The organism is Streptomyces sp. SID5469 (assembly GCF_009862865.1).
Taxonomy (GTDB): Bacteria; Actinomycetota; Actinomycetes; order Streptomycetales; family Streptomycetaceae; genus Streptomyces; species Streptomyces avermitilis.
Window position 1 is genome coordinate 6,121,425 of the sequence record NZ_WWIN01000001.1, and the last position, 115,343, is coordinate 6,236,767.

Genomic DNA, 115,343 nt, shown 5'->3' on the forward strand with positions numbered 1-115,343 from the left:
ACGAATACCAGGTCACAGCCCTGGACACGGGGGAGCAGCACACTGTCCACATCTCCGGCGACGTCGTGCTCGCGGCACCCGGCATCGAGCTGGAGCACCTCGAGTCGCCGCCGTCGGCATCCGCGTGAGAAACCGAAAGGCCCGCCCGATCGCCGACACCGGCCCGTGAGCGGCCAACGCCGCTGACGCCGCCCCGGGCCGGCCTGTTCGGCCGGCGTACGCCTACGCGGGCGGCGCGAATCCGGTGGCGGGGCGGTCCGGCCGCTTGTCCTGAGCCGGGTCGGAGGACGGAGCGTGGGGTCGAGCGTGTGCCTGCGGCTGCGTAGGCGTCGCGGGCTGGACCGAGGAAAGCGACGGATAGGACGGATCAGCGGGAACCGTCAGCCGTCGCCCCGCCGTATGGCCTGCGCCCGGCCCCTGAGCCACCGGCCCTCCCACGGCCGGGGCCGCACTTCCGGCGACGCCTTCGCCCATGCCCGCTCCAGCGCCGAACGCGCGCCGAGCCTCCCGCGCCTGCCGTTCCTGCACCACGGCCGCCAGATACGCGGCCGGCGGAACCTCCGGAGGCGCAGGCGTTCCCGTGCACGCCGCGAGATCGGCCGCGAGCCGCTCCGCCATCGTCCAGCCGACCTGCGGATCCAGCTGTTGCATCCGCGTCAGGTACTGACGAATCGCGAGCCACAGCCCGTCCGGGACCGCCGACAGATCGAGGCCGGAGAACCGTCCGGCCAGCCAGGGGGGAGGCGGAGGCACGAAGGCGGCACGCCCGGTCGGCACCCGCTCCCGTACGACCAACGTCCCCGCGAAGACATCGCCGAGCCGTCGTCCTCGCGCCGACACGAGGGAGGCGATGCACGCGACGATCCCGAACGTCATCAGAATCTCGATCACCCCGACCGCGCCCCGCACCAGCGCATGCCGGAACCGGATCGGCCCACCGTCGTCGCGCACCACCCGCAGCCCACAGGCCAGCTTCCCGAGCGAGCGCCCATGGCTGAGCGTCTCCACCGCGATCGGCCCGCCCACCAGCACCAGCACAAAAGCCGCGGCCGACACCGCGAACCGCGCCGCCTCATCCAGCCCGGCCGTCGAAGCCACCAAGGCGATGGTCACGAGGACATAGGCGAGCACCGCCACGGTCAGGTCGAGCAACACGGCCAGCGCCCGGCTCGGCAGCTTCGCGGGGCGCAGCTCCAGCGCCACCGCCTCGCCTGTCACTAGCTCACTCACGCTTGCCGTCCTTCCCTGCCCCGCCCCGTGAACCGCCAGTCTGCCAAGCTGAGGGCACATCGCGCCGCAGTACGACAAGCTGACACGCAGTACGAGAGGACGAGGAGCAGTACATCCCATGGACCTCGACGTCTATGTGTCCGCCCACCGTGCCGAGTGGGACCGTCTGGATGACCTGCTGCGCCGCCGACGTCGGCTCACCGGAGCGGAGGCCGACGAACTCGTCGCCCTCTACCAGCGGACCGCGACGCACCTCTCCGTCATCCAGTCCAGCGCCCCGGACCCCCAGCTCACGGGCCGTCTCAGCCAACTCGTGGCACGCGCGCGCAGTGCGGTGACAGGGACCCGCCGGGCCTCTTGGCGTGATGTCACACGCTTCCTTGCGTACGGATTCCCCGCCGCGGTCTACCGAGCGCGCCACTGGTGGGTTCCCACCGCGTTGCTCTCCACGGTGACAGCGGTCCTCCTGGGGTGGTGGATCGGCACACACCCCGAGGTCCAGTCCTCGATCGCGGCCCCCAGCGAACTGCGCGCTCTCACCCGCCCCGGCGGCGAGTACGAGACGTACTACTCCAGCCACCCCGCCGCGTCCTTCGCGGCCCAGGTGTGGACGAACAATGCTCAGGCTGCCGCGATGTGCCTGGTTCTGGGCATCTTCCTGGGCCTTCCCGTCCTCTGGATCCTGTTCCAGAACATGCTCAACCTGGGTGTGGGCCTCGGCCTGATGTCCTCGGCGGGCCGCCTCGACACCTTCCTGGGTCTCGTTCTCCCGCACGGCCTTCTGGAACTGACGGCCGTCTTCGTAGCCGCCGGCACAGGCCTGCGCCTTGGTTGGACCCTCATCGACCCCGGCCCCCGCTCCCGCCGCACCGCACTCGCGGAAGAAGGCCGCGCCGCCCTGGGCATGGCCGTAGGTCTCGCCCTGGTCCTCTTCGTCTCCGGCGCCATCGAAGGCTTCGTCACTCCGTCGGGCCTGCCGACCTGGGCTCGAATAGGCATAGGCATCGCCGCTGAACTGGCGTTTCTGACGTACGTCTATGTCCTGGGAGGCCGCGCGACACGAGCCGGCGACACCGGTGACATCGAGGCGGCGGAGCGCAGCGCGACCGTTCCGACGGCCGCGTGAGGTGCGAGCGCTGCGCCGATGTGCGTTGCCCTCCGTTGACCTGCTAGTCTCCTGTTCGCCCCGCAGGAGCCGTTGACACGGCTCAGGCGAGGAGGTAGATTTGAACAGTTGCCTAGAACTGGACACGTCCGGTGGCATCGGTTAGAGTCTGCTTGCTTCCGGAGAACATTGATTTCCGAGAAGCCACTCCCGATGATTCGGAAATGGAAGCCGGTAAATCCGGCCCAGAACTTCTGATAAAGTCGGAACCGCCGGAAAGGGAAACGCGAAAGCGGAAACCTGGAAAGCGCCGAGGAAATCGGATCGGAAAACGGTCTGATAGAGTCGGAAACGCAAGACCGAAGGGAAGCGCCCGGAGGAAAGCCTGAGAGAGTCTCTCGGGTGAGTACAAAGGAAGCGTCCGTTCCTTGAGAACTCAACAGCGTGCCAAAAATCAACGCCAGATATGTTGATACCCCGTCTCCGGCCGATCGGCTGGGACGAGGTTCCTTTGAAAAAGTCCTGCCGACGTTGTTCGGTAGGCGCACAGCGAGGACGCTGTGAACGGCTGGGCTTATTCCGCCCGGCCGTTCCGCTCTCGTGGTGTCGTCCCGATTACGGGAAAACATTCACGGAGAGTTTGATCCTGGCTCAGGACGAACGCTGGCGGCGTGCTTAACACATGCAAGTCGAACGATGAAGCCCTTCGGGGTGGATTAGTGGCGAACGGGTGAGTAACACGTGGGCAATCTGCCCTGCACTCTGGGACAAGCCCTGGAAACGGGGTCTAATACCGGATAATACTCTCGCAGGCATCTGTGAGGGTTAAAAGCTCCGGCGGTGCAGGATGAGCCCGCGGCCTATCAGCTTGTTGGTGAGGTAGTGGCTCACCAAGGCGACGACGGGTAGCCGGCCTGAGAGGGCGACCGGCCACACTGGGACTGAGACACGGCCCAGACTCCTACGGGAGGCAGCAGTGGGGAATATTGCACAATGGGCGAAAGCCTGATGCAGCGACGCCGCGTGAGGGATGACGGCCTTCGGGTTGTAAACCTCTTTCAGCAGGGAAGAAGCGAAAGTGACGGTACCTGCAGAAGAAGCGCCGGCTAACTACGTGCCAGCAGCCGCGGTAATACGTAGGGCGCAAGCGTTGTCCGGAATTATTGGGCGTAAAGAGCTCGTAGGCGGCTTGTCACGTCGGGTGTGAAAGCCCGGGGCTTAACCCCGGGTCTGCATTCGATACGGGCTAGCTAGAGTGTGGTAGGGGAGATCGGAATTCCTGGTGTAGCGGTGAAATGCGCAGATATCAGGAGGAACACCGGTGGCGAAGGCGGATCTCTGGGCCATTACTGACGCTGAGGAGCGAAAGCGTGGGGAGCGAACAGGATTAGATACCCTGGTAGTCCACGCCGTAAACGGTGGGAACTAGGTGTTGGCGACATTCCACGTCGTCGGTGCCGCAGCTAACGCATTAAGTTCCCCGCCTGGGGAGTACGGCCGCAAGGCTAAAACTCAAAGGAATTGACGGGGGCCCGCACAAGCAGCGGAGCATGTGGCTTAATTCGACGCAACGCGAAGAACCTTACCAAGGCTTGACATACACCGGAAAGCATTAGAGATAGTGCCCCCCTTGTGGTCGGTGTACAGGTGGTGCATGGCTGTCGTCAGCTCGTGTCGTGAGATGTTGGGTTAAGTCCCGCAACGAGCGCAACCCTTGTTCTGTGTTGCCAGCATGCCCTTCGGGGTGATGGGGACTCACAGGAGACCGCCGGGGTCAACTCGGAGGAAGGTGGGGACGACGTCAAGTCATCATGCCCCTTATGTCTTGGGCTGCACACGTGCTACAATGGCCGATACAATGAGCTGCGATACCGCAAGGTGGAGCGAATCTCAAAAAGTCGGTCTCAGTTCGGATTGGGGTCTGCAACTCGACCCCATGAAGTTGGAGTTGCTAGTAATCGCAGATCAGCATTGCTGCGGTGAATACGTTCCCGGGCCTTGTACACACCGCCCGTCACGTCACGAAAGTCGGTAACACCCGAAGCCGGTGGCCCAACCCCTTGTGGGAGGGAGCTGTCGAAGGTGGGACTGGCGATTGGGACGAAGTCGTAACAAGGTAGCCGTACCGGAAGGTGCGGCTGGATCACCTCCTTTCTAAGGAGCACTTCTTACCGATCCCTTCGGGGTGAGGTCAGAGGCCAGTACATCAGCGACTGTCTGATGCTGGTTGCTCAAGGGTGGAACGTTGATTATTCGGCACACTCGACCTGCTCAGGTTGGCAAGTACTGCTTCGGCGTGGAAAGCGAACATGGGAGGGCGAGGGTGTCGGGCACGCTGTTGGGTGTCTGAGGGTACGGCCGATTGTGGCTGCCTTCAGTGCCGGCCCCGGTAAAGATCTGCTTCGGCGGGTTGTGACGGGTGGTTGGTCGTTGTTTGAGAACTGCACAGTGGACGCGAGCATCTGTGGCCAAGTTTTTAAGGGCGCACGGTGGATGCCTTGGCACCAGGAACCGATGAAGGACGTGGGAGGCCACGATAGTCCCCGGGGAGCCGTCAACCAGGCTTTGATCCGGGGGTTTCCGAATGGGGAAACCCGGCAGTCGTCATGGGCTGTCACCCATACCTGAACACATAGGGTATGTGGAGGGAACGCGGGGAAGTGAAACATCTCAGTACCCGCAGGAAGAGAAAACAACCGTGATTCCGGGAGTAGTGGCGAGCGAAACTGGATGAGGCCAAACCGTATGCGTGTGAGACCCGGCAGGGGTTGCGTATACGGGGTTGTGGGATCTCTCTTTTACGGTCTGCCGGCCGTGAGACGAGTCAGAAACCGTTGATGTAGGCGAAGGACATGCGAAAGGTCCGGCGTAGAGGGTAAGACCCCCGTAGTCGAAACATCAGCGGCTCGTTTGAGAGACACCCAAGTAGCACGGGGCCCGAGAAATCCCGTGTGAATCTGGCGGGACCACCCGCTAAGCCTAAATATTCCCTGGTGACCGATAGCGGATAGTACCGTGAGGGAATGGTGAAAAGTACCGCGGGAGCGGAGTGAAATAGTACCTGAAACCGTGTGCCTACAAGCCGTGGGAGCGTCGCGCATCGAGTTTACTCGGTGCGTCGTGACTGCGTGCCTTTTGAAGAATGAGCCTGCGAGTTTGCGGTGTGTTGCGAGGTTAACCCGTGTGGGGAAGCCGTAGCGAAAGCGAGTCCGAATAGGGCGATTTAGTAGCGCGCTCAAGACCCGAAGCGGAGTGATCTAGCCATGGGCAGGTTGAAGCGGAGGTAAGACTTCGTGGAGGACCGAACCCACCAGGGTTGAAAACCTGGGGGATGACCTGTGGTTAGGGGTGAAAGGCCAATCAAACTCCGTGATAGCTGGTTCTCCCCGAAATGCATTTAGGTGCAGCGTCGTGTGTTTCTTGCCGGAGGTAGAGCACTGGATAGGCGATGGGCCCTACCGGGTTACTGACCTTAGCCAAACTCCGAATGCCGGTAAGTGAGAGCGCGGCAGTGAGACTGTGGGGGATAAGCTCCATGGTCGAGAGGGAAACAGCCCAGAGCATCGACTAAGGCCCCTAAGCGTACGCTAAGTGGGAAAGGATGTGGAGTCGCACAGACAACCAGGAGGTTGGCTTAGAAGCAGCCACCCTTGAAAGAGTGCGTAATAGCTCACTGGTCTAGTGATTCCGCGCCGACAATGTAGCGGGGCTCAAGCGTACCGCCGAAGTCGTGTCATTCATACAATAGGGCCAACGCCTGTATGGATGGGTAGGGGAGCGTCGTGTGCCGGGTGAAGCCGCGCCGGAAGGCAGTGGTGGACGGTTCACGAGTGAGAATGCAGGCATGAGTAGCGATACACACGTGAGAAACGTGTGCGCCGATTGACTAAGGGTTCCTGGGTCAAGCTGATCTGCCCAGGGTAAGTCGGGACCTAAGGCGAGGCCGACAGGCGTAGTCGATGGATAACCGGTTGATATTCCGGTACCCGCTGTGAAGCGTCAAACATCGAGCCCATTAATGCTAAGGCCGTGAAGCCGCCCTGGAGCCTTCGGGCAAAGGGGAGTGGTGGAGCCGCTGACCCAAGGTGGTAGTAGGTGAGTGATGGGGTGACGCAGGAAGGTAGTCCATCCCGGGCGGTGGTTGTCCCGGGGTAAGGGTGTAGGCCGTGCGATAGGTAAATCCGTCGCGCATTAAGGCTGAGACCTGATGCCGAGCCGATTGTGGTGAAGTGGATGATCCTATGCTGTCGAGAAAAGCCTCTAGCGAGTTTCATGGCGGCCCGTACCCTAAACCGACTCAGGTGGTCAGGTAGAGAATACCGAGGCGTTCGGGTGAACTATGGTTAAGGAACTCGGCAAAATGCCCCCGTAACTTCGGGAGAAGGGGGGCCATCACTGGTGATCCAATTTACTTGGTGAGCTGGGGGTGGCCGCAGAGACCAGCGAGAAGCGACTGTTTACTAAAAACACAGGTCCGTGCGAAGCCGTAAGGCGATGTATACGGACTGACGCCTGCCCGGTGCTGGAACGTTAAGGGGACCGGTTAGTCAAACTTCGGTTTGGCGAAGCTGAGAACTTAAGCGCCAGTAAACGGCGGTGGTAACTATAACCATCCTAAGGTAGCGAAATTCCTTGTCGGGTAAGTTCCGACCTGCACGAATGGCGTAACGACTTCTCGACTGTCTCAACCATAGGCCCGGTGAAATTGCACTACGAGTAAAGATGCTCGTTTCGCGCAGCAGGACGGAAAGACCCCGGGACCTTTACTACAGTTTGATATTGGTGTTCGGTTCGGCTTGTGTAGGATAGCTGGGAGACTTTGAAGCCCGCACGCCAGTGTGGGTGGAGTCGTCGTTGAAATACCAGTCTGGTCGTGCTGGATGTCTAACCTGGGTCCGTGATCCGGATCAGGGACAGTGTCTGATGGGTAGTTTAACTGGGGCGGTTGCCTCCTAAAGAGTAACGGAGGCGCCCAAAGGTTCCCTCAGCCTGGTTGGCAATCAGGTGTTGAGTGTAAGTGCACAAGGGAGCTTGACTGTGAGACCGACGGGTCGAGCAGGGACGAAAGTCGGGACTAGTGATCCGGCGGTGGCTTGTGGAAGCGCCGTCGCTCAACGGATAAAAGGTACCCCGGGGATAACAGGCTGATCTTCCCCAAGAGTCCATATCGACGGGATGGTTTGGCACCTCGATGTCGGCTCGTCGCATCCTGGGGCTGGAGTCGGTCCCAAGGGTTGGGCTGTTCGCCCATTAAAGCGGTACGCGAGCTGGGTTTAGAACGTCGTGAGACAGTTCGGTCCCTATCCGCTGCGCGCGCAGGAATATTGAGAAGGGCTGTCCCTAGTACGAGAGGACCGGGACGGACGAACCTCTGGTGTGCCAGTTGTCCTGCCAAGGGCATGGCTGGTTGGCTACGTTCGGGAGGGATAACCGCTGAAAGCATCTAAGCGGGAAGCCTGCTTCGAGATGAGTATTCCCACCTCCTTGAGAGGGTAAGGCTCCCAGTAGACGACTGGGTTGATAGGCCAGATCTGGAAGGCGGGTAACCGCTGGAGGTGACTGGTACTAATAGGCCGAGGGCTTGTCCTCAGTTGCTCGCGTCCACTGTGTTGGTTCTGAAACCACGAACAACCCCATTCCATGGTCACGGGATGGTGCGGTTGACAGTTTCATAGTGTTTCGGTGGTCATAGCGTGAGGGAAACGCCCGGTTACATTCCGAACCCGGAAGCTAAGCCTTACAGCGCCGATGGTACTGCAGGGGGGACCCTGTGGGAGAGTAGGACGCCGCCGAACAAATTTTATAGAAAACCCCCGCCCGGGATTCCCGGTGCGGGGGTTTTCTGTTTTCCCGGGTCGTTCAGAGAGAGGCGAGCCTCATTCAAAAGGCCTTCCTGTCTCTGTGCGGCGTCATAGGCGGCCGGCGGCCTTCAGTGCCAGATACGCGTCGGCCAGGGCAGGTGCGAGGTCGTCCGGAGTCGCGTCGACGACCGTGACTCCGTGACGGCGCAGTTGTTCGGCCGTGCGATGGCGGTCCGTCTGAGCCTGAGCCGCGGCGGCAGCCTCGTAGACCGCGTCCGTGTTGCCGCGTGCCGTCGCCATGTGGGCGATGTACGGGTCCGCCACCGATGCGACCAGGACCGTATGGCGCTGGGTGAGCCTGGGCAGCACCGGGAGGAGCCCCTCCTCGATGGGGGCTGCGTCGAGGCTGGTCAACAGGACGATCAGGGAGCGGCGCGGGGCCGTCCGCAGTGCGGTCGCCGTAAGTCCGCGCGCGTCCGTTTCAATGAGCTCCGGTTCCAGTGTCGCCATTGCGTTGACCAGGGACGGGAGGACGTCGCGTGCCGCGCGGCCCTGGACCAGGGCGCGTACCCGGCGGTCGTAGGCGAGGAGGTCCACGCGGTCGCCGGCCCGGGAGGCCAGGGCCGCGAGGAGGAGGGCCGCGTCCATGGAAGCATCCAGGCGCGGCGCGTCGCCGACTCGGCCGGCCGAGGTGCGGCCCGTGTCGAGGGCCAGAAGGATGTGGCGGTCACGTTCGGGACGCCAGGTGCGCACGGCGACCGTCGACTGGCGGGCTGTCGCCCGCCAGTCGATCGAGCGGGTGTCGTCACCAGGAACGTACTCGCGGAGGCTGTCGAACTCCGTGCCCTGACCGCGGATCAGCACGCTGGTGCGGCCGTCGAGTTCGCGTAGGCGCGCCAGCTTGGAAGGGAGATGCTTGCGGCTCGTGAAGGGCGGCAGGACTCGTACCGTCCAGGGGACTTTGTGGCTCCCCTGACGGGAGAACAGGCCGAGCGGGCCGTATGAGCGGATGGTGACGCGGGCCGCCTGGCGGTCGCCACGGCGGGTGGGGCGCAGCCGGGTCGTCAGACGGCGGCGTTCGCCCGGAGGGACCGTCAGGCGGTGCCGGGACGCGGCTACTTCGGTACCCGGCTCCCAACTGCTCGGCGGCCAGGCGTCGCGCAGACGGGCGCGCAAAGGGCGGCCCGAAGGGTTCGTGACGGTGAGCGTCACGTCGACCGTTTCACCGAGACGTACGGATGTGTCGCCGGAGCGGGTGAGGCCCAAGCGGCGTACGGGGGCGGCCAGCGCGAAGTCGCAGGCGCAGCCCAGTGCCAGGGGAGCGTTGACGGCGAGGATGCCGGCCCAGCTGGGTTCCCAGATGCCTACGGGGAGGGTGCCGAGAGCCGCCAGCAGGGCGGCGCGTCCCGTGAGTGCCATCAGCGGGGGACGGGAACGTGGGCGAGGATCGCGTTGATGACCGAGTCGGCCGTCACGCCCTCCATCTCGGCCTCCGGGCGGAGTTGGATGCGATGCCGGAGCGTGGGGAGGGCCAGGGCTTTCACATCGTCGGGGATCACGTAGTCGCGGCCGGTCAGCCAGGCCCAGGCTCGGGAGGTGGCCAGCAGCGCCGTTGCGCCGCGCGGCGACACACCGAGGGTGAGGGACGGGGATTCGCGGGTGGCGCGGCAGATGTCCACTACGTAGCCGGTGATTTCGGGGGAGACGGCCGTCTTGGCGACTGCGGCGCGGGCGGCCTCCAGATCGGCCGGGCCCGCCACGGGGCGTACGCCGGCGGCGCGCAGGTCGCGCGGGTTGAAACCCTCGGCGTGGCGCGTGAGGACGTCGATCTCATCCTGGCGGGAAGGGAGAGGGATCGTCAGTTTGAGGAGGAAGCGGTCCAGTTGGGCTTCGGGGAGGGGGTACGTGCCCTCGTACTCGACCGGGTTCTGCGTCGCTGCCACCAGGAACGGTTCCGGGAGCGGGCGCGGAGTGCCGTCGACCGTGACCTGGCGTTCCTCCATCGCTTCGAGGAGGGACGACTGGGTCTTCGGCGGGGTCCGGTTGATCTCGTCGGCGAGCAGGAGGTTGGTGAAGACCGGGCCGGGCTGGAAGGAGAACTCGGCGGTGCGGGCGTCGTAGACGAGGGAGCCGGTGATGTCACTCGGCATCAGGTCGGGGGTGAACTGGACGCGTTTGGTCTCCAGTTCGAGCGCGGATGCGAGGGCGCGGACGAGCAGCGTCTTGGCGACTCCGGGGACTCCTTCGAGGAGAACGTGTCCGCGGCAGAGGAGGGCGACGACGAGGCCGGTCACGGCGGGGTCCTGGCCGACCACGGCTTTGGCGATCTCGGTGCGCAGGGCCTCCAGGGAGGAGCGGGCGGTGCCCGCATCCCCGGCGAACCCGGCGTTGTCAGTGGTCGGGGCCATCATGGACGGCGTACCTCTCTTTCGAGGGCGTCGAGTTGGTCGGCGAGTGCGATCAGGGCCGCGTCGTCGCGGGGCGGCGGCCCGAAGAGCAGGGCGTGCAGGGCCTGTCCGTCGTCGCGGAGGTGGGCGGACAGGGCGGGGAGCAGGGCTTCGGGCGCGTGCGCCTGGGCGACGGGGACGCCTACGAGGGGGGCGAGGCGAGTGCGGGTGGTGGAGCGCAGAGCAGCGGCCGCGCGGTCGCGGGCGTTGGCTTTGCGGTAGAGGCGGGCGCGGCCTTCGACGGTTTCGGAGGCGCGGATCGCCACGGGGAGCCGTTCGGGTACGAGGGGGCCGAGTCGGCGTGCCCGCCAGAGGGCGGCCAGCGCTGCCGCGATGAAGAGCTGCAGTGTGCCCCACAGCCAGCCCGAGGGGAGCAGGTCCATGAAGGTGCGGTCGCCCGTGTCGGTGGCCGAGTCGTCGGAGAGCGAGAGGAGGTACCAGACCAGGTGGGAGCGGGAGCCGAGCAGTTGGAGGGCGAGCGAGGCGTTGCCCTGCTCGTCGAGGCGGTCGTTGTAGAGGATGTCGGGAGCGCCGAGCACGACGGTGTCGCCGTTCCCGGACGCGGCCGGTACGCGTACGAGGGTGGGCAGACCGTCGCTGGGGTAGCACGAGTCGGCGTGGGAGACGCTCGTGGTGTAGCGGATGCCGCCCGTGTCGGCGGCGCCCGCGCGGCGGGCGGCCGGCAGTCCGCAGCCGGGGGTGAGCTTCGAATCGAAGCTGAGGGCGGGGTCGGCGGTGACGCCCGGGGCGAGGGTGCCGATCGAGGGGGACTTGGCGGCGATGAGGACCGTACGGCCGCCGGAGCTCTCCGTCGCCGCGTACAGGAGGGACTGTTGGCGGTGCGTCAGCAGATCCGGGACCGCGATCAGGAGGGTCGTGCCGGGGCCGGCGGCGGTGCGTGCCTCGCTGAGTGTGGTGACCACGCGCGTGGAGACGCCCCGGTCGGCGAGGAGTTCGGCGACGGCACGGCTGCCGTAGGGGTCGGCGGAGCGTGGGTCGAGGCGGCCGTGCTGGTCCCCGGAGCGGATCGCGGCGATCGCGACGGCGGCCGCCAGGAGGATCACGAGGGCGAGCACGACACCGCGCGCGCGGGTCCACACCTGGCGGGCGGTGGCGGAGGCCGAGGTGGACGGAAGCGCGGCCTCGGCGGTCATTCGGCGGCTCCCTGGCGGGCGCTGTGGGCCGTGCTGTGGGCGTTGCTCATGAGCACGGGCCGGGTCCGGTCCACGTCGGCGTCGAGGGCGGCGAGGCGCTGGTACGTTCCTTCTCCCGCGGCCCGTCCGCCGTATGTGACGTCGTCGAAGTCCCGGGCCGCGGCGCGCAGTCGCTCGGCGTGGACGGGAAGCGTACGGCCCGCTTCCGAGGCCGCCTCGTCGGCGGTGCGGCCCGGGCGCACGTCGAGGAGGGCGCGTTCCTCCAGGGATCGGACAACGGCACGCATGCGCTCCTGGACGGCCTGGTTCCAGTGGCCCTGGGCGGCGTGGGCCTCGGCGGCCGCGCGGTGTTCGGCGGCGCTGCGGGGGCGGTCCTCGAACAGCGCGGCCGCCGGGAGCGGGGCCCTGCCCGGGGTGCCCAGGCGCCACCACAGGGCGCCGCCGACCGCCAGCACGGCAAGCACGATGACGAGGAGGCCGAGTGCGCCGCCCGGTGTCGCGGTGGACGCGGCGTTGAACAGGCGGTCGACCCAGTCCCAGAAGGCGTTCAGGGCACGTTCGAACAGGCTGGGATCGTTCTTGTGGTACATCCGCTTCGACAGTTCCCGCCGGGCGGCCTCCCGCGCGGGATCGCGCGGGATCGTCACCGGTGGTTCGTCGCCGGAGGGCAACAGCGTGCGTACGACTGTTCCGGCTGCGCGCGGCAGGGCCGGCACCGCTGTGAGAACTCCCCCCGCCAGGCTCACCGCATCAGCTCCCCGCAGTGGTGCCGGGGGCGGTGGAGCCGTAGTCCTGGACGCCGGCGGCGCGGGCCAGGTCGAGGTCGAGGGCTTCGCGGCGGATGCGCTGGTCGATGTAGAGCAGCACGGTCACGCCCGCGGTGATGGGGAACGTGAGCATGGCACCGATCACCGAGCCGACCCCGCTCACGATGAGGAACGTCCAGCCGAGGCCGCCGGTGCCGCTGGTGAGGATGCCGGAGATGCCGTCGCCGCTCAGCGCGGCGGCCAGGAAGGCGAACGGGATCACGACGATCGACGCGACGATGTTGGCGATGATCGTGGCGAGCAGCTGGATGCCGAAGACGCGCCACCACGAGCCGCGCACGAGTTTCGCGGAGCGGCTCATCGACTTCCGGATGCTCTGCCTCTCGAGCATCAGGGCGGGCGAGGCGAGCGAGAAGCGGATCATCACCCAGAGCGCGCACACCGCCGCGGCGAGGCCACCGAGGACGGCCAGCGAGGCGCCCGCGTCCGTCGCGCCGGCGAGGACGACGAGTACCCCGGGCAGTGCGCCGACGGCGATGATGGCGAGGCCGATGAGCGGCAGCAGGAAGGTCAGGCCGAACAACTTCAGCAGCTGGGGCCGCGCGTCGCGCCAGGCCTCGGCGGTCGTCACCGACTTGCCGAGCACCGCCCGGCTGGTCACGGTCGTGAGCAGGGCGGTCGCGACGATGGTGCCGAGGAGGGTGATCAGGAGGACGACGCCGGAGTTCAGCAGGGCCTCGCCCATGGCGCGGCTGAGCTCGCTGACGGTGGCGCTCGGGTCGTTGAGGGTGTCCGTGCCGGCGCTGTCGTCCAGGACGAGCCCCTGGAGCAGGATGACGAGGATCTGCGTGAAGACGGCGACGGCCAGCGAGATGCCGAGGACCGTGCGCCAGTACATGCGCATGGTGGAGACCGCGCCGTCGAGGATCTCGCCGACGCCGAGCGGGCGCAGCGGGATCACGCCGGGCTTGGCCGCGGGCGGCGGGCCGCCCCAGTTGCCGCCCCAGCCGGCCGGTCCCCCCGGACCTCCGTAGCCGGGTCCGCCCCAGGCACCGCTCTGGCCGCCGTGACCTCCCGGGCCGCCGGGATGCCGGCCGCCCCATCCCGGGCCGGGCGGTGGTGGTGGCGGGGCCTGGCCCGGGCCCTGGGGGTGGGGAGCGGTCCACTGCCCGGGCGGGGGCTGCTCCTTGGACCAGTTCGAGGGCGGCTGCGACTGGTCCGCGCCGCTCTGGTCCGAGGGCTGCTCCGGGGGCTGCGCGGCGCCGGAGGCGTCCGGCTCCTGCCCGTCGGAGGAGGCAGATCCGGGCGAGGCCCAGCCCGGAGTGTCTTTCATCGTCGCTCCTTCACGCTGCCCGTGGTCCGCGGTCGCGGCGGCGGGTTGGCAGCCATCGTGCCACGGTGGGCCCGTCGAGGGACCGGGGGCCGGGTGGGCTGCACACCTTCAATTGTCCGCCGGATACGGGGCAGACTGACCGCATGGCTGATCAGTACGCGCAATCAGGCGAGGACAACCGGCCGACGGAGATACCGGCGATTCGTTGGGACGAACCGCCCGAGGGACCTGTGCTGGTCCTTCTCGACCAGACAAGGCTGCCGGCCGAGGAGGTCGAGCTGGTGTGCACGGACGCGCCGGCGCTGGTGGAGGCGATTCGCACGCTCGCCGTGCGCGGGGCACCGCTGCTCGGGATCGCCGGGGCGTACGGCGTCGCGCTCGCCGCCGCGCGCGGCTTCGACGTGGACGAGGCCGCCCAGGCGCTGTCCGGCGCCCGGCCGACCGCGGTGAACCTCGCTGTCGGCGTGCGCCGGGCCCGGGCCGCGTACCGGGACGCGCTCGCCGGGGGCGGTGATCCGGAGCGGGCCGCGGCGGCGGCACTCCAGGCGGCGCGGGCGCTGCACCGGGAGGACGCCGAGGCGAGCGCGCGGATGGCTGAGCACGGCCTTGCGCTGCTCGACGAGCTGCTGCCGGGCGGTGGGCACCGGCTGCTGACGCACTGCAACACCGGGGCGCTGGTGTCCGGGGGTGAGGGAACGGCGTTCGCGGTGGCGTTGGCGGCGCACCGGGAGGGGCGGCTGCGCAGGCTGTGGGTGGACGAAACGCGGCCTTTGCTGCAAGGTGCTCGTCTGACGGCGTACGAGGCGGCGCGCAACGGGATGGCGTACACCTTGCTCACGGACAACGCGGCCGGCTCGCTGTTCGCGGCGGGGGAAGTGGACGCGGTGCTGATCGGGGCCGATCGCATCGCGGCCGACGGTTCGGTGGCGAACAAGGTGGGGAGCTATCCGCTCGCGGTCCTTGCCAGGTATCACCATGTGCCGTTCATTGTGGTGGCGCCGGTGACGACGGTGGATCCGGACACCCCGGACGGGGCATCCATCGAGGTCGAACAGCGTGCCGGTCATGAAGTGACCGAGGTCACAGCACCCCAGGTGCCGGTGGCGGGAGCGGAAGCAGGAGGCGGGATACCGGTGGCACCACTGGGGACCCAGGCGTACAACCCGGCGTTCGACGTGACGCCGCCCGAGCTGGTGACGGCGATCGTCACCGAAGAGGGCGCCGTCTCGCCCGTCACGGCATCGGCGCTCGCCGAGCTGTGTGCCAGGTCACGCCAGGTAACGATTAGCTAATGGGATGATGTCGTTTATGAAGGGACGAGTCCTTGTCGTCGATGACGACACCGCACTGGCCGAGATGCTCGGCATTGTGTTGCGTGGTGAAGGTTTTGAGCCGTCTTTTGTAGCCGACGGCGACAAGGCGCTGGCCGCTTTCCGTGAGTCCAAGCCCGATCTTGTGCTCCTGGACCTGATGCTGCCCGGCCGGGACGGTATCGAGGTGTGCCGCCTGATCAGGGCGGAGTCCGGGGTGCCGATCGTGATGCTCACGGCCAAGAGCGACACCGTCGATGTCGTGGTGGGCCTGGAGTCGGGCGCGGACGACTACATCGTGAAGCCGTTCAAGCCAAAGGAGCTGGTGGCCCGTATCCGGGCGCGGCTGCGGAGGTCCGAGGAGCCGGCGCCCGAGCAGCTCGGCATAGGTGACCTGGTCATCGATGTGGCGGGTCACTCCGTGAAGCGGGACGGGCAGTCGATCGCGCTGACGCCGCTGGAGTTCGATCTGCTGGTGGCGCTGGCCCGCAAGCCGTGGCAGGTGTTCACGCGTGAGGTCCTGCTCGAGCAGGTCTGGGGCTACCGGCACGCGGCGGACACCCGCCTGGTCAACGTGCATGTACAGCGGCTGCGCTCCAAAGTCGAGAAGGACCCGGAGCGGCCGGAGATCGTGGTGACCGTCCGTGGCGTCGGTTACAAGGCCGGACCGAGCTGACATGTCCCGGGACAGTGCCGCTTCGGCACCCGGACAGCCGGGGGCCCGTTCGGGGCGGCCTGTCGGCCGAAAGATGACGGGCTCTCGCTGGGGACGGTTCATGGAGGGCGGGCTGCTGCAGGGCGGAGTCCAGGGCAGCCCGGTCCTCCGGCTCGTCATGCGCTGGGTGCGTCGTCCGCTGCTGCCCGTGATGCGGCTGTGGCGGCGCAACATCCAGCTCAAGATCGTCGTCACCACGTTGCTGATGTCGCTGGGCGTGGTGCTCCTGCTGGGCTTCGTGGTCATCGGGCAGGTGCGCAACGGTTTGCTGGACGCCAAGGTGAAGGCATCCCAGAGTCAGGCCGTGGGCGGGTTCACCGTCGCCGGGCAGAGGGCCGACAGCACGGCGAGCGCGAGCGGCGGGGACGAAAACGCCGGAGCGGCCGGCACCCCCGTGCAGAACGTCAGCGGTTGGATGACTGACCTGGTGGCCTCGCTCTCCAGCGGCGGCCAGGGCGCCTTCGACGTCGTGACGCTCAGCACCAGGGCCGCGGACAACGAGAACAGGGGTCTGGGGCCGCGCGCGTCGGGCGGCGTCGAACCCAGCCTCAGCGTGCCGGAAGGCCTGCGGAAACGCGTCGACGCCGGCTTGGGCGTGGCCCAGAGCTACACCCGCATCGTCTACACCGATCACGGCCGTGAGGCGCAGCCGGCGCTGATCATCGGCAAGCAGGTCAACGACCCCAACGGCGACCCTTACCAGCTGTACTACCTCTTCCCGCTCACCCAGGAGGAGAAGTCGCTCAGCCTGGTCAAGGGGACACTGGCGACGGCGGGCCTGTTCGTCGTGGTGCTGCTCGGGGCCATCGCCTGGCTGGTGGTGCGCCAGGTGGTCACGCCGGTACGGATGGCTGCGGGGATCGCCGAGCGGCTGTCCGCCGGGCACCTGCAAGAACGTATGAAGGTCACGGGCGAGGACGACATCGCGCGCCTCGGCGAGGCTTTCAACAAGATGGCGCAGAACCTTCAGTTGAAGATTCAGCAGCTGGAGGACCTCTCGCGGATGCAGCGGCGGTTCGTGTCGGACGTGTCGCACGAGCTGCGTACGCCGTTGACGACCGTGCGGATGGCGGCCGACGTCATCCATGAGGCGCGCGTGGACTTCGATCCGGTGACCGCGCGGTCCGCGGAACTGCTCGCCGACCAGCTGGACCGGTTCGAGTCGCTGCTCGCGGATCTGCTGGAGATCAGCCGCTTCGACGCGGGCGCGGCGGCGCTGGAGGCGGACGCGATCGACCTGCGGGAGGTCGTCCGGCGGGTCGTCAGCGGGGCCGAGCCGCTCGCCGAGCGGAAGGGCACGCACATACGTGTCGTCGGTGACCAGCAGCCCGTGGTGGCCGAGGCGGACGCCCGGCGCGTCGAGCGGGTGCTGCGCAATCTCGTGGTCAACGCCGTGGAGCACGGTGAGGGCAAGGACGTGGTGGTCAAGCTCGCCGCTGCGGGCGGCGCGGTCGCTGTCGCGGTGCGTGACTACGGGGTGGGGCTCAAGCCCGGCGAGGCGACCCGGGTGTTCAGCCGTTTCTGGCGGGCGGATCCGGCACGCGCGCGTACCACCGGTGGTACGGGCCTCGGGCTGTCCATCGCCTTGGAGGACGCCCGGCTGCACGGCGGCTGGTTGCAGGCATGGGGTGAGCCGGGCGGCGGTTCGCAGTTCCGGCTGACGCTGCCGCGGACCGCGGACGAGCCGCTGCGGGGATCCCCGATACCGCTGGAGCCCAAGGACTCGCGGCGTAATCGTGGACTTAATGGTGCCGGTCTGCCGCTCGGCGGCTCCGGCAAGCTCGCCACGGTGCCCGTCCAGCCCGCCGGTGAGAACGCGCCGCCGCAGATGCCCCCGCGCGCGCCCATGGCGCCGCGGCTGGCGACGGCGACCCCCACAGCCGACCCCACCGCGCTGCCCGGTAACGGCGCGCGGGTGGTGCCGCGGCCCGCGGGCGGCGCACGCAAGCAGAACGACACGCCCCCGGCGAGCGGGGGACGGAGCACACAGGAGCCGCCCGAGAGCGGCAGCGGGCAAGGGGAGGCATTTCGTGGGCGCTGAGGGGGGCGGCCGACGGCGCGCGCTGCGGCTGGGGGCGTACGTCGGCTGTGGTGCCGTGCTGCTGACGGGGTGCGCCTCGATGCCGGACAGCGGGGATCTGCGGGGTGTCGAGTCGACGCCCCGGCAGGACGCGCAGGTCCGGGTGTTCGCGATGCCGCCGCGTGAGGATGCCGCGCCCGCTGAGATCGTCCAGGGTTTCCTGGAGGCGCTGACCAGCGACGACCCGCAGTATGAGACGGCGCGGGAGTACCTCACCGGCGATGCCTCGAAGCAGTGGCGGCCCTACAAGTCCACCACCGTGCTCGCCGACGGGCCGAATCCCGAGCCGGAGCGCACGAGGAACCGGGAGACCGGCGACGACTTCGCGTACACGCTGACGGGCAGCAGGCTCGCCAAGGTGGACGGGCAGCACGCGTATGCGCCGGACTCGGGTGACTACACCGGGACGGTGCATCTCACGCTGCAGCGGAAGACCGGGCAGTGGCGCATCGACGCGCTCCCGCAGGGCGTGGTGATGGGCAAGTCCGACTTCGAACGCAACTACAAGTCCGTCAACAAGTACTACTTCGCCTCGAACGTGCCCGCCGGGACGAGCGGTCAGCTGGGCACCGTCGCGGACCCGGTGTACGTACGCGGCAAGGTGGACCCGGTGACGGCGATGGTCACCGAGCTGCTGAAGGGCCCCACGCGCTGGCTGGCGCCGGTGGCGAGGTCGAGCTTCCCCACCGACACGGGGCTGAAGAAGGGCGTCACGTCGCTGGCGCCCGACGACCAGAACAAGCTGACGGTGCCGCTGAACAAGAAGGCCGACCGCGTCGGACGGGCGCAGTGCACCAAGATGGCGGCCCAACTTCTGTTCACGCTCAAGGATCTGACGCCCACGGGTGTGGACGAGGTGGAGCTGCAGCGGTCCGACGGGTCCACGCTGTGCGATCTCGGGGAGGCCGAGGCCGAGAGCATCGCCTCGCACGGCACGGGCAAGTCGGGCGAGTACGAGTACTTCATCGACGGCGAGCAGCGGCTCGTGCGGTTGTCCGGCAGCAGCAACGGCAAGGACCCGGATCCGGTGCCTGGGGCGCTGGGTGAGGGTGCCAAGAAGCTGCGCGCTGCGGCGGTCTCGCGTGACGAGGTCACCGCGGCCGGGGTCTCGTTCGACGGGAGCTCGCTGTACGTCGGGTCGCTGGTGTCGGGTGCCTCGCTCGGCGAGGCGGTCGTGCACAGTGCGGGCACGACCGAGAAGGACCGGCTGACGACTCCCAGCTGGGACGGCGGAGGTGACCTGTGGGTGGCCGACCGGGACCCGGCGAAGTCCCGGCTGCTCCTGTTGCAGAAGGGCTCGGGCGAACCGCTGGAGGTGCGCACGCCCAGGCTCGACGGGCGCATCGACGCCGTACGAGTGGCTGCCGACGGCGTGCGGATCGCGCTGATCGTGGAACGGGACGGCAAGACGTCTCTGCAGATCGGACGTATCGAGCGGGAGACCAAGGCCGATGAGCGCGCCGATGTGTCGATTCTCGAACTGCACTCCGTGACACCGCAGCTGGAGGAGGTCACGGCCATGTCGTGGGCCGGGGACAGCCGGCTCGTGGTGGTCGGGCGCGAGAAGGGCGGTGTGCAGCAGATGCGGTACGTCCAGGTCGACGGCTCCACGCCGTCGGGCTCGGCGCCCGCCTCGCTGACCGGCGTGCAGCAGATCGCGGCGTCCGAGGACGAGCGGCTGCCGCTGGTGGCGTACTCGGAGGACGGGATCGTACGGCTGTCGTCCGGAGCGCAGTGGCAGAAGGTCATGAAGGAGGGGACGGCTCCGGTCTATCCGGGCTGAGCCCCGTTGTCCCAGGTGAGAGGCCATTCGAGGCTTCCGCGTCACAGGCCGTCCCCCGTGTGGGTGACGGCCTGTGGCGATGGTGGCCGGTTGTCCACAGGGAGTTGTCCACAGGTCTGGCAGGACAGCGCGGGCATTGGCACAGTGGTGGGCATGCGGGGGTGGTGGCAGGACCTCACGGATCTGGTGCTGCCGGCCGAGTGCGGAGGCTGCGGCAAGCCTCGTACGGTGCTCTGCCCGGAGTGCCGTGCCGCCCTTCACGGGGCCGCGCCGTGCCGGGTGCGACCGGAGCCGGAGCCGTCGGGGCTGCCTGTCGTGCACGCGTCGGCGGCGTACGAGGGCGGGGTGCGGGCGGCGCTCCTCGCGCACAAGGAACGCGGTGCGCTGGCGCTGGCAGGACCGCTGGGGACGGCTCTGGCGGGGGCTGTGCGGGCGGGGCTGGGGTCTGCGAGGCCCTGGTGCGGGGACGGGCCGGTGCGGCCCGGAGGCGGCGTCGTGCGGGAGTCCGTGCTGCTGGTTCCGGTGCCGTCGTCGCGGCGGGTGGTGCGGGCGCGGGGGCATGATCCCGCGCGGCGGATCGCGCTCGCGGCGGCGGGAGAGCTGCGGCGGGCCGGGACGGTGGCGCGGGTGGCGGCCGTGCTGCGGCAGCGGCGGTTCGTGGCAGACCAGTCGGGGCTCAACGCCCGGCAGCGGCTGGCGAATCTCGCGGGCGCGCTGGAGGTGGCCGCCGGGGGCGCCCGGCTGCTGGCCGGTGGGGGGCGGGTCGTGCTCGTCGACGACCTGATGACGACCGGCGCTTCGCTGGCGGAGGCGGCCCGCGCGGTGCGGGCCGCGATGGCGGACACGCAGGTGTACGGAGAAGGAACGCGGGAAACAACGGGAGAACGGATGGTGGGAGCGACAGTGACGGAGCCGGAGCGGACAGAAGCCGTACGGAGAATGGCGCGTACGAGCGATGCCGGAGACGGGGTCCGAGCAGCCGTTGTCGCAGCTTCTCCGGACGCTTTCGAAATAAACTGGAACTGACCACGAACTTGCATCGTTGCAGGTAACCAGAGGGTAATTTCACCTGAACGGAGGTACGCCGCGGTAGAGGGTGACGACATCCGTCCAGGCGAGATATGTTCGGTTGTGAGGGAATGGCACAGCCCGCACCTCGCATATCCGAATGCCGTGCCGCGGGTTTTCTGCAATCACCCGCACCGGTGGGGTGGAGATCTCGCCCACGGGGGAGGAGGAGGTGGACGTCACCGAGTCCGAGGTTCCGGTGCTCACCGGGGCCTGGTGCAAAAGGGAGATGCTCCGCCAGGGATGCGGAGTGATCCGGGAACGGAGTTCTGCGTGGACATCGTCGTCAAGGGCCGCAAGACCGAGGTGCCCGAGCGGTTCCGCAAGCACGTGGCCGAGAAGCTGAAGCTGGAGAAGATCCAGAAGCTCGATGGCAAGGTGATCAGCCTCGACGTCGAGGTGTCCAAGGAGCCCAACCCCCGGCAGGCCGACCGTTGCGACCGAGTGGAGATCACGCTCCGCTCCCGCGGACCGGTGATCCGGGCGGAGGCAGCGGCCAGCGATCCGTACGCGGCGCTCGACCTGGCGGCGGACAAGCTCGAAGCCCGGCTGCGCAAGGAGCACGACAAGCGCCACACCCGCCGCGGTGCGGGCAGGCTCTCCGCCGCGGACGTCGCCGACACCGTTCCGGGCGCAGCGACGCTGAACGGGAGCGGCGGCATCGTCAGTGAGGCGGAGTCGGACGGTATCCCGACCAAGAAGATCGGCTCGCTCGAGGTCAAGGGCGAAGGCCCCCTCGTGGTCCGCGAGAAGACCCACGTTGCTTCCCCGATGTCGCTCGACCAGGCGCTCTACGAGATGGAGCTGGTCGGGCATGACTTCTATCTGTTCGTCGACTCCGAGACCAAGGAGCCCAGTGTCGTCTACCGGCGGCACGCATACGACTACGGCGTCATCCACCTCAGCACGGACCCGATGGTCGCCCAGGCGCAGTCGGCCGACGCGGGCGGTGCACTCGGCGGCTGACCTCGCCGGCTGACAACTGGATCGGTGCCCCTGGAGTGCGTGTGCGCCCCCAGGGGCACCGGTGTGCGCCCCGTTCGCACCGCGGTCTGTCACCGCACTGTCGTCCGGGCATGGAATCATGGCCGCACCGGCCCAACCGGTGGGCCGTTGCCTTGGGTTGGCGATGGCACAGGACTACAGGCCACAGCCTTCAGGGGGAGGAACCATGGCGGACAGCTTCGGACCGATGCGGGACGACGATGCCGACGGCGGCGTCGTCGGCATGGGCCCGGACGCGGACTCTCCGGGCAAGGAGCCCATCCGAGTCCTTGTCGTGGACGACCACGCCCTCTTCCGCCGCGGTCTGGAGATCGTGCTCGCGGCCGAGGAGGACATCCAGGTCGTCGGAGAGGCCGGCGACGGCGCGGAGGCCGTGGACAAGGCCGCGGATCTGCTGCCCGACATCGTGCTGATGGACGTACGGATGCCCAAGCGCGGCGGGATCGAGGCGTGCACCTCCATCAAGGAGGTGGCGCCCAGCGCGAAGATCATCATGTTGACGATCAGCGACGAAGAGGCCGATCTCTACGACGCGATCAAGGCGGGCGCGACCGGTTATCTCCTCAAGGAGATCTCCACGGACGAGGTGGCCACGGCCATTCGCGCGGTCGCCGACGGGCAGTCGCAGATCAGCCCTTCCATGGCGTCGAAACTCCTCACCGAGTTCAAGTCGATGATCCAGCGGACGGACGAGCGCCGTCTGGTGCCCGCGCCGCGGCTCACGGACCGCGAACTGGAAGTCCTCAAGCTGGTCGCCACCGGGATGAACAACCGCGATATCGCGAAGGAGCTGTTCATCTCCGAGAACACCGTGAAGAACCATGTGCGCAACATCCTGGAGAAGCTGCAACTGCACTCCAGGATGGAGGCGGTGGTGTACGCGATGCGGGAGAAGATCCTCGAGATCCGGTAGCGGCACCCGACAGGCGTTCGCCCGGGGTCATCCCAGGGTGCGGGCCAGTTCCCTGACGAGGGGCTCGCGCAGTTCCGGGATGTCCACCCGCTCCACTCGTACGTCCGTGCAGTCCACCCAGGTCGCGGCCTCCACCAGGGCCTGCGCCACTCCCGGGACCGCCGTGGGGCCGTCCAGGGTCACCTGCTTGGCGACCAGGGTGCTGCCTTCGCGCGCGGGGTCCACGCGGCCGATCAGCTGCCCGCCCGCGAGCACCGGCATCGCGAAGTAGCCGTAGATCCGCTTCGGCTTCGGGACGTATGCCTCCAGGCGGTGGGTGAAGCCGAAGATCCGCTCTGTGCGCGCCCGCTCCCAGACCAGGGAGTCGAAGGGGGACAGGAGCGTCGTGCGGTGGCGGCCGCGCGGGGCCGTCTCCAGCGCCGCCGGGTCCGCCCAGGCCGGCTTGGACCAGCCCTCGACCGCCACCGGCACCAGACCCGAGTCCGCGATCACCGCGTCGAACTGCTCGCCCTTGAGACGGTGGTAGTCGGCGATGTCCGCGCGTGTGCCCACGCCCAGGGACTGGCCCGCGAGGCGGACGAGACGGCGCAGGCACTCGGTGTCGTCCAACTCGTCGTGCAGCAGCGTCTTTGGGACGGCACGCTCGGCCAGGTCGTACACCCGCTTCCAGCCGCGGCGCTCGACGCACACCACCTCGCCGTACATGAGCGCGCGCTCCACGGCGACCTTCGTGCCCGACCAGTCCCACCACTCGCTGGTCTTCTTCGCGCCGCCCAACTCGGTCGCGGTGAGCGGGCCTTCCGTGCGGAGCTGCTTGATGACCTGGTCGTACGTGCCGTCCGGCAGCTCGTGGTTCCAGTGCGGGCGGGCGCGGTAGGCGCGGCGGCGGAAGGCGAAGTGGGGCCACTCCTCGATGGGGAGGATGCAGGCCGCGTGCGACCAGTACTCGAACGCGTGGGGGTGTGCCGGGGAGGCGTCGGCGGATGCGGTGGTCCAGTACGCCCGCTCGACCGTTTTGCGGCCCACCGCGCCCAGGCGGGCGTACGGGATCAGCTCGTGCGAGCGGGCGAGCACCGAGATCGTGTCGAGCTGGACCGCTCCGAGGTGGCGGAGCACGCCGCGCACGCCCGCCCTACGGTCGGGGGCGCCCAAAAATCCCTGCGCGCGCAGGGCGATGCGGCGGGCGTCGTCAGCGGAGAGTTCGGCGGTGGGGCGCGGCAGGCTCGGCATGGTCACACGGTAGGGGGTGGCACTGACAATGGGGGCTGAGCTGGGGAGACGGGGATCCGGGCCCTAGCGCGGCGTCGGAAGGTACGGCGCTGTCGACGGCAGTCCCAGGTCCGACGGCAACAGGGAGCCGACCCAGCAGTCCCGCCGTACTCCCTTGTTGTTGATCGCTGAGCGGAGGGTGCCCTCGATCGTGAAGCCGGCGCGTTCGGCCACTGCGCGGGAGCCCGTGTTGCCCACTTGCGCGCGCCATTCCACGCGGTCGATCGACATCCGGGTGAACGCCCAGTGGGAGGCGGCGAGGACGGCCTCGGTGATGTAGCCGTTGCCGCGGTGCTCCTTCGTCGCCCAGAAGCCGACCTCGCTCACGCCGAGGGCGCGCATGGAGAGGGCGAGCATGCCGGCCAGTTCGCCGGAGGGGAGGAAGACGCCGAACGTGAACATGGAGCCGTTCGCCCAGCCTTCGGGCACCAGCTGATCCGTGAAGCTCGCCGCGTGCTCCGGAAGGTAGGGCGACGGGATCGTGGTCCAGCGCTGGATCTCGGGGTCCTGGGCTGCCTCGTACACGGCGTCGGTGTCCTGGGTGCCCACGGTGCGCAGGACAAGACGATCGGTGGTCAGCGTGGCGGGTTCCATCGCCCGATTCTGCTCCGGGCGTGACGAGCGGCGCCATCGTTTTGCGCTGTGTCAGGGCGTCGTCACTTTTCGTGCTGTCGACGCGGCACCTTCCGCCACGCCCGCCCGTTGTCCTAGTGGCTGTCAGCGGCAGACCTCCCGGCGCGGCGGGGTCCTCGCTTACGATGGCCGTTGCTCAGTCATGTCAATGGAAACCAACCGTCCCAGGCCCGACCGGCAAGGAGACCAACCCCCGTGTCCGTCCTCTCAAAGATCATGCGTGCAGGCGAAGGCAAGATCCTGCGCAAGCTGCACCGCATCGCGGACCAGGTCAACTCCATCGAAGAGGACTTCGTCGACCTCTCCGACGCCGAGCTGCGGGCCCTCACCGATGAGTACAAGCAGCGGTACGCCGACGGCGAGAGCCTCGACGACCTGCTGCCCGAGGCGTTCGCCACCGTCCGCGAGGCGGCCAAGCGCGTTCTGGGCCAGCGGCACTACGACGTGCAGATGATGGGCGGCGCCGCGCTCCACCTCGGCTATGTCGCCGAGATGAAGACCGGTGAGGGCAAGACGCTCGTCGGCACCCTGCCCGCGTATCTGAACGCGCTCTCCGGAGACGGCGTCCACCTCATCACGGTCAACGACTACCTGGCCGAGCGCGACTCCGAGATGATGGGCCGCGTCCACAAGTTCCTGGGTCTGAGCGTCGGCTGCATCCTCGCCAACATGACGCCGGCCCAGCGCCGCGAGCAGTACGGGTGCGACATCACGTACGGCACGAACAACGAGTTCGGCTTCGACTACCTGCGCGACAACATGGCGTGGTCCCAGGACGAACTGGTGCAGCGCGGCCACAACTTCGCGGTCGTCGACGAGGTCGACTCCATCCTCGTCGACGAGGCCCGTACGCCGCTGATCATCTCCGGACCGGCCGACCAGGCCACCAAGTGGTACGGCGACTTCGCCAAGCTGGTCACCCGCCTGAAGAAGGGCGAGGCGGGCAACACCCTCAAGGGCATCGAGGAGACCGGGGACTACGAGGTCGACGAGAAGAAGCGCACCGTCGCCATCCACGAGTCCGGTGTCGCCAAGGTCGAGGACTGGCTGGGCATCGACAACCTCTACGAGTCGGTGAACACGCCGCTGGTGGGCTACCTGAACAACGCCATCAAGGCCAAGGAGCTCTTCAAGAAGGACAAGGACTATGTCGTCATCGACGGCGAAGTCATGATCGTCGACGAGCACACCGGCCGTATCCTCGCCGGCCGCCGCTACAACGAGGGCATGCACCAGGCGATCGAGGCGAAGGAAGGGGTGGACATCAAGGACGAGAACCAGACGCTCGCCACGATCACCCTGCAGAACTTCTTCCGCCTCTACAACAAGCTCTCCGGCATGACCGGTACGGCGATGACCGAGGCCGCCGAGTTCCACCAGATCTACAAGCTCGGCGTCGTCCCGATCCCGACGAACAAGCCGATGGTCCGCAAGGACCAGTCGGACCTGATCTACCGCACCGAGGTGGCCAAGTTCGACGCGGTGGTCGACGACATCGCGGAGAAGCACGAGAAGGGCCAGCCGATCCTCGTCGGCACCACCTCGGTCGAGAAGTCCGAGTACCTCTCGCAGCAGCTCTCCAAGCGCGGCATCCAGCACGAGGTGCTGAACGCGAAGCAGCACGACCGTGAGGCGACGATCGTCGCCCAGGCCGGCCGCAAGGGCGCCGTGACGGTCGCCACGAACATGGCCGGCCGTGGTACGGACATCAAGCTCGGCGGCAACCCCGATGACCTCGCCGAGGCGGAGCTGCGCCAGCGCGGCCTCGACCCCGAGGAGCACATCGAGGAGTGGGCCGCGGCGCTGCCCGCCGCCCTGGAGCGGGCCGAGAAGGCCGTCAAGGCCGAGTTCGAAGAGGTCAAGGAACTCGGCGGTCTCTACGTGCTGGGCACCGAGCGCCATGAGTCGCGGCGTATCGACAACCAGCTGCGCGGTCGTTCCGGCCGCCAGGGCGACCCCGGTGAGTCCCGCTTCTACCTCTCCCTGGGCGACGACCTGATGCGGCTGTTCAAGGCCCAGATGGTCGAGCGCGTGATGTCGATGGCGAACGTCCCCGACGACGTGCCGATCGAGAACAAGATGGTCACGCGCGCGATCGCGTCCGCCCAGTCGCAGGTCGAGACGCAGAACTTCGAGACCCGCAAGAACGTCCTCAAGTACGACGAGGTCCTCAACCGGCAGCGCGAGGTCATCTACGGCGAGCGCCGCCGCGTCCTGGAGGGCGAGGATCTGCAGGAGCAGATCCACCACTTCATGGACGACACGATCGACGCCTACATCGAGGCGGAGACCGCCGAGGGCTTCGCCGAGGAGTGGGACCTCGACCGGCTGTGGGGCGCCTTCAAGCAGCTCTACCCGGTGAAGGTCACCGTTGATGAGCTGGAGGAGGCGGCCGGCGACCGTGCCGGTCTGACGGCCGAGTTCATCTCCGAGTCCATCAAGGACGACATCCACGAGCAGTACGAGCAGCGTGAGACGCAGCTCGGCTCCGAGATCATGCGTGAGCTGGAGCGCCGGGTCGTTCTGTCGGTCCTCGACCGCAAGTGGCGCGAGCACCTCTACGAGATGGACTATCTCCAGGAGGGCATCGGCCTGCGCGCGATGGCGCAGAAGGACCCGCTGGTCGAGTACCAGCGCGAGGGCTTCGACATGTTCACCGCCATGATGGACGGCATCAAGGAGGAGTCCGTCGGCTACCTGTTCAACCTGGAGGTCCAGGTCGAGCAGCAGGTCGAGGAGGTCCCGGTCGAGGACGAGAAGCCTTCGCTGGAGAAGGAGGACGCGGTGCCGGCGCAGGCGGGCGCCCGTCCGGAGATCCGCGCCAAGGGGCTCGAAGCCCCGCAGCGGCCGGACCGGCTGCACTTCTCCGCGCCGACCGTGGACGGCGAGGGCGGCATCATCGAGGGCGACTTCAGCAGCGACGACGACGAAGAGCCCGTGCGGTCCGAGGCGGACGGCCTCACGCGTGCGGAGCGCCGCAAGCAGTCCAAGGGCGGGCGGCGCCGCAAGAAGTGACGTCGGCCGGGGCTCTGCCCCCGGCGGGTCGGCAGTGACGTGGCGGTTCTGAGGGCCGGGCACCTGTGGGTGTCCGGCCCTCTGCGTTGCGCGTCGCCGGCCCGTGTTGCCGCTTCGGCGCGTTGCTTCGGCGCGTTGCTTTCTGTTCGTCGCTTCTGTTTGTCGCTTCTGCTCGTGGTCCCTGGCCGGGGTTCCTAGTCGTCGTCCATGTGCGGCATGCGGGGACCGCCCAGTTCCACCGCCGTGCAGCGCCAGCGGTTGTCGGGCCCGTACTCCAGGCGGAACGCCATCGCGCGGAGCTGGTCGCCAGCGCCGATGCGCGCGAAGGCCTCGATCGCTCCGGGGCGCGGGACGTAGTAGCCGATGTCGCGGACGACCGGGTTGGTGCCGCGGGCGCGCAGGGGGCCGCGTTCGGCCAGCCAGGCCAGTTCGTCGTAGGCGCGGCCCGCGGTGTGGCGGAGCATGCTGTGCACCGGTCGGCGGCCGCTCAGGACGGAGAGGAGCCGGTCGGCGAAGAGGTCGGTGGGGCGGGGGTGCGGGGCGCCGGCCGACGCCGTCCGCGGCGGGCTGCCGCCGGGGGCCGTACGCCGTGGTGTGCTGCCCGGGCGACGGGTGTCGTGGCGGACGGGCGGGCGGATGCCCGGGTGGCGCTTCGTCCTGGTCATCACCTTGTTCATGCGGTGTCCCCGTTCCGTGAGCGGTTGAGCGGTCCGCGAGCCCGGTTGATACCGGGCGGTAACTTCGCGTTGGGGATCTTGTACGGGGCGGGGGACGGGTGCTGCAAGGACGGCGGGTGCGCGCCGGAGCGGCCGGAATCTTCACCTATCAGAGTGAGTGGCGGGGGCGAAAACCTTGGCGTTCCTGGGGCGCACCGGGTGATCCACGGGGCCGTGGGTGGACGCCCCGGAGGGTGCGGGGCGGGACCCGAAAGGGGACTCGCGCACGTATCCTGGGGTGACTGCCGGGGCGCGGGAACGATCTCCTCGGAGCCCTCCCCACGGGCCTTCCGGCCGCCCCTTACCGACTACGAAAGCGGCTCGCCATGCGCGTCTACGTCCCCCTGACCCTCTCCGGTCTCGCCGAGGCGTACAAGACGGGTGAGCTGGGAGCGGGACCGTTCGTCGCGTACGCCGTCACGCCCGCGTTGCGCGAGTGGTACCTCTCCGAGGACATCGAGGAGCTGGAGTACGCGGCGCTGAACCGGGCCGCGCTCGCCTCCCTGCGGCTGCTGGCGGCGGACCCCGGTGCCGTGCGGCGCCGGGTCGTGGTCGCGGTCGACGTGGCCGACGGCGCGGCGAGCGCCGACCCGGACCTGGGGCTGGACCCGGCGGCGCTCGGCGAGGTGCGGGTCGCCGGGGCCGTACCGCTGGCCAAGGCGGCCGCGGTCCATGTCGACTCCGGCGACGCGGAGGCGGACGTGACCGCCGCCGTGGAGGCGCTGGCCGCGGCGGACGGCGGGGACGACGCCGCGCAGTTCGTCGTGGACGGGGCCGAGGACCACGAACTGCTCTGGTACGCCAGGCAGGAGATCCCGAACCTCGTGGGGCTGGAGGGCTGAGGGGGCCTGCGGGGCGCGGGAGCAGGAGCTGGAGGGGCCTGCGGGGACAGGCCGAGGGCGGTCCGGGGGCGGGGCGCACGGGCATTCGCAGTCGGTCCGACGTGCGCCGACCTTGATTGTCAGTGGGGGCGGGTACGTTCTTGGTATGGGGATGCACGGAGCAGCGCACATCGTCTGGGACTGGAACGGGACCCTGTTCCATGACAATGCGGCGATCATCGGGGCGACGAACGCGGCGTTCGCGGAGTTGGGGCTCGAGCCGATCACGCTCGAGCGGTACAGGGCGCTCTATTGCGTGCCGGTGCCGAAGTTCTACGAGCGGCTGATCGGGCGCCTGCCGACGGACGCCGAGTGGGAGATCATGGACGAGATCTTCCACCGGTACTACGCGGAGCACAGGGTCGGTTGCGGGCTCACCGAGGGAGCGGCGGAGCTGCTCGTGGAGTGGCAGTCGGCGGGGCACAGCCAGTCGATCCTCAGCATGTACGTCCATGACGAACTGGTCCCGCTGGTACGGGGATTCGGGATCGAGCCGCACTTCATACGCGTCGACGGGCGGACCGGCCCCTCCGGCGGCAGCAAGGCCGAGCACATGGTGCGGCACATAGGCGCGCTCGCGGGCGTCGCGGGCGTCGATCCGGCGCGCACGGTGGTGATCGGGGACGCGGCCGACGACGCGGTCGCCGCTCTGCACGTCGGTGCGCAGGCAGTCCTCTACACGGGCGGCTCCCACAGCCGCGCCAGCCTCGAAGGAGTCGGTGTGCCCGTGGTGGACACGCTGGCGGAGGCGGTCGAGGAGGCCGGCCGACTGGCGGCGTGACGCCGTCCGGCGTGCGGCTGCTGCGGGAGGGCGAGGCCAGGGGCGAGGGCGAGGGTGTCAGCACCCTCGCCACAGGTAGGCAGCCGCTGGATGTGCCAGGCGAGCACTGTCATCACGTTGCGGTGCGTTGCGGTGCGTTGCGGCGTGAGGCCTCACGCCACGACCGGACGCGATGCCTCGCGACTGCACACGCCCGATGCCGTGTGCCCCAGCCCCTCGACGGTCGCCGTGCCCCCGCCAGGCGCCACCAGGCCCCGCCCTCCCGGACGGCCAAAACGTGACGGCAGCGCTCAGAACGTGACCACAGGACCTAGTGGGAAAACCGCTCCTCCGCCCCTGTGCAGAACGTCAAAGTTCCACCCCCGCTTTTGTACACATACGGCTCATGACGGGGCCCCCGTCGGGAGCGATAGCCTTGTGGCGTGATCAGCGCGATATCTCGCGGGGGCATTGGCGCCCCTGCCCCGCGCCCGGTGAGCACGGACGACATCCGTGACCGGGCGGTCGCTGGTCTCCGCGGGTGGGACGGCATGCTCGGGGTACCTGGGCCGATGGCGTTGCCGAGAGCAGCGTCACAGCCGCCGCAGGTGCCGAGAATGGCCGATAACCCCCCGCTCATCTCTCCATGCGGCATAGCGTCGGACCAGACCGGACACCCCGCGTCACGGCGTTACGTCGGAGAAGAGACCGTACTTTCTTCTACGTCACGCAACGGCGCGCGACAGGAGCCAGAGGACAATGCAGACCAAGCTGGACGAAGCAAAGGCCGAGCTGCTCGAGAGGGCTGCTCGCGTAGCTGAGAACAGTCCGGTCGGGGGGCACCTACCGACTGGAACGACGGGCGACGGAATCCCGGACCGGGACACCGTGCTCGCGTTCCTCCGGCGCTACTACCTGCACACCGCCCCGGAGGACCTTGCCGACCGCGACCCGGTCGATGTCTTCGGAGCCGCCTTCTCGCACTACAGGCTGGCCGAGAACCGCCCACAGGGCACGGCCAACGTGCGGGTCCACACGCCGACCGTCGAGGAGAACGGCTGGACGTGCAGCCACTCCGTCGTCGAGGTCGTGACCGACGACATGCCCTTCCTCGTCGACTCGGTCACCAACGAGCTGTCGCGGCAGGGGCGCGGCATCCACGTCGTCATCCACCCCCAGGTCGTCGTACGCCGCGACCTCACCGGCAAGCTGATCGACGTCCTCGCCCCGCCGCCCGCCGGGGAGCTGCCGCACGACGCGGCGCTCGAGTCCTGGATCCATGTCGAGATCGACCGCGAGACCGACCGCGCCGATCTGAAGCAGATCACCGCCGACCTGCTGCGCGTCCTGTCCGACGTTCGTGAGGCCGTCGAGGACTGGGAGAAGATGCGCGACGCGGCGCTGCGCATGGCCGAGGAGCTGCCCAAGGAGCCGACCGCCGACGACCTGCGTGACCAGGAGGTCGAAGAGGCCCGCGAGCTGCTGCGCTGGCTGTCGGCCGACCACTTCACCTTCCTCGGCTACCGCGAGTACGAGCTGCGGGGCGACGACTCGCTGGCCGCCGTACCCGGCACCGGGCTCGGCATCCTGCGCTCCGACCCGCACCACGCCGGTGACGACAGCCACCCCGTGAGCCCCTCCTTCGAGCGGCTGCCCGCCGACGCCCGCGCCAAGGCCCGCGAGCACAAGCTGCTCATCCTCACCAAGGCCAACAGCCGGTCGACCGTGCACCGCCCGTCCTACCTCGACTACGTCGGCGTGAAGAAGTTCGACGAGAACGGCGAGGTCATCGGGGAGCGGCGGTTCCTCGGACTGTTCTCGTCCGCCGCCTACACCGAGTCCGTGCGGCGCGTGCCGGTCATCCGGCGCAAGGTCGAGGAGGTCCTCAAGGGGGCCGGCTTCTCGCCCAACAGCCACGACGGCCGCGACCTGCTCCAGATCCTGGAGACCTACCCGCGCGACGAGCTGTTCCAGACGCCCGTGGACGAGCTGCGTTCCATCGTCACCTCCGTGCTGTACCTCCAGGAGCGTCGGCGGCTGCGGCTCTACCTGCGCCAGGACGAGTACGGGCGCTACTACTCGGCCCTCGTCTACCTGCCCCGCGACCGCTACACCACCGGCGTGCGCCTGCGGATCATCGACATCCTCAAGGAGGAGCTCGGCGGCACCAGCGTCGACTTCACGGCCTGGAACACCGAGTCGATCCTGTCCCGGCTGCACTTCGTGGTCCGGGTCCCGCAGGGCACCGAGCTGCCGCAGCTGTCCGACGCCGACAAGGAGCGCATCGAGGCGCGGCTCGTGGAGGCCGCCCGTTCCTGGGCCGACGCCTTCGCCGAGGCACTGAACGCGGAGTGCGGCGAGGAGCGCGCCGCCGAGCTGCTGCGTCGCTACGGCAACGCCTTCCCCGAGGGCTACAAGGCCGACCACACGCCGCGCGCCGCCGTCGCCGACCTGGTGCACCTGCAAAAGCTCACGAGCGACCAGAGCAAAGACTTCGCGCTCAGCCTGTACGAGCCGGTGGGCGCCTCGCCCTCCGAGCGCCGCTTCAAGATCTACCGCACGGGTGAGCAGGTCTCGCTGTCCGCGGTCCTGCCCGCACTCAACCGGATGGGCGTCGAGGTCACCGACGAGCGCCCGTACGAGCTGCGCTGCTCGGACCGTACGACCGCCTGGATCTACGACTTCGGGCTGCGTCTGCCCAAGTCCGCGAGCGGCAACGGGGACTCCCTCGGCGACGACGGCCGTGAGCGGTTCCAGGAGGCGTTCGCCGCCACCTGGACCGGCGAGGCCGAGATCGACGGCTTCAACGCCCTCGTCCTGAGCGCCGGGCTCAACTGGCGGCAGGCGATGGTGCTGCGCGCGTACGCCAAGTACCTGCGCCAGGCCGGTTCCACCTTCAGCCAGGACTACATGGAGGACACCCTCCGTAACAACGTCCACACCACCCGGCTGCTGGTGAGCCTCTTCGAGGCGCGGATGTCCCCGGACCGCCAGCGGGCCGGCGTCGAGCTGACCGACGCCCTGCTGGAGGAGCTGGACGCCGCCCTCGACCAGGTCGCCTCGCTGGACGAGGACCGGATCCTGCGGTCCTTCCTCACGGTGATCAAGGCGACCCTGCGGACCAACTTCTTCCAGGAGGCGCTCGGCGGCAAGCCGCACGAATACGTCTCCATGAAGTTCGACCCGCAGGCCATCCCGGACCTCCCGGCGCCGCGTCCGGCGTACGAGATCTGGGTGTACTCGCCGCGCGTCGAGGGTGTGCACCTCAGGTTCGGCAAGGTCGCGCGCGGTGGTCTGCGCTGGTCCGACCGGCGTGAGGACTTCCGCACCGAGATCCTCGGCCTGGTCAAGGCGCAGATGGTGAAGAACACCGTCATCGTGCCGGTCGGCGCGAAGGGCGGCTTCGTCGCCAAGCAGCTGCCCGATCCGTCCGTGGACCGGGACGCGTGGCTCGCGGAGGGCATCCGCAGCTACCAGACCTTCATCTCCGCACTGCTCGACATCACGGACAACCTGGTCGCCGGCGAGGTCGTGCCCCCGGCGGACGTCGTACGGCACGACGAGGACGACACCTACCTCGTGGTCGCCGCAGACAAGGGCACGGCGACGTTCTCGGACATCGCCAACGAGGTCGCCGAGTCGTACAACTTCTGGCTCGGGGACGCCTTCGCCTCCGGCGGCTCGGCGGGGTACGACCACAAGAAGATGGGCATCACGGCGCGCGGTGCCTGGGAGTCCGTGAAGCGGCACTTCCGGGAGCTGGGCGTGAACACCCAGACCGAGGACTTCACGGTCGTCGGCGTGGGCGACATGTCCGGTGACGTGTTCGGCAACGGCATGCTGCTGTCCGAGCACATCCGGCTGGTGGCGGCCTTCGACCACCGGCACATCTTCATCGACCCGAAGCCGGACGCGGCGACGTCGTACGCCGAGCGGCGCCGGCTGTTCGAGCTGCCGCGCTCGTCGTGGGCCGACTACAACACCGAGCTGCTGTCGGGCGGGGGCGGGATCTTCCCCCGTACCGCGAAGGCGATCCCGGTCAACGCGCACATCCGTGAGGCCCTCGGCATCGAGGCCGGCATCACCAAGATGACCCCGGCCGACCTGATGAAGGCGATCCTCAAGGCGCCGGTCGACCTGCTGTGGAACGGCGGCATCGGCACATACGTCAAGGCGAGCACGGAGTCGCACGCGGACGTCGGCGACAAGGCCAACGACGCCATCCGCGTGGACGGCGCCGACCTGCGCGTCGACGTCGTCGGCGAGGGCGGCAACCTCGGACTGACCCAGCTCGGCCGGATCGAGTTCGCGCGCAGCGGCGGGCGGATCAACACCGACGCCATCGACAACAGCGCGGGCGTGGACACCTCCGACCACGAGGTGAACATCAAGATCCTGCTCAACGCCCTGGTCACGGAGGGCGACCTCACCGTCAAGCAGCGCAACAAGGTGCTCGCCGAGATGACCGACGAGGTCGGCCACCTGGTGCTGCGCAACAACTACGCGCAGAACGTGGCGATCGCCAACGCGCTCGCCCAGTCCCCGGACATGCTCCACGCCCAGCAGCGCTTCATGCGTCACCTGGTGCGCGAGAAGCACCTCGACCGGGCCCTGGAGTTCCTGCCCAGCGACCGGCAGATCCGTGAGCGGCTGAACGCGAGCCAGGGCCTGACCGGTCCGGAGACGGCCGTCCTGCTCGCGTACACGAAGATCACGGTCTCCGACGAGCTGCTCGGCACCTCGCTGCCCGACGACCCGTATCTGCAGAGCCTGCTGCACGCGTACTTCCCGACGGCGCTGCGCACGAAGTTCCGCGAGCAGATCGACACGCACGCGCTGCGCCGCGAGATCGTGACGACCGTCCTGGTCAACGACACGGTCAACACGGGCGGTACGAGCTTCCTGCACCGGCTGCGGGAGGAGACCGGCGCCTCGCTGGAGGAGATCGTCAGGGCGCAGACCGCGGCCCGTGCGATCTTCGAGTCGAGCGCGGTGTGGGACGCGGTCGAGGCGCTCGACAGCCAGGTCGACGCGGACGTCCAGACCCGGATCCGCCTGCACTCGCGTCGCCTCGTCGAGCGCGGTACGCGCTGGCTGCTCAACAACCGGCCGCAGCCGCTCCAGCTCACCGAGACGATCGCGTTCTTCAAGGACGGGGTCAAGCAGGTCTGGGACGAGCTGCCCAAGCTGCTGCGCGGCGCGGACCAGGAGTGGTGGCAGAAGATCTACGACGAGCTGACGGCGGCCGGCGTGCCGGACGAGCTCGCCACGCGCGTGGCCGGCTTCTCCTCCGCCTTCCCGGCGCTCGACATCGTCTCGGTGGCCGACCGCATGGGCAAGAACCCGATGGCCGTCGCCGAGGTGTACTACGACCTCGGCGACCGTCTGAGCATCACCCAGCTCATGGACCGCATCATCGAACTGCCGCGCTCCGACCGCTGGCAGTCCATGGCCCGCGCGGCGATCCGCGAGGACCTGTACGCGGCCCACGCGTCGCTCACCGCCGACGTCCTGGCGGTCGGCAACGGCACCTCCACGCCCGAGCAGCGCTTCAAGGCGTGGGAGGAGAAGAACGCGGCGATCCTGGGCCGCGCGCGGACGACGCTGGAGGAGATCCAGGGCTCGGACGCGTTCGACCTGGCGAACCTGTCGGTGGCGATGCGGACGATGCGGACGCTGCTGCGGACGCATTCGTAGGTCCCGCGTAGGTACGACGCGTACGACGACGGGGGCGCCCCGGGCCGGACCGGCCCGGGGCGCCCCCGTTCGCGTGTCCGGGGACTGTCCGTTTTCTTGCCGAGCCCTAGGGGAATTCCGGCATGAATTTTACCCTTTCCTGCTAAACGGGACATTTGGGCTAGGGTTTGGCCTGATCGTCGGATGAATATGGAGGACCCGGACCCGTGACAGTGAACCTCTCCGAGCGGCGGCCCCAGGTCGCCCACCGGGCCGCCGTGATCCCCGCGCCCCCTCCGGCAAGCGCCCGGCTCCGGAAGCTCGCGCTCGAAGTGGCCAGGTTCGGGGTCGTCGGCGGCAGTGGTGTCGCGGTGAACTTCCTCGTCTTCAACCTCGCGCTGCACGGCATGAAGTGGGCGCCGATGGCGGCCACGGTGCTCGCCAGCGTCATCGCCATGGGCACCAATTACATCGGCTTCCGCTGCTACGCCTACCGCGACCGCGCCTCCCGCACCCGCCGCCAGATCGCGCTCTTCTTCGCCTTCAGCGGGCTCGGCGTCGTCATGGAGAGCGTGCTCTTCTACGTCGGCTACCACGGCCTCGGCATGAGCGGGCCGATCGGCTCCAACCTGGCGAAGGCACTGTCCATCGTCCTGGCCTCGGCGTTCCGCTTCCTGGTGTATCGGACGTGGGTGTTCCAGCACGATGCGCGTCGCGGTTAGGGCATCCCTCGGAGCGGTCCGGACCTCTCTGTGGGCCGCGGTGCCGCTGCTGGTCGTCCTGCTGCTGCTCGTCATCGTCCGGCTGCCCTGGAACGGCGACCTCGGCATGCACGCGGCGACCGTGGAACGGCTGCGGCACCACCTCCTCGACCCCGGCAATCCCCTGGTCGACGCGGACACGCCGAGTCCGTACTACTCGCCGTGGACCGTGCTGCTCGGCTGTGTCGCGAAGGTGACCGGCCTGTCCGTCTTCGTGGTGCTGCGCCTCGGCGCGGTGGTCGGCCTCGGGCTGCTGGTGACGGGCATCTGGCGGTACGCCCGTACGCTGAGCGGCCACCGGTTCGCGCCGCCGCTCGCCGTGCTGTGCGTGCTCTTCCTGTGGGGCACGCAGCTGTTCAACTGGAGCGGTTTCCTCGGGCTCAACTCCCTCGCGCTGACGGTCGCCTATCCGAGCGTGTTCGCCCTGGGGCTCGCCTTCCACTTCTGGGCGCTGCTGACCCGGGCGCTGAAGGCCTCGCCGGACGCTGGATGGGAGGTCTACCTCGGGCTCGGTCTGCTGTGGGCGGTGATTCTGCTCAGCCACCAGTTCACCGGGGTGGTGGCATCGCTCGGCGCGCTGGCGACCGTGATCGGGGCGCGCGTGGGGCGGCACGTGTGGCTGCGGCTCGGGGCCGCCGCCGCCGTGGGGGTGCTGCTGCTCGTCGTATGGCCTTACTACGACTTCTTCGCGCTCTTCCGGGTGGGCGGCCTCGAGGACATCCACCGGGCGCTGTACCGGGATCTGCTCGCGCGGTACGGGCTGGCGCTGGTGGGGGTGGTGGCGCTCGGGGTGCGGGCCCGCCGGGATCCGCGGGATCCGCTCGTCGTGTTCTTCCTGCTGGGTGCGGCCGTGTTCGCGCTGGGCGGGCTGACCGGGCACTACTCATGGGGGCGCGTACTGCCGGCCGCGCTGATCCCGGCGCAGGTCGCGGCGGCCGTGGAGGTGGCCGGGGCGTCCCGGGGGGCCGTGCGGGCCGCGGGGGCGGTGGTGCTCGCCTGCGCTCTGGCCGTGGGGGTGTGGACGCAGATCGGGACGCTGGGGTACGTGGTGGGGCGGGGGGCGCTGCCGGAGGCGGTGGCGGCGAAGTACCGGGAGCCCTGGGCGGGGTACCACTGGATCACGCCGTGGGTGCGGTACGGGGATGTGGTGCTGGCCAAGACGTTTCCGTCCCGGCAGATCCCGGCGTACGGGGCGTACACGGTGGCTCCCGGGTATCCGGACTTCTTCCTGTCCGACGAGGCCCGGCGGGAGGCCGCGGTGCGGCGGTACTTCGCCGCGGGGTCGTCCCGGGACGAGCGGCTGGGGGTGCTGCGGGAGTACGGGGTGCGGTGGGTGGTGCAGCGGCCCGGGGACGGGGGACTCGCGGCCGGCGGGGGTCCGGGGCTGCGGCGGGTGGCCGCGGGGCCGGGCGGACAGGTGCTCTACGCGGTGGTGCGATGACGCCGCGGCGAAGCCGCTGAAGGGGTGAGCGCCGGACGGCTGAAGGGGTGAGCGCCGAACCGCTGACGAGGTGAGCGCCGGACCGCTGGTGAGGTGAACGCTGGACGGCCGAGGGATCTCGGCGTCCGGCGTCGAAGGCTCTGCGCGACGGCCCTACCGCAACGCGCTGCGCACCAGCCGCGCCGCCCTGCGCACCCTTGGTCCCGCCACCTTCCGGGCCACCGGTCCCGCCACCCGCGCCGTGACCCCCACCGGGCGCCAGCGGATCTGGAGACGGCCGGCGGCCTTGCCCTCCGGTTCCACCGTCACCTCGTGCCGAAGGGAGCCGGGGCGGGTCGCCCGCAGGGTCGGGAAGGTCAGGGGGGCCAGGAGCACGCCCGTGTTCGCCAGGCCCTGCTGTTCCAGGCGGAGCAGCGGATGGCGGACGCCGTCGAAGCCCTGGACGGGCAGCGGGGCGGCCGCCAGGTCCACCCGGACCCGGCCCTCGAAGACCCCAGGGCGTACCGGGTCAAGGCGGAAGGGAACCATGAGGCGCCGTCTGCCGGGGGCGACGACCACGCTCGCCCGCTGCGGGCCGACCGGGAGGCGCAGGCCGGGGTCGTACGTGCGGATGGTCAGGTCGACCGTCATGCCCCGGCCGGGGGTCACGGACGTGATCTCGTGACGGAACTGGGCGCTCGGGAACGGGCGCGAGTCCAGCCCCAGTTCCGTGACGTCGAGCTCCCGGCGGGCCCAGTCGGAGGACGGGAGCCGAGGGCCCCAGTACAGGCAGCCGGAATCGTCGGCCGTCGTCTCCCGAGGGGCCACACTGTGGCCGAGGCCGCGCGCCGCGAGCTGGGCCTCGGACAGCCGGCCGTCGCGGACCAGCTGGAGCACCACGCGCTCGGCACGGGGGAGAAGGGCGTACGCGCCGGGGGAAAGGGTTTCCAGGTACGGGGTCACGATCCGCGCGAAGCCCGTCAGCCAGTCCTCGTCCCGGTACGGGAGGTCGCCCGCGTACATCCGGAAGTCGTGCTTGAGGAACTTGTAGTCCTTGTCCTGCCTGAGCGACTCGTGCCCGCTCTCGGCGAGGAAGTCGTCGATCAGCGTCTGGACGTGGATGCGGTCACTGACGTTGCTGAGCTTGTGGCGCTGGTTGGAGATCGACGCCGCGTCCTGAGCCACGTACGGCGCTATGTACCAGCGGTACACCGGCTGCGGGATCACCGTGAACGACTTCGCCAGGCAGTACGCCTGCGCCGAGAACAGCTGGTCCTCGTAGTGGATGCCCTCCGGGAAGCGCAGGGCGTGGCGGTCCAGGAAGTCACGCGTGTACATCTTGCTCGTCGCCAGGTGCTCGAAGAGCAGGCCCGGTTCGGCCTCGATGCCGTCGACCGTGCGGCGCTCGTCGACCAGGTGAGCCATCCAGGTGGAGCGGTGGCCCGTGTCGACGCGTATCCGCTCCACCGCGCCCATCGCGAAGTCGACCTCCCGCTCGCGGTGGGCGGCCAGGAGCAATGCGACGGCGTTCTCGGGGAGTTCGTCGTCGCTGTCCAGGAACATCAGGTACGGCGCCCGGGCGATCTCCAGGGCCCGGTTGCGCGGGGCGCTGCAACCGCCGCTGTTCTCCGGCAGGCGCAGATAGCGGATGCGCGGGTCCGACGCCTCCAACTCCCTTGCCACGGAAGGCGTCGCGTCCGTCGAGTGGTCGTCACTGATGATGATCTCGATGGCGGGGTGCGTCTGGCGCAGCAGGGAGGCGACCGCGCGCGGCAGGCGTTCCGCGTCGTTGTAGACGATGACCGTGATCGTCACGTCCGGCGTCGGCGCATTGGGTGTTGTCGGCGTTGCGGGCGTAGTGGGCGTTGTTGTCATCGGGCCGCCTCCTCCGGGCTCGGCGCGGGCGTTCGCTCGTCCACGGGAATCACCGACGGCAGGGCCTCTTCGCTCTGTCCCAGGAACACCCGGCGTACGACGCGTTCGGCCGCCCGTCCGTCGTCGAACTCGCAGAAGCGGCGCCGGAACGCGGACAGCGCCTTGCGCGCGCCCTCGTCCCGCCAGGCGCCCGACTCGAACACGGCCGCAAGCTCGTCCTGCGTACGCGTCACCTGGCCGGGCCCCTCCGCCATCAGGTCGAAGTAGACGCCGCGCGTCTTGGCGTACGTCTCCCAGTCGTCGGCGTAGATGACGATGGGGCGGTTCAGGTTGGCGTAGTCGAACATGATGGACGAGTAGTCCGTGACCAGGGCGTCGGCCGCCAGGCACAGCTCCTCGACCGGGTCGTACGTCGACACGTCGATGACCCGGCCCGACCTGCGCAGACCGGCCAGCGGGGAGGCCGCACCGCCGTAGAAGTAGTGGCCGCGCACCAGGAGCACCGTCTCCTCGCCGAGGCGGTCGGCCAGGGACGCCAGGTCCAGGCGCGGGGTCCAGCCGGCCTCGTAGTCGCGGTGGGTGGGGGCGTAGAGGATGGCCCGGCGGCCGGGGGGTATGCCCAGGCGGTCGCGGATCGCGCGGATGTCGTCCGCGGTCGCCGAGTAGAAGACGTCGTTGCGCGGATAGCCGTGGTCCAGCGATATGTAGTGCGAGGGGTACGCGCGTTCCCACATACGGGTGGAGTGGCTGTTCGCCGAGACGCTGTAGTCCCACTTGTCGATGCGGGCCAGCAGGGCGCCGAAGTCCAGGCCCTTGGACGCGGCGGGGAACTCCCGCTGGTCGAGGCCCATGCGCTTGAGCGGGGTGCCGTGGTGGGTCTGGAGGTGGATCGCGTCCGGGCGCTTCACCACGGAGTTCGGGAAGTTGACGTTGTTGACCAGGTACTTCGCCCTCGCCATCACCTCCCAGTAGCGGCGGGTGCCCGGGACGATGTGGTCGGTGCCCGGGGGCAGCAGCGCCGCCTTGTTCCGGGCGACCACCCACACCGGGTGGATGTGCGGGGCGAGTTCGGCGAGCTTCGCGGCGATCGCGGCCGGGTTGCAGGACACCCCGCGGTCCCAGTACGCCGAGAACACCGCGAGGCCGGGGTCGACCGGGCCGCTCAGCGCCCGGCGGTAATGGTGGTCGCTGAGCTTCGCGCCGACCCGGCGCTTGCGCGCCACGACCGCCGACTTCAGGTCGCGCCGCTTGTGGTTGGCGGCCTGGAACGCCCGGTACTTCGCGTACGCGTTCTCCTCCAGGAGCGAGCGGCGGATGCCCTCGAAGCCGGCCGGGCGCCGGTGGTTCCTGGGCCGCCACTGCACGGCCGCCCGCGACGCCCGGCGGAAGAACTCCCGGGCCACCGGCTCCGGCATCCCGCTGCGGGCGAAGGTCCGCAGGCACTCGCGGACCATCACCTCGTACAGCACCGCGCGCGGCCGCTCCGCCAGGTCCCGCCCGGCCGCGAGCCGCTGGAGCGCCTCGTGCCGTGAGACGACCGCGTACCGCTCCTCGGCGCCGACCGGCGGCAGGCTCTGCGCCCGCAACTGCCGTACCTCGTACGCGACCTGGTCCAGGCAGGCCACCTGTCGGGCGTGCAGGAGCGTGGCCTGGGCGAGGTACGACTCGTCGTGCGCGAAGGCCTCGTCCGCGAGGTCGTGGTCGCGCCAGAAGTCCGCGCGGATCGCGCGGTTGCCCAGCAGCGGGGCGAGGTGCAGCAGGTTGGGGAAGCCCGCCAGGTCCAGGGAGCGGCGGCCGGTGCGGGCGAAGATCCAGCCGTCGCCGCTCGGCGCGCCGGTCTTGTTCCAGGACGAGCGGATGTGGTCGAACACCACGAGGTCCGCCGTGTCCGGGGCGTCCGCCGTGGCGTCGGCGACCATGCGCAGGGCGCCCGCGGGCAGACCGTCCCTGGCGTGCACGAAGTGCAGCCAGCGGCCGGTGGCCCGGGCGGCGCCCGCCGCACGGGCCGCGCCCTCGCCGGTGCCCTCCGGCAGTGCCAGCGGGACGATCCGGGGGTCGCGTGCCGCGTGCCGCTCGGCCTCCTGCCGGGCCCAGTCGCCGACGGCCGCGACGACCACCTCGGCCGCGGCGAACGGCTGCGCGCCGAGGGAGTCCAGGAGTTCGCCGAGATGGCCCTGCTCGTTGGGGCCGTGGACTATGACACTCAGTCCTGGCTGCACGCGGACCCCTTCCCTGCCGGCTGCACGCTGTTACTTCCCTTTTACGTCCCTTTACGCGCCATCGTGGCACTAATCCGATAAAAGGTGTAAGTGGTGTTACTCCTCAGGAGGGAAGAGAGGCATTTTCTGCCTTTGGTTGCGTTTGCTCCTGCTTCGGGCTCTTCAGGCTCTTCGGACTCTCCGGCTGCATCGACTCCTTCGGCTCCTTCGTCGGATTCGGCAGCTTCGGGGTCTTGGCGGTCCTGGTGGTCTTGGTGGTCTTGTCCGTGCCGCCGGTGAAGGCCTCGTACTCCCGGAGGACGTCGTTCGTCGGTCCGTCCATGCGCAACTCGCCGCGCTCCAGCCACAGCACCCGGTCGCAGGTGTCGCGGATCGACTTGTTGTTGTGGCTGACCAGGAAGACCGTGCCCGCGTGCTTGCGCAGCTCGCGGATGCGGGCCTCGGACCGCTTCTGGAAGGAGCGGTCGCCGGTGGCGAGGGCCTCGTCGATCATCAGCACGTCGTGGTCCTTGGCGGCGGCGATGGAGAAGCGCAGCCGGGCCGCCATGCCGGACGAATACGTCCGCATGGGGAGCGTGATGAAGTCGCCCTTCTCGTTGATGCCGGAGAAGTCGACGATCTCCTGGTACCGCTCCCTGATCTGCTCGCGGGACATCCCCATGGCGAGGCCGCCGAGGTGGACGTTGCGTTCACCGGTGAGGTCGCTCATCAGGGCCGCGTTGACGCCGAGCAGTGAGGGCTGGCCGTCGGTGTAGATCCTGCCGTTCTCCACGGGGAGCAGTCCGGCGACGGCCTTGAGGAGGGTGGACTTGCCGGAGCCGTTCGTGCCGATCAGACCGATGGCCTCGCCCCGGTACGCGGTGAAGGAGACGTTCCTGACCGCGTGCACCTTGCGCACGCCCGCCGCCTTCTCGGCCTGCCCGCGGCGCAGCATGCGGTTCAGGGCGGCGGTGGCGGTACCGCGCCCCGCGCCGGTGCCGTTGACGCGGTAGACGACGTCGACGCCGTCCGCGATGACGGTGGGGATCTTCTCGGTGGTCGCGGTGGTCGCGGTGCTCGCGGTGCTCGTCGTGTTCTCGGTGTTCTCAGCCACGGCCGTACGTCTCCTCAGCCTTCCAGAAGTAGATGAAACCGCCGACGCCGGCGAGCAGCGCCCAGCCCGTCGCCACCGCCCACACGTGCGGCGGCAGCTGGTCCGCGTGGAAGCTGTCGATCAGCGCGAACCGCATCAGGTCGATGTAGACGGCGGCCGGGTTGCACTGGAGGGCGAGCAGCACGGCGTGCGGCAGGTCCTTGTTGTGCATGACCTTCTCGATGCTCCACATCACGCCCGAGACGTACATCCAGGTACGGAGCAGGAACGGCATCAGCTGGGCGATGTCCGGCGTCTTGGCGCCCATCCGGGCCACGATCATCGCGACGCCCGCGTTGAACATGAACTGGAGCGCCAGCGCGGGCACGACCAGCAGCCAGGAGAAGCTGAGCGGCACGCCGAAGCAGAGCAGGATCACGACCAGCGCGCACATCGAGAACAGCAGCTGCTGGAGCTGCTGGAGCGCGAAGGAGATGGGCAGCGCGGCCCGTGGGAAGTGCAGGGCCCGTACGAGGCCCAGGTTGCCGGAGATCGCGCGGGTGCCCGCCATGATCGAGCTCTGCGTGAACGTCCACACGAAAACGCCGGTGACCAGGAACGGGACGTAGTCCGGCACGCCCTTCTTGGTGCTCAGCAGGATGCCGAAGATGAAGTAGTAGACCGCCGCGTTCAGCAGCGGGTTCGCCACCTGCCAGAGCTGGCCCAGCCTGGCCTGGCTGTACTGGGCGGTGAGCTTGGCGGTGGCGAAGGCGGTGATGAAGTGGCGCCGCGCCCACAGCCGGCGGAGGTACCCGGGCAGGGAGGGGCGGGCGCCGCTGACCGCGAGGCCGTACCGCGCGGCGAGCTGCGCCGGGGTCTCGGCCGGCGCGGCGGCCGTGGCGCCCGTGGCGCCCGTGGGGGTTGTGGCGCCAGTGGAGGGCGGGGAGGGCGGTGTGTGGAGGGCCTGGCTCACATCCGCTGCTTTCGCTCGGGGGCTCGGGGTGCGCGAAGCGGTCCCGAGGGGGTCGGATGCGCGAACCGGTCCGTAATCATCCGTCGTCGAGCCCCGGCCGGCGACGCTTTTCCGGCGTTTTCGCACGGTTCTTACGGAGCTCTTTACTGTTCTTTACGTCGGGACGGGACCGTATCGTCGCAACGCGAGCGTAGGGCGTCCTTACGTCGGAACGCAACCGTTTCGTCGTCGCGCCCTATGCTGGTGCGCATGACGACGAACGCCGACGCTTCCCAGGTGACCCCGCGGCGCAGGGCCCCCGCCGGGGCGGCCGTACTCCGCGAGGACGTGACGGAGGCCATCCGGGCGGCGGTCTTCGAGGAGCTGGCGGCCGTCGGCTACGCCCGGATGTCCATCGAGGGGATCGCGCGCCGGGCGGGTGTCGGCAAGACGGCGGTGTACCGGCGCTGGCGTTCGAAGCTGCACCTGGTCCTGGACCTGGTCTCGGCGGTCGCGGTGCAGGGGCTGCCCGCGCCCGACACGGGCTCCCTGGAGGGGGACCTGCGGCTGCTGTACGAGGTGACGTCCCGCGCCCTGCGCCACCCGGTCGCCGGGCAGATCATTCCGGATCTCCAGGCGGAGGCGGCCCGCAACCCGGACATCGCCGAGGCCATGCAGAAGGCGCTGCGGGAGGGGCAGCAGAGCGTCGCGAGCGGCATCGTCGCCGCGGCCGCCGAGCGCGGCGAGATCCGGGAGGGCATCGACACCGAGCTGGCGCTGGATGTGATCTCCGGTCCGCTGTACTGGCGGGCGGTGGTGGTACGGGGGCCGAAGCTGCCGATGGGCTACTTGCCGAGCCTGGCGCGGGCCACGGCGGCGGCGCTGAAGGCGTTGTGAGGCCAGTCCGTCAGGGCGTCAAGTGCGCTAATTGAGGCGGCACTTGGGTGTCGGCTCGCTAGACGCGACCCGCGGCGACGGTGAGTACGAGCTCGCCCGCCTGACCGTCCGGGCTCGCCGGGACCGGTCAGGCGGGTCAGGCCTCTGGCGGATCAGGCCTCTGGCGGATCAGGCCTCAGGCGGGTCAGGCCTCAGGCCGATCAGACCTCATGCGGCCAGCCGGCGGGCCAGTCCAGCCAGTTCGGCGGCCCCCAGAACCCGGTCGCCGAAGCCCGGAAGCGGTACGTGGAGCGGTTCGGTCCAGCGACGCGGGATCGCGTCCGGCCCGTACACGGCCCCGGCCAGGCCGCCGGTCACCGCCGCCACGGTGTCCGTGTCACCGCCGATATCGACCGCGGCGCGCAGGGCTTCCTCGTACGAGTCGGTGGTGCGTAGCGCCCAGACGGCGGAGCCGAGGCAGGGCCAGACCGCGCCGTTGAACTCCGTGGCCTGGTCGGGGTGCCAGTCCGGGGCGAGGACGGTCGCGTAGCGGGCGCGGTGGTCCGGGTGGACGGCGGCCAGGGTGTCCGGGAGGGCGGTGAGCGGATCGCCCCCGGCGAGGGCGACGCGGACTACCTCGTGGAAGATCGCGGTGCCTTCCCAGGCGGCGCGGTCCCCGTGGGTGAGCGCGGCGATACGGCGGCCGGCGTCCATGGTGGCGTCCCGGCCACGGCCCGCGAAGTGCACGGCGGAGGTCGCGGCGCGCATCAACGCGCCGTTGCCCGCGGCCCGTTGGTTGACCTGGAAGTGCAGGGCGGCGGCGCGGTCCCAGGGCTCGCCGTTGGTGAGGACGTCCTCGGTCTGCAGCCCGATGTCCTTGGGCCGGGCGGCGGCCCACCGCTGGAACCGCCGGAAGATGTCGGGGAGTTCCAGTCCGCCGCACTCCAGCAGCGACTCCCCGACGAGTACGGCCATCTGCGTGTCGTCGGTCGCCTCGCCCGGGTCCCAGCCGCCGCCCCCGCACATCTCGCTCCCGTGCCCGGCCCTCGGGAAGCGCGCGGAGAAGGCGCCCCCGGGCCCGAACTCGAAGGGCGCACCGAGCGCGTCCCCGACGGCGGAGCCGAGGACGGTGGCGACCGCGTGCGGGGTGAAGTCGGGGGCGGTGATGTCGTGCGGGGCCGGTCCGGCCGCGGTGACGCGGGGCGGGGCGGGCGCGGTGGCGTCGTGCGCGGTGGGCCCGGGTGCGCGGACGTTGTGGGGTGGGTGGGCGTCGGCGGCGGTCATCGCGTCAGGGTACGAGGGGGGCGGCGGCCTGGTCGGGTGCGCACCCCCGCAGCATGTGTGCGATCACGTCGGCCAGGCCGTGTTCGACCGCGTCGGCGGGCAGCATGCCGCTCACCGCCAGGCTGGCGTAGCCGTGCAGCGTCGCGAAGATCGGCAGCCCGACGCGTTCCAACGGGCCCTCCCGTACCTCGCCCCGGCGCTGACCCGCCCCGATCAGCTCCACCAGCTGCTCGGCCCACTGCTGGGACGCGGTGACCAGGGCCTCGGACGCCTGTGGATCGTGCTTGATCGAGTACATCAGGTCGAGCAGCTCGGCGTTGGCCGTCGCGAAGTCCACGTAGGCGCGGGACATGGTGGCCAGCCGCTCGGCGAACGTCTCGCCCGCCGACTCCCGCGACGCCGCCATGGACGCGGCCAGCCGGCCGAAGCCCGTCAGTGCCAGTGCGTCCAGCAGGGCCTGCTTGTCCTTGAAGTGGCGACTCGGTGCGGCATGGCTGACGCCCAGGTCGCGAGCGAGCTCGCGCAGGGACAGGGCGGCCGGGCCCCTCTCCCTGAGCGTCTCCTCGGCCCGGGTGAGCAGCGCGGCGCGAAGGTCTCCGTGGTGGTAACGGCGGGTCTGCGTAGCCATGGCCGCAGTGTATCGGCCATGTATTCGACGCCAACATTGTTGTCGGCGTCACCATTGTTGTCATTGACAGCATTGTTGTCGGCGCCTACATTGAGGGCATGCCTAAGACACAGAGCGGGACATCGAACAGGACGCGGAGCACGACTGCGGGCGGTAGTGCGCGCGGCAAGTGGAACGCCGGTGACATCCCCGACCAGACCGGCCGTACCGCCGTCGTCACCGGCGCCAACAGCGGGCTCGGGATCGCCACCGTCGAGGCCCTCGCCCGGGCGGGCGCCCATGTCGTCCTCGCCGTACGGGATCTCGAGCGTGGTGAGGCGGCCGCGGCCGGCGTCCACGGCAGCGTCGAGGTGCGCCGCCTGGACCTGGCCGACCTCGCCTCCGTGCGCGAGTTCGCCGCCGGCTGGCAGGGCGACCTGCATCTGCTGATCAACAACGCCGGCGTCATGAACATCCCCGAGGCCAGTACCAAGGACGGCTTCGAGATGCAGTTCGGGACGAACCATCTGGGGCACTTCGCCCTGACCAACCTGCTGCTGCCGCGCATCAAGGACCGCGTCGTGACCGTGTCGTCGGGCGCGCACCGGATGCCGGGCAGCCCCTACATCCACTTCGACAACCTCAACCTGACCGGCGAGTACGCCCCCCTCACCGCTTACAGCCAGTCCAAGCTGGCCAACCTGCTGTTCACGCTGGAACTCCAGCGCCGGCTGGCCGAGGCGGCCTCGCCCGTACGGGCCCTCGCCGCGCACCCCGGCTGGGCCGCCACCAACCTGCAGAGCCACGACGGCAGCGCCCTGCGCCGCGCCCTCATGCGGGTGGGCAACCGCTTCATCGCCCAGGACAACAGGGCGGGCGCGCTGCCCACCCTGTACGCCGCCGTCCAGGACCTCCCCGGCGCGAGCTACGTCGGTCCCGACGGCTTCGGCGAGATGCGCGGTGGCCCGACGCTGGTCGGCCGTTCGGCCGCGGCCGGCGACCCGGTCTCGGCCCGCCGCCTGTGGACGGCGTCCGAGGATCTGACCGGTGTCACGTTTCCCCGGCTGACGGCAGCCGTGAGCGCATAGCCGGCCGGGGGGCGACCACCGCGCGTCCAGCGCCCGGCCCGGAGGAACCGCGGACAGCTGCCGACGGCTATCCCCGCGTCGCCCCCGGATGCAGCCGCACCCAGCCCTCCCATGCCGACGTGATCATGTCCTGGACGTCGTACTTCGCCTTCCAGCCCAGCTCCACGGCGATACGGTCCGCCGAGGCCACCACCCGGGCCGGGTCGCCGGGGCGGCGCGCCACGACGGTCGGCGGGGTGTCGTAGCCCGTGAGCGCGTTGATGCGGTCGACCATCTCGCGCACCGAAACACCCTCGCCGCGGCCGATGTTGAGCGTCAGGCCCGCGCCCGGCGACGCCTCCAGCGCACGGGCCGCGGCCACATGGGCCTCCGCCAGGTCGACCACATGGATGTAGTCGCGTACGCAGGTGCCGTCCGGCGTCGGATAGTCGTCGCCGAAGATGCGGGGCGCGGCGCCCTCCGTGAGCTTCTCGAAGACCATGGGGACCAGGTTGAAGACCCCGGCGTCGGCCAGCTCCGGCGTCGCCGCCCCCGCCACGTTGAAATAGCGCAGCGATGCCGTGGACAGGCCCGTCGCCCGGCCTGTCGCGCGCACCAGCCACTCACCGGCGAGCTTCGTCTCGCCGTACGGCGACATCGGCACGCACGGCGTCTCCTCCCGCACCAGGTCCACGTCCGGCATGCCGTACACGGCCGCGGAGGACGAGAACACGAAGGAGGGGACCGAGGCGTCCGTGACGGCCTCCAGCAGTACCCGCAGGCCCTCCACGTTCTCCCGGTAGTAGTGCAGGGGCAGCTCCACCGACTCGCCGACCTGCTTCTTCGCCGCCAGATGCACGACACCGGTCACCGCGTGCTCCGCGAGCGTGCGGCGCAGCAGGCCGCCGTCCAGCGTCGAGCCCACCACCAGCGGCACGCCGTCGGGGACGCGCTCCGCGATGCCCGTGGACAAGTCGTCGTACACCATCGCCCGGTCGCCCGCTTCGCGCATCGCTCGCACGACATGCGCCCCGATGTAACCGGCGCCGCCGGTGATCAGCCAGGTCATGTGCGGCCCTTCCCTTGTCCCTGAATCCCGTCCCTGAGTCCCGCCCCTGAGGCTTGTCCCTGAGCCCTTGCGGTCATTCACCAGTGAAGCAGGCGCCGGAGCCTTCGACCCATGACGGATGTCACTCCTTGTATCCCGGTCGCCACACGCAGTGCCAGGGCTCCCGAGTGTGTCGCGTACGGCTGGACCAGCAGCACCCCGTGCCGCCCGCTCGGCACCACGCCGCGGCGCAGCAGGCCGGGGCCCGCGACCGCGTGGGCGGTGGTGTCGCGGCTCGTGCCGTCGTGGAAGCGCAGCGTCAGCCGCAGGTCCCAGGTGCCCGACCCGAGCGCCGCCAGGTCCACCGGCACCTCCGCAGACCAGGTGTCGAACTCCGGGTCCGCGAGCAGCGGGGCCGTGGCCGCCGTACCCACCCGGCCGCCCTCCCGGTGCACGAACTCCAGGTTCACCGAGGCCGGTCCCGCGTCCGCCACCCGCCCGTACAGCTCGTGCAGACGCAGCCGCAGCCGGGTGCCACGCGCGCGTGGCCGCAGTTCCGCGTCGACGGCGACGGGCAGCAGGTGCATGGGCCGGACGAGTACGTGGTCCAGCGGGACCTGAGGCAGGTCCGCCGACCACACCGGAGTGCCGTCCGCCGCGCGCGCGTACGGCGGGTGCAGCCGGGCCGGGCGTGCCGCCAGCTCCTTGAGCCGGGGCAGGTCGCGGGGCTCCTCGGCGGCGAGCACCACGCGTGCGATGACCCGCCCGGGCGCCGGCGCCAGCGCGAACTCGGCCGCGTCGAACGCCGACAGGTACGCGCGCGTGAGCGTCCACCACTCGCGCCGGTACTCCGTGCCGCGCAGATCGAGCTCCCGCGTGTACATCCGCAGCTCGTGGTCGAGGAACTTGGCGCGCGCCGCCCGCGCGAGGCGCTTCTCACCGGCGCCCAGCAGGATGTCGTACGCCTGCGCCGCGGCCGCCATACGGGCCTGCCAGTTGTCGATGCCCGCGCGGTCCAGCGAGATGGACAGCCGCTCGGCGGACCTGCGTACGTGCCAGACGTACACCGTGTCCGGGACGAGCGCCATACGCGGTCCCGCCGCCAGCACGCGCGCGGAGAACACGAAGTCCTCGTAAGGGAAGCGGCCGTCGGGGAAGCGGATGGCGTGCTCGCGCAGGAAGTCCGTGCGGTAGAGCTTGTTGACGCAGAGCGTGTCGTGGACCAGGCGCCGCAGCCGGGCGGGGTGCGGGACCAGCGCCGGCTCTGTGTACAGCTCGGGCTGCCAGGGGACCTCGCGGCCCGACGGCAGCTCACGGCGCACGCACAGGCCCGCCGCGACCTGTGCGCCGTGCCGGTCGGCCGCCGCGAGCAGCGCTTCCACGGCACCCGGCGGCAGCATGTCGTCGCTGTCCAGGAACATCGTGTACGGGGCGGTCGCGGCGTCGATCCCGTCGTTGCGCGGGGTGCCGCAGCCGCCGCTGTTGACCTCGCGGCGGAGCACCCGCACCCGCGTGTCCTCGACGGCCAGCGCGTCCAGCAGCCCGGGGCTGCCGTCGGACGAGCAGTCGTCGACGGCGATCACCTCGCGGACGGCCGGACCCTGGGCCAGCGCCGAGCGCACGGCGTCCGTCACGTGCGCAGCGTCGTCGTATCCGATGACGACGACGCTGACCTGTGAAGCGTGAGGCGGCATTGATTCCACGAACCGGGATAGTAGAAGTTGTAGGTAATTTTCCGTTAAGAGGCAGTTAGTGTCTTGTGGGGAAGACGGACAGGATCGGGGCGGAGTTCCGGACGGGGGGTGCCGGATTCGGGGTCTTTTGTGGTGGCTCGCCACAGGCGCACGAACGACAGGCCCGCGGCCGTGGCCAGCAGGCCGTTGCGCAGGAGCATCAGCAGACAGCCCGTCCAGGTGGAGTTGATGACCTCCCCGTAATAGGCGGGGTACGCCACAGTGCTGGCCGCGGAGGCCGCCAGGACCAGCAGGGCGACGGGCCGTTGTGTGGTGTGCCGGGAGGTCAGGCAGACGGCGGCCAGGCCGATCAGCCACACCATGTACTGAGGGCTGATCACCCGGCTCGTCACCGTGAACAGCAGGACCGCCGCGAGCGCCGCGTCGTACGGGGTGGCCGGCGTCCAGCGGCGCGCCCGCAGCCGCCACAGCAGCAGCAGCCCGAACGCGGCGACGGTGAGCCCGAGCGAGACCGCGGCCACCGCGCGCACATGCGGGCCCGCGAACTCCATCGCGCCGAACTGATACCGCGCGCGCCCCGGCCAGCCGGCCCGGCGGGCGAAGGCGAGGGCCGTGCCGCCGAGCGACTCGATCTGCACGCCCCGGCCGCCCTGCTGGAGCAGGAAGTCGAAGGGGTTGCGGAACAGGGCGGTCAGCAGCGTCAGCAGGGCGGCCCCGGTGACCGCGGCCGACGTCCACGCCCGACGGGTGGTCCGGCCCGTCGGCGTGCCGATGAGTGCCAGGGCCGGCCAGACCTTCACCAGGGCGCCGATCGCCGCGAACGCGCCGCACGCGCGCGGGGAGCGCGACAACGTCAACAGGGAGATGACGGCGAACGCCGTGACCTGCACGTCGTAGCGTGCGAGCGGAAGGTGCAGGAGCAGCGGCAGGCCCGCCGTCCACAGCGCCGCACCGTGCAGGCTGCGGCCGCCCGGCCGGGTCCCCGCGCGCGCGAGGAAGAGCATGATCACGGCGTCCGTGAGGAGCGTGAGCACCACGAACGCCTGGAAGTAGGTCAGGGCCGGCAGCAGCGCGGGGGAGAGCAGCACCGGACCCGCGCCCGGCGGGTACTGCCACAGGTGGTCGCCGGCCGGATAGGTGCCGTGCGACAGGACGCCGTACCAGCGGAAGTACAGGTTGCGTACCTCGCTCGACACCCCGCCCCGGCCCAGCAGGGCGAGGCGCTCGTGGGTGAGCAGCCACAGCATCAGGGCGCGGGTGGCCAGCCAGGCCGCGCCGAGGAGGAGCAGGGGGTGGCGTTTCAAGGTCCTCATCAACGCCGGATCGTAAGCCGCATGGATGCCGTTTTTGCGGAGATACGCCGTCAATCTCTATTGAACGTTGGCTAATCGCACAAAATCGGGCGCATGTCGAGCTTGTGCAAGGACCGGCCACCCGTCGCCCGTACCTGTACCCGCACCCGTGCGGAGGTCGCGTCCGCGCTTCTGCCCGTGCCGGTGCATGTGCTCGTATCCGTCCTCGCCCCCGTCCTCGTCATGCTCGCGCTCGGGCTGTGGGGGCTCGACCGCGGCGGCATGTGGCGCGACGAGGCGGTCACCTTCGAGGTCGCGCACCGTTCGGTGCCGCAGATCTGGCGGCTGCTGCACGGTGTGGACGCGGTGCACGGCCTGTACTACCTGGTGATGCGCACGGTCCTGTCCGGGTGGGCCGCCTTCGCTCGCCCCGACGAGGTGGTGCTGCGCCTTCCGTCGGTCCTCGGGGCGGCGGCGACGGCGGGCCTGGTGGCCGCGCTGGGCGTCCGCCTGTGTCGTCCGCGGGTCGGCCTGTGGGCGGGGCTGCTGTACGCCGTCACGCCGATGGCCGGGCACTACGCGCAGGAGGGCCGTTCGTACGCGCTGGTCTCGGCCGGGGTGGCGGGGTCGACGCTGTTGCTGGTCAGGGCCGTGCGCGGCGGGGGCTGGTGGCCGTACGGGGCGGTCGCCGGTGTCACGTGTGTGCTGCACGAGTTCGCGGTGCTGGCTCTGCTCGCCCACGCCTGTGCGCTGGCGCTCGCCCGGGTGCGCGGGAGGGTGTGGCGGGCGTGGGGGTGTGCGGTGGGGGGTGTGGCCGTGGTGCTGCTGCCGGTGGTGGTCGTCTCGCAGGGGCAGGCAGCGCAGGTGGCGTGGCTCGCGGTGCCGGACCTGGGGGCGGCGGGGCGGTTGCTGGAGGGGTTCGCGGGGGCGCCGGGTCTGTTGCTGGTGCCGTGTCTGGTGCTCGCCGGCGTGGGCGTACGGAGAGGTCCGCGCGGGGAGTTGTCCCTGGGGGGTGTCGCGCTGCCGCTGGTGGCCGTTCCGCCGGTGGTCCTGCTGGCGGTGTCGCAGGTTCGGCCCCTCTACGACGAGCGGTACGTGCTGTACGCGCTCGCGGGCATGCCGCTGCTGGTCGCGAGCGGCGCGGATCGGGTGGCGGGGGTCATGGGACGGCTACGGGCCGGGGGTCACTTCGCGCCCGCCCGCACCCCTCTCCTCGGCGTTCTCGCCATCGCCCTCGTCCTCGCCTCCCGGCTCCCCGTTCTCCAGGCCGACCGCAGCGCCGACCGCCGCCCCGACAACCTCGCCGCCGTCTCCCGCGTGGCCGGGCGGGAGACGCGGCCCGGCGACCCCCTGCTGTTCCTGCCCGCCTTCGGACGCCGGGCCGCTCTCACGTATCCCGACGACTTCCGCCGGACGCGGGACGTCGCGCTGAGCGTGCCCGCGCCCGTGGACGGGAGCCTCTACGGGCGGGAGGTCGGGGCCGATGAGCTGCGGCGCCGGCTCGGACGGCTCGACCGGCTCTGGGTGGTCGCCCAGACCTACGCGCTGCGCCCCGGCTGGTCCTCGCGCAGTCCGGTCGAGCGCCTCAAACGGGCGGTGCTGGACGAGGAGTTCGTGCCGCGCGCGGAGTTCGTGCAGAAGGGTTCGACCGTGCGCCTGTACGTACGCCGTCCCTAGTTCCAGACCGTGTCTGAAGTTCCAGGCCGTGTCCGACATTCCGCGTCGGCTGCCCGGCGGGAGTCGTCGGACACGGCCTAACCCTGGGCGCAGCCCGGTGTCTCCTCCAGCGCCGCCTCGTCCAGTGCCGTCGTGAGGCGGTCGAGGCGGGTCCGCAGGTCCTCGATCTCCCCCAGGCCGAGGCCCGTCGCCGTGGCGATCCTGACCGGCACCAGCAGGGCCCGCTCGCGCAGCGCCGTGCCCTCCTCCGTGAGGTGGACGTACACCGACCGCTCGTCCTTCGCGCTGCGCTCGCGCCGTACGAGCCCGGCCGTCTCAAGACGCTTGAGCAGCGGCGACAGCGTGCCGGAGTCGAGGCGCAGATGCTCGCCGACCTTCTTCACGGGCAGCGCGCCGTGCTCCCACAGCACCATCATCACCAGGTACTGGGGGTAGGTGAGCCCCAGGTCCTTGAGGACGACGCGGTAGACGCCGTTGAAGGCGCGCGAGGCCGCGTTGAGGGAGAAGCAGATCTGGCGGTCGAGGCGGAGGTAGTTCTCGTCGGCGGGGGCCTCGGTGCTGGGGGTCGGGATGGCGCTCATGTCTCCAGGGTAGCTCTTGTCCACCATTAAGTTGTGTACAACTGAATTGTGTGCTCTACTTCTACCCGTGAGGCGGTCGAAGACGAAGACCGGCCGCCGTACACGACCTTTGAGAGGGATGGTTTTCCATGGACGCGCTCTACACCGCTGTTGCCACCGCCACCCACGGGCGCGAGGGGCGCGCCATCAGCTCCGACGGCAAGCTCGACGTCCAGCTGGCCCCGCCGGCCGAGCTGGGCGGCAACGGTCAGGGCACCAACCCGGAGCAGCTGTTCGCCGGCGGTTACGCGGCCTGCTTCGCCAGCGCCCTCGGTCTCGTCGGCCGGCAGGCGAAGGTCGATGTGAGCGACGCCGCCGTGACCGCCGAGGTCGGCATCGGCAAGCAGGGTGAGGGCTTCGGCCTCAAGGTCACCCTGCGTATCGAGCTGCCGGACTCCGTGGACGAGGCGACCGGCCGCAAGCTGGTCGAGACCGCCCACCAGGTCTGCCCCTACTCCAACGCCACCCGCGGCAACATCGAGGTCGAGCTCGTCGTCGAGTAGGACGAGCCAGTCGAGCCAGTCGAGCCAGTCGAGCAAGCAGTCGTCGAGCAGGCCGGCCGACCCGACAGGCCCGGCCGGCCGCCACGCACCGCCACTGCCGCTCGCCTTCCGGTGACGGCGGGGCGGGGGTCGGCCCGGCGCGACGACGTACGGGCGGGTGAGGCGGCGGTCGCCTGGGCGGCTGAGGCGGCGGTCGCCCGCGGAGTTCACCGCATCGAGTGCGTGCCGCTCTCGTGCATCAGGGGCCGTGGCACCGGCACCGCGCCCGGTGGTGCCCACACCCGCACCGCCCGCTCCAGCAGCAGCGGCAGCCCGACCACCGGCAGCAGCCACGCCATCACGATCAGCCGGCCGCCGTAGACGGTGATGTCCGGGTGGGCCGCGTGGGTGACGAGGCCGGTGAACGCGGCCGCCAGCAGGAACACCCCGAAGGCCGGGCGCTGCTTCAGCGCTCCCCAGGCCGACGCCACCAGCGAGGTCAGGAACAGCGGCTCCCAGAACTGGCGGCGCAGCCACTCCAGCCAGAAGTTGCCCTCCAGACCGAGGAACTCCGGCCACGGCCGGGCGCGGTCGGGCCGGGCGAAGTGGTCGGTCAACAGGTCCTGGACGCTCTCGGACTCGGACGGGTAGTGCAGTGCCTGCGCCGCCAGCAGGATGCCGGCGACCGCGCAGCCCGCCACCGCGCCCAGGACCACCAGCGGTTGCCCCGGCAGGCGCCCGCGCCCGCGCCGCCGTACGCCGACCACCGCGCACGCCCCCGCCAGGCACAGCGCGAGAAACAGGGCCTGCGAGTGCTTCACCGCGAACAGCAGTACGAGCGCCGCGGTGACCAGCAGCACACCGGTCCCCGGCCGGTTGCCCCGCAGTGTCAGCGCACAGCCCCACAGCGCCACCAGTGTCAGCGCCAGCAGCAGGCCCTCGGTCATGGGGCGCATGGCGGTGGTGCCGCACGGCAGGACGTAGAAGAGGGCCTGGCCGGTCAGCGCCACGCCGGTGGGAGCGCGCAGGGTGCGCAGGATCAGGAAGGCCAGCACGCCCCCGGCCACCGTGACGAGCACACTCGACAGCCAGATGCCCCACGTCACGCCGAACACCGTCACGAACGGCAGCAGCAGCATCGGATATCCGGGCCGCGCCTCGAAGATCCGCATGAACCGCTCGGACGTGAACGGCGCGATGTGCCCGGAGGTCTGTCCGGCGCGCAGCCGCCTGTCCACCCCCGCCCACAGGTCGCGCCGGCACTTCTCGGTGACCCGCCGGGTGGGGTTCGGAGCCTGGAAGCGGTTCACGTCGACGCTCTGCTCGCGGCGTGCCGCGGACGCCCGGCCCGCGCACACGTAGTCGATGGCGGTGGCGGCCGACTCCCGCTTGCTGTCGCCGCGCAGACTCAGCGCGTACGACAGGTAGTTCTTGGTGTCGGGAGTGTCCCGCCCGGTGACGTTGGCGAGTTGCAGGACGGCGAACACGGCGGCGAGGACGACCACCCAGGTACGGGCGTTCGTGCGTGTCGGCCGCGGCAGGGCCCGCACCGCGGCCCTCATGACGAAGCGAGCAGGTCGCGGGCGGCCTGTGCGGGCGCCGGCACCGGCAGGGGCAGGTCCTGTTCGCCGAGCATCAGCGTCCGCACCACCCGCTCGGCCGCCCGCCCGTCGTCGAACTCGCAGAACCGCGCCCGGAACCCGGCCCGCAGCGCCGCCGACTCCTCGTCCCGCCACCCACCGCAGGCGAACAGCCACGCCAGCTCCCGGTGGGTACGCGTCACATGACCCGGCGCGTCGGCGGTGAGATCGAAGTAGGCGCCCCGGCTCGCGGTATAGGTCCCCCAGTCGTCGGCGTGGATCACGATCGGCCGGTCCAGGTTGGCGTAGTCGAACATCAGGGCCGAGTAGTCCGTGACCAGGACGTCCGAGGCGAGCATCAGCTCCTCGACGTGCGGCTCGGTCGTCGCGTCGACCAGGACGCCCCGCCGGTGCAGCTCGGCCAGCCCCATCCCGCGCGCCGGACCGTCCGCGAGCGAGGGATGCAGCCGTACGACGAGTGAGTGTCCCTCGCCCAGATCCTCCGCGAACCGGGCCAGGTCGATCCGGTCGACGTGGCCGCCCCTGACGTAGTCGCGGCGCGTCGGCGCGTACAGCACGACCGTGTGACCGGCCGGGATGCCGAGGCGGGCGCGGACGTCGGCGCCGTCGCCGGGGCGCGCCCGGACGAGGACGTCGTTGCGGGGGCTGCCGGTGCGCACCGAGGTGAAGCGGCACGGATAGGCGCGGTCCCAGACCAGCTCGGAGTGGCGGTTGGCGACCAGGCTGTAGTCCCAGCGGTCGGCCCGGCGCAGCATCTGCGGCACGTCGAGGCCGTGCCGGGCGCCCGGCTTGTGCAGCAGATCGGCGCCCATGTACTTGAGCGGGGTGCCCTGGTGGGTGTGGATGTGCACGCTGCCGGGGCGCTTGGCCAGGGTGCCGGGCCAGTTGACGTTGTTGACGAAGTACGTGGCCCGGGCGGTGACCTGGTGATAGCGCAGGGAGTCCGGGACGACGTACTCGACGCCCGGCGGAAGCGAGGGCACCTGGTCCGCGCGGACCACCCACACGCCCCTGATGTGCGGGGCGAGCTCCCGGGCCGCGCGGTGCACGGCGGCCGGGTCGCCGAGCACCCCGCGGTGCGAGAACGCCGAGTACACCGCGAGATGCGGGTCCAGCGGCCGGTGTCCGTGCACGTTTGACCAGCCGCGCTTGAGCCGTACGACGGCCGCGGCACGGACCTGGCGGGCGCGCAGGTCGAGCGACCTGGCCGCCCGCACGGCCCGGTAGCGGGTGAAACCGCCCTCCAGGACGCGGAGTCCGGGCGGCGTCGGACCGCCCTTGTGCTTGCGGAACAGCTCGGCCGTGCGCCGGAAGAACTCCTCCTTGTCCGACTCGGGCAGCCGGTCCGGCTTGGCGAGGACGTCCAGGCAGTGCTCACCCATCTTGTGACACAGACAGGGCCGCCAACTCGACAGCTCCGGGCGGGAGTCGACGTACGCGAAGACCCGCTCGTACTGGTCGTGGATGTCGAAGTGCTTGCGGCTGGTGGTGGACAGGATGCTGCCCGTGCGGCGCTGCCGGTAGGCGACGCAGATCCGGTCGAGCACGGCGATCCGCTCCGCGCCGAGCAGCGTGGGGAACGTCCAGGGCGTGTCCTCGTAGTAGCCGGGAGGGAACCGGAAGCCGTGCTTCTCCACGAAGTCGCGGCGGTAGACCTTGTTCCAGACCACCATCAGCAGGTCGAGGATCTCGGGACGCTCGGCGGCCGTGAAGGTGCCCGCGCCCGCCTCGGCCAGCACCCGCGCCAGGACGTTTCTGCGGGTGCCGCCCCACCAATAGGTGCGCGCGTAGTCGAAGACGAGCACATCGGGGCCGTCCGGGCCGGGGAGCTCGTCGAGGCGGTCGGCCAGCGCGCGCAGGGCGCCCGGGGTGAGGGTGTCGTCGCTGTCGAGGAAGAAGAGGTAGTCCCCGGTGGCGTGCGGCATTCCGGCGTTGCGTGCCCGGCCCAGGCCGACGTTCTCCGGCAGGTGCAGCACGCGTACGCGCGGGTCGCGGGCCGCGTACGCGTCGAGGATGGCGCCGCAGCCGTCCGGCGAGCAGTCGTCGACGGCGATCACTTCCAGATCCCGGTACGACTGCCCGAGGACCGAGTCGAGGCACTCGCGCAGATAGCCCTGCACCTTGAAGACGGGGACGATGATGCTGAAGCGGGGCACGGTGGTCAGCTCCTCACGAGGGCCGGGGCCGGGGTGCGCTCGGCGAGCGGGACGACGGGCGGGATCGCCTGCGGCGGCTGGCCGAGCAGCACCCGCCGTACGACCCGTTCGGCGGCCCGGCCGTCGTCGAACTGGCAGAAGCGCTCACGGAACCGGGCGCGCAGCACGGCCGACCCGGCGTCCGCGTACGATCCGTCGGCGAACAGGCCGGCCAACTCCTCGGGGGTACGCGCCACGTGCCCGGGCGGGCCCTCCAGCAGGTCGAAGTAGACGCCCCGCGTCTCCCGGTAGACCTCCCAGTCGTCCGCGTACACGACGATCGGGCGGTCCAGGTTGGCGTAGTCGAACATGATCGACGAGTAGTCCGTGATCAGCGCGTCGGCGGCCAGACAGACGTCCTCGGAGGAACGGTGCCGGGTGACGTCGATGATCCGGCCGCCGCCCCCGCGGTCGCCCTCGTCGTAGAAGTAGTGGGCGCGCAGCAGTACGACGAAGTCCTCGCCGAGCGCCTCGCAGAACGCCTCCAGGTCCAGCCGCGCCTCGAAGCCCGCGCTGTGGTCGCGGTGGGTGGGCGCGTACAGGAGGGCCGTCTTGCCGTCCGGGACGCCGAGTTCGCGCCGGACGCGGGCGACGTCGTCGGCGGTCGCCGTGTAGTAGACGTCGTTGCGCGGATAGCCGTATTCGAGGGCTTCCCAGGTGCCGGGAAAGGCCCGTTCCCACATCTCGGTGGAGTGGCGGTTGGCGGAGAGGTTGTAGTCCCAGCGGTCCACGCGGGTCAGCAGCTTGGCGAAGCTGCCGGTCGCCGCCGCCACCACCGGGTACGTCGACTGGTCGACGCCCATCTTCTTCAGCGGGGTGCCGTGCTGGGTCTGGAGGTGCACGCTGCCGGGGCGCTTGACGACCCCGTCGGCGAAGTTGGCGTTGTTGATCAGGTACTTGGCGCGCGCCAGCACGTCCCAGTACCCCTGGCTCCCGATGACCGCGTGCTCGACACCGGGCGGCAGCTCGCCCACCGCGTCCGCCTCGACCAGGAACACCGACCGCAGATGCGGGGCGAGTTCGCGGGCCTTGGCGTGGATCGCGGCCGGGTTGCAGGCGTAGCCGCGGCCCCAGTACGCGCAGTACACGGCGAGGTTCTCGTCGAGCGGGCGGCGCAGCCCCAGGGCGTACCGGGTGCGGGTGCGCGGCATCCGCGGGCGCGGGATCCGTTCCGCTGCCTTCGCCACGCTCCGGTTGGCGCCGCGCAGGGCCCAGAACGCGCTGTACGCACCGGCCGCCAGCAGCCGGTGCTGCACCCCGACGCTGCCCGGCGGCGGCTGGAAGGCGGCCGGGCGATGCCGCCGGTAGAGCCGCCCCGCCCGCCGGAAGAAGGCACGCCGGCGACGGGCGGGCAGCCGCTCGGGACGGGCGGCCGTCTTCAGGACCGCGGCGAACAGCTGTCCGAACAGCGGCCCCGACCGGTAGGCCGGCAGGCCCAGTTCGGCGGCACGGGTGAGCACCAGGTCGATCTGGTCGAGGAGTTCGAGCTGGTGCTCACCCGGCACGGCGAGCCGGCTGCCCTGCCGTCGCAGCAGATGCCGTACGCACACCGAGCGCAGCAGGGCGACCCGCTCGGCGGCGAGCGTGACCAGGCCGCCCCAGCCGATGTCGGTGAACAGGCCCGCGGGGAAGGCGAGCCGGTGCTCCGTGACGAACGCGCGGCGGTAGGCGGCGCTCCAGGCCGGGAGGGTGACGCCGGTCAGGTGCGGGGCCTCGGCGGGGGCGAAGGCGCCGTGCGGGGCCCGGCCGAGCGGGGGCGTGTTCGTCTTCTCGGCCTCCCACCAGTGGACCCGCTCGTGGCCGAAGTACACGGCGTCCACCTCGCCGGTCTCCTTCAGGCGCGCGTCGAGCGCGGCCAGTGCGCCCGGCGCGAGGACGTCGTCGCCGTCGAGGAACAGCAGATACGTGCCGGTCGCCGCCGCGAGGCCGGTGTTGCGCGCCGCGCTCAGCCCGCCGGAGGGCGGTGACACGACCGGGACCACGCGGGCGTCCCGCCCGGTGTACTCGGCCACGACCGCACCCGCCGGGGAACCGGGGGCGTCGCGGACCGGGATCAGCTCGAAGTCGCCGAAGGACTGGGTGAGGACCGAGTCCAGCGACCGGGACAGACGGCCGGCTACGTCATGGGTGGGGACGATGATGCTGAAGCGGGGCATTCCGGTCTCTCTGTCGGGGGCTCATTTCTCACCGGGGTGCTGATGGGTGCTGATCCGCGGGTCAGCGGCCCGGTCGTCCGAAGGGGCGCCGGCTGACGACGGGGGTTCCCCTGTTCGAGCGAAGGTGCTTCACGGACTGTCGACGACGGGGACGGGACCGGCCGGGTGCGGCACCGTCGCGAGCGGCGGCCTCGCCAGAGCCGCCGCGGCCGACGGGACGGGATGGCGCCCGGCCAGCGGCACGACCGGCGGCAGACCCGTCGCCCCGCCGTCGCCCTCGCTGTTCCTTTCGCCTTCCCTTGCGCCTTCGCCGAGCACGATCCGGCGCACCACCCGCTCGGCGGCGCGCCCGTCGTCGTACGGGCAGAAACGCGCGCGGAACGCGGCACGCAGCTGCGCCGCACGCGAGCCGCGCCAGTGGCCGGTGGCGAAGATGTCGATCAGCTCCTCCTCGGTGCGGGCGACCGCGCCCGGCGGGAAGGCGCGCAGGTCGAAGTAGGTGCCGCGGGCCGCCTCGTACGCCTCCCAGTCGTCCGCGTACACGACGATCGGGCGGTCCAGATTGGCGTAGTCGAACATCAGGGACGAGTAGTCGGTGACCAGCGCGTCCGAGGCCAGGCACAGGGACTCGACGCTCGGATGGCCGCTCACGTCGATCAGACGGGCGCCGTCGGAGCGGGTGAGGGGCGCGCCGTACGAGGGGTGCGCGCGGGTCAGCACCACATAGCGCGGGCCGAGCTGCCGCAGGACGCGTTCCAGGTCGAGGAGGTGGCGCTGGGAGCGGCGGTAGTCGCGGTACGTCGGCGCGTACAGGATCGCCACCGAGCCGTGCGGGATGCCGAGCGACTCGCGCAGCCGGGTCACGTCCGCCGAAGTCGCCTGCTGGAAGCGGTCGTTACGGGGCTGGCCGTACTCCAGCGTGGTGAACCCGGACGGGAAGACGCGCTCCCATACAAGGGTGGAGTGGCGGTTGGCGGACAGGCAGTAGTCCCACTGGTCGGCGCCGCGCAGCACCTGGGCGAAGTCCGTGTCGCGGGCCGCCGCCGGCCGGTCCTGGAGGTCGAGACCCATGCGCTTGAGCGGGGTCCCGGCGTGCGTCTGGATCACGATCTGGCCGGGGCGCTTGCGCAGCCGGCGGTCGAAGTCGGCGTTGCTGACCAGGTACTTGGAGCGGGCGAGCGCCGTCCAGTACGCGGCCGAGCCGGGCCGCACCCGGCGCGTCGCGGCCGGGACGGTGTGGTGGTGCTCGGGGCGCGCGATCCACGCCGTGCGGATGTGCGGCGCGAGCGTGCGGAACGCGGCCTCCAAGGCGCCCGGGTTGCAGCCGTGACCCTGCCCCTGGTGGCTGGCGAAGACGGCACGGTCGGCGCGCACGGGCAGCCGGCGCTGGAGGCGGTAGTGCGCCTGGAGCGCGACGCCGGCCAGGCGGCCGAGGACGGCGGTGGCCGACCGCGCGGTGCGGACGCGGGTGCGGGAGGCCAGGGACAGCAGACGGTAGGTGCGGTGGCTGCCCAGGCGGACGAGGACGTGCCGCAGCCGGAACCGGGGACGGGCCGGGGGACCCGGGGTGCGGTGGCGGCGGTAGTGGGCGCGGGCCCGGCGCAGGAACTCGGCGTGGCTGCCGCGCGGCAGCCGGCCGCGCCGGGTGAACACCGTCGCCACATGGTCGACCATGCGGCGGAACAGCACCGGCCGCCAGTGCGCCAGTTCGGGATGCCCGTCGAGATACGCGAAGACCCGGTCGTACTGGCCGAAGATGTCGAAGTGCCCCCGGCCGGTGGTGCCGAGGATGTTGCCCCGGCGGCGCTGGCGGTAGTGGACGCAGACCCGGTCGAGGGTGGCGACCGTCTCCGCGGCCATCAGCGCCGGATACGTCCAGGGCGTGTCCTCGTAGAGGCCGGGCGGGAACGTGAAGCCCTCGCGCTCGACGAACTCCCGGCGGTACGCCTTGTTCCAGACCACCATCAGGACGTTGAGCAGGCCCGGACGGTCGTCGAGGCGGAACGGCGCCGGACCCTGCTCGGTGAGCTGCCCCGCCTCCCGGTTGCGGACGGTCTCGCCCGACCAGAACGTGCGCGCGTAGTCGTAGACCAGGACGTCCGGTTCGGAGGTCTCCTTGATCCGGTCGGCGACGGCCTGGAGTGCGCCCGGCGTCAGGCTGTCGTCGGCGTCCAGGAAGATCAGGTAGTCGCCGGTGGCCTCGGCCAGGGCCGCGTTGCGGGCCCGGCCCAGACCCGTGTTCTGTGGCAGGTGGACGGGCCGTACCCGGGTGTCACGGGCCGCGAACTCGTCGATGATCGCGCCGCAGGCGTCGGGTGAGCAGTCGTCGACCGCGATCAGTTCGAGGTCCGGGAAGGACTGCTCCAGCACGGATTCGAGGCACTCATGCAGGTACGCCTGAACCTTGTACGCGGGGACGATGACACTGAACCTGGGCAACGGACATCCATGGGTCGGCGCGGGCATCTGCCCGGAAACGGCCGAAGGGGTGATCCGGTTACGCCAGATGTGGCATCCGGGGGACGCCGGGGCGCAGGCAGGGGCGGACCGGTCGCCGGCCCGCCCCTGTGACGGCGCACAGGACGCGTTACTTCACCGCGCCCGCCATCACCCCGGACACGAACTGCCGCTGGAACGCGAAGAACACGGCCAGCGGGATCACCATCGAGATGAACGCGCCCGGCGCCAGGATCTCGATGTTGCTGCCGAACTGCCGCACCTGCTGCTGGAGGGCGACCGTCAGCGGCTGCGAGCTGGAGTCCGAGAAGACCAGGGCGACCAGCATGTCGTTCCACACCCACAGGAACTGGAAGATCCCCAGGGACGCGATGGCCGGCGCGCCCAGCGGCAGCACCACGGTCGCGAACAGCCGTGCCTCGCCCGCCCCGTCGAGACGCGCCGCCTCCAGCAGCTCCCGCGGGATCTCCGCGAAGAAGTTGCGCAGCAGGAAGATGGCGAACGGGAGCCCGAAGCCGACATGGAAGAGGACCACGCCGATGATGTCGCCGAAGATCCCGACCTTGCCGAAGAGATCGGAGAGCGGGATCAGCGCCACCTGCACCGGCACCACGAGCAGCGCCACCACCACCATGAACCACCAGTCGCGGCCCTTGAAGTCCATCCACGCGAAGGCGTAGCCGGCCATCGCGCCGATGACGACGACGAGCAGGGTCGCCGGCACCGTGATCCAGACGGTGTTGAACAGGGCGTGCGTGACGTCACCGTTCTCCAGGAGCGACCGGTAGCTCTTCGCGGTCAGCTGAGAGGGGGCCGTGAAGACCTTCCACCAGCCCGAGGCGGCGATGTCGGTCGGTTCCCGGAACGACGAGACCAGCAGACCGAACGCGGGCACCAGCCAGAACAGGGCGACCAGCAGGAGGAAGACGCGCAGCACGCCGCCCGCCGCACCGCTCGCCACCCGGGCGGCCAGGGACCGCTTGGCACGTACGGAGGTGTCGAGGGCGCTCACCGCTCGCGCTCCTTCCTCAGACGGCGGAGGTTGACGAACATCACCGGCAGGACGAGCAGCAGCAGGATGACGCCGATCGCGCTGCCCACGCCGTAGTTGCCGCCGCCGCCGAAGGACGACAGGAACAGTTGCAGGGCGAGGACGTTGGCGTCGTCCTGGGTGGGCTGCGGCGCGATGATGTAGACCAGGTCGAAGATCTTCATCACGTTGATCATCAGCGTGACGAGGACGACGACCAGGACCGGCGCGAGCAGCGGCACCGTGACCTTCCGGAACACCTGCCACTCGTTGGCGCCGTCCACCCGGGCGGCCTCCAGGAGATTGCGGTCCACCCCGGCCAGGCCCGCCGCGATCAGCACCATCGCGAAGCCCGCCCACATCCACACGTACGAGCCGATGATGGCCGGGGTGACCAGGGTCGGGCCGAGCCAGTCGACGCCGTTGTAGGGCGCGGCGAAGTTCGAGCCGGGCAGGCGCAGCCGGGCTCCGTCGGCCCGGTCCGGCAGGCTGAACGTGCCGTCGGCGCCGCTCCGCGCGGAGGCGACCACCGTGCCGTCCTTGACCGCCTCGACCGTGACCCCCTTCAGCGCCTTCTCGCCCGGGTCGACCTTGCCCTTGGTGCCGCCCCCGCCGAGCTTGAAGTCCAGCCAGACGGTGCCGGTGACGCCGCTGCCCGACGGCTCCTCGGCGTCCGCGGGAGTGCCGGGGAGCCTGTTCGGCGCTATGCCGACGAGGGGGAGCAGGGCCGGGGTGCCCGCGTGGACCGTCCCCGTCGTGGTGAAGGAGCCGCCGCTGGACGCCTTCAAGTCGCTGACCTGGGCGTTCGGGCGGGCCTTCGGATAGACGGAGGAGTCCACGAACGCGTCGTGCACGGAGGTGACGACCGCGTTGGCGACGCCCTGGTTCGGATCCTGCTCGTACACCAGCCGGAAGATGATGCCGGCGGCGAGCATGGAGATCGCCATCGGCATGAAGACGATCAGCTTGAACGCCGTTCCCCAGCGCACCCGTTCGGTCAGCACGGCGAAGATCAGGCCGAGGACCGTGACGATCGCCGGGGCGACCGCCACCCAGATCGCGGTGTTGCGGACCGCGGTCAGGGTCCGGCTGTCGGTGAAGATCTCGCCGTAGTTCTGGAGGCCTACGAAGCCCGAGCCGTCGGCGTCGTACAGGCTGCGCCAGACCGAGTACCCGATCGGGTAGACCACGAGCGCGCCGAGCAGCACCAGCGCGGGCAGCAGGAACAGCACCGCCACCCACAGCCTGGTCCCGGTCACGCTCTTGCGCGGGGCGGCGGAGGAGACCGGCGGCGGTGCGCCGGCGCCCTCCGCCTTCGCTACCGAAGACGACATGTCCTGGTGTCCGCGCCGTCAGCTGTTCTTGTACGCCTTGGCGGCGTCGGCCTCCAGCTTGCGCTGGGTGCCCGCGACGTCCTTCGGGTTCTTCAGGAAGTCCTGGAGGTCCTTCCACTCGCCGACGCCCTGGGTGCCGCCGAACGCGGCCGGGGCCTGGTCGGACATGTCGAACCGGAAGTCGTCGCCCGCCGCGAGCAGCGCCTTCGCGATGTCCCGCGTCACGGCGTCCTTGTACGTGGCCGTGTCCATCGCCTTGTTGGGCGAGATGACGCCGCCCTGCGCCGCCCAGATCTCGGCCGCGTCGGTCGAGGCGAGGAAGGTCATCAGCGCCTGGGCGCCCGCACCGCCCTTCAGCGCCACGGCCACGTCACCGCCGCTGACCACCGGCGCCTTCGCGCCGGCCGCCGGGAACGGGAAGACCTTCGCGTCCGTGCCGACCTTCGCCTTGGTGTCGGCGTTGATGTTCGCCGTCACGAAGTCGCCCTCGAAGACCATCGCGGCCGGGGTGTCACCGGAGAACGTCTGGGTGACCGACTTCGGGAACTCCGTCTGGAGCGCGCCGGAGCGGCCGCCCGCGATCAGGTCGTCCTTGCCCCACAGCTGGGCGAGCGTGGTGAGCGCCTCCTTGACCGAGGGATCCGTCCACTTGATCTTGTGGGCGGCGAGCTGGTCGTACTTCTCCGGACCGGCCTGGGAGAGGTAGATGTTCTCGAACCAGTCGGTGAGCGTCCAGCCGTCGGCGCCGCCGATGGAGACGGCGGGAGAGCCCGCGTCGGACAGGGTCTGGGCCGTGGCGAGGAAGTCCTTCCACGTCTTGGGCATCCTGGTGATGCCCGCCGCGTCGAAGGCCTGGGTGTTGTACCAGACGAGGGACTTGTTGGCGGCCTTCACATAGGCGCCGTACTGCTTGCCCTTGTACGCCCCGAGGTCCTTCCAGCCGGTGGAGAAGTTCTTGTCGAGCTGGGCCTGGGCGTCGGCGCCGAGGGGCTTGAGCCAGCCCTTGTCGGCGAACTGGTGCAGCACGCCCACCTGGGGGAGGAACGCGACGTCCGGCGGCTTGCCGCCCTCGATCTTGGTACCGAGGAAGGTGGAGGTGTTGTTGCCGGTGGGTACGAAGTTGACCTTGGCGCCGGTGCGCTTCTCGAACTCGTCCAGCACCTTGGTGAAGTTCTTCTGCTCCGGGCCGGTCCAGACGGCGGCCACTTCCAGCGTCTGTCCGTCGAGCTTGGGCAGCTGAACGGTGGCGCCGCTTTCTTTGCCGCCGCTGCTCTCGGTGGTGTCGTCGCTCTTCTTGTCGCTGCTGCCGCATCCGGTGAGCGTGAGCGCGAGTGCGGCGGATACGACGGCTGCTGCGGCTTGGGCGGACCTGCGGGTACGAGCTGTGCTGCGCATGATTGCCCCGTTCATCGTTCCTCGTCGAACGTCCGAGCGGTGTCCCGTGCGCTCTGGTCTACGCCCCGGGCGACGGGGGCGGCAAGAGCGCCCGCAGTGTCAACCGGGTGATCGTGACCGCGTCGTGACGTACGGTGAGGCGGGCCGGGGCGCCTGGGGGCGGACTCACAGCAGCGACGGCACCTCCGTGGCCGATACCGAGCGTGCCGCGCGCTCCAGGGCGCTGGCCAGCAGGGCCAGGTCCGTCGGGCCGTTGCCGAGCTCGCGGACGGGGCGGCGGGCGGGCGGGTCGCCCATGCGATGCCATTCGAGGGGGACGACCGTGGGGCGGAGGGTGGCCGTGCGGGGGATGCGGCCCGTGACCCGGCCCCCCTGGAAGGGGATCACCCGGCCGTCCGCGAAGGTCAACTGGCCCCGCCCCGGCGCCGGTTCGTCGACGCCCGGCGACACCGCCTCCAGGGTGATCCGCAGCGCGGCCGCCCGGGCCGGCTCCGTCTGAGCCGTACGCCCCTCGAGGCTCGATGCGGTGACCAGATGCACCCCGAGCCGCTCGCCCTCCCGGGCCACCGCCTCCAGCGCCCGTACGACCGAACCGGCCGCGGGCCGTCCCGGTGACCCGAGGGCGGGCGACAGCAGCGCGTCCAGGTCGTCGACCACCACGACGAGCCGGGCCGGCGGCCCGGATTCCGTACGCTCCCGGGTCGCCGCCGGGCGCAGCCGCAGCGTCGAACTCGGGGGCGTGTCCAGGTCCGCGGCGCCGGCCGGGTCGGACGTGCCGGGGGCGCCGGGCGCGCCTGGGGCACCGGACGTGCCCGGGTCCCTGGGCGCGGGCCGTATGCGCGACGTCCGCTGCGGGACGATCCGGGCCGGCACCGCGCGCTGCGCATGCCACTCCGCGAAGCCGAGCCGCCCGAGCAGCTCGGCCCGCCGCTTCAGCTCGGCGCTCAGCGACTGGGCGAACTCCCGCATGCGAACCGGGTCGTTGGCGGCGAGGTGCGTGGTGACATGCGGCAGGTCCGTACAGACGCGCAGCCCGTCGCCGGCGCCCGCCCCGTGCGCACCGCGGTCCCGCCCGTCTATGAGGACGATCCCCAGCCGGTCGGGACGCTCCGCCGCGGCCAGCGACGCGGCCAGGGCCCGCAGCAGCTCCGTACGCCCGCTGCCCGCCGGTCCCTCGATCAGCAGATGCGGGCCCTCGGCGACGAGGTCCACGCCCACCGGTCCACGCGGCCCCGCGCCCAGCACCGCCGCCGCCCGCCCGCCGCGCGTCTCCGGGTCGTCCGCCGCGTCCGCCCAGCGTGCCATCAGCGAAGCCGGGGTGGCGCGGGCGAGTCCCAGCTCGTCCAGCAGCCGCGCCGCCTGGGGCAGCGGCGCGGACACGCGCGCGTGCCGGTCCCCGCTGCCGTCCGTACGCAGGGGAGCCAGCGCCCGCGCGAACCGCTCGGCCCACGCCGAGGAGACGGCGTCGACGGCGGCCACCGTGCCGTGTCCCACGGGGCCCCGGTGCGCGCGGGTCGCGGAACCGTGGTCGGCGCGCCCGGCCGGGGCACGGTCCAGGGAGTCGCGCAGCGCCCGTCCGGTGTGGTCGTGATGCGTCCGCTCGTCCGCGCCCGGGCCGGAGCGCGGACGAGGCGCACCGGCACCGGCGGAGCCGTGGCGGCCGCGCGTGGCGGCCGTGTCCCGGGTGTGTCCGGCGTCCGGCCCCTGGCTCTGACCCGTGGCCGGGCCCCGCGCATGATCTGTGGTCGGCCTCTGTCCCTGCCTCTGTCCCTGCTCCTGGCCTTGCTCCTGGCCTTGCTCCTGTGCGTGACGGGGCGGTTCGCCCGGCGCGACCCGCAGCAGGCGCAGCGCCGTGGCCACGTCACCGCTGAGCAGGGCCACGGCCCCGCACTCCCGGAACGCCGGCGAGACCGCGCACGCCGCCTCGTACGTCTCCGTCACCGGCGACGAGGGCGAGGCGGCCGCCGTCTCGGCCAGGCAGATGACATGTATCCCGGCCTGCGCTCCGTCCTGCACGAGGCGCACCACGGCCTCCCGCACATCGGCGCCGCCGGGATCGCCGTCCACGATCACCACGGTGTACGGGCCCGTGAACGTGTCGTCGCCGTCCTGCTGGTCGTCCCGCGCCCAGGAGGGACGACGGGCCCCGCCGCGCAGGGCGGTGTCCGGTGTGTCCGCCGGACGGGGGAGGTCCTGGGGTGCGTTACGCGTGTGGTCCGTGTCCGCCAGGTGGTCCTCCAGGCGGCGCAGCAGTTCGTCCGTGCGGGCGGCGGTCTGGTCGCGGTCGTACGCCAGCAGCAGGCGGCAGTCCTGGCCGTGGGCCGGTTTGAGATGGGGCAGCCAGCCGAGCCAGGACCACTCGGCGGTGCGCTCCTCCACCGGACGGGACCGGTCCCCGCTGATCAGCACGATCTCCAGGGTGTCGGGGGAGTGCAGCGCGGCGAGCTGCGCCACGACGGCGCGGGCCAGCCCGGCGAGACGCGCCCGCGGGCCGGCCAGGCCCAGCGCGCCGGCCTCGCGCAGCCCGGCGGTCACGGGCACCGCGGGCAGCAGTCCCGAACCGTCCGGCGCCGTCCGGTCGGCCGTGCCCAGCCGCACCGTGAGCGCCTCCGGGTGTCCCGGCCCGCGCTCCCACAGCCGCGGGCCCGGCCCGAGCGCCGTCAGCAGCAGGGCCGCCGGGTCCGGCCACTTCTCCGGCGCCTGCGCCCCGGTGACCGCAGGCTCCGGCACCCGGGCCGTGTCCTCGTCGTACGCCTGAGGCCCGTCCCCGGCCGGCTCCCCGCGCCCGCCGGTCAGCCGCCGCGCCCACGCGGAGAACCCCCCGCGCCTGCGCGCGCCCTGCGGCACGTCGGTGCCCCGCAGCGGGGTCCCTTTGCGGGGGCCCGCACCAGGGATCCCACCACGTAGGTCATCCGGTCCCGGCACCTCACCGGGACGCGCGCCGTACCCCTCGCGGGGGCCACGGTCGGGCCCCTCAGCGGAACCTAGAGGATGCCCGTCACCGGGGCCCTGTCCGGGAACGCCGCCGGAATCGTGGCCGGAACCTCGGCCGGGAACGTCGCCGGGACCGCGATCCGGCGCGTCGCGGCGGCCTCGGCCGTGTGCTTCACCGGGACCTCGGCCGTGCCCCTCACCGGGACCCCGGCCGTGTGCTTCACCGTGTCCATGGCCCGGAACCCCACCGGGGCCTTGGCCCGGCACCTCGCGGCGGCCCCGGTCGCGCCCCTCGCCGGGGCCTTGGCCGGGAAGGTCACGGGGGTCTCGGCCGGGTACGTCCCGGGCGTTTCCCCCGCGCAGGTCACGGGTGTCCGCGCCGGGAACGTCACGGGGCCTTCCGGCAGAAGCCCCGCCGGGCCCGGCGACGGGCCGCCCGTCCGGGCCCGTGCCGCCCGACTCCGGCGTCCGCCTGCTCTCGATCCGGGGGGCGCCGCCCTGCCCCGGCACGACCGGTGCGGGAAAACGGGGCTCCACGGGGCCGTGCTCCTGGGCGCCCGGGGCACCTCCCGCGGGGGCGCTAGGGGCGCCCCCCGCGGCACCCCATGCCGAGGCCCCGAAGGCGTGGTGCGTCTCACCCGAGGGGCGGCCGTCCCCGGAGGCGGCGGCCGACGCGCCGCCGGATGGCGCGCCCCGCCCCGCCCCGCCACCCCCGCGCGCGTGCGGAACGGCCCACACCGGGCGCCGTACCTCCGGAAGCCCCCGCGCCCCGCCCGGCCCCCACGCGAGCCGGAACCCACCGAGACCAGGCGCACCCCCGTCGGTCACCCGGACATGCCCCTCGCCGTCCGGGGCCGTACCGACCGCTTCCACACCGCCCGGCGGAGCCAGCCGCAGCGCCGATTCGCCGAGCCGCAGCAGCGCCCCCGGTGCGAACCGCACCGCGCGGTCGCCCACCCGCCTGCCGTCCAGCGTCGTACCGTTCGTCGAGCCGAGGTCGGCGACCGAGACACGGCCGTCCTCGGCGACCGTGACCGCGCAGTGCAGCCGGGAGACGTCCGGGTCGTCCAGCGGGACATCCGCGTCGGCGGACCGGCCGATCTGGATCTGCCCCCCGTGCAGCAGATGGACCCCGCCCGCGTCGGGCCCCGCCACCACATGCAGCTCGGCCGTGACAGCGGCCACGTCGGGACCCGGCTCCACGGGCGCGCCCAGCGACAGCACCGCACCGTCCGTCAGCGGCGGCTCGCCCAGCGTGCAGCGCTGCGCGTCGAGCCGCTCGGCTCCCGCGTACAGCACCACCGGACCGCCCCCGCTCTCGCGGCTCCGCTCGGGCTGGGCGGCACCCCCGTCGCCCGCGACCGCCGAGGCCAGGCCCGACGCCACCGCGGCCAGCGCCGTCCCGGCGGGCGCGGTGACCAGCACATCGCAGCTCGCGGCACGCGCCCGCGGCTCCGAGGGCGGCCCCAGCGGATCTACGACGGTCAGCCGGATCTGCATCGCCGTCAGCGGTCCCTTCTGCACGGGCGCCCGCACGACGGAGACGAAGCCGCACCGCGATCCCCCACCGCGGACTTCCCCCACCGCACACGAGCACGTCGGCCAGTAACTGGAGGCATCCTCGCACCTGCCACTGACAACCCGCCCCCCACCCACCGACAAGTGATCTTGATTGGTCGGCTCTGCCCGCAAAAGTGCCTGACCAGTGCCCGACCGGCGTCCGCTTGAGATCGGTCACGCCCGGCTCCGGCAACCAAGTGCCGGCAACCGGCGTCTTTCCACCGAACATCTGAGAAGTCCGTGCGAAGTCCTCCGCGCAGCCCTTCGGGAAGCACAGGTCCCCTCGGGAAGCACAGGCCGACGACAGCCCGGTGCCAGGTTCTGCGGCACTACAGTGGGTCGGAACACCTGTAGCAGGGTGGACGGACCAGGCAAGCAAGCAACAAGGAGCGCATGACGTGCGGCCAGTAGGGAGCAAGTACCTCCTTGAGGAGCCGCTTGGACGGGGCGCCACGGGCACCGTCTGGCGGGCTCGTCAGCGCGAGACCGCGGGCGCCGAGGCCGCCGTCGCGGGCCAGCCGGGCGAGACCGTGGCGATCAAGGTCCTCAAGGAGGAGCTCGCGAGCGACGCGGACGTCGTCATGCGGTTCCTGCGGGAGCGTTCCGTCCTGCTGCGCCTGACCCACCCGAACATCGTGCGGGTGCGGGACCTCGTGGTCGAGGGCGACCTGCTGGCGCTCGTCATGGACCTCGTGGACGGGCCCGACCTGCACCGCTACCTCCGCGAGAACGGGCCCTTCACGCCCGTCGCCGCCGCCCTGCTGACCGCCCAGGTCGCCGACGCGCTCGCCGCCAGCCACGCCGACGGGGTCGTGCACCGCGACCTCAAGCCCGCGAACGTCCTGCTCAAGCAGGACGGCGGCCAGATGCACCCGATGCTCACCGACTTCGGCATCGCCCGACTGGCCGATTCCCCCGGACTCACCCGGACGCACGAGTTCGTGGGCACGCCCGCGTACGTCGCGCCCGAGTCGGCCGAGGGGCGCCCGCAGACCTCCGCCGTCGACATCTACGGCGCCGGCATCCTGCTGTACGAGCTGATCACGGGGCGTCCGCCGTTCGCCGGCGGGTCCGCCCTCGAAGTGCTGCACCAGCACCTGAGCGCCGAGCCCCGCCGGCCCTCGACCGTTCCCGACCCGCTGTGGACGGTCATAGAGCGCTGCCTGAGCAAGAACCCCGACCGGCGGCCCAGCGCCGAGAACCTCGCGCGCGCACTGCGCGTCGTCGCCGGGGGCGTCGGCGTGCACGCGAGTGCCGCGCAGATCGCCGCCGCGGAGGGCGTCGGGGCGCTGCTGGCCCCCGATCCGACACCCGCCACGGTGCCCGGCGTGCCCGGCGCGGCCGACCCCACGCAGGTGCTGCCCCAGGGCGCGGGCGCGTACGACCCGAACGCGGCGACCAGCTTCCTGCCGCACACCTCGGGCGACGCCGACCCCACCTCCGTCCTGCCGCACCGCGGCGCCGCCGATCCGACCGCCGTCATGCCGCCGGTGCCGCAGCACCAGCCCGGCGGGCCGAACGGGCAGTCCGGGCCCGAGGAGCCGCACCCCTGGCAGAACCAGCTGCGCGCGGCCCGCGATCGCAACGAGCAGACGCAGGTCCAGTCGTATCTCGACCCGAGTGAGGACCCGCTGCGCCGCCGGCCCCAGCGGCAGGTCGCGCGGCCGCAGCAGCAGCCCCAGCAGCAGCCCGGGCCCGGGTACGGGTATCCGCAGCAGCAGCCCCAGCAGTACGCGCCTCAGGGGCAGCCGCAGCGGCAGCCCCGACGCCAGCCCCAGCCCCAGCAGTACGCCCCCGCGCCGCAGCAGCAGCCGCAGCGGCAGCCTCAGCGGCACCAGCCGCAGCCGCGGCAGCCCGCGCCGCGGCCTGAGCCCGAGCCGCGACAGCCGCGCCAGCGCGGTGCCAACCCGATGAAGATCCCGGGGCTCGGCTGCCTCAAGGGATGCCTGTTCACCGTCATCATCCTGTTCGTCGCCGGGTGGCTGGTCTGGGAGCTGAGTCCCCTTCAGGAGTGGATCGGGACGGGCAGGGGGTACTGGAGTGAGCTCAGCCACTGGTTCAACAAGGTGAGCGGGTGGATCGGCGATCTGGGCGGGGGCTCGGACAAAACCAGCAACTAGCAACCGGCTCCCCGCAGTCAGCGACAAAAACCCCAAGAGCTCACCGACTCTGGGGATTTGTCGACATCTGATGGGTGATTTCCGTCTCCGCGGTGAAGGTTGGCTCTTCCGGCGCGTAGTTTTAGCGACAACACGCGTCCCCTGTAGGAGCAGTCTTGGCACGGAAGATCGGTAGCCGGTACACCGCGAACCAGATCCTGGGGCGGGGCAGCGCCGGCACGGTGTGGCTGGGCGAGGGACCCGAAGGGCCCGTCGCCATCAAGCTGCTGCGTGAGGACCTCGCGTCCGACCAGGAGCTCGTAGGGCGTTTCGTCCAGGAGCGGACCGCGCTGCTCGGCCTCGACCATCCGAACGTGGTCTCGGTGCGCGATCTCGTCGTCGACGGCAATGACCTCGCGCTCGTCATGGATCTCGTCCGCGGTACGGATCTGCGGACCCGGCTCGACCGGGAGCGGCGGCTGGCCCCCGAGGCGGCGGTCGCGATCGTGGCCGACGTCGCGGACGGCCTGGCGGCGGCGCACGCGGCGGGTGTGGTGCACCGGGACGTGAAGCCGGAGAACGTGCTGCTCGACATGCAGGGGCCGCTCGGACCCGGGGGCTCGCACCCCGCGCTGCTGACCGACTTCGGGGTCGCGAAGCTGATCGACTCACCGCGGCGGACCCGGGCGACGAAGATCATCGGCACTCCGGACTATCTCGCGCCGGAGATCATCGAGGGCCTGCCGCCGCGGGCGTCGGTGGACATCTACGCGCTGGCGACGGTGCTGTACGAGCTGCTGGCCGGGTTCACGCCGTTCGGCGGCGGACACCCGGGGGCCGTACTGCGGCGGCACGTCACGGAGACCGTGGTGCCGTTGCCGGGTATCCCCGAGGAGCTGTGGCAACTGCTCGTGCAGTGCCTGGCGAAGGCACCGGCGTCGCGCCTGCGGGCCTCGGAGCTGGGGGCGCGGCTGCGGGAGCAGCTGCCGTTGCTGGCCGGGATGCCGCCGCTGGATGTGGACGAGCCGGACACGGAGCCGGAGGAAGAGTCGCCGGAGGCGGAGGACCCGCCGGGCGAGACGGTGACGGGAGCGCGGGTCCGGCGGGGGTCCGTGCCGCTGGTACCGGGAGCCAAGCCGGACTCCAACCGGGACACGCACACGTCGATGCGGGTGCCGGGGCCCGATGAACTGGCGGGCGGGGCGCGGGGCACGGCTCGCGCGCCGCGCACGCCCGGCGCGCCGCGACCGGGGTCGGCCCGGCACCGGGCGACCGCGCGGCGGCGGCGGATCACGCTGGGGGTGGCCGCGGTCGTGCTGGTGGTCGCGGCGGCGGTCGGCACGTGGGCCGCCACATCCGGGGACGACGCGGGGGCGACTCCGTCGGACACGAGGAATTCGGCGCCGGAGTCTCCGTGAGGCGGTGCGTCGGCGGGGCCGGCACGGCCCCGCACGCCGGTGGGCGTCCGCGGGCCGTCCCGCACGGGGACGAGGGGCGAGCCCCGCTTGTCGTAGCCGTTACGCTGGAGGCGTGGCAGTCGTCGATGTATCCGAAGAGCTCAAGTCCCTCTCCTCGACCATGGAGTCGATCGAGGCCGTTTTGGACCTCGACAAGCTGAGGGCAGACATCGCCGTGCTCGAGGAGCAGGCGGCCGCGCCGTCCCTGTGGGACGACCCCGAGGCGGCGCAGAAGATCACCAGCAAGCTCTCCCACCTCCAGGCGGAGGTGCGGAAGGCCGAGGCCCTGCGCGGCCGGATCGACGACCTCAGCGTCCTCTTCGAGATGGCCGAGGAGGAGGACGACCCGGACACCCGCGCCGAGGCCGAGTCCGAGCTCACCGCCGTCAAGAAGGCACTGGACGAGATGGAGGTCCGGACGCTGCTCTCCGGGGAGTACGACTCCCGCGAGGCCCTCGTGAACATCCGGGCGGAGGCCGGTGGCGTCGACGCCGCCGACTTCGCCGAGAAGCTGCAGCGCATGTATCTGCGCTGGGCCGAGCAGCGCGGGTACAAGACCGAGATCTACGAGACGTCGTACGCCGAAGAGGCCGGCATCAAGTCCACGACCTTCGCCGTCCAGGTGCCGTACGCGTACGGGACGCTGTCGGTGGAGCAGGGCACGCACCGGCTCGTGCGGATCTCCCCCTTCGACAACCAGGGGCGTCGGCAGACCTCCTTCGCGGGTGTCGAGATCCTTCCCGTGGTGGAGACCACCGACCACATCGAGATCGACGAGTCCGAGCTGCGGGTGGACGTCTACCGGTCCTCCGGCCCCGGCGGCCAGGGCGTGAACACCACCGACTCCGCGGTGCGCCTCACCCACCTGCCCACCGGCATCGTCGTCTCCTGCCAGAACGAGCGGTCGCAGATCCAGAACAAGGCGTCCGCGATGAACGTCCTCCAGGCCAAGCTGCTCGACCGGCGCCGGCAGGAGGAGCAGGCCAAGATGGACGCCCTCAAGGGCGACGGCGGCAATTCCTGGGGCAACCAGATGCGGTCGTACGTCCTGCACCCGTACCAGATGGTCAAGGATCTGCGGACCGAGTACGAGGTCGGCAATCCGGAGGCCGTTTTCAACGGTGAGATCGAAGGGTTCCTCGAGGCCGGGATTCGCTGGCGCAAGCAGCAGGAGAAGTAACGCGGCTCGGTCGAGCCGCTTTGTCGACATGACAACTGCCGTCCCATGGACGGCAGTTGTGTCGTTTGTGGGGGTGGATGTCTGGGTTTTACGTCACACTCACAGACCGCTCTGTCCGGCAAATGATCACTTACCTGACATCCCGTGCGTAACAGCCTTGACGTTGCTTTGAAAAATGGGAATGGTGGCGCGTGGCATGCGCATTACTGGGGTGCATGTGAACCGGGGGGCTTTCTGAACCATCCCCGTTGATCGCGGCCCCGGGCGCTGCTCCATTGACGATGAGCTACTGGGGGTAGCAGCCAAATGACGAAGAAGACGCGGATCCGCGTCGCGCGAATAGCCGCGGGTGCCGTGATCGCCGCGGGTGCCTCACTGACCGCCGCAGGTGCCGCTTCCGCTCTCGGCGTCGGTGTCGGCGTCGGTATCGGTGAGGGCGGGGTGTCCGCCGATGTCAGCGTGACGACCGCGGGCGACGCCGACGGCGGCACCTCCGACGGTGGCACCTCGGTGGGTGTGACCGACGGCGGTACCTCGGCCGGTACGACCGACGGCGGCACCACGGACGGCGGCACCACCGACGGTGGTACGACCGACGGCGGCACCACGGTGGGTGCGACCGACGGCGGCGGCGTCAGCATCGGTGGCACCACTGACGGTGGTACGACGGACGGCGGCACCACTGACGGTGGTACGACCGACGGCGGCACCACTGACGGTGGTACGACGGACGGCGGCACGACCGATGGTGGTACGACGGACGGCGGCACCACTGACGGTGGCAGCACCGACGGCGGCAGCACCGACGGCGGCAGCACCGATGGTGGCAGCACCGATGGTGGCAGCACCGACGGTGGCAACACCGACGGTGGCAACACCTCCGGTGGTTCCTCCACCGGCGGTACCGACACCGACGGCGGCGGCAACAAGCCGGTCGAGCAGGGCAAGGGCTCCTCGGCCCTGACCGACACCGGCTCGGACACGTCCGCCCAGGGCAAGAGCGACGGTGAGCTGGCGGAGACCGGTGCCGGCGAGACCGCGTTCCTGCTGATCGGCGCCGCCACGATGATCGCCGGCGGTATCGGCTTCCGGATGCTGCCGCGCCTCGTGAACGGTCGCGGCGCAGCTGCCGCCTGACCTGATCGACACAGCGCATGAAGAAGGGCCCGGAGCAGCCGCTCCGGGCCCTTCTCATACGCCCTGTACGCGCCCCGTACCCGCCTTGAGCGGGCTGTGTGGGCTGTGTGGCTTCCGGCGGCCCTACGCCGTCTGGTGGGCCAGCAGTGCCAGCGCCGCGATCAGCACGGCGAGCAGCGCGATCAGCGCCATCGGGTTCAGTCCCGCGAAGGGGCCCTCCTGCTGGAGCCGCTCCCGGTTCGCACGGCAGACAGGGCAGCGGCCCTCACTGACGGGCGCCGCGCAGTTAGCGCACACCAATCGGTCGTACGTCATGCGCTCGCCCTCCTTGCGCCGTTTCCGGTTACACAACGCTTCGGGGAACGCAACCGTTCCCCACTCCACTGTGCCAGGTTCCGCGGATTTCGGCGCGGCTCGCCTTATCCTGCCCCGTTCCGGCGGGTGTGAGGCCTGAAAGATGCGCCGACGATGTCCCGAAGGAGCTCTTCGAAATCGCCTCTGTGACCCTTCAGAGCCATGACAAAACGCGCAAGCCTCGCGCAACCGTGTACGCCGACTGCGCTCGCACTCCCGGTTCGCGTATGGTCACGCTCACCTACCCCCGGCGACCCGTGGTGCATCCGTGATCCGATTCGACAACGTCTCCAAGGTCTACCCCAAGCAGACCCGCCCCGCTCTCAGGGATGTCTCCCTGGAGGTCGAGCGCGGCGAGTTCGTGTTCCTCGTGGGGTCCTCCGGCTCCGGAAAGTCCACCTTCCTGCGGCTGATCCTCCGCGAGGAGCGGTGCAGTCACGGTCAGGTGCACGTCCTGGGCAAGGACCTCGCGCGCCTCTCCAACTGGAAGGTGCCGCAGATGCGGCGGCAGCTGGGGACCGTCTTCCAGGACTTCCGTCTCCTGCCCAACAAGACGGTCGCCGAGAACGTCGCCTTCGCCCAGGAGGTCATCGGCAAGTCGAAGGGCGAGATCCGCAAGTCCGTGCCCCAGGTGCTCGACCTCGTCGGGCTCGGCGGCAAGGAGGACCGGATGCCCGGCGAGCTGTCCGGCGGTGAGCAGCAGCGCGTCGCGATCGCCCGGGCCTTCGTCAACCGGCCCAAGCTCCTCATCGCCGACGAGCCGACCGGCAACCTCGACCCGCAGACCTCCGTCGGCATCATGAAGCTGCTCGACCGCATCAACCGCACGGGCACGACCGTGGTGATGGCGACCCACGACCAGAACATCGTGGACCAGATGCGCAAGCGCGTCATCGAGCTGGAGAAGGGCCGACTCGTCCGCGACCAGGCGCGCGGCGTGTACGGCTACCAGCACTGACGATCCACGGAAAGGTTTGACCAGACGCCATGCGCGCCCAGTTCGTTCTGTCGGAGATCGGTGTCGGTCTCCGTCGCAATCTGACGATGACCTTCGCGGTCGTCGTCTCGGTGGCCCTCTCCCTCGCCCTGTTCGGCGGTTCGCTCCTGATGAGCGACCAGGTGAGCACGATGAAGGGCTACTGGTACGACAAGGTCAACGTCTCGATCTTCCTCTGCAACAAGAGCGACGCGGAGTCCGACCCCAACTGTGCCAAGGGGGCGGTCACCACCGAGCAGAAGAAGCAGATCAAGAGCGACCTCGACAAGATGCCCGTCGTCGAGAAGGTGACGCCCGAGTCGGCCGACGACGCGTACAAGCACTACAAGGAGCAGTTCGGCGACTCCCCGCTGGCCAGCTCGCTCACCCCGGACCAGATGCAGGAGTCCTTCCGCATCAAGCTGAAGGACCCCGAGAAGTACCAGGTCATCGCGACCGCCTTCGACGGCCGTGACGGTGTGCAGTCGGTGCAGGACCAGAAGGGCATTCTCGACAACCTCTTCGGACTGCTGAACCTGATGAACCGGGCGGCGCTCGCGCTGATGGCGCTCATGCTGATCGTCGCCCTGCTGCTGATCGTCAACACCGTGCGCGTCTCGGCGTTCAGCCGCCGCCGGGAGACCGGCATCATGCGGCTCGTGGGCGCCTCCGGCTTCTACATCCAGGCGCCGTTCATCATGGAGGCGGCCGTCGCGGGTCTGATCGGCGGTGGTGTGGCCTGCCTCTTCCTGGTCGTCGGCCGCTACTTCACCATCGACCACGGCATGGCTCTGTCCGAGAAGCTGAACCTGATCAACTTCGTGGGCTGGGACGCCGTGCTGACCAAGCTGCCGCTGATCCTCGCCGCGAGTGTGCTGATGCCCGGGCTCGCCGCGTTCTTCGCGTTGCGCAAGTACTTGAAGGTGTGACGCACGCCAAGGGGGCCGTACGGGCAACAGACCGTACGGCCCTTCGTGTTGTCCTAGACTCACCGGCATGTCAGGCCCCGACCCGTTCTGTGAACCCCGCCGCTTCGGCCGCGGGGCGGCCCTGACGTTGCTCTTCGCGAGCGTCCTCGTGGCGGGCGCCGCGACCGGCTCGTTCGACGAACCGGACGACTCCGGCCGGAAAGCCTCCTCCGCCCGCCCGGCCCCGGCGAGCCACCGCGAGGACGTCGCCGAGGCGGCCGCCGAGGCCGCGGCCGACGGCAAGTCCCCCGTGGAGGCCGCCGAGCGCGCGGTCAGCCGCAGCGGCGACCGCTGGGGCGCCGTCTACTCCCAGGGCGAGTACGAGGAGTTCGAGGAGGCCCTCGACGGCCAGTACACCGGCGTGGGCCTGTGGGCCCGGCGCGAACGTGACGGCCGTATCGAGGTGAGCCGGGTGCAGTCCGGCTCGCCCGCGGCCGCCGCCGGGATCCGCGAGGGTGACCGGCTGCGCACCGTCGACGGCGAGAACGTCGCGGGCAAGCCCGTCACCGATGTCGTCTCCTTACTGCGCGGCGACGCCGGCGACGCGGCCGCCGGCACCCGGGTCCGGCTCGGCCTGGCGCGCGGCACGCACGCGTGGGACGAGACCGTGCGCCGCGCCCGCCTGTCCACCGACCCCGTCACCGTGCGCAGGCTCGCCGACGACGTCACCGTGATCAAGGTCGCCGCGTTCACCAAGGGCTCCGGCGACCGCGTACGGGCCGCCGTGGCCGACGCGCCCCACGCCGACGGGATCGTCCTCGACCTGCGGGGCAACTCCGGCGGACTGGTCACCGAGGCGGTCACCGCCGCGTCCGCCTTCCTCGACGGCGGCCTGGTGGCGACGTACGACGTCAACGGTGAGCAGTGCGCCCTGCACGCCGACTCCGGCGCCGACACCACGCGGCCCCTGGTCGCACTGGTCGACGGCGGCACGATGAGCGCGGCCGAGCTGCTCACCGGCGCTCTCCAGGACCGCGGGCGCGCGGTCGTCGTGGGCACCAGGACCTTCGGCAAGGGCTCGGTCCAGATGCCGAGCCGGCTGCCCGGCGGCTCCGTCGCCGAGCTGACCGTGGGGCACTATCGCACCCCCTCCGGCCACAGTGTCGACGGCCGCGGCATCACCCCCGACCTGGAGGCGGACACGGAGGCGCTGGAGCGGGCCGGGACCGTGCTGAGCGGTCTCGGAGATCCTTCGTAATCGGCTTTCCCTCCGACCCCCCTGTAGTGCGAAAATGGCCAGCACTATGAGTAAGGGCATGTACGTACCGAAAGAGTCCCAGCCGAAGCAGGGCGGGGGAGCCTCCGGCAAGGTCAAGGACGGCAAGCGCAAGATCGTCGCGCAGAACAAGAAGGCGCGCCACGACTACGCGATCATCGACACCTATGAGGCCGGGCTCGTGCTCACCGGCACGGAGGTGAAGTCGCTGCGTCAGGGACGCGCCTCGCTGACCGACGGCTTCGTCCAGATCGACGGGAACGAGGCGTGGCTGCACAACGCCCACATCCCCGAATACAGCCAGGGCACGTGGACCAACCACACCGTGCGCCGCAAGCGGAAGCTGCTCCTGCACCGCGAGGAGATCGACAAGCTGGCGTCGAAGTCCGAGGAGACGGGTCACACGATCGTGCCCCTCGCCCTGTACTTCAAGGACGGTCGCGCGAAGGCCGAGATCGCGCTGGCACGGGGTAAGAAGGAGTACGACAAGCGGCAGACCCTGCGGGAGAAGCAGGACCGGCGGGAGTCGGACCGGGCGATCGCGGCGGCCAAGCGCAAGCAGCGGGGCGAGTAGGGCGGTCGGCCCGCGGGAATAGGCTGGCATCGTCGTGCGTTGGTCACGTACGATGGGCTCTGCACCTCACAGCGGGTGCGGAGCGGTTTGAAAAATCAACATGGGGATGATCGGTTTCGACAGCGGCTGTTGAAGCAGGGGAAGCGTGTCGAGGAAGCGGCAATGATCTCGTAAACCATATGTCGCAAAAAATAATCGCCAATACCAAGAGCGATTCCCAGTCCTTCGCCCTCGCTGCCTAATAAGCAGTGAGTGAGGGACCCTTAATGGGTGTCAGCCCGGGAGTGTTCCCGACCCGGACCCTGGCATAATCTAGGGGACTAAACCATCGAGCCCGGTCACGGGGTTCGATGGGAAATCAAACAGTGACTGGGCCCGTCGGCGACTTGTTCGCGTGATCGCCGGGGCCGAGAAAATCGCAGCGAACTGCACACGGAGAAGCCCTGATTCTGCACCGGTGGACGCGGGTTCGATTCCCGCCATCTCCACGATCAGGAGGTCCTCCCGGACTTCCACATCCCATGTGGGCAAGGCCCCGTCGCTTTCGAGCGACGGGGCCTTTGTCATGCGCCGAGACGTCAGCGCCGACTCCGGATGCGGAAGGCGGCGACGATGCCGCGGCCCGAGTGGCGGCGCGTGACCCTCCGGGGGCACACGGGGGGCGTCGCGCCCTGCTCGACCAGACGCCGGGTCCTGTTCCGGGTCCTGTTCCGGGTCCTGACGGTCGCCGCGTCCGTCCGTCGACTGGCAGGCCCAGCGCGGCAGCAGGCAACCAGTTCTTCATCAAGCTCGTGAGGGTGCCGAGTACAGCGGGGAAGCATCCCTTCGGCTACTACGTGCAAACCTGCTACCCGATATAAGGAGGTGACATCCAGTGGAGCGCTTCACCGCATTCGATTTCGGTGCCTCGTGGGTGATGAGTTTCTTCCACCAGGACTGGACCTACGACGGGCCCACGGCCGCCGACGTCGTCGCGAAACACCTCTCGGAATCGGCCGACGAGCTGGCACTGGCAGTCCGTCGCGATGCACGGACACTCCTCGACAACCTCCCTTCGGAGACGCTCGAGGTGCTGTGGAACGCCGGAGCGCAGTACATGGCGAGCTTCGAGGGGACCTCAGGATCGGAGTGGACGCGGACGGTCATCGGCCTGTGTGATGCCCGGCTGGCCGCGAAGGCGGACGTACGCCCGCTCACCGGAGCCGATACGGAGGACGGCTGGGCGTGCCAGGACGCCGTCATCGCTGAGGTCGAGCGGGCGGAGTTCCTGGACACCGAGGTGCGCGAGGCGCTCGTCGACTGCGCTCGCCGCTGCACTCCGGACCTGGCGTTCCGGGTGCTGCTCAGCACCATAGTCAACGCCTCTGACCGATCATTGTCTCCGCACCAGTACACAAGGATGCAGGCCATCGGATCCGCCCTCCACTACGGTGAGTTCTTGGTGGACTCCGTCGAGTTCCTGGTCGAAGAGGAGCCGCCGCCGGCGTCGGTGCCGTCTCACTGAACGCATCACAGGGGCCCGCGCTCACCCGAGTGCGGGCCTCATGCATGCCCAGGGCTCCTCGGGACGGTCAGGGCCGGGGTGCCGTGCTGGCCCGCTCTGTCAGGTGGGGGCGAGGAGTGTGGCCGCGGGTACCGGTGCGCCGGACAGCTTTCGCATCAGCAGGTCCACGGCCCCCCGCGCTCACCTCCGCGGACGGGAGAGCGACCGAGGTGAGCGGGATGCGGGCGCTCTCCGCCAGTTCGTCGGGGCAGATTGCCGTGATGGAGAGGTCGCCCGGAACGCCCAGGCCGAGTTGTTCGAGGCGTCGATCAGCGGCTTCAGGACGGGCTCGTTGTGCACGACGACCCCGGTGAGCGCGGGCCGCTCCCGCAGCGGCTGCTCGGCGACCCGGCGGGCGGCGGCGGGCGCGGCCTCGCGGGGGTGCACCGAGGACGACAGGTCGTGCCGGTCGGCGGCTGCCGTGAACCCCTGCACCACGCTGGGCGACCCCCGTCTCGCGCACGTATACCTCCGGCGGCGGGCTGACGAGGGCCACGACCTGGTGCCCGAGCCGTGCCAGCTGCTCCACGCACACCTCGCCCGCCGCCCGGAAGTCGAGGTCGATGCAGGTCGGTCCGGCGGGCCGGGAAGGGAACCCGATCATCACGGACGGCCGGTCCAGCGCCCGCAGCAAGGGCAGGTGCGGATCGTTCAACTGCACATCCATCACGATCAGGGCGTCGACGAGACCGTGTCCGCGACCCTGCGCAGTCCCTCCGTGCCCTCCTCCTGGGTCAGCAGGAGCGCGTCTGGTCGTGGCGCCTGCTGCTGGCCCCAGCGCCCGGGAGCCCGCGTGCAGCCGGTAGCCCAGCTCGCGGATGGCCACCTCGCCCCGCTTCGATGGGCGAGCGGTCCGACAGTAGGCTCGCCGCGATGCGTACCGACGAACTGAATATCGACGTAGTCCTCGTGCAGCGGCTGGTCGCCGGGCAGTTTCCGCGGTGGGCGGGCCTTGGCGTCGAGGCGGTCGATTCCGGTGGCACCTCCAATGCCATGTACCGGCTCGGCGCGGACCTGGTCGTACGGCTGCCGCGCCGTGCGGGGGCCGAGGGCGACGTGGCGAAGGAGCACCGTTGGCTGCCGTGGCTCGCCCCGCGGCTTCCGGTCGCCGTGCCCGTACCGCTGGGCCAGGGGCTGCCCGCCGGGAACTACCCCTTCCGGTGGTCCGTCTACCGCTGGCTGGACGGTGCGACACCGGACGTCGGGCACCTCGTCGCACCCGGCCTGCTGGCCGAGGACCTGGCCGGGTTCATCGATGCGCTGCACCGGGTCGACCCCGCGGGCGGGCCCGATTCCTACCGCAGCGAGCATCTGGCGGTGCGGGACACCGTGACGCGCGAGGCGATCGAGGAGCTGCGCGGGGTCGTCGACGCCGACGCGGCGAGAGCCGTCTGGGAGACGGCTCTGCGGGCCCCGGTGTGGGCGGGCCCGCCGGTCTGGATCCACGCGGACCTGCAACCGGGAAACGTGCTGGTCGACCGCGGGCGGCTCGGCGCCGTCATCGACTTCGGGTGCCTGGGGCTGGGCGATCCCGCCGTCGACCTGATCGTGGCGTGGTACGTGCTGCCGGGCGACGTACGGGAGGCCTTCCGCGCAGCCGTGGCGGCCGACGACGCGTCCTGGGCGCGCGGCCGCGGCTGGGCGCTGTCGATCGCCCTCGTCGAACTGCGCTACTACCGGGACACGAACCCGGTCATGGCGGGCCATGCGCGGCGGGTGATCCGGGAGGTTCTCGACGGGCGCGAGCGGTAGACGCGGCGCGCGGCGACGAGGTCTCGTCGCCGCGCGCCGCCTCAACTCCTGTCACCCGTCGGACTACTGTGACTCGCGCAGGTGTGCGGTTCACAGGGAGGCGGCAGAACATGGCAGCAGTGACGGCCGCCGGTGCGGCGCAGGCGCCGATCGTGGCGGGACACCCGCTGCTGGGCTCCATGAACGACCTGCTGAACGACCCCCTCGCCACCTATCTGCGGGCCCGCCGCGACCACGGCGACGTGGTGCGGTTCCGGGCCGGCCCGCCGGGGCTGCGGGCCGACATCTACGCCGTGTTCTCGGCCGAGGGCGCCCAGCAGGTCCTGGCGACGGAATCCGGCAACTTCCGCAAGGACAACGTCTTCTACGGGGAACTGCGCGACTCGGTCGGCAACGGACTGCTCACCAGCCAGGACGCCACCTACCTCCGCCAGCGCCGCCTCGTCCAGCCGCTGTTCACCCGCCGCCGCGTGGACGGCTACGCGGGGCAGGTCGCCGACGAGGCGGCCGGTCTGGCCGAGGCCTGGCGCGGGATTCCGGGCGGCGGCGTCGAACTGGTCGGTGAGATGCACCGGTTCGCCCTGCGCGTCGTCGGCCGGATCCTGTTCGGGACGGACATGGAGACGACGTTCGAGGTGATCGAGCGCACGCTGCCCCTGCTCCAGGAGTACGCGCTGAAACGTGGACTCGCGCCCGTCAGGACGCCTCGCACGTGGCCCACGCCCGCCAACCGCCGTGCGGCGCGCACCCAGGCGGAGCTGTTCGCGCTCTGCGACGGCATCATCGACAGCCGCCGTAACCGGAAGAACGAGGGGGACGGCGGGGAGGAGAGCGGCGAGGACCTCGTCACCCTTCTCGTCCGGGCCGGGAACGCCGAGGACGGCAGCCTCGACGCCGCCGAACTCCGCGAGCAGGTGCTCATCTTCCTGCTGGCCGGCCACGAGACCACCGCGACCGCGCTGGCCTTCGCCCTGCACCTGCTCGCCCGCCACCCCGAGCAGCAGCGGCGGGTACGGGACGAGGCCGACCGCGTCCTGGGCGGACCCGGCGGACGGGCGCCCACCGCGGCGGACATGGAGGCGCTGCCGTATCTGACGATGGTGCTGAAGGAAGCGATGCGGCTGTACCCGTCCGCGCCCGTCATCGGCCGCCGCGCGGTCGCGGACGCGGAGGTCGACGGGGTACGCATTCCGGCCGGCGCCGACCTTTTCGTCAGCCCGTGGGTCACGCACCGCCACCCCGATTACTGGCCGGACCCGGAGCGGTTCGACCCCGAGCGCTTCACCCCGGAGGCGGAGGCGGGCCGTCCGCGGTACGCCTGGTTCCCGTTCGGCGGCGGTCCGCGCGCCTGCATCGGACAGCATCTGTCGATGCTGGAGTCGGTCCTGGGGCTCGCGGTGCTGATCCGGGAGTTCGAGTTCGAGGCGGTGGGCGAGGAAGAGGTACCGCTGGGGGCGGGGATCACCCTGCTGGCCAAGGGACCGGCCCGGTGCCGGGTCATCCCCCGGTCGTCGGGCCCGCGGTCCTCTTGACGCGCACGGTTCGCCTGACACGTTCGGTCCGCTTGGCACGTTCGGTCCGCTTGGCACGTTCGGTCCGCTTGGTACGTACTGCCCGCTTGGTACGTACTGCCCGTCTGACGCGCATGGTCCGTCTGGCGCGCACCGCAGGAGACGCGAGGCAGATCAGCAGTGCCAGCGCGGCCGCCGCGACCGGCACGCCGTACCCCGCTGTCGCCGACACCTGCTCCACCACCCACCCGCCGGTCGCCGAACCGCAGGCTATCCCGCCGAGGAGCCCGGTCACGGCGAGCGTCATGCCCTCGTTCAACCGGCTTTCAGGGGTGCGCTGTTGCACCAGCGTCATGGCGGTGACCATGGTCGGGGCGGTCGCCATCCCGGCGAGGAGCAGCGCGCCCGCCAGCGCGAGCAGCGAGCCGGTGAGCCGCGCCGCGAGCAGCGGCAGGATCAGCAGTGCCGCCATCGCGGTCAGGCACCACGGATAGCGCCGCTCGGCGGGACCGGCCGGCTTCAGCGCCCCGTACAGCAGTCCCGCCGCACACGAACCGGCCGCCTGGAGCGCGAGGACGACACCCGCCGCCGACTTGTGGCCCCGCGCGTCCGCGTACGCGATCGTGACGACCTCCATCGCCCCGAAGACCGCGCCGATGGCGAGGAAGCCGAGGAGGAGCGGGGGCATTCCGGGGGACCGCAGGGGGGACCTGGCCTTCGTACGTCCCCCCGGTGGCGGCTGAGTCGAACGCTGCGCCGCGAAGACCAGGACGCCCGACATCAGCAGGACGGCGCCCACCAGCGTCCCCGCCTCCGGGAAGAACGTCCCGCACAGGAAGGCCGCGAGCACCGGACCCAGCATGAAGCACAGCTCGTCCGCGGCCTGTTCGAAGGAGTTCGCGGTGTGTACGGCCGCCGGGTCGCCCTTGAAGAGATGGGCCCAGCGGGCGCGTGACATGCCCCCGGTGTTCGGCGTCGTGGCGGTGGCGGCGTACGCGGCGAAGAGGGTCCAGTCCGGGGTCCCGTAGCGCACGCACAGCAGGAGCGCGAGCGAGCCGAGCGCGGCGACCGCCGTCGCCGGTACCGCGATCCGCGCCTGACCATGGCGGTCGATCAGCCTGGCGATCAAGGGGGCGACCAGGGCCGTCGCCGCCAGACCCGTCGCCGTGACGGCACCGGCGAGCGCGTACGAACCCCGCGAACCGGCGATCATGACGACCGCGCTCACGCTGAACATGCCCATGGGAAGCCGGGCGATCAGATTGCCGACGGTGAAGGCACGCGTGCCGGGGACGGTGAAGAGACGTAGGTAGGGGTTGCGGGACGGGGGCGGGGGCGGGGCTGTGGAGAGGGGCGGGGAGGGGGCTTCGCAGGAGGACGGTTGCGGCATGAGGTAACCGTCGCCCGCGTCCTGACCTGCGGTCCAACACTTACTCCGGTGCGATTGACGCACTTGAGTTGTAAGTTCGCCGGATGTCCGTCGACCCCCGCCTTCTGTGCGCCTTCGTCGCCGTCGCCGAGGAGCTGCACTTCACCCGCGCCGCCGTCCGTCTGTACGTCGCTCAGCAGGCCCTCAGCCGGGACATCCGGCGACTGGAGCGCGAGCTCGGCACCGAGCTGTTCCTGCGGACGACGCGCCAGGTCACCCTCACCGCCGACGGCACCCGCCTGCTGCCGTACGCGCGCCGCGTGCTGGCCGCACAGGACGCGCTGCTCGCCGCGTTCGGCCGGGGCGAGGCCGGGCGGCCGCTGTTCGTCGACGTCAACAGCCCGGGGCTCTTCAGCACCCGCATCCTGGCCCGGGCCCGCGAACTCGCCCCCGACAGTGAGCTGATGGCCCGCTTCGAGAGCGGTCTGACCGGCGCCGCCGCCGAGATCCTCGCGGGGCGGATCGACGCGTCGTTCGGGCGGTTCGCCGGACTCGACCCGGCGCTCCGGTCCCGGCTCGAACAACAGCCCGTACGGTACGAGCCGATGGCGGTCATCCTGCCCGAGGACCACCGGCTCGCCGGGCTGGACGAGGTGCCGCTGGACGCGCTCGCGGGCGAGACGGTGTACGCGGGTGCCGGAAATCCCCGGACGCCGGAATGGACCGACCTCGCCCGTCTGCTCTTCGAGGGGCGCGGCATCGAGGTCGCGCCGCCCGCTCCGCTCGCGCTCGGGCCCGAGGAGTTCGAGCGGATCATGGCCAAGACGCGGTGCCCGGTCCTCGCCGTGGTGGACTTCCCGGCCATGCCGCACGCGGTGCTGCGGCCCCTCGTCGACCCCGTCCCGCTGTCGCCCGTGTCGCTCGTGTGGCGCAAGGGGGTGACGCATCCCGGCATCGATGCGCTCCGGTGTGCGGCGACCGAATTGGCGACCGAGGAAGGATGGTTGCTGCGGCCCGCGGAAGGGTGGATTCCGGCCAGGGATGCACTCATCATGATGAACCGCAGCTGACTTCCCCTGTACCGGGTGCCCCAGCGCGCTACATTCGCGGTCCGGGCATCATATGATAAAAGGGGCGCTTCGGTCGGGTGGTGTCCCGGTTCGATGAAATGTACGCAGGCCCGGAGGCGTGCGCGCGCCCGCTATTTGTCCCGTGGGGGGATGTACGTGCGCGTGAAGAACTGGCGGAAAGGCGCCCAACGTGATCGCCGGGGCGTCGACCAGCCGCTCGGGCCCGAGACCGATCCGTCGCCCGGACGTGAAGCCGATTCGCCGCCCGGCGGTGAAACCGGTCCGTCGGGCGGACGGGAATCCCATCGGTCGGGCGGACGGGAATCCGGTCCGTCGGGCGGACGTGAGACCGACCCAACGGGTGGACGTGAGACCGACCCGTCGGGCGGACGGGGAACCGACCCGCTCGATCGGGTGGTCGCGGGCCGGGCCGCCGGGCCCGAGCCGGTCGTCTGGCCGGAAGCCGGTGGCGCAACGGCGGCCTGGCTGACGGCCGGGGCGAGCGGTCGGTCGAACGCCGGGTCGGGGACAGGGCGGAGCGTCGGGTCGGGGACAGGGCGGAGCGTCGGGTCGGTGACCGGGCGGAGTGCCGGGTCCGTGATCGCGCGGAGTGTCGGGTCCGTCATCGGGCGGAGCGCCGGCGCAAGCGCCGGTTCCGCGGCCGGGCCCCGCCCCCGAACGGCCGCCGAGCCCGACCGCGATCGCGTCCTGGACCCCGGCCGGGAGCCCGAGCGCGTTCCCACGCCCCCTTCGGGCCACGTGGACCAGGTGGATCACGTGCCCGTCGCCCCATCGCGGCCCACGGTCCCGTCGACCGTCTGGGAACGGTCCGGTGCCCCCGGGCACAGCCACGACCCCCATGAGGTCACCGTCCAACTCGACGGCAGCGGACGACAGTTGGACGAACCGTTGGTCGAGCGGGGCGGCGGTCTGGTCGGCGATGGTGGCCAGGACTCCGACGGGCCGGTGTTCGTCGACGAGTCCGGTCGCCGCAGGCGCCGCTTACGCAGGCTCGGCATGGTCGTCGGCATCGCCTGCGCCGTCTACGCCGTGGTCATCGTCGCCACGCTCCTGTCGGGCAACTCCAACGCGCCCTGGCTGCCGGTGCCCCGCCAGAAGGACGACACACCGGCCGCCCGGGTCGACACCTCCCCGCCGCCGAGCCACCGGGCGCACCCGTCCGCGCCGGCGGCCTTCCCTCCGAGCGCCGGCGCGACGGGCGACGCGGGCAAGAGGCCGTCGAAGGGCGGTGCCGGTTCGACGCACGGACCCTCGGCCCGAGTCTCGGCCCCGGCCGCCTCGACCGACCCCCGGCCGTCGGCGAGCACCGCCAAGCCGAAGCCGGGCAGCAGCAGCACCAAGAATCCGGCCCCCGGACCGTCCGACCCGGTCGACGGCTCATCGCCGGCCCCCACACCCTCGGGCGGGGTCACCCCCGACCCGTCCCCGTCCACGGCGACCGGCGGCCCAGGCCCCGTCGCGAACGGCTCCGCCGGGAATGTCCCCGTCGCGAACGGCTCCGTCGAGAACGCCCCCGTCGCGAACGGCCCCGTCGGACAGCCGTCAGGGGAGCCCCCCGCCGCCGGCCCCTCACCCTCGGAGTCCGTGCTCTGATGGCACCCCGTACCAACCGGCCCCGCACCAACCGGCCCCGCACCGGCCGTCCTCCCGCGCCCGACGCACCGGCCGCCCCCGACGCCCCGACCGCCCCGGACGCCCGCCGCCGTCGGCTGCCCATGCGGTTCCTGCTGCCCTCGCTCCTCCTGCTCGCCGTCATGGCGATGCTGATGCTCCGCGGCTTCGTGCACAGCGAGATCCTCGCCGACCACCGCATCCGGCCCCCGGCCGCCACCGACCAGGTGCCGGAGAAGATCCTCGACGGCGGACCGGTCATCGACACCCGCGGCGGCCGTACGACCAGCCTGAGCCTCCCCGACCACCGGCTCGTCCTCACCTTCGACGACGGCCCCGACCCCCAGTGGACGCCCAAGGTCCTCGACGTCCTCAAGAAGCACCACGCGCACGCGGTCTTCTTCGTCACCGGCACCATGACCTCACGCCATCCGGACCTCGTACGGCGCCTGGTGGCCGAGGGCCACGAGGTCGGCGTGCACACCTTCAACCACCCCGACCTCGCCTACCAGTCCAAGAAGCGCATCGACTGGGAGCTGTCCCAGAACCAGCTCGCGCTCGCCGGCGCCGCCGGCATCCGCACCTCCCTCTTCCGCCCGCCGTACTCGTCCTTCGCCGACGCCATGGACAACGAGTCCTGGCCGGTGACCGAGTACATCGGCACCCGCGGCTACATCACCGTCGTCAACAACACCGACAGCGAGGACTGGCAGAAGCCCGGCGTCGACGAGATCATCCGCCGCGCCACTCCCCGGGGCGGCAAGGGCGCCGTCGTCCTGATGCACGACTCCGGCGGCGACCGCCACCAGACCGTGCAGGCACTCGACCGGTTCCTGCCCGAACTCCAGCGACGGGGCTACGAGTTCGAGAACCTGTCCGAGGCGCTCGGCGCTCCCAGCGCGCACACCCCGGTCACCGGCGTCGACCGGTGGAAGGGCAACGCGTGGATCTTCCTGGTCCAGGCAGCCGACCGCATCACCGGCATGCTGGTCGTCGGGCTCGCCGTGATCGGGGGGCTCGTCCTCACCCGCTTCGGCCTGATGCTCCTCCTGTCGGGCACGCACGCCCGCAGGGTGCGCCGCCCGGACTTCCGCTGGGGACCGGCCCCGGTCACCGAACCGGTGTCGGTGCTGGTCCCGGCGTACAACGAGGCCAAGTGCATCGAGAACACCGTCCGCTCCCTCACGGCGAGCGAACACCCGGTCGAGGTGATCGTCGTCGACGACGGTTCGAGCGACGGCACGGCACGGCTCGTGGAGAGCCTGCGGCTGCCGGACGTACGGGTGGTCAGACAGCACAACGCGGGCAAGCCCGCCGCCCTCAACCGAGGCCTGGCCAACGCCCGGCACGACCTGATCGTGATGATGGACGGCGACACGGTCTTCGAACCGGCGACGGTCCGCGAGCTGGTCCAGCCCTTCGCCGACCCCCGGGTGGGCGCGGTCGCCGGCAACGCGAAGGTGGGCAACCGGGATTCCCTCATCGGCGCCTGGCAGCACATCGAGTACGTGATGGGCTTCAACCTCGACCGCCGGATGTACGACCTCCTGCGCTGCATGCCGACGATCCCGGGAGCCGTCGGCGCCTTCCGCCGCAGCGCCCTCGAACGCGTCGGCGGCATGAGCGACGACACGCTCGCCGAGGACACCGACATCACGATGGCACTGCACCGCGACGGCTGGCGGGTGGTGTACGCGGAGAAGGCCCGCGCGTGGACCGAAGCCCCGGAATCCGTGCAGCAGTTGTGGTCGCAGCGCTACCGCTGGTCGTACGGCACCATGCAGGCGATCTGGAAGCACCGCCGCGCGCTCGTCGAACGGGGCCCGTCGGGCCGCTTCGGCCGGGTGGGGCTGCCGCTGGTGGCCCTGTTCATGGTGGTGGCCCCGCTGCTGGCGCCGCTGATCGACGTCTTCCTGCTGTACGGAGTGATCTTCGGGCCCACCCAGAAGACGGTCCTCGCCTGGCTCGGCGTCCTGGCGGTCCAGGCGGTCTGCGCGGCGTACGCGTTCCGGCTCGACCGCGAGCGGATGACCCACCTGGTGTCGCTTCCGCTCCAGCAGATCCTCTACCGGCAGCTGATGTACGTCGTCCTGCTCCAGTCCTGGATCACCGCGCTCGTCGGCGGCCGGCTGCGCTGGCAGAAGCTGCGGCGCACGGGCGTGGTGGAGGCGCCGGGATCCATTCCGCAGCAGCGGACGGCGGGGAGCGAGAGCGAACGGAGGCCGGTCGGATGACGGCGCACGAATACCCGGCGACATCGGCATCGGCATCGGTACCGGCTTCGGTACCGGTACCGGCTCCCGCCCCGGCTCCCGCCCCGTCCCCCGAGGCCGCTCCCCAAAGGCCAGGCCGGGACCGCTACTTCGACCTGTTGCGCTCCTTGGCGCTGGTCCGCGTGGTGGTGTACCACCTGTTCGGCTGGGCATGGCTGACCATCCTGTTCCCGTCCATGGGCGTGATGTTCGCGCTGGCGGGATCCCTGATGGCGCGCTCGCTCAAACGCCCGGCACCGAGCGTGATCAGGGGGCGGATCCGACGACTCCTGCCTCCCCTGTGGGCGTTCAGCGCGGTGCTGCTGACCCTGATGTTCGCGGGCGGCTGGAACCCGGCGAAGGACCCGGACCTCGGCGGCACCTGGGGTGTGGTCGAACTGTTCGACTATCTCGTCCCGGTCGGCGCCCCGCCCTACCCCTGGTCCCTCGGCTCCGATTCCGGGCTGCTGGAGAGCACCTGGGCGGAGCAGGCGGTGGGCCCGCTCTGGTACCTGCGCGCGTATCTGTGGTTCGTCGTCGCCTCCCCGCTGCTGCTGTGGGCGCTGCGCCGCGTGCCGTGGGCGACGCTGCTCGCCCCGCTCGCTCTGACCGCGGTGCTCGGCACGGGCCTGGTCACCATCCCCGGTGAAACGGGCAACGCGGTCACCGACTTCGCCGTGTACGGCGGCTGCTGGGTCCTGGGTCTGGCCCACCAGGAGGGGGTGCTCCGGCGGATCCCGCGCTATGCGGCGGTCTCCTGCGCCACCCTCCTGATGGCGTTCGGGCTGTGGTGGGCGTCCGGTCACCAGGGCCCCGAGGGCTGGGACCTGAACGACATCCCCCTGGCCCAGGCGACCTGGTCCTTCGGCTTCGTGGCGATCCTGCTCCAGTACTCCCCGTCGTGGCAGGAACTGCCGGGCCGGCTCGCCCGGTGGGACAGGCTGGTCACCCTGTCCAACAACCGCGCGGTCACGATCTACCTGTGGCACAACATGCTGATCATGGCCACGGGTCCGCTCATCGACCGGGCCTACGACCTTCCCTTCATGCAGAACGAGCAGGCGGTGGCCGCACTCGACTCGACCTACACGTTCTGGATGTTCGTGCTGGTCTGGCCACTGATCGGCCTCGCGATCCTCGCGTTCGGCTGGATCGAGGACATCGCGGCGAAACGCGGCCCACGGCTGTGGCCGAACGGGAAGAAGCGCGGCAGGCCCCGGGCCCGCCAGGTCTGACCCCCGGTCCGGGCGAGGAGGTCCCTGTCCCGCCCGGCCGGGCCGCCCGCCTTCGGTCGCCTCCGGTGACGGGCCGAACGGTGAAACCCAAGACGCGAGGCATCATGGCGGTCCGGGGGGGGGGGGGGGGGGCTGGGGTCGTTCGGCGCGTACGGGGTGGCGGCATGGGGGGGCGTATCGCTGGCCCTGATCACGGCCGTAGCGTGGAGTCATTGCGGGCCACGCAATGAATGCGGTGGCCGAGGTGCGCTGGTCCTCGGGCCGTTCGGCATCGTCTTCGGGATCCTGCTCGAAGGTTTTGCGCAAAGGAAACGGTGCTATCAGGGGCCGTCCGCCTTCATGTCGATTTTCCAGTCCGTCCTCGTGGGATCCGCCGTAGTTTTCGCGCGTTCGGTCTTCCTGGCCGAACCTCCCGTCGGATGGCGCGTTTTCATGGGTGCGCCGGCACTCCTTTCCGCCGGCGGGAGGCCTGGCTGATCGTCAACATGGTGAGGGTCGGCCTGCCGGAGTTGCGAGTCCAACCGCACTGTGTCGAGCCGCTGCGGAACGGGGCCATCGACGTAGTCGAAGGACTGGCCCGTAGTTGAGAACCGCACCGCGCCGAACGGAACGACCCGCGATGTAGGCCTCCTTGAGGCTGGTGGGGCGTGCCATGATTTTCGGATGGACGCTCTGGCATGGGTGTGCTTGTTTCTGGTTGCCTTCCCGGTCCCCTTCCTCTTCTGGTTCGGCTTGATACCGCTATGGGTCGACCGGCAGTTGAGACGGGTGGGCAGGGAAGTGCTGGGGCACTGCCGGACCGTTTCCACCTCGGAAGGGAGATATTCCACGAGCTTCGAATTCTCGACACAATCCGGGGATCGGATCATTTACATTTCCCCGCTCGCCGGCACCGTCTGGGGGACGCCCGGGGAAGAAGCTCTCAGCTACTGAGACCTCTGAACCCGCGGCGATCAGGGAATGGCCCTCAGGGAACGGCCCTCAGGACGCCTCCACCGCCGCCTTGATCCGCTGTCCGAACGCGTTCGCGTCCTTGCGGGCCGCGCCCAGGGCGAAGCCCACCAGGAGCTTGCCGACGCCGTGGCCTTCCAGGACGTTGAAGATCCGCACGCGGGTCGTGCCCGCGCCGGTGGACTCCAGGTCGTAGCCGCCCTCGTCCGCCGTGACGACGTTCTTCGAGATCTCCGTCCAGCGGATCCTGCGGGGCGCCTCGAACTCGGTGATCCGGAATTTCCGGCCCGTCTTCATACCGGCGTCCTTGACCGTGCTCGTGAAGACCGTGCCCACGGCGGTCGGGCCGTCCGGCGTCTTCGTGATCTCCTGCACCCGGGGGCTGAACTCGGGGTCGTTCCTGCCGTCGGCGAGGAAGGCGAAAACCTCCTCGACGGGGCGGCTGATCTCGACGGTTGCCTCGAACTGACCGGCCATGGTTCCTCCTGTGCTGTGACCGCTGGAGCTCCGGCTGAGGGCGCGCGAGTGTGCCGAGCACTTCAGATTACGGTCCCGGCGTCACCGGCGCGTCCTCACCGACGCCCCCGCTCCCGCGTGAGAGCAACGTTCCAACCCGGTCACCCACAGCCACAGCCCCGAAACGCGGTCTCCCTACCTTCGGGATCGTCACTCGTTGCGCGACACCGAGCACCGAGCACATAGCACCGAGCACGAGCACCGAGCCCCGGAGAACCGTGGAGGCGTCATGACAGCCCCGAGCACAGCCCCCGCAGCGAGTCCGCCGAGCAGGAAAGGCCGCTGGATCGAGGAGTGGGATCCGGAGGACGAGGCCTTCTGGGAGGAGAAGGGGGAGAAGACCGCGCGGCGGAATCTGCTCTTCTCCGTGCTGTCCGAGCACGTCGGGTTCTCCATCTGGACCCTGTGGTCCGTGATGGTGCTGTTCATGGGACCCGAGTACGGGCTCACCCCCGCCGACAAGTTCTTCATCGTGTCGATGGCGACGCTGGTCGGCGCGATCGTCCGCGTCCCCTACACCTTCGCCGTCGCCCTGTTCGGCGGGCGGAACTGGACCATCGTCTCCGCGAGCCTCCTGCTCATCCCCACCATCGCGGCCTTCGTGGTGATGGAGCCGGGCACCTCGTTCACCACCTTCCTGGTGTGCGCCATGCTCGCCGGTATCGGCGGCGGCAACTTCGCCTCCAGCATGACCAACATCAACGCCTTCTTCCCGCTCAGGAAGAAGGGATGGGCGCTCGGGCTCAACGCGGGCGGCGGCAACATCGGGGTGCCGGTGGTGCAGCTGGTCGGGCTCGCCGTCATCGGGGCCAGTGGCGGCCCGCGCGTACTGCTGGGCATCTACATCCCGTTCATCGTGCTCGCCGCCGGCCTCGCCGCCGTGAAGATGGACAACATCGCGTCCCTCAAGAACGACACCGGCGCGGCCCGGGAAGCCGTCAAGGACGCCCACACCTGGATCATGTCGTTCCTGTACGTCGGGACGTTCGGGTCCTTCATCGGGTACAGCTTCGCGTTCGGTCTCGTCCTGCAGACGCAGTTCGGCCGTACGCCGTTGCAGTCCGCGTACGTCACCTTCATCGGCCCGCTGCTGGGCTCCCTCATCCGGCCCGTGGGCGGCTGGCTCGCCGACCGCTACGGCGGCGCGAAGATCACGCTGTGGAACTTCGTCGGCATGGCGGCGGCCACCGGTGTCATCGTGATCGCGTCCATGCAGAAGTCGCTGCCGCTGTTCACCACCGCGTTCATCGCGCTGTTCGTGCTCAGCGGCCTCGGCAACGGGTCCACGTACAAGATGATTCCCGGGATCTTCCACGCCAAGGCCGTCGCCAAGGGACTCGAAGGGGAGGAGGCGGCCGCCTACGGACGCCGGCTGTCCGGCGCCTCCATGGGGCTCATCGGAGCCGTCGGCGCGCTCGGCGGGCTCGGCATCAACCTCGCCTTCCGGCAGTCGTTCCTGAGCGTGGGCTCCGGCACCGGCGCCTTCGTCTCCTTCCTCGCCTTCTACGCGGCCTGCTTCGCGGTCACCTGGGCCGTATACCTTCGCCGCCAGGCCGGGGCCGAAGCCCATGCCACCGCCGCCTCCGGGGCGAAGCCGCAGCTCAGCTATGTCGAGGTGTGACGTAACACCGCTGACATGAAGCCGAACCGAGCCTGTCACGCACCGTTGACAGGCTCGATCGGCACGTAAGCGCACCGACTCGAGCGGGACGAGAGCCAGACGCATGTACGACGAACAGCAGCTACCGGCTCAACAAGATCACGGACCGCTCGCCGGGTTCACCGTGGGCGTGACGGCCGCACGTCGGGCCGACGAGCTCGGCGCGCTGCTCCAGCGGCGCGGTGCCTCCGTCGTGCACGCCCCCGCCCTGCGGATCGTGCCGCTCGCCGACGACAGCGAACTGCTCGCCGCCACCAAGGGACTCATCGAACAGGCCCCGGACGTCGTGGTGGCGACGACCGCGATCGGGTTCCGGGGGTGGATCGAGGCCGCCGACGGGTGGGGTCTCGGCGAGGATCTGATCGAGCGGCTGCGGGGGGTCGAACTGCTGGCCCGCGGGCCCAAGGTCAAGGGCGCCGTACGCGCCGCGGGGCTGACGGAGGAGTGGTCGCCCTCCTCCGAGTCCATGGCCGAGGTGCTCGACCGGCTGCTCGAAGAAGGCGTCGACGGTCGCCGTGTCGCCATCCAGCTGCACGGCGAGCCGCTGCCCGGCTTCGTGGAGGCGCTGCGGGCCGGGGGAGCGGAGGTCGTCGGCGTACCCGTGTACCGGTGGATGCCGCCGGAGGACATCACGCCCGTCGACCGGCTGCTCGACGCGACCGTCACCCGAGGCCTCGACGCGATCACCTTCACCAGCGCGCCCGCCGCCGCGTCCCTGCTGTCCCGGGCGGAGGAGCGGGGGCTGCTGTCCGACGTCCTCGCCGCCCTCCACCACGACGTGCTGCCCGCCTGTGTCGGCCCGGTCACCGCGCTGCCGCTCCAGGCCCGGGGCGTCGACACCGTCCAGCCCGAACGCTTCCGGCTCGGCCCCCTCGTACAACTGCTGTGCAAGGAGCTGCCCGGGCGGGCCCGTACACTCCCCATCGCCGGCCACCGCGTCGAGATCCGCGGCCACGCGGTCATGGTCGACGGAGCGCTGCGGCCCGTACCGCCCGCCGGGATGTCCCTGCTGCGGGCCCTGGCGCGCCGGCCGGGCTGGGTGGTGGCGCGGGCCGAGCTGCTGCGGGCGCTGCCGGGGGCCGGCCGGGACGAGCACGCCGTCGAGACGGCGATGGCCCGGCTGCGCACGGCACTCGGCGCGCCCAAGCTGATCCAGACGGTGGTCAAACGCGGCTACCGGCTCGCCCTCGACCCGGCGGCGGACGCCAAGTACGCCGACGCGTGAGCCCTGCCGCGCAGGAACAGCGCGCGGACGAGGAGGGCCAGCGCGAGCGTGGACAGCAGCGCCCGTACGACGTTCCACGCCACCCACGGGCCCTCGAACCTCGCGCGTACGGCGGCCGGATCGGCGACCCCCGCCGGGGCGCCGGCGTGCGCGAGGTCGTTGTTGAGCGGGATGTTCACGACGACGGTGAACAGGAACACGAGCGCGTACGCGATGAGCGCCGCGAACACCCACCAGCGGCCCGGCGAGCCGCGCAACTGCCAGGCGGAGAGCGCCGAGAGCACGAGCGCGCCGAGGAAGCTCAGGAAGAACACCGGGTTCTGGATCACGTCGTTGATGTTCTGCATGACCTCGATGTAGACGCGGTCGTCGCTGCGGGCCAGGGCCGGCATCACGGCGCAGGCGAACACGTAGAAGACCCCGGCGATCAGGCCCGTCGCGACCGTGGCCGCACCCAGTACACCTCCGGCGGTCGTACGCCGCCCCGTGCTGTTCTGTGTCATGCCGGTAAGTCAACCGCCGTGGCCGCGCACGGGACATGGCTGAGGCGCGCGGACGCATAAGCGGGCGTCCACGCCGTCCATGACGTCTACAGCGGGGCCGCGACCGGGGCCGGTATCGGGGCTTCCGGTGGCGGGCGCGGGCGGGCACTGTAGGGAGTACGCACCCTGAGGCACCCCCGGGCGCCTTTCCTCCGGCTGATCTCACCGACCGCTCACTTCCGGCGGTAACCCCAAGGCGGTGACAGGCACATGGCATCGGGCACGGCCACGGCCTCGTACGAGCTGCGGTTCGACTCCGGGCGGATCTGCCTGGACCTGCTGGCGACCACGCACCCCGAGGAACGGCTCGACTCGGCGGACCGGCTGCGTGCGTGGGCCACCGGATCCGGGCTCGTACCACCGGGCACGCCACTGCCGGAGGCGGACGCCTCCTGGCCCGTCCGGTTCCGCGAACTGCGCGGACAGATCGGACAGTTGGTGCACGGGGAGCTGGAAGGGCGGCCGGTGGACGCGGCGTTGGCGCGCGTCAACGCGGTCGCGCTCGGTTCGCCGCCTCCGCTGTGCGCGGTGCGCGCGGACGACGGGGTGCTGGTACGGCGACTGCCGGCCGCGCCCGGGTGCGGGGAACTCCTCGCCGCGATCGCCCGCGACACGGTCGAGCTGCTCACGGACCCGGCCGCCCGGGCAAGCCTGCGCCACTGCGAAGGGGACAACTGCCCCCTCGTGTACCTCGATACGTCCCGTGGCCGACGCCGCCGCTGGTGCTCGAGCGAGACCTGCGGAAACCGCGAACGAGTGGCCCGCCACCGCCGCCGCGCGGCACTGGCCCGGGCCTAGGTGTATTGCCCGCGGGGCCGACACCGGCGTGAACACGTCCCGGCGGGCGGGGTTGGTGCCGGTGTGACGTCGCTCGCCGTCGATGAAGCCCAGGGCGCACGCGCGTACATAAGGTGCAACCTTGGGCAGTGTGCGCATCGGTGCATCCGCTCATGTGCCCCTGGAGGGCACGTGGTTGGGCGGCTTTCCGGACAGGCGGAGGGGCGCCGGCGGGCGTCGAGAAGGATCTTCTCGACAATTCCTCCACCGAAGTCAAGTCAAAAGTTCACACCATCATCGAGCCAAGCCTGAGAGTGAAATCTCCGTCGGCTGTGAAACGGGTCTCCCCTGGTGGGCGGCCGTATGTCCCCTTGGGGGCGAAATGCATGCCCCGTAGAGGCCCGTTCCACACCTGACCCAAGAAATTTCTGGTCTCACTTTGAACACGGGCGGGCCCGTCCGCGTACCCAGTGACGAGCGAATGACTGGGGGAACCCCCGGACACCGGAGGTGGGCGTGCGTAAGGATTCCGCCGTGGCTGATGAACGAAGGTCCAGGGCCCGACATCGCATGTCTCCGTCCTCTTCCTCTCCGTCTCCCGAGCCGGACGAGGAGCTGATGCGTGCGCTGTACCGGGAACACGCGGGTCCCCTCCTTGCTTATGTGTTGCGACTGGTTGCCGGAGACCGGCAGCGCGCCGAGGACGTTGTACAGGAAACACTCATCCGTGCCTGGAAGAACGCCGGCCAGCTCAATCGAGCGACCGGTTCGGTACGCCCCTGGCTGGTGACGGTCGCCCGGCGCATCGTCATCGACGGCCACCGCAGCCGGCAGGCCCGGCCGCAGGAGGTGGACCCGTCGCCGCTGGAGGTCATCCCCGCGGAGGACGAGATCGACAAGGCGTTGTGGCTGATGACACTCTCGGACGCGCTGGACGACCTGACCCCTGCTCACAGGGAAGTCCTGGTCGAAACGTACTTCAAAGGGCGTACGGTCAATGAGGCGGCCGAGACGCTTGGCATCCCCAGTGGAACGGTGCGCTCGCGGGTCTTCTATGCCCTGCGGTCGATGAAGCTGGCTCTGGAGGAGCGGGGGGTGACGGCATGAACATGTACGGGGGATATGGAAGCGGAACCGGAGGTCCGGGGTCCGCGCGCGGAACAGCGGGAGCACAGGGGCCGGGCGACGTGCATGAAACAGTCGGCGCCTACGCCCTCGGCATCCTCGACGACGCCGAGGCGACCGCCTTCGAAGCGCATCTCGCCACCTGCGACTGGTGCGCCCAGCAACTCGACGACCTCGCCGGAATGGAACCGATGCTGGCCGCGCTCGCGGACCTGCCGAGTTCCCAGGGCACCCCTGCCATCGGCGAGTCCCTGTCCGCCAGGCCCAGCCCACGGCTGGCCGAGCGGCTGGTCGACGAGGTGTCCGAGCGGCGCGCCCTGAAGCGCAGGCGCAGCTTCTTCATGCTGGCGGCGGCGGCCGCGATGATCATCGGCGGTCCGCTGGTCGTCATGGCGGTCAACGGCGACGGCGGCGGCAAGGAGCCGGTGGCCAGTGCCACCAGCCCCGCCAAGGACGCCTTCATGCACATGTCCAAGAAGATCTCGGCGACGGACTCGAGCACCAAGGTCAACGCCGTGATCGCGATGGACTCCAAGGACTGGGGCACCCACTCCGTCCTCCAGCTGAAGAACGTCAAGGGCCCGCTCAAGTGCTCCCTGATCGCCGTCGGCAAGAACGGCGAGCGTGAGACGGTCACGTCCTGGGCGGTCCCGAAGTGGGGCTACGGCATCAAGGACGCCAAGACCGAACAGGCCAAGAACCCGCTCTACGTCCACGGCGGCGCGGCCTTCAAGCCCAACGAGATCGACCACTTCGAGGTCATGACCTTCGACGGCAAGCGGCTCGTCGAAGTGAACGTGTGAGCGAACTCGGCACTGCCACGTAGCCTCCAGGGGTCCCCTTCGCGTACGGTTGACGGCTGCCCAGCACGTCAGAAGGGGGCCCGGTGGCCGCTCAGGTTCAACAGGAAACCGCGTTCGGCCCGGTCGACGAGTCCTCCGTCCAGGACTCGGCATCGGACTCCGCTCAGGATTCCGTACGAGACCGGGAAATCAGCGTCGAACAGGAGCACCTGGACCGGGTGTACCGCCGTCTCGAGGAGAAGATCCACGAGGCGGAGTTCCTGATGCAGGACGCAGCTCAGCGCGGCCAGGTCGGTACGCCGGGGGCGCTCGCCGAGCGCGACGCCCAGGTGTTCCGGGCGGGGATCCACCTCAACCGCCTGAACAACGAGTTCGAGGACTTCCTCTTCGGCCGTATCGACCTGCTGCTCGGCAAGGACGGCAAGAAGGGCCCGGACGGGGCGTACACGGCCGTCGAGCCCGCCGAGGGCGTCGTCCGGGACGACAACACGGCGGACATCGCCGAGACCCTGCACATCGGCCGCATCGGCGTCCTCGACGCGGAGTACGCGCCGCTGGTCATCGACTGGCGGGCACCCGCCGCGGCCCCCTTCTACCGCTCCACGCCGGTCGACCCCGGGCGCGTCGTACGCCGCCGGGTCATCCGCTCCAAGGGGCGCAAGGTCCTCGGCGTCGAGGACGACCTGATGCGCCCCGAGCTGACGGCGTCGCTGAACGACGAGCCCCTGGCCGTCATCGGTGACGGCGCCCTGATGGCCGCCCTGGGCCAGGCCCGCAGCCACACCATGCGGGACATCGTGGCGTCGATCCAGGCGGAGCAGGACCTGGTGATCCGCGCCCCCGCCGCCTCCGTGACGTACGTCGAGGGCGGCCCCGGCACCGGCAAGACCGCGGTGGCCCTGCACCGCGCCGCCTACCTCCTCTACCAGGACCGCCGCAGATACGCGGGCGGCATCCTGATCGTCTCCCCGACCCCGCTCCTGGTCGCCTACACCGAGGGCGTCCTGCCGTCGCTCGGCGAGGAGGGCCAGGTCGCCATCCGCGCGATCGGCTCCCTGGTCGACGGCGCGGAGGCGACCCTGTACGACTCCCCGTCGGTGGCCCGCGCCAAGGGCTCGCACCGCATGCTGAAGGTGCTGCGGAAGGCCGCCCGGGGCGCGCTGGAGCTGGGTCCGTCCGTCGCTGGGCCGGCCACCCGTGGGCAGTTCGCCGGTGGGTCCTCCGCCGGTGCCAACGGCTCGCGGACGGGCGGCGCCGGCCGGTCCTCCGCGAGCGCGGAGCGCCCCCTCGCCGACGCCGAGCAGCTCGCCTTCGGCGACGACGACACCGGCCACCAGGCCCCCGCCGAGCCGCCCACCCGGCTCCGCGTCGTCGCCTTCGGGCGCCGGCTGGAGCTGGAGGCCCGCGAGCTGGACCGGATCCGGGAGACCGCCCTCAGCGGTACCGCTCCGGTCAACCTGCTGCGTCCGCGCGCCCGCAAACTGCTCCTGGACGCCCTCTGGGCGCACTCCGGCGCCGGCACCCGGCACAACGACCCCGAGCTGGCCGCCGAACTGCGCTCGTCCTTCGACGAGGACGTCACCTCCGAGGACTCCTTCATCGGGTTCCTCGACGCCTGGTGGCCCGAGCTGACCCCGCGGGGCGTGCTGGCCGCCATGGCCGACGAGCGGCGCCTCGGCCGCTGGGCCCGGCGCATCCTCAACCCCGGCGAGGTGCGCCGAGTGGCCCGCTCCCTCCGGCGCGACGGGCTGTCCGTGCACGACGTGGCCATGCTCGACGAACTGCAGGCGATCCTCGGCCAGCCCGCCCGCCCCCGGAAGAGGCGCGAACTCGACCCCCTCGACCACCTCACCGGGCTCGAGGAGCTGATGCCCGTACGCGAGGAGTCGCAGCGCGAACGTGCCGAGCGCCTCGCGCAGGAGCGCACCGAGTACGCGCATGTGATCGTCGACGAGGCGCAGGACCTCACGCCGATGCAGTGGCGGATGGTCGGGCGCCGGGGCCGGCACGCCACGTGGACCGTGGTCGGCGACCCCGCCCAGTCGTCCTGGTCCGACCCGGACGAGGCCGCCGAGGCCCGCGACGAGGCGCTCGGCAGCCGTCCCCGCCGCCGCTTCACCCTCACCGTCAACTACCGCAACCCCGCCGAGATCGCGGAGCTGGCGGCGAAGGTGCTGGCGCTCGCGATGCCGGGCTCCGAGTCGCCGGCCGCCGTGCGCTCCACGGGCGTGGAGCCGCGCTTCGGGGTCGTACGGGGCTCGCTGGCGCAGACGGTCCGGGAGGAGGCCGCACGGCTGCTCGACCGCGTCGACGGCACCGTGGGCGTCGTCGTCGCCATGAACCGTCGCGAGGAGGCGGCCCGCTGGCTCGCCGGGCTCGGCGACCGGGTGGTGGCGCTCGGCAGCCTGGAGGCGAAGGGCCTGGAGTACGACGCGACGGTCGTCGTCTCGCCGGCGGAGATCGCCGACGAGTCCCCGGCCGGACTGCGCGTCCTGTACGTCGCCCTGACCCGCGCGACGCAGCAGCTGACGGTGGTCTCGGGAGACCGGGACGAGCCGGACGCGAGCGGGGTGCCGGACCTGCTGCGGGACTGAGCGGCGGCCGGGACCGCCGGGGGTGCCGGGACCGGCCGACAGCCCGGGGGTGCCGGGACCGGCCGACAGCAAGAGGCCCACACCATCAAATGGTGTGGGCCTCCGCCACGTTACGACACCGACCCGCCATGCTCGCCTCGCGGCAAGTGGTCGCTCGTAGCGACGAAGGTTGGGCCCGGGGGCTTGGATCGAGCCGGTGTCACGTCCACGGTAACAAACGATTCCCGCAAGGCAATTCCCGTCCCGAAAGTTCATTTACGCGGCGTCGGCCTCCGCGAGGCGGCCCGGCGGCCTTCGGCGGGGTCACCCTTCCACCACCGCAACACATCTCGTATGGTGGAAGTTTGTTTCCGAAAGTGGCTCACTTGGTTGCGAACAAAACGATCGCAATCCGGGGCGGCTACCGCGTACTCCGCGGTAGGTGCGACGATCGGACGGCATAACCCGCAGGTCAGTAATAAGCGCAGTACCAGCGCAGTATCCGGTGAAAGCAGAGGAAGTCGGCCATGGCAACGGCGCCCAGCGTCTCCTACTCGATGACGGTCCGGCTGGAGGTGCCCGCGAGCGGAACAGCGGTCTCCCAGCTCACCACGGCCGTCGAGTCCCACGGAGGCTCGGTGACCGGCCTCGACGTCACCGCGTCCGGGCACGAGAAGCTCCGGATCGACGTCACGATCGCGGCGACCTCCACCTCGCACGCCGACGAGATCGTCGCGCAGCTGCGCACCATCGAGGGCGTCACCCTCGGCAAGGTCTCCGACCGTACGTTCCTGATGCACCTCGGCGGCAAGATCGAGATGCAGTCCAAGCACCCCATCCGCAACCGTGACGATCTCTCGATGATCTACACGCCGGGTGTCGCCCGCGTCTGCATGGCGATCGCCGAGAACCCCGAGGACGCCCGTCGCCTCACCATCAAGCGCAACTCCGTTGCGGTCGTGACGGACGGCTCGGCCGTGCTGGGCCTCGGCAACATCGGTCCGAAGGCCGCCCTCCCGGTCATGGAGGGCAAGGCGGCCCTCTTCAAGCGCTTCGCCGGCATCGACGCCTGGCCGCTGTGCCTGGACACCCAGGACACCGACGCCATCGTCGAGATCGTGAAGGCGATCGCTCCCGGCTTCGCCGGCATCAACCTCGAGGACATCTCGGCGCCCCGTTGCTTCGAGATCGAGGCCCGGCTGCGCGAGGCCCTCGACATCCCCGTCTTCCACGACGACCAGCACGGCACCGCGATCGTCGTGCTCGCCGCCCTCACGAACGCCCTGCGTGTGGCGGGTAAGGCGATCGGCGACATCCGCGTCGTCATGTCCGGCGCGGGCGCGGCCGGCACGGCCATCCTCAAGCTGCTGATCGCGGCCGGCGTCAAGAACGCCGTCGTCGCGGACATCCACGGGGTCGTGCACGCCGACCGCGAGGACCTGGTGAACGCCGCGGCCGACTCGCCGCTGCGCTGGATCGCCGACAACACCAACCCCGAGGGCCTGACGGGCACGCTCAAGGAGGCCGTGCGCGGCGCCGACGTGTTCGTCGGCGTCTCGGCCCCCAACGTCCTCGACGGGGACGACGTGGCCGCCATGGCCGAGGACGCCATCGTGTTCGCGCTCGCGAACCCGGACCCCGAGGTCGAGCCGGCGGTGGCCCGTCAGACGGCGGCCGTGGTCGCCACGGGACGCTCCGACTTCCCGAACCAGATCAACAACGTGCTGGTCTTCCCGGGCGTCTTCCGTGGCCTCCTGGACGCCCAGTCGCGTACCGTCAACACGGAGATGATGCTGGCCGCCGCGGCCGCTCTCGCGGACGTGGTGACCGAGGACGAGCTGAACCCGAACTACATCATCCCGAGCGTCTTCAACGAGAAGGTTGCGGGCGCGGTCGCCGGAGCGGTGCGCACTGCCGCGAAGGCGGCCGGGGTGACGGAGTCGGACAGCAAGGACGCGTAAGGACGGCTGTGACGGGTACCACGCCCCTCCGGGACCGGCGCGTCGCGGAACGTGGGGCCCTGGGCCGCCCTCTAGGGTGGCGGCCAGGCTCAGGCCTTCCAGGCCCTGCGATCCGCTGCCGGGAGCGGACGGAGCGTCACCACACTGAGGCAGTGGCGCTTTCCGTGTGACTCCCAAGGGTGTTCTCGCGACTCCAACGGGTGCCGGATTGGCTTTCCCGCCGCAGGTGGGGGCAGGATGCGTCTTCGGGCGCGAGGGTCTGACGACGGACCCGGGTCCGGGGACTCACCGAGGACCCTGGCAGCATCGGCTTCGATCTCACGCCTCAACGGCAAGAAGAACACGGGAGTAACAACATGAACCGCAGTGAGCTGGTGGCCGCGCTGGCCGACCGCGCCGAGGTGACCCGCAAGGACGCCGACGCCGTTCTGGCCGCGTTCGCCGAGACCGTCGGCGAGATCGTTGCCAAGGGCGACGAGAAGGTCACCATCCCCGGCTTCCTGACCTTCGAGCGCACCCACCGTGCCGCTCGCACCGCGCGTAACCCGCAGACCGGCGACCCGATCCAGATCCCGGCGGGCTACAGCGTCAAGGTCTCCGCGGGCTCGAAGCTCAAGGAAGCCGCCAAGGGCAAGTAAGCCCGTCCGTACGCCTGCGGGACGGCGTACGAGACCCGGCAACGCCAATGGGGCGGCCACCCTCACCGGGTGGCCGCCCCATCGTCGTACGTACGCTTCCCGCGCCTGCCGTGCCTGTCCGGGACCCCGGACCCCCAGCCGGGGCGGTGTCGCCCGCGGCCGGGGTTGGTGGGGCTGGGGTCAGGCGAGTGCCTTGCCGGGCAGTTCGACCTTCGCGCCGAGTTCCACGAGCTTCTCCATGAAGTTCTCGTAGCCGCGGTTGATCAGGTCGATGCCGTGCACCCGCGAGGTTCCCTGGGCCGCGAGGGCCGCGATCAGGTACGAGAAGCCGCCGCGGAGGTCGGGGATGACCAGGTCGGCGCCCTGGAGCTTGGTGGGGCCGGAGACGACCGCCGAGTGCAGGAAGTTGCGCTGGCCGAAGCGGCAGTCGGAGCCGCCGAGGCACTCGCGGTAGAGCTGGATGTGCGCGCCCATCTGGTTGAGCGCGGAGGTGAAGCCGAGCCGGGACTCGTACACCGTCTCGTGGATGATCGACAGGCCCGTGGCCTGGGTGAGGGCCACGACCAGGGGCTGCTGCCAGTCCGTCTGGAAGCCGGGGTGCACGTCCGTCTCCAGCGCGATCGACTTCAGCTGGCCGCCGGGGTGCCAGAAGCGGATGCCCTCGTCGTCGATCTCGAAGGCGCCGCCGACCTTGCGGTAGGTGTTCAGGAACGTCATCATCGAGCGCTGCTGGGCGCCGCGGATGTAGATGTTGCCTTCGGTCGCCAGCGCCGCGGACGCCCAGGAGGCGGCCTCCAGGCGGTCCGGGAGGGCCGCGTGGGTGTAGCCGCCGAGCGAGTCGACACCCGTGATCCGGATGGTGCGGTCGGTGTCCATCGCGATGATCGCGCCCATTTTCTGCAGAACGCAGATCAGGTCCTCGATCTCCGGCTCGACCGCCGCGTTGGCCAGCTCGGTGACGCCCTCCGCGAGGACGGCCGTCAGCAGCACCTGCTCGGTGGCGCCCACGGAGGGGTACGGCAGCTGGATCTTGGTGCCACGCAGCCGCTGCGGAGCCTCCAGGTACTGGCCGTCCGCCCGCTTCTCGATCTTCGCGCCGAACTGCCGCAGCACCTCGAAGTGGAAGTCGATCGGCCGGCCGCCGATGTCACAGCCGCCCAGGCCCGGAATGAACGCGTGCCCGAGGCGGTGCAGCAGCGGGCCGCAGAAGAGGATCGGGATACGGGACGAACCCGCGTGCGCGTCGATGTCCGCGACGTTCGCGCTCTCGACGTGCGACGGGTCCAGGACCAGTTCGCCCGGCTCCTCTCCCGGGCGGACCGTCACCCCGTGCAGCTGAAGCAGTCCGCGCACGACGCGCACGTCGCGGATGTCGGGGACGTTGCGCAGCCGGCTCGGCTCGCTGCCCAGCAGGGCGGCGACCATGGCCTTCGGCACGAGGTTCTTCGCACCGCGGACCCGGATCTCGCCCTCGAGCGGGGTTCCGCCGTGGACAAGCAGTACATCGTCTGAGCCGTTGACGGTCATGTATCTCGCGTTCCGATGAGTTGGGCAGGGGGGCGTCGGCAGGCCAGTTGGGCGGCGCCGAAGAAGCAAGCGTAATGGCCCCCCACCCCCCTTCAGTAAGCCCGAGTAGCTCCCAGCAACGTCATAGCTTTGCCACAACACGAACCGTGCCTAATCGGACACACGGGGTCACCGTTCGGGGCGTGCGCTCGGGGCGCACCGATGCGCCCTGAGCTGCATTCACTCGCGTACCCGTATTGCCTCCCCACTTGAAGGGAAGATGCGGGATCATGTCTGGCATGACCGAGGTGTCCTCGCTCACAGGGCGGCTGCTCGTGGCCACGCCCGCCCTGGCGGACCCGAACTTCGACCGCGCGGTGGTGCTCCTCCTCGACCACGACGAGGAGGGCTCGCTGGGTGTCGTCCTCAACCGGCCCACGCCGGTCGACGTCAGCGACATCCTGGAGGGCTGGGCGGACCTCGCGGGCGAACCCGGCGTCGTCTTCCAGGGCGGCCCGGTCTCCCTCGACTCGGCGCTGGGTGTCGCGGTGATCCCCGGCGGCGCCTCCGTCGACGGGGCGCCCCTCGGCTGGCGGCGTGTGCACGGCGCGATCGGCCTGGTCGACCTGGAGGCACCGCCCGAACTGCTCGCCAAGGCCCTCGGCAGCCTGCGGATCTTCGCGGGGTACGCGGGCTGGGGCCCGGGCCAGCTGGAGGACGAGCTGGTGGAAGGCGCCTGGTACGTCGTGGAGTCGGAGCCGGGCGACGTCTCCTCCCCGTCGCCCGAACGCCTGTGGCGCGAGGTGCTCCGCCGCCAGCGCAACGAGCTGGCGATGGTGGCCACGTATCCGGACGACCCGTCGCTCAACTGATGGGCCCGGGCTTCAGTACCCTTGGCGGCATGAGCACTCTTGAGCCTGAGACCCAGCCCCAGCGAGGCACTGGGACGGGGACCCTCGTAGAGCCGACACCGCAGGTGTCGCACGGCGACGGGGACCACGAGCGCTTCGCCCACTATGTCCAGAAGGACAAGATCATGGCGAGCGCCCTCGACGGCACACCCGTCGTGGCCCTCTGCGGCAAGGTGTGGGTCCCGGGCCGGGACCCGAAGAAGTACCCCGTATGCCCCATGTGCAAGGAGATCTACGAGTCCATGGGCGCCGGCGGGGACAAGGACAAGGGCGGCGACAAGAAGTAAGGCGCGCGCCCCGGCGGGGCGCAGTGACGCCTTCGCGGCCTTCGGCCTGTGCCGTGCGGACCGTGCACGACCGCGGTACTCCCCGATAGGGGGTGCCGCGGTTTTGTCGTGCCTGGGGCAGGGCGCGCGGGGGAGCGGTCGAGAGGATTGGTTGAGACCTCTCTTCGCTCATGCCTCTTGTGGGCATGTTCATGTACTCCATAGCCTCCGGTGTGTTGTGCAGAGCAAAACCGTCATTGCGCATGATGCAACGCCCCCCACCGGAGGAAGCTCGTGAAGCTCGCAGTGCCCCTGGCCCGCACCGCCCGTACGCCTCGCCCGCCCCGAACGGCCGTCTCCCTCGCGGCGCTTGCCGTCGCCGCGGTCCTGACCGTCACCGCCACCGCCTGCGCCCCGCAGAGCTCCGGCAACTCCTCCTCCGGCAAGGACGAGAAGACCGGCACCCTGCGGGTCTGGCTCTTCCAGGAGGTCGACAACAAGCCGAAGCAGCAGGTCGTCGACGAGACGGTCGCCGCTTTCCGGAAGGCCCACAAGGGCACCGAGGTCAACGTCGAGTACATCCCCGTCGAGACCCGCGCCCAGCGCGTCAAGGCCGCCTTCAACGACCCCAAGAGCGCGCCCGACGTCATCGAGTACGGCAACACGGACACCGCCGGCTACGTCAGGGACGGCGGGCTCGCGGACGTCACCCGGGACTTCACCGGCTGGAGCGAGTCCAAGGACACCGACCCGACGGCCAAGCAGTCGGTGACGGTCGACGGCAGGATCTACGGCGCCCCCTACTTCGTCGGCGTACGCGCCCTCTACTACCGCACCGACATCTTCAAGGAGCTTGGACTCGAAGTACCCAGGACGCAGGCCGAGTTGATCGCGACCGCGAAGCAGATCCGGGCGGCGAAGCCGGACCTGTACGGACTCGCCGTCGGCGGCGCGTACACGTACGGCGCGATGCCCTTCATCTGGTCCCACGGCGGTGAACTCGCGCAGGGCAAGGGCGGCTCGTACTCCTCGACCATCGACAGCGCGGCCGCCCGGAAGGGCATCAAGGCGTACACCTCCCTCTTCGGCGACGACAACTGCCCCGCCGCCAAGTGCGCGGGCATGGGCGGCAACGACACGGTGACCGCGTTCGCCTCCGGCAAGGCGGCCATGGCGATCGGCGGCGACTTCAGCCACCAGGCGATCGAGGCGGGCAAGGTCAAGGGCGCGTACGCGGTCGTGCCGCTGCCGGGGCTGAAGCCGGGTGACATCGCGCCGGCGTTCGCGGGCGGCAACAACATCGGTGTCCTGAAGAGCACGACACACCGCACACTCGCCGTCGACCTGATGAAGCGGCTCGCGTCGAAGAAGACGCAGAGCGAACTCTTCGACGCCATGGGCTTCCTGCCGACGTTCTCGGACGTGCGGGAGCAGGTCGCGGCGAAGGAACCGTTCGTCAAGCCCTTCGTCCGGACCCTCGCCGCGGGCGCGAAGTTCGTGCCGGCCTCGCCCGCCTGGGCGGGGATCGACTCGTCGCTGGTGCTGCCGACGATGTTCCAGCAGGTCATCAGCGGCAAGAAGGACGTGGCGGCCGCCTCGGAGGAAGCCGCCAAGAAGATGAACGACGCGTTCAGCTCCGCGGGTTGAGCGGATGACGACGCACAACACCGCCCTCGGTGAACGCACCGGGGGCGCGGTGGCCGACAAGGCCGTCGGGGCTCACCCCGGAAGGCGCCCCCGGGGCGCGGCCCGGACGCCCTGGATCTATCTCGCCCCCGCCCTGGTCGTCCTCGGCGGGCTGCTCGTCTACCCCGTCTACCAGCTCGGCCTGATCTCGTTCCTGGAGTACACGCAGGCCCAGGTCAGCGGCGGGGAGCCGACCACCTTCCAGGGGTTCGGGAACTACGCGACGCTCTTCGGGGACGAGCAGTTCTGGCAGGTGCTGCTGGCCACGGTGGTGTTCGCGGCGGCCTGCGTGGTCTCCACCCTGGCCGTCGGATGCGCGCTCGCCGTGCTGCTGACCCGGGTCCGCGCCCTGCCGCGCCTCGCGCTGATGCTGGCCGCGCTCGGCGCCTGGGCGACCCCGGCGATCACCGGCTCGACGGTCTGGCTGCTCCTCTTCGACCCCGACTTCGGGCCCGTCGACCGGATGCTCGGCCTCGGCGACCACTCGTGGACGTACGGCCGTTACAGCGCCTTCGCGCTCGTCCTCCTGGAAGTCGTCTGGTGCTCCTTCCCGTTCGTGATGGTCACGGTGTACGCCGGGATCCGCGCCGTACCCGCCGAGGTCCTGGAGGCCGCCGCCCTGGACGGCGCCTCGCAGTGGCGCATCTGGCGCTCGGTACTGGCGCCGATGCTCCGGCCGATCCTGGTGGTCGTCACCATCCAGTCGGTCATCTGGGACTTCAAGGTCTTCACGCAGATCTACGTGATGACGAACGGGGGCGGCATCGCGGGCCAGAACCTCGTCCTGAACGTGTACGCGTACCAGAAGGCGTTCGCGTCGTCCCAGTACAGCCTCGGCTCGGCGATCGGCGTGGTGATGCTGGTGATCCTGCTGGCCGTCACCCTCGTCCATCTGCGGCTGTTGCGCGGGCAGGGGGAGGAACTGTGACCTCGATACGAGGGCTGGTGCGCCGGCCCTGGCGGCTCGCCGCCGAGGCGTCCGCGCTGCTGATCGCGGTCGTCGTCGCGTTCCCGCTCTACTGGATGGTGCTGAGCGCCCTCAAACCGGCGGGCGAGATCGAGTCGACGCGGCCGCGGCCCTGGACGCTGTCCCCCTCGCTGGATTCCTTCCGGCGCGTCTTCGAACAGCAGGAATTCGGCCGCTACTTCCTCAACAGCCTGGTGGTGGCGTGCTCCGTGGTCGTCGTCTCCGCATTGATCGCCTTTCTCGCGGCGACCGCGGTGACCCGATTCCGCTTCCGATTCCGGACCACCCTGCTGATCATGTTCCTGGTCGCCCAGATGGTGCCCGTGGAAGCCCTGACGATCCCCCTCTTCTTCCTGATGCGGGACTTCGGTCAGCTGAACACGCTCGGCTCGCTGATCCTGCCCCACATCGCCTTCTCGCTGCCGTTCGCGATCTGGATGCTGCGGGGCTTTGTGAAGGCCGTTCCGGACGCGCTGGAGGAGGCCGCGTACATCGACGGGGCGAGCCGGGCGAGATTCCTCTGGCAGATCCTTTTCCCCTTGGTCTTCCCGGGGCTGGTGGCCACGAGTGTCTTTTCCTTCATCTCGGCCTGGAACGACTTCCTGTTCGCCAAGTCCTTCATCATCAGCGACACGTCCCAGTCGACGCTGCCGATGGCTCTCCTCGTCTTCTACAAACCGGACGAGCCCGACTGGGGCGGTGTGATGGCGGCGTCCACGGTGATGACGATTCCGGTGCTGGTCTTCTTCGTACTCGTGCAACGGCGGCTCGTGTCGGGCCTCGGCGGAGCGGTAAAGGACTGACGTGACCGACGTGACCGACGTGATGGCACTGATTCCCGCGCCCCGGCACGTGGGGGCGTGCGGCGAAGGCTTCTTCGAGTTGGGCCCGGACACCCGGCTGGCGGCGGGTGCCGGGACCGAACGGACCGCGCGATGGCTGCGCGGCACGATCGGGGCGGCCACCGGCTTCCCGCTCGCACCGGGCGACGGCGGGATCAGGCTGTCCGTCCACCCGACGGTGACCAGGGACCTCGGCGAGGAGGGCTACCGGCTCGCGGTCACGCCGGACGCGGTGCACCTGGTCGGCGGCGGCCCCGCCGGGCTCTTCTGGGGCGCCCAGACCCTGCGGCAGCTGCTCGGTCCCGGCGCCCACCGGCGGGCGCCGCTGCCCGGCGGGCAGTGGCGGCTGCCGCTGACGCACATTCAGGATTCGCCCCGGTTCCCCTGGCGCGGCGTCATGCTCGACGTCTCCCGGCACTTCATGCCCAAGGACGGCGTCCTGCGCCACCTGGATCTGATGGCCGCCCACAAACTCAACGTCTTCCACTTCCACCTCACCGACGACCAGGGCTGGCGCATCGAGATCAAGCGGTACCCGAAGCTCACGGAGGTCGGATCCTGGCGGGCGCGCACCAAATTCGGCCACCGCGCTTCACAACGGTGGGAGGAGAAGCCGCACGGCGGCTTCTACACGCAGGACGACATCCGCGAGATCGTCGCCTACGCGGCCGAGCGGCACATCACCGTCGTCCCCGAGATCGATATCCCGGGCCACTCGCAGGCCGCCATCGCCGCGTATCCGGAACTCGGCAACTCCGACGTCATCGACACGACCTCCCTGACGGTCTGGGACGACTGGGGCGTCTCCAAAAACGTACTCGCCCCCACTGACAACACCCTGCGCTTCTACGAGGGCGTGTTCGAGGAACTCCTGGAGCTGTTCCCGGCCGACGCCGCCGCGTTCTCGGCCTTCGTCCACATCGGCGGCGACGAGTGCGCCAAGGACCAGTGGAAGCAGTCGCCCGCCGTCCAGGCCCGCATCGAGGAGCTGGGGCTCACGGGCGAGGACGCGCTCCAGGCGTGGTTCGTCCGGCACTTCGGCACCTGGCTCGCCGCGCGCGGGCGCCGGCTCATCGGCTGGGACGAGATCCTGGAGGGCGGGAGCCGCGCCGCAGGGACACGTGCCGAAGCGACACGCGCCGCAGGGACACGCGCGCCCGGAGGTGAGACGGCGGACATCGGCCTCCCGGAAGGGGCCGCCGTCTCCTCGTGGCGCGGCTACCAGGGCGGCATCACGGCCGCCCGCGCGGGCCACGACGTCGTCATGTGCCCCGAACAGCAGGTCTACTTGGACCACCGCCAGGACGGCGGCGCGGACGAGCCGGTGCCCATCGGGTACGTGCGCACCCTGGAGGACGTCTACCGCTTCGAGCCCGTTCCGCCGCAGCTCACCGAGGACGAGGCGCGCCATGTGCTGGGCACCCAGGCCAATCTGTGGACCGAGGTGATGGAGGACCACGCACGCGTGGACTACCAGGCGTTCCCGCGGCTCGCGGCCTTCGCCGAGGTCGCCTGGAGCGCGCTGCCCGCCCCCGCCGAACGGGACTTCGCCGACTTCGAGCGGCGGATGACCGCCCACTACGGACGGCTCGACGCCCTGGGAGTGGCCTACCGCCCGCCCACGGGACCGCTGCCCTGGCAGCGGCGGCCGGGTGTGCTCGGACGCCCGATCGAGGGGCCGCCCCCGAACGCGTAGGGGAACGTGTGAGGGAAAACCGCACAAGAGTCACTGAAGAGTGGCAATGCGCACCGACGGGTGATGCCGTGCCAAAACGGACCATCTCCCAGGTGACGGGGGCGAATGCCTCCTAGCGGACCCCCGCGTCGACAGTCGGGGAAGATGTGCCAGAGTTGCCACGTCCGCCCTGTCAGCACGTACCGTACGCGCAACACAGGTGGGACCAGGTGGGGCAGCGGGAAGGGGCAGCCGGTTTGACCACGCACGCACCGCAGGCGGCGCAGGCCGTGACGCTGCCCGGTTCACTGGACGAGGCCGTGGCGGCCCTGGCCGCCATGCCGACCGCCGTTCCGGTGGCGGGCGGCACCGACCTCATGGCCGCCGTCAACTCCGGGCAGCTGCGGCCCGCCGCCCTCGTCGGGCTCGGCCGCATCAACGAGATCCGCGGCTGGCAGTACCAGGACGGCCACGCCCTGCTCGGCGCGGGCCTCACCCACGCACGCATGGGACGCCCCGACTTCGCGGCCCTCATCCCCGCCCTCGCGGCGGCGGCCAGGGCCGCGGGCCCGCCGCAGATCCGCAACGCGGGCACCCTGGGCGGCAACATCGCGTCGGCCGCCCCCACGGGGGACGCGCTGCCCGTGCTGGCCGCCCTCGAAGCCACGCTGATCATCGCGGGCCCGGGCGGCGCCCGCCGCGAGATCCCGGTCTCGCACCTGCTCGCCGGCATGGAGATGCTCCGCGGCGGCGAACTCATCGGCTACGTGCGCGTCCCGCTGCTGCACGCCCCGCAGGTCTTCCTGAAGGCGACCGGACGGACCGGGCCCGGGCGCGCCACCGCCTCGGTGGCGCTCGTCCTCGACCCCGCCCGGCGCGGGGTGCGCTGCGCGGTGGGGGCCATAGCGCCGATGCCGCTGCGCCCGCTGGAGGCCGAACAGTGGGTCGCCCAGCTGATCGACTGGGACAACAGCCGCACGATCGTGCCGGAGGCCCTCACGGCCTTCGGGGACTACGTCGCCGCGGCCTGCATCCCGGATCCCGTACCGGCCGAGGACGGCTCCGTGGAGCAGTTGCCGGCCGCCGTACTGCACCTGCGGCGCACCGTCGCCGCGCTGGCCCGAC

The 115,343-nt window shown here is 70.5% G+C and carries 81 protein-coding genes, 3 rRNA genes, 1 other RNA gene and 2 pseudogenes (2 of these 87 cut by a window edge); 53 read left to right on the plus strand and 34 right to left on the minus strand.

Annotation, left to right across the window (positions count from 1 at the left end):
* A protein-coding gene (locus tag GTY58_RS26400) for a hypothetical protein (protein WP_010986459.1) crosses the window boundary here: on the plus strand, nt 1-128 show its 3' end. The gene continues 487 nt to the left of window position 1, outside the view; only the last 128 of its 615 coding nucleotides appear in the window; the start codon falls outside the window, past its left edge; the stop codon is at nt 126-128.
* A gap of 94 nt (nt 129-222) precedes the next feature.
* Here GTY58_RS26400 and GTY58_RS26405 read toward each other — a convergent pair whose 3' ends face one another.
* The gene (locus GTY58_RS26405) at nt 223-1,230 is read right to left on the minus strand and encodes an RDD family protein (protein ID WP_010986460.1); all 1,008 of its coding nucleotides are present in this window, start codon (nt 1,228-1,230) and stop codon (nt 223-225) included.
* A gap of 118 nt (nt 1,231-1,348) precedes the next feature.
* On the opposite strand from GTY58_RS26405, the gene GTY58_RS26410 reads away from it, so the two are divergent.
* From GTY58_RS26410 to rrf, 4 genes are all read left to right on the plus strand, one after another.
* Entirely contained in the window at nt 1,349-2,356 is a 1,008-nt protein-coding gene (locus GTY58_RS26410) for a stage II sporulation protein M (RefSeq protein ID WP_010986461.1), read from the plus strand.
* A 607-nt stretch (nt 2,357-2,963) separates the two neighbouring features.
* Nucleotides 2,964-4,489, plus strand: a 16S ribosomal RNA gene (locus GTY58_RS26415).
* Nucleotides 4,490-4,801: 312 nt separating this feature from the next.
* Nucleotides 4,802-7,924 (plus strand): 23S ribosomal RNA (locus tag GTY58_RS26420).
* Nucleotides 7,925-8,013: 89 nt separating this feature from the next.
* Nucleotides 8,014-8,130, plus strand: a 5S ribosomal RNA gene (gene rrf, locus GTY58_RS26425).
* Together the 16S, 23S and 5S rRNA genes form the textbook arrangement of a ribosomal RNA operon.
* A gap of 114 nt (nt 8,131-8,244) precedes the next feature.
* On the opposite strand, the gene GTY58_RS26430 is transcribed toward rrf, so the two are convergent.
* From GTY58_RS26430 to GTY58_RS26450, 5 genes are read right to left on the minus strand one after another with little or no spacing between them, the layout of a single operon-like run.
* Complete coding sequence (locus GTY58_RS26430) at nt 8,245-9,555, minus strand: DUF58 domain-containing protein (protein ID WP_010986462.1); 1,311 nt, start codon at nt 9,553-9,555, stop codon at nt 8,245-8,247.
* Nucleotides 9,555-10,544 carry a MoxR family ATPase gene (locus GTY58_RS26435; protein ID WP_107083051.1) on the minus strand — a complete coding sequence of 330 codons (990 nt, stop codon included), beginning with the start codon at nt 10,542-10,544 and terminating at the stop codon, nt 9,555-9,557. The genes GTY58_RS26430 and GTY58_RS26435 overlap by 1 nt, the downstream gene beginning before the upstream one ends.
* Nucleotides 10,544-11,737 carry a DUF4350 domain-containing protein gene (locus GTY58_RS26440; protein ID WP_042493589.1) on the minus strand — a complete coding sequence of 398 codons (1,194 nt, stop codon included), beginning with the start codon at nt 11,735-11,737 and terminating at the stop codon, nt 10,544-10,546. Before GTY58_RS26440 ends, GTY58_RS26435 begins: the two co-directional genes overlap by 1 nt.
* Nucleotides 11,734-12,483 (minus strand): DUF4129 domain-containing protein, encoded by a 750-nt coding sequence (locus GTY58_RS26445; protein WP_037651649.1) that lies wholly within the window; start codon nt 12,481-12,483, stop codon nt 11,734-11,736. Before GTY58_RS26445 ends, GTY58_RS26440 begins: the two co-directional genes overlap by 4 nt.
* Before the next feature lie 4 nt (nt 12,484-12,487).
* On the minus strand, nt 12,488-13,837 hold the full coding sequence (locus tag GTY58_RS26450; protein ID WP_010986466.1) for a glycerophosphoryl diester phosphodiesterase membrane domain-containing protein: 1,350 nt from the start codon (nt 13,835-13,837) through the stop codon (nt 12,488-12,490).
* Nucleotides 13,838-13,980: 143 nt separating this feature from the next.
* Between GTY58_RS26450 and mtnA the strand changes: the two genes are divergently transcribed.
* The 7 genes from mtnA (at nt 13,981) to GTY58_RS26485 (ending at nt 22,711) form a co-directional block, all read left to right on the plus strand.
* On the plus strand, nt 13,981-15,129 hold the full coding sequence (gene mtnA, locus GTY58_RS26455; protein ID WP_010986467.1) for an S-methyl-5-thioribose-1-phosphate isomerase: 1,149 nt from the start codon (nt 13,981-13,983) through the stop codon (nt 15,127-15,129).
* Nucleotides 15,130-15,133: 4 nt separating this feature from the next.
* On the plus strand, nt 15,134-15,823 hold the full coding sequence (gene mtrA, locus GTY58_RS26460) for a two-component system response regulator MtrA (RefSeq protein ID WP_010986468.1): 690 nt from the start codon (nt 15,134-15,136) through the stop codon (nt 15,821-15,823).
* A gap of 1 nt (nt 15,824) precedes the next feature.
* Nucleotides 15,825-17,903, plus strand: coding sequence for an MtrAB system histidine kinase MtrB (gene mtrB / locus GTY58_RS26465; RefSeq protein WP_010986469.1), 2,079 nt, complete (start codon nt 15,825-15,827; stop codon nt 17,901-17,903).
* Nucleotides 17,893-19,725, plus strand: coding sequence for an LpqB family beta-propeller domain-containing protein (locus GTY58_RS26470; protein WP_010986470.1), 1,833 nt, complete (start codon nt 17,893-17,895; stop codon nt 19,723-19,725). The genes mtrB and GTY58_RS26470 overlap by 11 nt, the downstream gene beginning before the upstream one ends.
* A 153-nt stretch (nt 19,726-19,878) precedes the next feature.
* On the plus strand, nt 19,879-20,751 hold the full coding sequence (locus GTY58_RS26475) for a ComF family protein (protein ID WP_037651677.1): 873 nt from the start codon (nt 19,879-19,881) through the stop codon (nt 20,749-20,751).
* Between the two features lie 285 nt (nt 20,752-21,036).
* Complete coding sequence (gene raiA / locus GTY58_RS26480) at nt 21,037-21,759, plus strand: ribosome-associated translation inhibitor RaiA (protein ID WP_078234505.1); 723 nt, start codon at nt 21,037-21,039, stop codon at nt 21,757-21,759.
* A 205-nt stretch (nt 21,760-21,964) separates the two neighbouring features.
* The gene (locus GTY58_RS26485; RefSeq protein WP_010986473.1) at nt 21,965-22,711 is read left to right on the plus strand and encodes a response regulator transcription factor; all 747 of its coding nucleotides are present in this window, start codon (nt 21,965-21,967) and stop codon (nt 22,709-22,711) included.
* 27 nt (nt 22,712-22,738) lie between these two features.
* Here the strand turns inward: GTY58_RS26485 and GTY58_RS26490 are convergent, their stop codons facing one another.
* Both GTY58_RS26490 and GTY58_RS26495 read right to left on the minus strand, forming a co-directional pair.
* The gene (locus GTY58_RS26490) at nt 22,739-23,941 is read right to left on the minus strand and encodes a crosslink repair DNA glycosylase YcaQ family protein (protein ID WP_010986474.1); all 1,203 of its coding nucleotides are present in this window, start codon (nt 23,939-23,941) and stop codon (nt 22,739-22,741) included.
* 63 nt (nt 23,942-24,004) lie between these two features.
* On the minus strand, nt 24,005-24,574 hold the full coding sequence (locus tag GTY58_RS26495) for a GNAT family N-acetyltransferase (RefSeq protein WP_010986475.1): 570 nt from the start codon (nt 24,572-24,574) through the stop codon (nt 24,005-24,007).
* Between the two features lie 234 nt (nt 24,575-24,808).
* Between GTY58_RS26495 and secA the strand changes: the two genes are divergently transcribed.
* Nucleotides 24,809-27,628 carry a preprotein translocase subunit SecA gene (gene secA / locus GTY58_RS26500; RefSeq protein ID WP_010986476.1) on the plus strand — a complete coding sequence of 940 codons (2,820 nt, stop codon included), beginning with the start codon at nt 24,809-24,811 and terminating at the stop codon, nt 27,626-27,628.
* Between the two features lie 194 nt (nt 27,629-27,822).
* On the opposite strand, the gene GTY58_RS26505 is transcribed toward secA, so the two are convergent.
* Complete coding sequence (locus GTY58_RS26505; protein ID WP_037651642.1) at nt 27,823-28,305, minus strand: Rv3235 family protein; 483 nt, start codon at nt 28,303-28,305, stop codon at nt 27,823-27,825.
* 365 nt (nt 28,306-28,670) lie between these two features.
* On the opposite strand from GTY58_RS26505, the gene GTY58_RS26510 reads away from it, so the two are divergent.
* From GTY58_RS26510 to GTY58_RS26530, 5 genes are all read left to right on the plus strand, one after another.
* Nucleotides 28,671-29,186, plus strand: a complete 516-nt coding sequence (locus GTY58_RS26510) for a hypothetical protein (RefSeq protein ID WP_010986478.1) — start codon at nt 28,671-28,673, stop codon at nt 29,184-29,186.
* A gap of 145 nt (nt 29,187-29,331) precedes the next feature.
* The gene (locus GTY58_RS26515; RefSeq protein ID WP_010986479.1) at nt 29,332-30,006 is read left to right on the plus strand and encodes an HAD family hydrolase; all 675 of its coding nucleotides are present in this window, start codon (nt 29,332-29,334) and stop codon (nt 30,004-30,006) included.
* 738 nt (nt 30,007-30,744) lie between these two features.
* Nucleotides 30,745-35,682 (plus strand): NAD-glutamate dehydrogenase, encoded by a 4,938-nt coding sequence (locus GTY58_RS26520; protein WP_010986480.1) that lies wholly within the window; start codon nt 30,745-30,747, stop codon nt 35,680-35,682.
* A 206-nt stretch (nt 35,683-35,888) separates the two neighbouring features.
* Nucleotides 35,889-36,383 (plus strand): GtrA family protein, encoded by a 495-nt coding sequence (locus tag GTY58_RS26525; RefSeq protein WP_242432152.1) that lies wholly within the window; start codon nt 35,889-35,891, stop codon nt 36,381-36,383.
* Nucleotides 36,367-37,863 carry a membrane protein gene (locus tag GTY58_RS26530; RefSeq protein ID WP_010986482.1) on the plus strand — a complete coding sequence of 499 codons (1,497 nt, stop codon included), beginning with the start codon at nt 36,367-36,369 and terminating at the stop codon, nt 37,861-37,863. The genes GTY58_RS26525 and GTY58_RS26530 overlap by 17 nt, the downstream gene beginning before the upstream one ends.
* 153 nt (nt 37,864-38,016) lie before the next feature.
* On the opposite strand, the gene GTY58_RS26535 is transcribed toward GTY58_RS26530, so the two are convergent.
* The 4 genes from GTY58_RS26535 to GTY58_RS26550 form a co-directional block, all read right to left on the minus strand.
* Complete coding sequence (locus GTY58_RS26535) at nt 38,017-39,717, minus strand: glycosyltransferase family 2 protein (protein WP_010986483.1); 1,701 nt, start codon at nt 39,715-39,717, stop codon at nt 38,017-38,019.
* Nucleotides 39,714-41,936, minus strand: a complete 2,223-nt coding sequence (locus GTY58_RS26540; protein ID WP_010986484.1) for a CDP-glycerol glycerophosphotransferase family protein — start codon at nt 41,934-41,936, stop codon at nt 39,714-39,716. The genes GTY58_RS26535 and GTY58_RS26540 overlap by 4 nt, the downstream gene beginning before the upstream one ends.
* A gap of 103 nt (nt 41,937-42,039) precedes the next feature.
* Nucleotides 42,040-42,963 carry an ABC transporter ATP-binding protein gene (locus GTY58_RS26545; protein WP_242432158.1) on the minus strand — a complete coding sequence of 308 codons (924 nt, stop codon included), beginning with the start codon at nt 42,961-42,963 and terminating at the stop codon, nt 42,040-42,042.
* A 58-nt stretch (nt 42,964-43,021) separates the two neighbouring features.
* Complete coding sequence (locus GTY58_RS26550) at nt 43,022-43,981, minus strand: ABC transporter permease (RefSeq protein ID WP_010986486.1); 960 nt, start codon at nt 43,979-43,981, stop codon at nt 43,022-43,024.
* A gap of 237 nt (nt 43,982-44,218) precedes the next feature.
* Here GTY58_RS26550 and GTY58_RS26555 point away from each other — a divergent pair, with 237 nt between their 5' ends.
* Nucleotides 44,219-44,857, plus strand: coding sequence for a TetR/AcrR family transcriptional regulator (locus GTY58_RS26555; protein WP_010986487.1), 639 nt, complete (start codon nt 44,219-44,221; stop codon nt 44,855-44,857).
* 207 nt (nt 44,858-45,064) lie between these two features.
* Here GTY58_RS26555 and GTY58_RS26560 read toward each other — a convergent pair whose 3' ends face one another.
* Nucleotides 45,065-46,120: an ADP-ribosylglycohydrolase family protein gene (locus tag GTY58_RS26560; protein ID WP_010986488.1), complete on the minus strand. Its 1,056-nt coding sequence runs from the start codon at nt 46,118-46,120 to the stop codon at nt 45,065-45,067.
* Between the two features lie 4 nt (nt 46,121-46,124).
* Complete coding sequence (locus GTY58_RS26565; protein ID WP_010986489.1) at nt 46,125-46,748, minus strand: TetR/AcrR family transcriptional regulator; 624 nt, start codon at nt 46,746-46,748, stop codon at nt 46,125-46,127.
* Between the two features lie 98 nt (nt 46,749-46,846).
* On the opposite strand from GTY58_RS26565, the gene GTY58_RS26570 reads away from it, so the two are divergent.
* Nucleotides 46,847-47,815, plus strand: coding sequence for an oxidoreductase (locus GTY58_RS26570; RefSeq protein ID WP_010986490.1), 969 nt, complete (start codon nt 46,847-46,849; stop codon nt 47,813-47,815).
* Between the two features lie 67 nt (nt 47,816-47,882).
* Here the strand turns inward: GTY58_RS26570 and galE are convergent, their stop codons facing one another.
* The 3 genes from galE to GTY58_RS26585 all read right to left on the minus strand — a co-directional run bounded on the left by galE (nt 47,883) and on the right by GTY58_RS26585 (nt 51,849).
* On the minus strand, nt 47,883-48,863 hold the full coding sequence (gene galE, locus GTY58_RS26575; protein ID WP_010986491.1) for a UDP-glucose 4-epimerase GalE: 981 nt from the start codon (nt 48,861-48,863) through the stop codon (nt 47,883-47,885).
* 77 nt (nt 48,864-48,940) lie between these two features.
* Entirely contained in the window at nt 48,941-50,536 is a 1,596-nt protein-coding gene (locus tag GTY58_RS26580) for a glycosyltransferase family 2 protein (RefSeq protein ID WP_010986492.1), read from the minus strand.
* 44 nt (nt 50,537-50,580) lie between these two features.
* Nucleotides 50,581-51,849, minus strand: coding sequence for a glycosyltransferase 87 family protein (locus GTY58_RS26585; protein WP_010986493.1), 1,269 nt, complete (start codon nt 51,847-51,849; stop codon nt 50,581-50,583).
* A 93-nt stretch (nt 51,850-51,942) separates the two neighbouring features.
* Here GTY58_RS26585 and GTY58_RS26590 point away from each other — a divergent pair, with 93 nt between their 5' ends.
* Nucleotides 51,943-53,505 carry a glycosyltransferase family 39 protein gene (locus GTY58_RS26590; protein WP_010986494.1) on the plus strand — a complete coding sequence of 521 codons (1,563 nt, stop codon included), beginning with the start codon at nt 51,943-51,945 and terminating at the stop codon, nt 53,503-53,505.
* A gap of 77 nt (nt 53,506-53,582) precedes the next feature.
* On the opposite strand, the gene GTY58_RS26595 is transcribed toward GTY58_RS26590, so the two are convergent.
* Entirely contained in the window at nt 53,583-54,086 is a 504-nt protein-coding gene (locus tag GTY58_RS26595; protein ID WP_010986495.1) for a MarR family transcriptional regulator, read from the minus strand.
* A 128-nt stretch (nt 54,087-54,214) separates the two neighbouring features.
* Between GTY58_RS26595 and GTY58_RS26600 the strand changes: the two genes are divergently transcribed.
* Nucleotides 54,215-54,628 carry an organic hydroperoxide resistance protein gene (locus GTY58_RS26600; RefSeq protein ID WP_010986496.1) on the plus strand — a complete coding sequence of 138 codons (414 nt, stop codon included), beginning with the start codon at nt 54,215-54,217 and terminating at the stop codon, nt 54,626-54,628.
* Between the two features lie 206 nt (nt 54,629-54,834).
* Here GTY58_RS26600 and GTY58_RS26605 read toward each other — a convergent pair whose 3' ends face one another.
* From GTY58_RS26605 to GTY58_RS26640, 8 genes are all read right to left on the minus strand, one after another.
* Nucleotides 54,835-56,169: a membrane protein gene (locus GTY58_RS26605; RefSeq protein ID WP_042493597.1), complete on the minus strand. Its 1,335-nt coding sequence runs from the start codon at nt 56,167-56,169 to the stop codon at nt 54,835-54,837.
* Nucleotides 56,166-58,364, minus strand: a complete 2,199-nt coding sequence (locus GTY58_RS26610) for a bifunctional glycosyltransferase family 2 protein/CDP-glycerol:glycerophosphate glycerophosphotransferase (RefSeq protein ID WP_010986498.1) — start codon at nt 58,362-58,364, stop codon at nt 56,166-56,168. The genes GTY58_RS26605 and GTY58_RS26610 overlap by 4 nt, the downstream gene beginning before the upstream one ends.
* A 5-nt stretch (nt 58,365-58,369) precedes the next feature.
* Nucleotides 58,370-60,559 carry a CDP-glycerol glycerophosphotransferase family protein gene (locus GTY58_RS26615; protein ID WP_010986499.1) on the minus strand — a complete coding sequence of 730 codons (2,190 nt, stop codon included), beginning with the start codon at nt 60,557-60,559 and terminating at the stop codon, nt 58,370-58,372.
* A 129-nt stretch (nt 60,560-60,688) separates the two neighbouring features.
* On the minus strand, nt 60,689-62,998 hold the full coding sequence (locus tag GTY58_RS26620) for a bifunctional glycosyltransferase family 2 protein/CDP-glycerol:glycerophosphate glycerophosphotransferase (protein WP_037651636.1): 2,310 nt from the start codon (nt 62,996-62,998) through the stop codon (nt 60,689-60,691).
* A gap of 148 nt (nt 62,999-63,146) precedes the next feature.
* A complete protein-coding gene (locus tag GTY58_RS26625; protein WP_010986501.1) occupies nt 63,147-64,028 on the minus strand; it encodes a carbohydrate ABC transporter permease in 882 nt (293 codons plus the stop codon).
* Nucleotides 64,025-65,380: a sugar ABC transporter permease gene (locus tag GTY58_RS26630; protein WP_042493600.1), complete on the minus strand. Its 1,356-nt coding sequence runs from the start codon at nt 65,378-65,380 to the stop codon at nt 64,025-64,027. Before GTY58_RS26630 ends, GTY58_RS26625 begins: the two co-directional genes overlap by 4 nt.
* Nucleotides 65,381-65,398: 18 nt before the next feature.
* Nucleotides 65,399-66,775 (minus strand): ABC transporter substrate-binding protein, encoded by a 1,377-nt coding sequence (locus tag GTY58_RS26635; protein WP_037651634.1) that lies wholly within the window; start codon nt 66,773-66,775, stop codon nt 65,399-65,401.
* Nucleotides 66,776-66,940: 165 nt separating this feature from the next.
* Nucleotides 66,941-71,209: an FHA domain-containing protein gene (locus tag GTY58_RS26640; protein ID WP_010986504.1), complete on the minus strand. Its 4,269-nt coding sequence runs from the start codon at nt 71,207-71,209 to the stop codon at nt 66,941-66,943.
* 458 nt (nt 71,210-71,667) lie between these two features.
* On the opposite strand from GTY58_RS26640, the gene GTY58_RS26645 reads away from it, so the two are divergent.
* The 4 genes from GTY58_RS26645 to GTY58_RS26660 all read left to right on the plus strand — a co-directional run bounded on the left by GTY58_RS26645 (nt 71,668) and on the right by GTY58_RS26660 (nt 77,142).
* On the plus strand, nt 71,668-73,389 hold the full coding sequence (locus GTY58_RS26645; protein ID WP_010986505.1) for a serine/threonine-protein kinase: 1,722 nt from the start codon (nt 71,668-71,670) through the stop codon (nt 73,387-73,389).
* A 155-nt stretch (nt 73,390-73,544) separates the two neighbouring features.
* Nucleotides 73,545-74,786 (plus strand): serine/threonine-protein kinase, encoded by a 1,242-nt coding sequence (locus GTY58_RS26650; protein ID WP_010986506.1) that lies wholly within the window; start codon nt 73,545-73,547, stop codon nt 74,784-74,786.
* Between the two features lie 112 nt (nt 74,787-74,898).
* A complete protein-coding gene (prfB, locus tag GTY58_RS26655; protein WP_010986507.1) occupies nt 74,899-76,005 on the plus strand; it encodes a peptide chain release factor 2 in 1,107 nt (368 codons plus the stop codon).
* 306 nt (nt 76,006-76,311) lie between these two features.
* Nucleotides 76,312-77,142 carry a hypothetical protein gene (locus GTY58_RS26660; protein WP_010986508.1) on the plus strand — a complete coding sequence of 277 codons (831 nt, stop codon included), beginning with the start codon at nt 76,312-76,314 and terminating at the stop codon, nt 77,140-77,142.
* 123 nt (nt 77,143-77,265) lie between these two features.
* On the opposite strand, the gene GTY58_RS26665 is transcribed toward GTY58_RS26660, so the two are convergent.
* Nucleotides 77,266-77,457 (minus strand): hypothetical protein, encoded by a 192-nt coding sequence (locus GTY58_RS26665; protein WP_037651631.1) that lies wholly within the window; start codon nt 77,455-77,457, stop codon nt 77,266-77,268.
* Nucleotides 77,458-77,764: 307 nt separating this feature from the next.
* On the opposite strand from GTY58_RS26665, the gene ftsE reads away from it, so the two are divergent.
* From ftsE to GTY58_RS26695, 6 genes are all read left to right on the plus strand, one after another.
* Nucleotides 77,765-78,454, plus strand: coding sequence for a cell division ATP-binding protein FtsE (gene ftsE, locus GTY58_RS26670; RefSeq protein ID WP_010986509.1), 690 nt, complete (start codon nt 77,765-77,767; stop codon nt 78,452-78,454).
* Nucleotides 78,455-78,483: 29 nt separating this feature from the next.
* Entirely contained in the window at nt 78,484-79,401 is a 918-nt protein-coding gene (ftsX, locus tag GTY58_RS26675) for a permease-like cell division protein FtsX (RefSeq protein WP_010986510.1), read from the plus strand.
* A 67-nt stretch (nt 79,402-79,468) separates the two neighbouring features.
* A complete protein-coding gene (locus GTY58_RS26680) occupies nt 79,469-80,638 on the plus strand; it encodes a S41 family peptidase (RefSeq protein ID WP_010986511.1) in 1,170 nt (389 codons plus the stop codon).
* 58 nt (nt 80,639-80,696) lie between these two features.
* Nucleotides 80,697-81,230 carry an SsrA-binding protein SmpB gene (gene smpB / locus GTY58_RS26685; protein ID WP_010986512.1) on the plus strand — a complete coding sequence of 178 codons (534 nt, stop codon included), beginning with the start codon at nt 80,697-80,699 and terminating at the stop codon, nt 81,228-81,230.
* Nucleotides 81,231-81,332: 102 nt separating this feature from the next.
* Nucleotides 81,333-81,721: a transfer-messenger RNA gene (gene ssrA, locus GTY58_RS26690) on the plus strand.
* 383 nt (nt 81,722-82,104) lie between these two features.
* A complete protein-coding gene (locus GTY58_RS26695) occupies nt 82,105-82,734 on the plus strand; it encodes a contact-dependent growth inhibition system immunity protein (RefSeq protein WP_010986513.1) in 630 nt (209 codons plus the stop codon).
* A 67-nt stretch (nt 82,735-82,801) separates the two neighbouring features.
* Here the strand turns inward: GTY58_RS26695 and GTY58_RS26700 are convergent.
* Nucleotides 82,802-83,611: pseudogene (locus GTY58_RS26700) on the minus strand (LacI family DNA-binding transcriptional regulator); the annotation flags it as partial.
* 35 nt (nt 83,612-83,646) lie between these two features.
* Between GTY58_RS26700 and GTY58_RS26705 the strand changes: the two are divergent.
* Nucleotides 83,647-84,525, plus strand: a complete 879-nt coding sequence (locus GTY58_RS26705) for an aminoglycoside phosphotransferase family protein (RefSeq protein ID WP_037651660.1) — start codon at nt 83,647-83,649, stop codon at nt 84,523-84,525.
* Nucleotides 84,526-84,635: 110 nt separating this feature from the next.
* Nucleotides 84,636-86,057 carry a cytochrome P450 gene (locus GTY58_RS26710; RefSeq protein WP_010986516.1) on the plus strand — a complete coding sequence of 474 codons (1,422 nt, stop codon included), beginning with the start codon at nt 84,636-84,638 and terminating at the stop codon, nt 86,055-86,057.
* On the opposite strand, the gene GTY58_RS26715 is transcribed toward GTY58_RS26710, so the two are convergent.
* A complete protein-coding gene (locus GTY58_RS26715) occupies nt 86,023-87,426 on the minus strand; it encodes an MFS transporter (protein ID WP_078234506.1) in 1,404 nt (467 codons plus the stop codon). The two genes, GTY58_RS26710 and GTY58_RS26715, sit on opposite strands and share 35 nt — an antisense overlap.
* Nucleotides 87,427-87,509: 83 nt before the next feature.
* Here GTY58_RS26715 and GTY58_RS26720 point away from each other — a divergent pair, with 83 nt between their 5' ends.
* The 4 genes from GTY58_RS26720 (at nt 87,510) to GTY58_RS26735 (ending at nt 93,594) form a co-directional block, all read left to right on the plus strand.
* Entirely contained in the window at nt 87,510-88,475 is a 966-nt protein-coding gene (locus GTY58_RS26720; RefSeq protein ID WP_010986518.1) for a LysR family transcriptional regulator, read from the plus strand.
* A 777-nt stretch (nt 88,476-89,252) separates the two neighbouring features.
* Nucleotides 89,253-90,089 (plus strand): hypothetical protein, encoded by an 837-nt coding sequence (locus GTY58_RS26725; protein WP_137951708.1) that lies wholly within the window; start codon nt 89,253-89,255, stop codon nt 90,087-90,089.
* A gap of 122 nt (nt 90,090-90,211) precedes the next feature.
* The gene (locus tag GTY58_RS26730; RefSeq protein WP_037651653.1) at nt 90,212-92,341 is read left to right on the plus strand and encodes a glycosyltransferase; all 2,130 of its coding nucleotides are present in this window, start codon (nt 90,212-90,214) and stop codon (nt 92,339-92,341) included.
* On the plus strand, nt 92,338-93,594 hold the full coding sequence (locus GTY58_RS26735) for an acyltransferase (protein WP_010986521.1): 1,257 nt from the start codon (nt 92,338-92,340) through the stop codon (nt 93,592-93,594). The genes GTY58_RS26730 and GTY58_RS26735 overlap by 4 nt, the downstream gene beginning before the upstream one ends.
* A 512-nt stretch (nt 93,595-94,106) precedes the next feature.
* Here GTY58_RS26735 and GTY58_RS40900 read toward each other — a convergent pair.
* Nucleotides 94,107-94,211, minus strand: a pseudogene (locus GTY58_RS40900) (transcriptional regulator); the annotation flags it as partial.
* Nucleotides 94,212-94,575: 364 nt separating this feature from the next.
* A complete protein-coding gene (locus GTY58_RS26740; RefSeq protein WP_010986523.1) occupies nt 94,576-95,022 on the minus strand; it encodes an SRPBCC family protein in 447 nt (148 codons plus the stop codon).
* Between the two features lie 268 nt (nt 95,023-95,290).
* Between GTY58_RS26740 and GTY58_RS26745 the strand changes: the two genes are divergently transcribed.
* Both GTY58_RS26745 and GTY58_RS26750 read left to right on the plus strand, forming a co-directional pair.
* Nucleotides 95,291-96,682, plus strand: coding sequence for a nitrate/nitrite transporter (locus GTY58_RS26745; protein WP_010986524.1), 1,392 nt, complete (start codon nt 95,291-95,293; stop codon nt 96,680-96,682).
* A gap of 103 nt (nt 96,683-96,785) precedes the next feature.
* Nucleotides 96,786-97,946 (plus strand): uroporphyrinogen-III synthase, encoded by a 1,161-nt coding sequence (locus GTY58_RS26750; RefSeq protein ID WP_010986525.1) that lies wholly within the window; start codon nt 96,786-96,788, stop codon nt 97,944-97,946.
* On the opposite strand, the gene GTY58_RS26755 is transcribed toward GTY58_RS26750, so the two are convergent.
* The gene (locus GTY58_RS26755; protein WP_010986526.1) at nt 97,895-98,449 is read right to left on the minus strand and encodes an anthrone oxygenase family protein; all 555 of its coding nucleotides are present in this window, start codon (nt 98,447-98,449) and stop codon (nt 97,895-97,897) included. The two genes, GTY58_RS26750 and GTY58_RS26755, sit on opposite strands and share 52 nt — an antisense overlap.
* A gap of 249 nt (nt 98,450-98,698) precedes the next feature.
* Here GTY58_RS26755 and GTY58_RS26760 point away from each other — a divergent pair, with 249 nt between their 5' ends.
* From GTY58_RS26760 to GTY58_RS26785, 6 genes are all read left to right on the plus strand, one after another.
* The gene (locus GTY58_RS26760; protein WP_010986527.1) at nt 98,699-99,286 is read left to right on the plus strand and encodes a CGNR zinc finger domain-containing protein; all 588 of its coding nucleotides are present in this window, start codon (nt 98,699-98,701) and stop codon (nt 99,284-99,286) included.
* Nucleotides 99,287-99,775: 489 nt separating this feature from the next.
* Nucleotides 99,776-100,372, plus strand: a complete 597-nt coding sequence (locus tag GTY58_RS26765; RefSeq protein ID WP_010986528.1) for a sigma-70 family RNA polymerase sigma factor — start codon at nt 99,776-99,778, stop codon at nt 100,370-100,372.
* The gene (locus tag GTY58_RS26770; RefSeq protein WP_037649900.1) at nt 100,369-101,193 is read left to right on the plus strand and encodes a zf-HC2 domain-containing protein; all 825 of its coding nucleotides are present in this window, start codon (nt 100,369-100,371) and stop codon (nt 101,191-101,193) included. Before GTY58_RS26765 ends, GTY58_RS26770 begins: the two co-directional genes overlap by 4 nt.
* Before the next feature lie 56 nt (nt 101,194-101,249).
* On the plus strand, nt 101,250-103,787 hold the full coding sequence (locus tag GTY58_RS26775; protein ID WP_237529545.1) for a UvrD-helicase domain-containing protein: 2,538 nt from the start codon (nt 101,250-101,252) through the stop codon (nt 103,785-103,787).
* 506 nt (nt 103,788-104,293) lie between these two features.
* Nucleotides 104,294-105,727, plus strand: a complete 1,434-nt coding sequence (locus GTY58_RS26780) for an NAD-dependent malic enzyme (RefSeq protein ID WP_010986531.1) — start codon at nt 104,294-104,296, stop codon at nt 105,725-105,727.
* A gap of 356 nt (nt 105,728-106,083) precedes the next feature.
* A complete protein-coding gene (locus tag GTY58_RS26785; protein WP_007382399.1) occupies nt 106,084-106,365 on the plus strand; it encodes an HU family DNA-binding protein in 282 nt (93 codons plus the stop codon).
* A 180-nt stretch (nt 106,366-106,545) separates the two neighbouring features.
* Here GTY58_RS26785 and murA read toward each other — a convergent pair whose 3' ends face one another.
* The gene (murA, locus tag GTY58_RS26790) at nt 106,546-107,892 is read right to left on the minus strand and encodes a UDP-N-acetylglucosamine 1-carboxyvinyltransferase (protein ID WP_010986532.1); all 1,347 of its coding nucleotides are present in this window, start codon (nt 107,890-107,892) and stop codon (nt 106,546-106,548) included.
* Nucleotides 107,893-108,170: 278 nt separating this feature from the next.
* On the opposite strand from murA, the gene GTY58_RS26795 reads away from it, so the two are divergent.
* From GTY58_RS26795 to GTY58_RS26825, 7 genes are all read left to right on the plus strand, one after another.
* Nucleotides 108,171-108,743 (plus strand): YqgE/AlgH family protein, encoded by a 573-nt coding sequence (locus GTY58_RS26795; RefSeq protein ID WP_037649897.1) that lies wholly within the window; start codon nt 108,171-108,173, stop codon nt 108,741-108,743.
* A gap of 29 nt (nt 108,744-108,772) precedes the next feature.
* Nucleotides 108,773-109,069, plus strand: a complete 297-nt coding sequence (locus tag GTY58_RS26800) for a DUF3039 domain-containing protein (protein WP_010986534.1) — start codon at nt 108,773-108,775, stop codon at nt 109,067-109,069.
* 366 nt (nt 109,070-109,435) lie between these two features.
* Nucleotides 109,436-110,695: an extracellular solute-binding protein gene (locus GTY58_RS26805; RefSeq protein WP_137951790.1), complete on the plus strand. Its 1,260-nt coding sequence runs from the start codon at nt 109,436-109,438 to the stop codon at nt 110,693-110,695.
* 4 nt (nt 110,696-110,699) lie between these two features.
* On the plus strand, nt 110,700-111,662 hold the full coding sequence (locus GTY58_RS26810) for a sugar ABC transporter permease (protein WP_010986536.1): 963 nt from the start codon (nt 110,700-110,702) through the stop codon (nt 111,660-111,662).
* Entirely contained in the window at nt 111,659-112,504 is an 846-nt protein-coding gene (locus GTY58_RS26815) for a carbohydrate ABC transporter permease (protein ID WP_010986537.1), read from the plus strand. The genes GTY58_RS26810 and GTY58_RS26815 overlap by 4 nt, the downstream gene beginning before the upstream one ends.
* A 22-nt stretch (nt 112,505-112,526) precedes the next feature.
* On the plus strand, nt 112,527-114,239 hold the full coding sequence (locus GTY58_RS26820; RefSeq protein ID WP_037649960.1) for a beta-N-acetylhexosaminidase: 1,713 nt from the start codon (nt 112,527-112,529) through the stop codon (nt 114,237-114,239).
* Between the two features lie 236 nt (nt 114,240-114,475).
* Nucleotides 114,476-115,343, plus strand: the 5' portion of a protein-coding gene (locus tag GTY58_RS26825; protein ID WP_037649893.1) for an FAD binding domain-containing protein. 26 nt of this gene lie beyond the right edge of the window; only the first 868 of its 894 coding nucleotides appear in the window; it begins with the start codon at nt 114,476-114,478; its stop codon lies beyond the right edge, outside the window.

What these genes read in the sequence shown, in the direction of transcription:
- GTY58_RS26410 (WP_010986461.1), top strand. Translation starts at nt 1,349, where the DNA reads ATGGACCTCGACGTCTATGTGTCCGCCCACCGTGCCGAGTGGGACCGT.
- GTY58_RS26430 (WP_010986462.1), bottom strand. Translation starts at nt 9,555, where the DNA reads ATGGCACTCACGGGACGCGCCGCCCTGCTGGCGGCTCTCGGCACCCTC.
- GTY58_RS26435 (WP_107083051.1), bottom strand. Translation starts at nt 10,544, where the DNA reads ATGGCCCCGACCACTGACAACGCCGGGTTCGCCGGGGATGCGGGCACC.
- GTY58_RS26440 (WP_042493589.1), bottom strand. Translation starts at nt 11,737, where the DNA reads ATGACCGCCGAGGCCGCGCTTCCGTCCACCTCGGCCTCCGCCACCGCC.
- GTY58_RS26450 (WP_010986466.1), bottom strand. Translation starts at nt 13,837, where the DNA reads ATGAAAGACACTCCGGGCTGGGCCTCGCCCGGATCTGCCTCCTCCGAC.
- mtnA (WP_010986467.1), top strand. Translation starts at nt 13,981, where the DNA reads ATGGCTGATCAGTACGCGCAATCAGGCGAGGACAACCGGCCGACGGAG.
- mtrA (WP_010986468.1), top strand. Translation starts at nt 15,134, where the DNA reads ATGATGTCGTTTATGAAGGGACGAGTCCTTGTCGTCGATGACGACACC.
- mtrB (WP_010986469.1), top strand. Translation starts at nt 15,825, where the DNA reads ATGTCCCGGGACAGTGCCGCTTCGGCACCCGGACAGCCGGGGGCCCGT.
- GTY58_RS26475 (WP_037651677.1), top strand. Translation starts at nt 19,879, where the DNA reads ATGCGGGGGTGGTGGCAGGACCTCACGGATCTGGTGCTGCCGGCCGAG.
- raiA (WP_078234505.1), top strand. Translation starts at nt 21,037, where the DNA reads ATGCGGAGTGATCCGGGAACGGAGTTCTGCGTGGACATCGTCGTCAAG.
- GTY58_RS26485 (WP_010986473.1), top strand. Translation starts at nt 21,965, where the DNA reads ATGGCGGACAGCTTCGGACCGATGCGGGACGACGATGCCGACGGCGGC.
- GTY58_RS26490 (WP_010986474.1), bottom strand. Translation starts at nt 23,941, where the DNA reads ATGCCGAGCCTGCCGCGCCCCACCGCCGAACTCTCCGCTGACGACGCC.
- GTY58_RS26495 (WP_010986475.1), bottom strand. Translation starts at nt 24,574, where the DNA reads ATGGAACCCGCCACGCTGACCACCGATCGTCTTGTCCTGCGCACCGTG.
- GTY58_RS26505 (WP_037651642.1), bottom strand. Translation starts at nt 28,305, where the DNA reads ATGAACAAGGTGATGACCAGGACGAAGCGCCACCCGGGCATCCGCCCG.
- GTY58_RS26510 (WP_010986478.1), top strand. Translation starts at nt 28,671, where the DNA reads ATGCGCGTCTACGTCCCCCTGACCCTCTCCGGTCTCGCCGAGGCGTAC.
- GTY58_RS26515 (WP_010986479.1), top strand. Translation starts at nt 29,332, where the DNA reads ATGGGGATGCACGGAGCAGCGCACATCGTCTGGGACTGGAACGGGACC.
- GTY58_RS26520 (WP_010986480.1), top strand. Translation starts at nt 30,745, where the DNA reads ATGCAGACCAAGCTGGACGAAGCAAAGGCCGAGCTGCTCGAGAGGGCT.
- GTY58_RS26530 (WP_010986482.1), top strand. Translation starts at nt 36,367, where the DNA reads ATGCGCGTCGCGGTTAGGGCATCCCTCGGAGCGGTCCGGACCTCTCTG.
- GTY58_RS26535 (WP_010986483.1), bottom strand. Translation starts at nt 39,717, where the DNA reads ATGACAACAACGCCCACTACGCCCGCAACGCCGACAACACCCAATGCG.
- GTY58_RS26555 (WP_010986487.1), top strand. Translation starts at nt 44,219, where the DNA reads ATGCTGGTGCGCATGACGACGAACGCCGACGCTTCCCAGGTGACCCCG.
- GTY58_RS26560 (WP_010986488.1), bottom strand. Translation starts at nt 46,120, where the DNA reads ATGACCGCCGCCGACGCCCACCCACCCCACAACGTCCGCGCACCCGGG.
- GTY58_RS26565 (WP_010986489.1), bottom strand. Translation starts at nt 46,748, where the DNA reads ATGGCTACGCAGACCCGCCGTTACCACCACGGAGACCTTCGCGCCGCG.
- GTY58_RS26570 (WP_010986490.1), top strand. Translation starts at nt 46,847, where the DNA reads ATGCCTAAGACACAGAGCGGGACATCGAACAGGACGCGGAGCACGACT.
- galE (WP_010986491.1), bottom strand. Translation starts at nt 48,863, where the DNA reads ATGACCTGGCTGATCACCGGCGGCGCCGGTTACATCGGGGCGCATGTC.
- GTY58_RS26580 (WP_010986492.1), bottom strand. Translation starts at nt 50,536, where the DNA reads ATGCCGCCTCACGCTTCACAGGTCAGCGTCGTCGTCATCGGATACGAC.
- GTY58_RS26585 (WP_010986493.1), bottom strand. Translation starts at nt 51,849, where the DNA reads ATGAGGACCTTGAAACGCCACCCCCTGCTCCTCCTCGGCGCGGCCTGG.
- GTY58_RS26590 (WP_010986494.1), top strand. Translation starts at nt 51,943, where the DNA reads ATGTCGAGCTTGTGCAAGGACCGGCCACCCGTCGCCCGTACCTGTACC.
- GTY58_RS26595 (WP_010986495.1), bottom strand. Translation starts at nt 54,086, where the DNA reads ATGAGCGCCATCCCGACCCCCAGCACCGAGGCCCCCGCCGACGAGAAC.
- GTY58_RS26600 (WP_010986496.1), top strand. Translation starts at nt 54,215, where the DNA reads ATGGACGCGCTCTACACCGCTGTTGCCACCGCCACCCACGGGCGCGAG.
- GTY58_RS26605 (WP_042493597.1), bottom strand. Translation starts at nt 56,169, where the DNA reads ATGAGGGCCGCGGTGCGGGCCCTGCCGCGGCCGACACGCACGAACGCC.
- GTY58_RS26615 (WP_010986499.1), bottom strand. Translation starts at nt 60,559, where the DNA reads ATGCCCCGCTTCAGCATCATCGTCCCCACCCATGACGTAGCCGGCCGT.
- GTY58_RS26630 (WP_042493600.1), bottom strand. Translation starts at nt 65,380, where the DNA reads ATGTCGTCTTCGGTAGCGAAGGCGGAGGGCGCCGGCGCACCGCCGCCG.
- GTY58_RS26635 (WP_037651634.1), bottom strand. Translation starts at nt 66,775, where the DNA reads ATGCGCAGCACAGCTCGTACCCGCAGGTCCGCCCAAGCCGCAGCAGCC.
- GTY58_RS26640 (WP_010986504.1), bottom strand. Translation starts at nt 71,209, where the DNA reads ATGCAGATCCGGCTGACCGTCGTAGATCCGCTGGGGCCGCCCTCGGAG.
- GTY58_RS26660 (WP_010986508.1), top strand. Translation starts at nt 76,312, where the DNA reads ATGACGAAGAAGACGCGGATCCGCGTCGCGCGAATAGCCGCGGGTGCC.
- GTY58_RS26665 (WP_037651631.1), bottom strand. Translation starts at nt 77,457, where the DNA reads ATGACGTACGACCGATTGGTGTGCGCTAACTGCGCGGCGCCCGTCAGT.
- ftsX (WP_010986510.1), top strand. Translation starts at nt 78,484, where the DNA reads ATGCGCGCCCAGTTCGTTCTGTCGGAGATCGGTGTCGGTCTCCGTCGC.
- GTY58_RS26680 (WP_010986511.1), top strand. Translation starts at nt 79,469, where the DNA reads ATGTCAGGCCCCGACCCGTTCTGTGAACCCCGCCGCTTCGGCCGCGGG.
- smpB (WP_010986512.1), top strand. Translation starts at nt 80,697, where the DNA reads ATGTACGTACCGAAAGAGTCCCAGCCGAAGCAGGGCGGGGGAGCCTCC.
- GTY58_RS26705 (WP_037651660.1), top strand. Translation starts at nt 83,647, where the DNA reads ATGCGTACCGACGAACTGAATATCGACGTAGTCCTCGTGCAGCGGCTG.
- GTY58_RS26710 (WP_010986516.1), top strand. Translation starts at nt 84,636, where the DNA reads ATGGCAGCAGTGACGGCCGCCGGTGCGGCGCAGGCGCCGATCGTGGCG.
- GTY58_RS26715 (WP_078234506.1), bottom strand. Translation starts at nt 87,426, where the DNA reads ATGCCGCAACCGTCCTCCTGCGAAGCCCCCTCCCCGCCCCTCTCCACA.
- GTY58_RS26720 (WP_010986518.1), top strand. Translation starts at nt 87,510, where the DNA reads ATGTCCGTCGACCCCCGCCTTCTGTGCGCCTTCGTCGCCGTCGCCGAG.
- GTY58_RS26730 (WP_037651653.1), top strand. Translation starts at nt 90,212, where the DNA reads ATGCGGTTCCTGCTGCCCTCGCTCCTCCTGCTCGCCGTCATGGCGATG.
- GTY58_RS26735 (WP_010986521.1), top strand. Translation starts at nt 92,338, where the DNA reads ATGACGGCGCACGAATACCCGGCGACATCGGCATCGGCATCGGTACCG.
- GTY58_RS26740 (WP_010986523.1), bottom strand. Translation starts at nt 95,022, where the DNA reads ATGGCCGGTCAGTTCGAGGCAACCGTCGAGATCAGCCGCCCCGTCGAG.
- GTY58_RS26745 (WP_010986524.1), top strand. Translation starts at nt 95,291, where the DNA reads ATGACAGCCCCGAGCACAGCCCCCGCAGCGAGTCCGCCGAGCAGGAAA.
- GTY58_RS26750 (WP_010986525.1), top strand. Translation starts at nt 96,786, where the DNA reads ATGTACGACGAACAGCAGCTACCGGCTCAACAAGATCACGGACCGCTC.
- GTY58_RS26755 (WP_010986526.1), bottom strand. Translation starts at nt 98,449, where the DNA reads ATGACACAGAACAGCACGGGGCGGCGTACGACCGCCGGAGGTGTACTG.
- GTY58_RS26760 (WP_010986527.1), top strand. Translation starts at nt 98,699, where the DNA reads ATGGCATCGGGCACGGCCACGGCCTCGTACGAGCTGCGGTTCGACTCC.
- GTY58_RS26770 (WP_037649900.1), top strand. Translation starts at nt 100,369, where the DNA reads ATGAACATGTACGGGGGATATGGAAGCGGAACCGGAGGTCCGGGGTCC.
- GTY58_RS26780 (WP_010986531.1), top strand. Translation starts at nt 104,294, where the DNA reads ATGGCAACGGCGCCCAGCGTCTCCTACTCGATGACGGTCCGGCTGGAG.
- GTY58_RS26785 (WP_007382399.1), top strand. Translation starts at nt 106,084, where the DNA reads ATGAACCGCAGTGAGCTGGTGGCCGCGCTGGCCGACCGCGCCGAGGTG.
- murA (WP_010986532.1), bottom strand. Translation starts at nt 107,892, where the DNA reads ATGACCGTCAACGGCTCAGACGATGTACTGCTTGTCCACGGCGGAACC.
- GTY58_RS26795 (WP_037649897.1), top strand. Translation starts at nt 108,171, where the DNA reads ATGACCGAGGTGTCCTCGCTCACAGGGCGGCTGCTCGTGGCCACGCCC.
- GTY58_RS26800 (WP_010986534.1), top strand. Translation starts at nt 108,773, where the DNA reads ATGAGCACTCTTGAGCCTGAGACCCAGCCCCAGCGAGGCACTGGGACG.
- GTY58_RS26810 (WP_010986536.1), top strand. Translation starts at nt 110,700, where the DNA reads ATGACGACGCACAACACCGCCCTCGGTGAACGCACCGGGGGCGCGGTG.
- GTY58_RS26820 (WP_037649960.1), top strand. Translation starts at nt 112,527, where the DNA reads ATGGCACTGATTCCCGCGCCCCGGCACGTGGGGGCGTGCGGCGAAGGC.